Origin of the sequence: Paracoccus everestensis, assembly GCF_021491915.1 — a bacterium.
In the GTDB taxonomy this organism is placed as follows: domain Bacteria; phylum Pseudomonadota; class Alphaproteobacteria; order Rhodobacterales; family Rhodobacteraceae; genus Paracoccus; species Paracoccus everestensis.
On record NZ_CP090836.1, the window covers coordinates 2,093,069 to 2,204,310 of the forward strand.

At 65.9% G+C, this 111,242-nt stretch carries 107 protein-coding genes, 2 tRNA genes and 1 pseudogene (2 of these 110 running past the window's edge); 62 read left to right on the plus strand and 48 right to left on the minus strand.

Annotation, left to right across the window (positions count from 1 at the left end; genetic code table 11):
* The 4 genes and pseudogenes from selA to LZ585_RS10365 form a co-directional block, all read left to right on the plus strand.
* A protein-coding gene (selA, locus tag LZ585_RS10350) for an L-seryl-tRNA(Sec) selenium transferase (RefSeq protein ID WP_234853493.1) crosses the window boundary here: on the plus strand, nt 1-1,152 show its 3' portion. 216 nt of this gene lie to the left of the window's left edge; the window shows 1,152 of its 1,368 coding nt (coding positions 217-1,368); its start codon lies beyond the left edge, outside the window; its stop codon occupies nt 1,150-1,152.
* A pseudogene (gene selB / locus LZ585_RS10355) lies at nt 1,149-2,957 on the plus strand (selenocysteine-specific translation elongation factor); the annotation flags it as partial. The gene selA and the pseudogene selB, both read left to right, overlap by 4 nt.
* A 96-nt stretch (nt 2,958-3,053) precedes the next feature.
* Nucleotides 3,054-3,149, plus strand: a tRNA-Sec gene (locus LZ585_RS10360).
* A 17-nt stretch (nt 3,150-3,166) separates the two neighbouring features.
* Nucleotides 3,167-3,553, plus strand: a complete 387-nt coding sequence (locus LZ585_RS10365; protein ID WP_234853494.1) for a hypothetical protein — start codon at nt 3,167-3,169, stop codon at nt 3,551-3,553.
* On the opposite strand, the gene LZ585_RS10370 is transcribed toward LZ585_RS10365, so the two are convergent.
* Nucleotides 3,554-3,925 carry a hypothetical protein gene (locus tag LZ585_RS10370; RefSeq protein ID WP_234853495.1) on the minus strand — a complete coding sequence of 124 codons (372 nt, stop codon included), beginning with the start codon at nt 3,923-3,925 and terminating at the stop codon, nt 3,554-3,556.
* A 166-nt stretch (nt 3,926-4,091) separates the two neighbouring features.
* On the opposite strand from LZ585_RS10370, the gene tig reads away from it, so the two are divergent.
* The 3 genes from tig (at nt 4,092) to LZ585_RS10385 (ending at nt 6,065) form a co-directional block, all read left to right on the plus strand.
* A complete protein-coding gene (tig, locus tag LZ585_RS10375; protein ID WP_234855810.1) occupies nt 4,092-5,426 on the plus strand; it encodes a trigger factor in 1,335 nt (444 codons plus the stop codon).
* 103 nt (nt 5,427-5,529) lie between these two features.
* On the plus strand, nt 5,530-5,949 hold the full coding sequence (locus tag LZ585_RS10380) for a DUF1489 family protein (RefSeq protein ID WP_234853496.1): 420 nt from the start codon (nt 5,530-5,532) through the stop codon (nt 5,947-5,949).
* A gap of 42 nt (nt 5,950-5,991) precedes the next feature.
* Nucleotides 5,992-6,065 (plus strand) — tRNA-Gly (locus LZ585_RS10385).
* Nucleotides 6,066-6,183: 118 nt separating this feature from the next.
* Here the strand turns inward: LZ585_RS10385 and LZ585_RS10390 are convergent.
* The 8 genes from LZ585_RS10390 to LZ585_RS10425 form a co-directional block, all read right to left on the minus strand.
* Complete coding sequence (locus tag LZ585_RS10390; RefSeq protein ID WP_234853497.1) at nt 6,184-6,927, minus strand: MipA/OmpV family protein; 744 nt, start codon at nt 6,925-6,927, stop codon at nt 6,184-6,186.
* 125 nt (nt 6,928-7,052) lie between these two features.
* Nucleotides 7,053-8,897 (minus strand): ABC-F family ATP-binding cassette domain-containing protein, encoded by a 1,845-nt coding sequence (locus LZ585_RS10395; RefSeq protein ID WP_234853498.1) that lies wholly within the window; start codon nt 8,895-8,897, stop codon nt 7,053-7,055.
* A gap of 85 nt (nt 8,898-8,982) precedes the next feature.
* Nucleotides 8,983-9,198 (minus strand): hypothetical protein, encoded by a 216-nt coding sequence (locus tag LZ585_RS10400; RefSeq protein WP_234853499.1) that lies wholly within the window; start codon nt 9,196-9,198, stop codon nt 8,983-8,985.
* Nucleotides 9,199-9,477: 279 nt separating this feature from the next.
* Nucleotides 9,478-10,512 (minus strand): class II fructose-bisphosphate aldolase, encoded by a 1,035-nt coding sequence (gene fba / locus LZ585_RS10405; protein ID WP_234853500.1) that lies wholly within the window; start codon nt 10,510-10,512, stop codon nt 9,478-9,480.
* A 4-nt stretch (nt 10,513-10,516) separates the two neighbouring features.
* Nucleotides 10,517-11,497 (minus strand): class 1 fructose-bisphosphatase, encoded by a 981-nt coding sequence (locus LZ585_RS10410; protein ID WP_234853501.1) that lies wholly within the window; start codon nt 11,495-11,497, stop codon nt 10,517-10,519.
* Between the two features lie 3 nt (nt 11,498-11,500).
* Nucleotides 11,501-11,962, minus strand: coding sequence for a D-erythrulose-4-phosphate isomerase (gene derI, locus LZ585_RS10415; RefSeq protein WP_234853502.1), 462 nt, complete (start codon nt 11,960-11,962; stop codon nt 11,501-11,503).
* Nucleotides 11,959-12,732, minus strand: a complete 774-nt coding sequence (locus LZ585_RS10420) for a triose-phosphate isomerase (RefSeq protein WP_234853503.1) — start codon at nt 12,730-12,732, stop codon at nt 11,959-11,961. The genes derI and LZ585_RS10420 overlap by 4 nt, the downstream gene beginning before the upstream one ends.
* Before the next feature lie 4 nt (nt 12,733-12,736).
* Nucleotides 12,737-13,501 (minus strand): DeoR/GlpR family DNA-binding transcription regulator, encoded by a 765-nt coding sequence (locus tag LZ585_RS10425; protein ID WP_234853504.1) that lies wholly within the window; start codon nt 13,499-13,501, stop codon nt 12,737-12,739.
* A 143-nt stretch (nt 13,502-13,644) separates the two neighbouring features.
* Here LZ585_RS10425 and tkt point away from each other — a divergent pair, with 143 nt between their 5' ends.
* Nucleotides 13,645-15,675 carry a transketolase gene (tkt, locus tag LZ585_RS10430; RefSeq protein WP_234853505.1) on the plus strand — a complete coding sequence of 677 codons (2,031 nt, stop codon included), beginning with the start codon at nt 13,645-13,647 and terminating at the stop codon, nt 15,673-15,675.
* A 71-nt stretch (nt 15,676-15,746) separates the two neighbouring features.
* On the opposite strand, the gene LZ585_RS10435 is transcribed toward tkt, so the two are convergent.
* The 5 genes from LZ585_RS10435 to LZ585_RS10455 are packed head-to-tail and all read right to left on the minus strand — an operon-like array spanning nt 15,747 to nt 21,871.
* Nucleotides 15,747-16,700, minus strand: a complete 954-nt coding sequence (locus LZ585_RS10435; protein WP_234853506.1) for a sugar-binding transcriptional regulator — start codon at nt 16,698-16,700, stop codon at nt 15,747-15,749.
* On the minus strand, nt 16,700-17,848 hold the full coding sequence (locus LZ585_RS10440) for an iron-containing alcohol dehydrogenase (RefSeq protein WP_234853507.1): 1,149 nt from the start codon (nt 17,846-17,848) through the stop codon (nt 16,700-16,702). The genes LZ585_RS10435 and LZ585_RS10440 overlap by 1 nt, the downstream gene beginning before the upstream one ends.
* Nucleotides 17,848-18,780, minus strand: coding sequence for a sugar phosphate isomerase/epimerase family protein (locus tag LZ585_RS10445; RefSeq protein WP_234853508.1), 933 nt, complete (start codon nt 18,778-18,780; stop codon nt 17,848-17,850). Before LZ585_RS10445 ends, LZ585_RS10440 begins: the two co-directional genes overlap by 1 nt.
* Nucleotides 18,781-18,785: 5 nt before the next feature.
* Nucleotides 18,786-20,303, minus strand: a complete 1,518-nt coding sequence (locus LZ585_RS10450; RefSeq protein ID WP_234853509.1) for a glycerol-3-phosphate dehydrogenase — start codon at nt 20,301-20,303, stop codon at nt 18,786-18,788.
* Nucleotides 20,300-21,871 (minus strand): FGGY-family carbohydrate kinase, encoded by a 1,572-nt coding sequence (locus LZ585_RS10455; RefSeq protein WP_234853510.1) that lies wholly within the window; start codon nt 21,869-21,871, stop codon nt 20,300-20,302. The genes LZ585_RS10450 and LZ585_RS10455 overlap by 4 nt, the downstream gene beginning before the upstream one ends.
* A gap of 380 nt (nt 21,872-22,251) precedes the next feature.
* On the opposite strand from LZ585_RS10455, the gene LZ585_RS10460 reads away from it, so the two are divergent.
* The 4 genes from LZ585_RS10460 to LZ585_RS10475 all read left to right on the plus strand — a co-directional run bounded on the left by LZ585_RS10460 (nt 22,252) and on the right by LZ585_RS10475 (nt 26,545).
* Nucleotides 22,252-22,917: a DUF2291 family protein gene (locus LZ585_RS10460; RefSeq protein ID WP_234853511.1), complete on the plus strand. Its 666-nt coding sequence runs from the start codon at nt 22,252-22,254 to the stop codon at nt 22,915-22,917.
* Nucleotides 22,914-24,458, plus strand: coding sequence for a sugar ABC transporter ATP-binding protein (locus LZ585_RS10465; RefSeq protein WP_234853512.1), 1,545 nt, complete (start codon nt 22,914-22,916; stop codon nt 24,456-24,458). Before LZ585_RS10460 ends, LZ585_RS10465 begins: the two co-directional genes overlap by 4 nt.
* Nucleotides 24,459-24,482: 24 nt before the next feature.
* A complete protein-coding gene (locus LZ585_RS10470) occupies nt 24,483-25,514 on the plus strand; it encodes an ABC transporter permease (RefSeq protein WP_234853513.1) in 1,032 nt (343 codons plus the stop codon).
* A gap of 83 nt (nt 25,515-25,597) precedes the next feature.
* Nucleotides 25,598-26,545, plus strand: coding sequence for a D-ribose ABC transporter substrate-binding protein (locus LZ585_RS10475; protein ID WP_234853514.1), 948 nt, complete (start codon nt 25,598-25,600; stop codon nt 26,543-26,545).
* Nucleotides 26,546-26,596: 51 nt separating this feature from the next.
* Here the strand turns inward: LZ585_RS10475 and trxB are convergent, their stop codons facing one another.
* Nucleotides 26,597-27,619 carry a thioredoxin-disulfide reductase gene (gene trxB, locus LZ585_RS10480; protein WP_234853515.1) on the minus strand — a complete coding sequence of 341 codons (1,023 nt, stop codon included), beginning with the start codon at nt 27,617-27,619 and terminating at the stop codon, nt 26,597-26,599.
* A 118-nt stretch (nt 27,620-27,737) separates the two neighbouring features.
* Here trxB and LZ585_RS10485 point away from each other — a divergent pair, with 118 nt between their 5' ends.
* Nucleotides 27,738-28,238 (plus strand): Lrp/AsnC family transcriptional regulator, encoded by a 501-nt coding sequence (locus LZ585_RS10485; protein WP_234853516.1) that lies wholly within the window; start codon nt 27,738-27,740, stop codon nt 28,236-28,238.
* Nucleotides 28,239-28,292: 54 nt separating this feature from the next.
* Here the strand turns inward: LZ585_RS10485 and gshB are convergent, their stop codons facing one another.
* Nucleotides 28,293-29,240, minus strand: coding sequence for a glutathione synthase (gshB, locus tag LZ585_RS10490; protein WP_234855811.1), 948 nt, complete (start codon nt 29,238-29,240; stop codon nt 28,293-28,295).
* Nucleotides 29,241-29,408: 168 nt separating this feature from the next.
* Here gshB and fabA point away from each other — a divergent pair, with 168 nt between their 5' ends.
* The 4 genes from fabA to LZ585_RS10510 all read left to right on the plus strand — a co-directional run bounded on the left by fabA (nt 29,409) and on the right by LZ585_RS10510 (nt 32,907).
* Nucleotides 29,409-29,918: a bifunctional 3-hydroxydecanoyl-ACP dehydratase/trans-2-decenoyl-ACP isomerase gene (fabA, locus tag LZ585_RS10495; RefSeq protein WP_234853517.1), complete on the plus strand. Its 510-nt coding sequence runs from the start codon at nt 29,409-29,411 to the stop codon at nt 29,916-29,918.
* A gap of 35 nt (nt 29,919-29,953) precedes the next feature.
* A complete protein-coding gene (gene fabB, locus LZ585_RS10500; protein ID WP_234853518.1) occupies nt 29,954-31,183 on the plus strand; it encodes a beta-ketoacyl-ACP synthase I in 1,230 nt (409 codons plus the stop codon).
* 12 nt (nt 31,184-31,195) lie between these two features.
* Entirely contained in the window at nt 31,196-31,984 is a 789-nt protein-coding gene (locus LZ585_RS10505; RefSeq protein WP_234853519.1) for an enoyl-ACP reductase FabI, read from the plus strand.
* 101 nt (nt 31,985-32,085) lie between these two features.
* Nucleotides 32,086-32,907, plus strand: a complete 822-nt coding sequence (locus tag LZ585_RS10510) for an alpha/beta fold hydrolase (protein WP_234853520.1) — start codon at nt 32,086-32,088, stop codon at nt 32,905-32,907.
* Here LZ585_RS10510 and LZ585_RS10515 read toward each other — a convergent pair.
* From LZ585_RS10515 to LZ585_RS10530, 4 genes are read right to left on the minus strand one after another with little or no spacing between them, the layout of a single operon-like run.
* Nucleotides 32,904-33,404 carry a phosphatase PAP2 family protein gene (locus LZ585_RS10515; RefSeq protein ID WP_234853521.1) on the minus strand — a complete coding sequence of 167 codons (501 nt, stop codon included), beginning with the start codon at nt 33,402-33,404 and terminating at the stop codon, nt 32,904-32,906. The genes LZ585_RS10510 and LZ585_RS10515 overlap by 4 nt on opposite strands.
* 2 nt (nt 33,405-33,406) lie before the next feature.
* Nucleotides 33,407-33,817, minus strand: a complete 411-nt coding sequence (locus tag LZ585_RS10520) for a cytochrome C (protein ID WP_234853522.1) — start codon at nt 33,815-33,817, stop codon at nt 33,407-33,409.
* Nucleotides 33,818-33,868: 51 nt separating this feature from the next.
* On the minus strand, nt 33,869-34,540 hold the full coding sequence (locus tag LZ585_RS10525) for an ABC transporter ATP-binding protein (protein WP_234853523.1): 672 nt from the start codon (nt 34,538-34,540) through the stop codon (nt 33,869-33,871).
* Entirely contained in the window at nt 34,533-35,834 is a 1,302-nt protein-coding gene (locus LZ585_RS10530) for a lipoprotein-releasing ABC transporter permease subunit (protein WP_234853524.1), read from the minus strand. Before LZ585_RS10530 ends, LZ585_RS10525 begins: the two co-directional genes overlap by 8 nt.
* A gap of 115 nt (nt 35,835-35,949) precedes the next feature.
* On the opposite strand from LZ585_RS10530, the gene radA reads away from it, so the two are divergent.
* The 3 genes from radA (at nt 35,950) to purF (ending at nt 39,594) form a co-directional block, all read left to right on the plus strand.
* The gene (gene radA / locus LZ585_RS10535; RefSeq protein WP_234853525.1) at nt 35,950-37,314 is read left to right on the plus strand and encodes a DNA repair protein RadA; all 1,365 of its coding nucleotides are present in this window, start codon (nt 35,950-35,952) and stop codon (nt 37,312-37,314) included.
* A 42-nt stretch (nt 37,315-37,356) separates the two neighbouring features.
* Nucleotides 37,357-37,953 (plus strand): CvpA family protein, encoded by a 597-nt coding sequence (locus LZ585_RS10540; RefSeq protein WP_234853526.1) that lies wholly within the window; start codon nt 37,357-37,359, stop codon nt 37,951-37,953.
* 150 nt (nt 37,954-38,103) lie between these two features.
* Nucleotides 38,104-39,594, plus strand: a complete 1,491-nt coding sequence (gene purF / locus LZ585_RS10545; RefSeq protein WP_234853527.1) for an amidophosphoribosyltransferase — start codon at nt 38,104-38,106, stop codon at nt 39,592-39,594.
* A gap of 64 nt (nt 39,595-39,658) precedes the next feature.
* Here purF and LZ585_RS10550 read toward each other — a convergent pair whose 3' ends face one another.
* Genes LZ585_RS10550 through LZ585_RS10565 form a run of 4 tightly spaced genes read right to left on the minus strand, consistent with a single transcriptional unit; the run spans nt 39,659 to nt 41,887 of the window.
* Nucleotides 39,659-40,105, minus strand: coding sequence for an NUDIX domain-containing protein (locus LZ585_RS10550; RefSeq protein ID WP_234853528.1), 447 nt, complete (start codon nt 40,103-40,105; stop codon nt 39,659-39,661).
* Nucleotides 40,102-41,136, minus strand: a complete 1,035-nt coding sequence (locus LZ585_RS10555) for a 5-(carboxyamino)imidazole ribonucleotide synthase (RefSeq protein WP_234853529.1) — start codon at nt 41,134-41,136, stop codon at nt 40,102-40,104. The genes LZ585_RS10550 and LZ585_RS10555 overlap by 4 nt, the downstream gene beginning before the upstream one ends.
* Complete coding sequence (gene purE, locus LZ585_RS10560; protein ID WP_234853530.1) at nt 41,129-41,614, minus strand: 5-(carboxyamino)imidazole ribonucleotide mutase; 486 nt, start codon at nt 41,612-41,614, stop codon at nt 41,129-41,131. Before purE ends, LZ585_RS10555 begins: the two co-directional genes overlap by 8 nt.
* Nucleotides 41,615-41,668: 54 nt before the next feature.
* The gene (locus LZ585_RS10565; protein ID WP_234853531.1) at nt 41,669-41,887 is read right to left on the minus strand and encodes a YdcH family protein; all 219 of its coding nucleotides are present in this window, start codon (nt 41,885-41,887) and stop codon (nt 41,669-41,671) included.
* 221 nt (nt 41,888-42,108) lie between these two features.
* On the opposite strand from LZ585_RS10565, the gene LZ585_RS10570 reads away from it, so the two are divergent.
* Together LZ585_RS10570 and LZ585_RS10575 are read left to right on the plus strand one after the other, a co-directional pair.
* Nucleotides 42,109-42,519 carry an Hsp20 family protein gene (locus LZ585_RS10570; RefSeq protein WP_234853532.1) on the plus strand — a complete coding sequence of 137 codons (411 nt, stop codon included), beginning with the start codon at nt 42,109-42,111 and terminating at the stop codon, nt 42,517-42,519.
* An 11-nt stretch (nt 42,520-42,530) separates the two neighbouring features.
* On the plus strand, nt 42,531-42,758 hold the full coding sequence (locus LZ585_RS10575) for a DUF1150 family protein (RefSeq protein WP_234853533.1): 228 nt from the start codon (nt 42,531-42,533) through the stop codon (nt 42,756-42,758).
* Here the strand turns inward: LZ585_RS10575 and LZ585_RS10580 are convergent.
* Nucleotides 42,745-44,193, minus strand: coding sequence for an MFS transporter (locus LZ585_RS10580; protein ID WP_234853534.1), 1,449 nt, complete (start codon nt 44,191-44,193; stop codon nt 42,745-42,747). The two genes, LZ585_RS10575 and LZ585_RS10580, sit on opposite strands and share 14 nt — an antisense overlap.
* 45 nt (nt 44,194-44,238) lie before the next feature.
* A complete protein-coding gene (locus LZ585_RS10585) occupies nt 44,239-44,982 on the minus strand; it encodes a bifunctional sulfate adenylyltransferase/adenylylsulfate kinase (RefSeq protein ID WP_234853535.1) in 744 nt (247 codons plus the stop codon).
* Nucleotides 44,983-45,068: 86 nt separating this feature from the next.
* Here LZ585_RS10585 and LZ585_RS10590 point away from each other — a divergent pair, with 86 nt between their 5' ends.
* The 15 genes from LZ585_RS10590 (at nt 45,069) to LZ585_RS10660 (ending at nt 61,493) form a co-directional block, all read left to right on the plus strand.
* Complete coding sequence (locus LZ585_RS10590) at nt 45,069-45,764, plus strand: HAD family hydrolase (protein ID WP_234853536.1); 696 nt, start codon at nt 45,069-45,071, stop codon at nt 45,762-45,764.
* A 21-nt stretch (nt 45,765-45,785) separates the two neighbouring features.
* Nucleotides 45,786-47,237: a xylulokinase gene (gene xylB, locus LZ585_RS10595; RefSeq protein ID WP_234853537.1), complete on the plus strand. Its 1,452-nt coding sequence runs from the start codon at nt 45,786-45,788 to the stop codon at nt 47,235-47,237.
* A gap of 137 nt (nt 47,238-47,374) precedes the next feature.
* Nucleotides 47,375-48,574: an efflux RND transporter periplasmic adaptor subunit gene (locus tag LZ585_RS10600; protein ID WP_234853538.1), complete on the plus strand. Its 1,200-nt coding sequence runs from the start codon at nt 47,375-47,377 to the stop codon at nt 48,572-48,574.
* Nucleotides 48,575-48,578: 4 nt separating this feature from the next.
* A complete protein-coding gene (locus LZ585_RS10605) occupies nt 48,579-50,525 on the plus strand; it encodes a MacB family efflux pump subunit (RefSeq protein ID WP_234853539.1) in 1,947 nt (648 codons plus the stop codon).
* A gap of 149 nt (nt 50,526-50,674) precedes the next feature.
* Entirely contained in the window at nt 50,675-51,649 is a 975-nt protein-coding gene (locus LZ585_RS10610; protein WP_234853540.1) for a tripartite tricarboxylate transporter substrate-binding protein, read from the plus strand.
* Between the two features lie 54 nt (nt 51,650-51,703).
* Nucleotides 51,704-52,168, plus strand: coding sequence for a tripartite tricarboxylate transporter TctB family protein (locus LZ585_RS10615; protein WP_234853541.1), 465 nt, complete (start codon nt 51,704-51,706; stop codon nt 52,166-52,168).
* 9 nt (nt 52,169-52,177) lie between these two features.
* Nucleotides 52,178-53,686 carry a tripartite tricarboxylate transporter permease gene (locus LZ585_RS10620; protein WP_234853542.1) on the plus strand — a complete coding sequence of 503 codons (1,509 nt, stop codon included), beginning with the start codon at nt 52,178-52,180 and terminating at the stop codon, nt 53,684-53,686.
* 21 nt (nt 53,687-53,707) lie between these two features.
* Complete coding sequence (locus tag LZ585_RS10625; RefSeq protein ID WP_234853543.1) at nt 53,708-54,670, plus strand: Bug family tripartite tricarboxylate transporter substrate binding protein; 963 nt, start codon at nt 53,708-53,710, stop codon at nt 54,668-54,670.
* A gap of 77 nt (nt 54,671-54,747) precedes the next feature.
* Entirely contained in the window at nt 54,748-55,731 is a 984-nt protein-coding gene (locus LZ585_RS10630; protein WP_234853544.1) for a DUF808 domain-containing protein, read from the plus strand.
* A gap of 167 nt (nt 55,732-55,898) precedes the next feature.
* The gene (ugpB, locus tag LZ585_RS10635) at nt 55,899-57,212 is read left to right on the plus strand and encodes a sn-glycerol-3-phosphate ABC transporter substrate-binding protein UgpB (protein WP_234853545.1); all 1,314 of its coding nucleotides are present in this window, start codon (nt 55,899-55,901) and stop codon (nt 57,210-57,212) included.
* Nucleotides 57,213-57,272: 60 nt separating this feature from the next.
* Nucleotides 57,273-58,151, plus strand: a complete 879-nt coding sequence (gene ugpA / locus LZ585_RS10640; protein ID WP_234853546.1) for a sn-glycerol-3-phosphate ABC transporter permease UgpA — start codon at nt 57,273-57,275, stop codon at nt 58,149-58,151.
* Nucleotides 58,151-58,999, plus strand: coding sequence for a sn-glycerol-3-phosphate ABC transporter permease UgpE (ugpE, locus tag LZ585_RS10645; protein WP_234853547.1), 849 nt, complete (start codon nt 58,151-58,153; stop codon nt 58,997-58,999). Before ugpA ends, ugpE begins: the two co-directional genes overlap by 1 nt.
* A gap of 4 nt (nt 59,000-59,003) precedes the next feature.
* Nucleotides 59,004-60,008, plus strand: a complete 1,005-nt coding sequence (gene ugpC / locus LZ585_RS10650) for a sn-glycerol-3-phosphate ABC transporter ATP-binding protein UgpC (RefSeq protein ID WP_234853548.1) — start codon at nt 59,004-59,006, stop codon at nt 60,006-60,008.
* A gap of 67 nt (nt 60,009-60,075) precedes the next feature.
* Complete coding sequence (locus LZ585_RS10655) at nt 60,076-61,176, plus strand: M4 family metallopeptidase (protein WP_234853549.1); 1,101 nt, start codon at nt 60,076-60,078, stop codon at nt 61,174-61,176.
* A gap of 35 nt (nt 61,177-61,211) precedes the next feature.
* Complete coding sequence (locus LZ585_RS10660; RefSeq protein WP_234853550.1) at nt 61,212-61,493, plus strand: protealysin inhibitor emfourin; 282 nt, start codon at nt 61,212-61,214, stop codon at nt 61,491-61,493.
* An 80-nt stretch (nt 61,494-61,573) separates the two neighbouring features.
* Here LZ585_RS10660 and LZ585_RS10665 read toward each other — a convergent pair whose 3' ends face one another.
* From LZ585_RS10665 to LZ585_RS10695, 7 genes are all read right to left on the minus strand, one after another.
* Nucleotides 61,574-62,620 (minus strand): DUF475 domain-containing protein, encoded by a 1,047-nt coding sequence (locus tag LZ585_RS10665; RefSeq protein ID WP_234853551.1) that lies wholly within the window; start codon nt 62,618-62,620, stop codon nt 61,574-61,576.
* A 114-nt stretch (nt 62,621-62,734) separates the two neighbouring features.
* Nucleotides 62,735-63,697, minus strand: a complete 963-nt coding sequence (locus tag LZ585_RS10670; RefSeq protein WP_234853552.1) for a magnesium transporter CorA family protein — start codon at nt 63,695-63,697, stop codon at nt 62,735-62,737.
* 103 nt (nt 63,698-63,800) lie between these two features.
* A complete protein-coding gene (locus LZ585_RS10675) occupies nt 63,801-63,992 on the minus strand; it encodes a CsbD family protein (RefSeq protein ID WP_234855812.1) in 192 nt (63 codons plus the stop codon).
* A gap of 70 nt (nt 63,993-64,062) precedes the next feature.
* Nucleotides 64,063-65,010, minus strand: a complete 948-nt coding sequence (locus LZ585_RS10680; RefSeq protein ID WP_234853553.1) for a 2-hydroxyacid dehydrogenase — start codon at nt 65,008-65,010, stop codon at nt 64,063-64,065.
* Nucleotides 65,010-65,342, minus strand: a complete 333-nt coding sequence (locus LZ585_RS10685; protein ID WP_234853554.1) for a tRNA-binding protein — start codon at nt 65,340-65,342, stop codon at nt 65,010-65,012. Before LZ585_RS10685 ends, LZ585_RS10680 begins: the two co-directional genes overlap by 1 nt.
* Nucleotides 65,339-66,151: a pyrroline-5-carboxylate reductase gene (proC, locus tag LZ585_RS10690; protein ID WP_234853555.1), complete on the minus strand. Its 813-nt coding sequence runs from the start codon at nt 66,149-66,151 to the stop codon at nt 65,339-65,341. The genes LZ585_RS10685 and proC overlap by 4 nt, the downstream gene beginning before the upstream one ends.
* Nucleotides 66,152-66,187: 36 nt before the next feature.
* On the minus strand, nt 66,188-66,691 hold the full coding sequence (locus LZ585_RS10695) for a type III secretion system chaperone family protein (RefSeq protein ID WP_234853556.1): 504 nt from the start codon (nt 66,689-66,691) through the stop codon (nt 66,188-66,190).
* A gap of 205 nt (nt 66,692-66,896) precedes the next feature.
* On the opposite strand from LZ585_RS10695, the gene LZ585_RS10700 reads away from it, so the two are divergent.
* From LZ585_RS10700 to LZ585_RS10725, 6 genes are all read left to right on the plus strand, one after another.
* Nucleotides 66,897-67,820, plus strand: coding sequence for an aminotransferase class I/II-fold pyridoxal phosphate-dependent enzyme (locus LZ585_RS10700; RefSeq protein ID WP_234853557.1), 924 nt, complete (start codon nt 66,897-66,899; stop codon nt 67,818-67,820).
* A gap of 73 nt (nt 67,821-67,893) precedes the next feature.
* The gene (locus tag LZ585_RS10705; protein WP_234853558.1) at nt 67,894-71,226 is read left to right on the plus strand and encodes a transglutaminase family protein; all 3,333 of its coding nucleotides are present in this window, start codon (nt 67,894-67,896) and stop codon (nt 71,224-71,226) included.
* Nucleotides 71,227-71,232: 6 nt separating this feature from the next.
* Nucleotides 71,233-73,620: a circularly permuted type 2 ATP-grasp protein gene (locus tag LZ585_RS10710; protein WP_234853559.1), complete on the plus strand. Its 2,388-nt coding sequence runs from the start codon at nt 71,233-71,235 to the stop codon at nt 73,618-73,620.
* Nucleotides 73,620-74,498 carry a transglutaminase family protein gene (locus LZ585_RS10715; protein WP_234853560.1) on the plus strand — a complete coding sequence of 293 codons (879 nt, stop codon included), beginning with the start codon at nt 73,620-73,622 and terminating at the stop codon, nt 74,496-74,498. Before LZ585_RS10710 ends, LZ585_RS10715 begins: the two co-directional genes overlap by 1 nt.
* A 111-nt stretch (nt 74,499-74,609) precedes the next feature.
* Nucleotides 74,610-74,861: a hypothetical protein gene (locus tag LZ585_RS10720; RefSeq protein WP_234853561.1), complete on the plus strand. Its 252-nt coding sequence runs from the start codon at nt 74,610-74,612 to the stop codon at nt 74,859-74,861.
* A gap of 71 nt (nt 74,862-74,932) precedes the next feature.
* On the plus strand, nt 74,933-75,814 hold the full coding sequence (locus LZ585_RS10725) for a LysR family transcriptional regulator (RefSeq protein WP_234853562.1): 882 nt from the start codon (nt 74,933-74,935) through the stop codon (nt 75,812-75,814).
* A gap of 45 nt (nt 75,815-75,859) precedes the next feature.
* On the opposite strand, the gene glnA is transcribed toward LZ585_RS10725, so the two are convergent.
* Both glnA and LZ585_RS10735 read right to left on the minus strand, forming a co-directional pair.
* Nucleotides 75,860-77,266 carry a type I glutamate--ammonia ligase gene (gene glnA, locus LZ585_RS10730; protein WP_234853563.1) on the minus strand — a complete coding sequence of 469 codons (1,407 nt, stop codon included), beginning with the start codon at nt 77,264-77,266 and terminating at the stop codon, nt 75,860-75,862.
* Between the two features lie 79 nt (nt 77,267-77,345).
* Nucleotides 77,346-77,684, minus strand: coding sequence for a P-II family nitrogen regulator (locus LZ585_RS10735; RefSeq protein ID WP_126153840.1), 339 nt, complete (start codon nt 77,682-77,684; stop codon nt 77,346-77,348).
* A 154-nt stretch (nt 77,685-77,838) separates the two neighbouring features.
* Here LZ585_RS10735 and LZ585_RS10740 point away from each other — a divergent pair, with 154 nt between their 5' ends.
* The gene (locus tag LZ585_RS10740; protein ID WP_234853564.1) at nt 77,839-79,449 is read left to right on the plus strand and encodes an NAD(P)H-hydrate dehydratase; all 1,611 of its coding nucleotides are present in this window, start codon (nt 77,839-77,841) and stop codon (nt 79,447-79,449) included.
* Here LZ585_RS10740 and nrdF read toward each other — a convergent pair.
* From nrdF to nrdH, 4 genes are all read right to left on the minus strand, one after another.
* Nucleotides 79,446-80,402 (minus strand): class 1b ribonucleoside-diphosphate reductase subunit beta, encoded by a 957-nt coding sequence (gene nrdF, locus LZ585_RS10745; protein WP_390625064.1) that lies wholly within the window; start codon nt 80,400-80,402, stop codon nt 79,446-79,448. The two genes, LZ585_RS10740 and nrdF, sit on opposite strands and share 4 nt — an antisense overlap.
* 85 nt (nt 80,403-80,487) lie before the next feature.
* Nucleotides 80,488-82,611 (minus strand): class 1b ribonucleoside-diphosphate reductase subunit alpha, encoded by a 2,124-nt coding sequence (nrdE, locus tag LZ585_RS10750; RefSeq protein WP_234853566.1) that lies wholly within the window; start codon nt 82,609-82,611, stop codon nt 80,488-80,490.
* Complete coding sequence (gene nrdI, locus LZ585_RS10755; protein ID WP_234853567.1) at nt 82,596-83,009, minus strand: class Ib ribonucleoside-diphosphate reductase assembly flavoprotein NrdI; 414 nt, start codon at nt 83,007-83,009, stop codon at nt 82,596-82,598. Before nrdI ends, nrdE begins: the two co-directional genes overlap by 16 nt.
* A 7-nt stretch (nt 83,010-83,016) precedes the next feature.
* The gene (nrdH, locus tag LZ585_RS10760) at nt 83,017-83,238 is read right to left on the minus strand and encodes a glutaredoxin-like protein NrdH (RefSeq protein WP_234853568.1); all 222 of its coding nucleotides are present in this window, start codon (nt 83,236-83,238) and stop codon (nt 83,017-83,019) included.
* A 461-nt stretch (nt 83,239-83,699) separates the two neighbouring features.
* On the opposite strand from nrdH, the gene LZ585_RS10765 reads away from it, so the two are divergent.
* From LZ585_RS10765 to LZ585_RS10815, 11 genes are all read left to right on the plus strand, one after another.
* On the plus strand, nt 83,700-84,944 hold the full coding sequence (locus LZ585_RS10765; protein WP_390625065.1) for an aromatic ring-hydroxylating oxygenase subunit alpha: 1,245 nt from the start codon (nt 83,700-83,702) through the stop codon (nt 84,942-84,944).
* Nucleotides 84,945-84,951: 7 nt separating this feature from the next.
* Nucleotides 84,952-86,028, plus strand: coding sequence for a hybrid-cluster NAD(P)-dependent oxidoreductase (locus LZ585_RS10770; protein ID WP_234853569.1), 1,077 nt, complete (start codon nt 84,952-84,954; stop codon nt 86,026-86,028).
* A 229-nt stretch (nt 86,029-86,257) separates the two neighbouring features.
* Entirely contained in the window at nt 86,258-89,143 is a 2,886-nt protein-coding gene (locus LZ585_RS10775) for a monovalent cation/H+ antiporter subunit A (RefSeq protein ID WP_234853570.1), read from the plus strand.
* Nucleotides 89,143-89,487: a Na+/H+ antiporter subunit C gene (locus LZ585_RS10780; protein ID WP_234853571.1), complete on the plus strand. Its 345-nt coding sequence runs from the start codon at nt 89,143-89,145 to the stop codon at nt 89,485-89,487. Before LZ585_RS10775 ends, LZ585_RS10780 begins: the two co-directional genes overlap by 1 nt.
* On the plus strand, nt 89,484-91,136 hold the full coding sequence (locus LZ585_RS10785) for a monovalent cation/H+ antiporter subunit D (protein ID WP_234853572.1): 1,653 nt from the start codon (nt 89,484-89,486) through the stop codon (nt 91,134-91,136). Before LZ585_RS10780 ends, LZ585_RS10785 begins: the two co-directional genes overlap by 4 nt.
* On the plus strand, nt 91,133-91,618 hold the full coding sequence (locus LZ585_RS10790; RefSeq protein ID WP_234853573.1) for a Na+/H+ antiporter subunit E: 486 nt from the start codon (nt 91,133-91,135) through the stop codon (nt 91,616-91,618). Before LZ585_RS10785 ends, LZ585_RS10790 begins: the two co-directional genes overlap by 4 nt.
* Entirely contained in the window at nt 91,615-91,896 is a 282-nt protein-coding gene (locus LZ585_RS10795) for a K+/H+ antiporter subunit F (protein ID WP_234853574.1), read from the plus strand. Before LZ585_RS10790 ends, LZ585_RS10795 begins: the two co-directional genes overlap by 4 nt.
* Nucleotides 91,893-92,276 (plus strand): monovalent cation/H(+) antiporter subunit G, encoded by a 384-nt coding sequence (mnhG, locus tag LZ585_RS10800; protein ID WP_234853575.1) that lies wholly within the window; start codon nt 91,893-91,895, stop codon nt 92,274-92,276. The genes LZ585_RS10795 and mnhG overlap by 4 nt, the downstream gene beginning before the upstream one ends.
* A 1-nt stretch (nt 92,277) precedes the next feature.
* Nucleotides 92,278-92,742, plus strand: a complete 465-nt coding sequence (locus tag LZ585_RS10805; RefSeq protein WP_234853576.1) for a hypothetical protein — start codon at nt 92,278-92,280, stop codon at nt 92,740-92,742.
* Nucleotides 92,743-92,803: 61 nt separating this feature from the next.
* Complete coding sequence (ppk2, locus tag LZ585_RS10810; RefSeq protein WP_234853577.1) at nt 92,804-93,709, plus strand: polyphosphate kinase 2; 906 nt, start codon at nt 92,804-92,806, stop codon at nt 93,707-93,709.
* A 109-nt stretch (nt 93,710-93,818) separates the two neighbouring features.
* A complete protein-coding gene (locus LZ585_RS10815) occupies nt 93,819-94,265 on the plus strand; it encodes a tellurite resistance TerB family protein (RefSeq protein ID WP_234853578.1) in 447 nt (148 codons plus the stop codon).
* Here the strand turns inward: LZ585_RS10815 and LZ585_RS10820 are convergent.
* The 3 genes from LZ585_RS10820 to LZ585_RS10830 are packed head-to-tail and all read right to left on the minus strand — an operon-like array spanning nt 94,262 to nt 97,619.
* On the minus strand, nt 94,262-95,569 hold the full coding sequence (locus tag LZ585_RS10820; RefSeq protein WP_234853579.1) for an NAD(P)/FAD-dependent oxidoreductase: 1,308 nt from the start codon (nt 95,567-95,569) through the stop codon (nt 94,262-94,264). The two genes, LZ585_RS10815 and LZ585_RS10820, sit on opposite strands and share 4 nt — an antisense overlap.
* Nucleotides 95,566-96,924, minus strand: coding sequence for a glutamine synthetase family protein (locus LZ585_RS10825; RefSeq protein WP_234853580.1), 1,359 nt, complete (start codon nt 96,922-96,924; stop codon nt 95,566-95,568). Before LZ585_RS10825 ends, LZ585_RS10820 begins: the two co-directional genes overlap by 4 nt.
* A complete protein-coding gene (locus tag LZ585_RS10830; RefSeq protein WP_234853581.1) occupies nt 96,921-97,619 on the minus strand; it encodes a type 1 glutamine amidotransferase in 699 nt (232 codons plus the stop codon). The genes LZ585_RS10825 and LZ585_RS10830 overlap by 4 nt, the downstream gene beginning before the upstream one ends.
* Nucleotides 97,620-97,842: 223 nt before the next feature.
* On the opposite strand from LZ585_RS10830, the gene LZ585_RS10835 reads away from it, so the two are divergent.
* The 7 genes from LZ585_RS10835 to LZ585_RS10865 all read left to right on the plus strand — a co-directional run bounded on the left by LZ585_RS10835 (nt 97,843) and on the right by LZ585_RS10865 (nt 103,471).
* Nucleotides 97,843-98,385, plus strand: a complete 543-nt coding sequence (locus LZ585_RS10835; protein ID WP_234853582.1) for a LysE family translocator — start codon at nt 97,843-97,845, stop codon at nt 98,383-98,385.
* A gap of 77 nt (nt 98,386-98,462) precedes the next feature.
* Complete coding sequence (locus LZ585_RS10840) at nt 98,463-99,593, plus strand: aminotransferase class V-fold PLP-dependent enzyme (protein ID WP_234853583.1); 1,131 nt, start codon at nt 98,463-98,465, stop codon at nt 99,591-99,593.
* Between the two features lie 173 nt (nt 99,594-99,766).
* Nucleotides 99,767-99,985 carry a hypothetical protein gene (locus LZ585_RS10845; RefSeq protein WP_234853584.1) on the plus strand — a complete coding sequence of 73 codons (219 nt, stop codon included), beginning with the start codon at nt 99,767-99,769 and terminating at the stop codon, nt 99,983-99,985.
* 41 nt (nt 99,986-100,026) lie between these two features.
* Entirely contained in the window at nt 100,027-101,028 is a 1,002-nt protein-coding gene (locus LZ585_RS10850) for a sulfate ABC transporter substrate-binding protein (RefSeq protein WP_234853585.1), read from the plus strand.
* A 5-nt stretch (nt 101,029-101,033) separates the two neighbouring features.
* Nucleotides 101,034-101,873, plus strand: coding sequence for a sulfate ABC transporter permease subunit CysT (gene cysT / locus LZ585_RS10855; protein ID WP_234853586.1), 840 nt, complete (start codon nt 101,034-101,036; stop codon nt 101,871-101,873).
* The gene (gene cysW / locus LZ585_RS10860; RefSeq protein WP_234853587.1) at nt 101,866-102,738 is read left to right on the plus strand and encodes a sulfate ABC transporter permease subunit CysW; all 873 of its coding nucleotides are present in this window, start codon (nt 101,866-101,868) and stop codon (nt 102,736-102,738) included. Before cysT ends, cysW begins: the two co-directional genes overlap by 8 nt.
* A 13-nt stretch (nt 102,739-102,751) precedes the next feature.
* Nucleotides 102,752-103,471, plus strand: coding sequence for a sulfate/molybdate ABC transporter ATP-binding protein (locus LZ585_RS10865; protein WP_234853588.1), 720 nt, complete (start codon nt 102,752-102,754; stop codon nt 103,469-103,471).
* Between the two features lie 10 nt (nt 103,472-103,481).
* Here the strand turns inward: LZ585_RS10865 and recN are convergent, their stop codons facing one another.
* The 6 genes from recN to LZ585_RS10895 all read right to left on the minus strand — a co-directional run.
* The gene (gene recN, locus LZ585_RS10870; RefSeq protein WP_234853589.1) at nt 103,482-105,128 is read right to left on the minus strand and encodes a DNA repair protein RecN; all 1,647 of its coding nucleotides are present in this window, start codon (nt 105,126-105,128) and stop codon (nt 103,482-103,484) included.
* Nucleotides 105,129-105,158: 30 nt separating this feature from the next.
* Nucleotides 105,159-106,007: an outer membrane protein assembly factor BamD gene (locus LZ585_RS10875; protein ID WP_234853590.1), complete on the minus strand. Its 849-nt coding sequence runs from the start codon at nt 106,005-106,007 to the stop codon at nt 105,159-105,161.
* A gap of 156 nt (nt 106,008-106,163) precedes the next feature.
* Entirely contained in the window at nt 106,164-107,093 is a 930-nt protein-coding gene (gene lpxC / locus LZ585_RS10880; protein WP_234853591.1) for a UDP-3-O-acyl-N-acetylglucosamine deacetylase, read from the minus strand.
* Between the two features lie 183 nt (nt 107,094-107,276).
* The gene (ftsZ, locus tag LZ585_RS10885; protein ID WP_234853592.1) at nt 107,277-108,863 is read right to left on the minus strand and encodes a cell division protein FtsZ; all 1,587 of its coding nucleotides are present in this window, start codon (nt 108,861-108,863) and stop codon (nt 107,277-107,279) included.
* Between the two features lie 221 nt (nt 108,864-109,084).
* Nucleotides 109,085-110,419 (minus strand): cell division protein FtsA, encoded by a 1,335-nt coding sequence (ftsA, locus tag LZ585_RS10890; protein WP_234853593.1) that lies wholly within the window; start codon nt 110,417-110,419, stop codon nt 109,085-109,087.
* 3 nt (nt 110,420-110,422) lie between these two features.
* A protein-coding gene (locus LZ585_RS10895) for a cell division protein FtsQ/DivIB (protein WP_234853594.1) crosses the window boundary here: on the minus strand, nt 110,423-111,242 show its 3' portion. It continues 128 nt past the right edge of the window; only the last 820 of its 948 coding nucleotides appear in the window; its start codon lies beyond the right edge, outside the window; the stop codon is at nt 110,423-110,425.

The following is a 111,242-nucleotide window of genomic DNA, read 5'->3' on the forward strand; positions in this document are numbered from 1 at the left end:
TCCAAGCTGCGCCCGATGCTGAACCTGACGGGCACCGTCCTGCACACCAACCTGGGCCGCGCCATCCTGGCCGATGAAGCCATCGCCGCCGCATCCGCCGCCATGGCCGCCCCCTTGGCCCTGGAATTCGACCTGGACAGCGGCGGGCGGGGGCAGCGCGACGACCATCTGCGCGGGCTGTTGTGCGAATTGACGGGGGCCGAGGACGCGACGATCGTCAACAACAACGCCGCCGCCGTCCTGATCGCGCTGAACACATTCGGCCAGGGGCGGGGGGCCATCGTGTCGCGCGGCGAGTTGATCGAGATCGGCGGTGCCTTTCGAATGCCCGACATCATGGCCCGCGCCGGCGCCCGTCTGGTCGAGGTGGGCACCACCAACCGCACCCATCCCCCCGATTATGAGGACGCGATCACTGCGGATACGGGCCTGATCCTCAAGGTCCACACTTCGAACTACCGGATCGAGGGGTTTACCGCCGAAGTCCCGGCGCCCCGGCTGGCGCAGATTGCCAGGAAGGCGGGCGTTGTGCTGCTGAACGACCTGGGATCGGGGTCGCTGGTCGATCTGGGCACCTGGGGCCTGCGAAGCGAACCCACCGTGGCCCAGGCAGTGGCCGAGGGCGCGGACCTGATCACCTTTTCGGGTGACAAGCTCTTGGGCGGGCCGCAGGCGGGATTCATCGTCGGGCGCAAGGATCTGATCGCGCAGATCAACAAGAACCCGCTGAAACGCGCGGTGCGGCTGGACAAGATCCGCATCGCCGCGCTGGAGGCCACGCTGCGCCTTTACCGTGACCCGGACCGGCTGGCCGAACGCCTGCCCACGCTGCGATACCTGTCGCGCCCGCAAGCGGAGATCGCCGCCCGGGCCGCGCGCCTGGCCCCGCAGGTGGCCGCGCTGCTGCCGGGCTTCGCGGTGACCGCCACGGATTGCGCCAGCCAGATCGGGTCGGGGTCGCTGCCCACAGACACGATCCCTTCTGCCGGGCTGCGGATCACGGGACCGGGCGGCGATGCGCCCGACCGCCTGTCGGCCCGGCTGCGCGCCCTGCCCTGCCCGGTCGTCGGCCATATCCACGGCGGCGCGCTGATCCTGGATCTGCGCTGTCTGGATCGGGACGAGGATCTGCTGGGGGCCCTGTCGGCATGATCGTCGGCACGGCGGGGCATATCGACCACGGCAAGACGGCCCTGGTCAAGGCGCTGACCGGCACCGATGCCGACCGCCTGGCCGAGGAAAAGGCCCGCGGCATCACGATCGACCTGGGCTTTGCCTATGCCGACCTGGGGGCAGGGTCCGTCACAGGGTTTGTCGACGTGCCGGGCCATGAACGGCTGATCCACACCATGCTGGCGGGCGCGAGCGGCATCGACATGGCGCTGCTGGTGGTGGCCGCCGACGACGGCGTGATGCCGCAGACGCGGGAACATATCGCGATCCTGGACCTGCTGGGCATCGCGCGCGGCATTGTCGCGCTGACCAAGGCCGATCTGGCGGACCCGGCGCGGCGCGATGCAGTCGCCGCCGGAATCCGCGAGGCCCTGGCAGGCACCGCCCTGGCCGATGCGCCGGTCCTGCCGGTCTCTTCGCTGACCGGCGAAGGCATCGACGCCCTGCGCCAGGCGCTGATCGCCGCCGAAACGGACACCGCCGCCCGCCATGCCGACGGCCCGATGCGGCTGGCCGTGGACCGCAGCTTTACCCTGTCCGGCGCGGGCACGGTCGTCACCGGCACGGTGCTGACCGGGCGCGTGGCCGTGGGCGATCCCGTGGTGGTCAGCCCGCGCGGCCTGCCTGCCCGCGTGCGCGCCATCCACGCCCAGAACCGCCCCGCGACCGAGGGCATGGCAGGCCAGCGTTGCGCCCTGAACCTAGCGGGCGAGGCGATCAGCAAACAGGCCATCCATCGCGGCGACGTTGTTCTGTCGCCCCCGCTGCACGCACCGACCGACCGCATCGACGCCTGGCTGACCGTGCTGGCGGGGGAACCCAGGCCCATCGGAACATGGTTTCCCGCCCGCCTGCACAGCCACGCGGTTGAAACCGGCGCACGGATCGTCCCCCTGGGCGATCCCATCCAGCCGGGCAGCAGCGGCCCGGTCCAGATCGTTCTGGACCGGCCCATCGCGGCGGCGGTGCATGACCGCTTCATCCTGCGCGACGTGTCCGCCAGCCGGACCATTGGCGGCGGGCGCTTTCTGGACCTGCGCGCCCCGGCCCGCAAGCGCCGCACCCCGGACCGGCTGGCGCTGATCCATGCCGCGCGGGCCGTCGATCCCGGTGCGGCACTGTCCGCGATGCTGGCCGTGGCGCCGGTCGAACTGACCCCCTTCGCCCGCGACCGCAGCCTGACCCCGACGGCGCTGTCGAATGCCGTTCGCAGCGCGGCAGCCGTTCCCATCGGCGATCTGGCATTGGGCCGCGACAGCCTGGACAGCCTGCGACGGCAACTGACTGAAACCTTGTCCCTGTTCCATGACGACAACCCCGACCTGCCCGGCTTGGGCCGCGAACGCCTGCGCCTGGCGTTGCAGCCGCGCCTGCCCAAGGATGCCTTCCTGACCTTTCTGCGCACTGAAGCCGCGCAAGGCGGCGTCGTGCTGGACGGCGCCTTTGTCCGCCTGCCCGGCCACGAGGTCCGCCTTTCGCCCGAGGACGAGGCCCTGTGGGACCGCATCGCCCCTGCCCTGGGGGGCGAGGCCCGTTTCCGCCCGCCCCGCGTGCGTGATTTCGCGACCGACCTTGGCATCGACGAAAAGGACGTGCGCCGCGTGTTGCGCCTGACGCAAAAGCTGGGCCGCACCGACCAGATCGCGCATGACCATTTCTTCGCACGCGAGGTCACGGCGGAAATGGTCGCAATCATCGAGGATGTGGCGGCCAGCTCGGCGGACGGCTGGTTCACCGCCCCCGCATTCCGCGACCGGGTCCAGAACGGCCGCAAGGTCGCCATCGAGATCCTCGACTTTTTCGACCGCTACGGCCTGACCTTGCGCCGGGGCGATTTGCGTCGCATCAACCCTCATCGTGCCGACCTGTTCGGCACGGATGGAAGGGAATCGTCCCCGGTGGGGCGGCCGGACTTCAAATCCGGTTGGGGCAGCGAGACTGTCCCGGGTGGGTTCGACTCCCATTCCCTTCCGCCATCATCCGAAGGCCTGCCATGAGCGATACCGATTTTGACGACTGGCTGCGGGCGACATTCGCCGAAACGCAGGGTTTCACGCTGCTGATCGTCCTGGTGGGCATTGGCGGAGGACGGATCGATTTGCTGAAGTCCACGCATCTTCACGTGATCGGCGACGATATCGACTGGCCGCAGATGGCCGATCACCTGGACGGATCGGGCGTGCCCTGGAACGGGGTCGCCCTGTTCCGGGCGGGCCGGGAGGGGCTGGTGGCCGACAACATCGCCAGCGACCGGCTGGACCAGCTTGTGCGCGCGCTGAACGGCGACCGGACGCTGATCCGCGACGGCGAGTTCTTCAACCGCGACGGGCTGCGCCTGCGGCTGGACGACGCGGAACCGCAGGTGCCGATCCTGAACTGATCAGCAGCTTTGGGCGACCGGTTCCGCCCGCCCCGCCAGATCCAGCCCGCGCACGGTGGGTGGATGCCAGGTGGGCGAGGTTGCAAGCGCGCCTTGGGTATTGGTGCCCAGATGCGATCCGCCAAGGCCCCCGCTCCACCCGCTGCTGCCGGCATTGTTGGCATCGGTGGCATTGGCGCCGGGCTGCGGGGCGGTTGCGGGCTGGGCCACCGTGTCGCGGGCGGGACAGTCGCCTTCGCCCGACTGGCCCTGCACCTGGGTCTGTTCGGCCGGGGCTGCGGGCGCGGCTGCGGGCGCGGTCGGGGCGGTCTGCGCCCAGCCTGCGCTGACGGCCAGAAGGCTGGTGGCAAGAATGGCGCTGATGCGGGTCATGATGGACACCTGGGCGTTAGGGGATGCCTTGCAAACGCCGCGCCCGCCGCGCGGGTTCCGGGACAGGCGCCCGCAATCCGCTTGCAGCGGCGCGCCCCCGCGACTAGAAGGGCGGGAATTTTTCAGGCCGCCCCCGCGGTGGCGGCCCTATGCCATGAGGACGATGATGCAGGTCAAGGAAACCCAGAACGAAGGTCTCAAGCGGGGCTACCAGTTCACCCTGCCGGCTGCGGATCTGGCCGCCACGGTCGATGCCAAGCTGAAGGAAGCCCAGCCCGAAGTCGAGATGAAGGGCTTTCGCAAGGGCAAGGTTCCGATGGCCATGCTGAAGAAGCAGTTCGGCCCCCGCATCCTGGGCGACGCCATGCAGGACGCCATCGACGGCGCGCTCAAGTCGCACCTGGACACCTCGGGCGACCGTCCCGCGACCCAGCCCAAGGTCGAGATGCAGAACGGCGAAGGCTGGAAGGAAGGCGACGATGTTGTCGTCAACGTGTCCTACGAGGCCCTTCCCCCAATCCCCGAGGTGGACCTGTCCGGCCTGACGCTAGAAAAGCTGTCCGTCCCGGCCGAGGACGCGGCCATCACCGAGGCGCTTGAGAACCTGGCGAAATCCGCGCAGTCGTTCGATGACCGCACGGCGGGCAGCCCGGCCGAGAATGGCGACCAGGTCGTGATCGACTTCAAGGGCTTCGTCGATGGCGAGGCTTTCGAGGGCGGCACGGGCGAGGATTATCCGCTGGTGCTGGGTTCGAACAGCTTCATCCCCGGCTTCGAGGATCAGCTGGTCGGCGCCAAGGAAGGTGACGACGTGACCGTCACCGTGACCTTCCCCCAGGAATACGGCGCCCCGCATCTGGCGGGCAAGGAAGCCACCTTCGAATGCAAGGTCAAGGCCGTGAAAGCCCCCCAGGCCGCCGAGATCGACGACGAACTGGCCAAGAAGTTCGGCGCCGAGGATCTGGACGGTCTGAAAAAGCAGATCGCCGGTCGTCTGGAACAGGAATATGCCGGTGCAGCCCGCGCGATCCTGAAACGCTCGCTTCTGGACCAGCTGGACGAGAAGGTGAAGTTCGACCTGCCCGAATCGCTGGTCGAGGCCGAGGCCCAGCAGATCGCCCACCAGCTGTGGCACGAGGAAAACCCGGAGGTCCACGACCACAACCACGGCAGCATCGAGCCGACCGAGGAACACAAGAAGCTGGCCGAGCGCCGCGTGCGCCTTGGCCTGCTGCTGGCCGAGATCGGCCAGAAGGCCGAAGTGACCGTCACCGACCAGGAAATGACCCAGGCCGTGCTGCGCGCCGCCCGTCAGTATCCGGGCCAGGAACGCGCCTTCTTCGAATTCGTCCAGCAGAACCAGGCCGTGCAACAGCAGTTGCGCGCGCCGATCTTCGAGGACAAGGTCGTCGATCACATCACCGAACAAGCGCAGGTCACCGAAAAATCCGTGACCAAGGAAGAACTGGAAAAGGCTGTCGAGGCCCTGGACGAACTCTGATCGTCCACTGACTAACATTCGACAGAAAGGCCGCGCCATCCTGCGCGGCCTTTTCGTTGGCGGCGATCTTGTGACGCCCGCCCCTGCCCCCTATCTTGCGGCCATGTCAGCACAACTCCACCTTATGAAGCTTTGCGTCGGGGCCGAAAGGCCGGACGATCTGGTCCATTGGCAGCGTCGTTTCGGCGATGGCCATGCCGTTCATGTGACGCGGATGTGGCCCAAGCGCGAAGGCGAATTGCTGGCCGGGGGGTCTATCTTCTGGGTGTTCAAGGGCGTCATGCTGGCCCGCCAGCGCATCGTGCGACTGGACGAACACCGCCACGACGATGGCATCCGCCGCTGCGCCCTGATCCTGGACCGGGAACTGGTGCCTGTCACCGCCGTGCCCCGCCGCCCCTTCCAGGGCTGGCGCTATCTGCACGCCCAGGACGCCCCCGCCGACATGGTCCGGGGCCGCGAAGGGGACGTGGCATTGCCCCCGCAGATGGCGGCGGCGCTTGCGGAAATGGGGCTTGTCTGACGGCTTGACGCGGCCTTTTCCATCGTTTAGCCAAGGCGCCATGCGGGTGTAGCTCAATGGTAGAGCAGCAGCTTCCCAAGCTGAATACGAGGGTTCGATTCCCTTCACCCGCTCCAATCCCCTTGCAAGATCAGGCGGTCCCTTCAGGGCATCTCGACCGGCCGGACGCATGAAAAAGCCGCGGGTAATGCCGCGGCTTGTCGCATTTCCGATCCCGGCCCGATCCTGTCCCGATCAGAACCCGAACGAGAATTTCCGAACGATGCCCAGCCGCAGCGCGGGCTGGTATTCGTCCTGCACGACCGGCGAGTCCCCGGCATCGCCGATCAGCTTGCCATATTCGACCTCGCCAAGGACCGCGACATTCTCGGTCAGGGCATAGCGCGCCTCGAAGGTGATCGCGGCCTTGTTGAAGCCGCCGCCGATGTCATAGGCGGGACGGCCTGCAGCCGCTTCCTCGGGGGTGACGCCGAAATAGGTTTCGTTGTAGTCGCCGTCGCCATAGCCCAGCGACAGGCCCGACCACAGCGTCATGCGGTCAGACAGGTCGGTGCGGTATTTCGCGCCCACTTCGCCGGTCAGCCCCTCATGGCCGTCGAAACCCTTGCGCACCGAACCAAAGGCCGTCAGCGGCCCGGCGCCATAGCTGACCTTGAGGCCCAACTCATAGGCGCGGTCGATGTCCTTCATGCCCGCCAGATCGTCATTGTCGTCGGCCTCGCGTTCACCCACCGTGCCGAAGGACGGCGAGATGGCAAAGCCTTCGCGCAGGTCGCTGCCCGGCTGGTTGAACCCGGCATTGTCCCAGATCAGCCACGGCCCGGCCTCGGCATCGTCGGAACCGGGATAATCGGGTCCGACATTCACACCGACCCCCAGATCGACCGAGAACTCGCGGCCGGCAAAGCCGAAATCCTGCGCGAATGCACCCGTGGCAGCGGATACGGCAAGAACGGCCAGGGCCAGCGTGTTTTTCATGGTCGGATCCTTCAGGGGGTCGGTGGAATGTAGAGATTACATGAGGCGAATCGTGGCCCTGCACAAGGTGGGGCGCGCCATTCGTTAACCAACGTCCGGCGGGCGGCGCATTTGGGCAACAGCCCCTAGGGGCGTTCCACCCCTTCCAGGTTTTCCAGCACGCTCATCCAGATTTCCTCGGCGCGCGCCATGGCTTGCACGGCTTCGGCACGCTTGGCGGACCAGCGTTTCGCCTCGTAAGGATCGTTGTACAGCGCGGGATCCGCCAGCTTTACATCCAGCTTTGCCAGCATATCGGCCAGCTTTTGCACGCGCTCCTCGGCGCGGCGCGCTTCGGACCGCAGGGCCAGCACCGCGTCGCGCGGCGGGCGTTTCGAGGCGGGTTTGGGCGCCTCGACCACTTTCGGCTCGTCCCCGCTCAGCAGGAACCGGCGATAATCGTCCAGGTCGCCCTCATAGGGGGCCACGGCGCCGTCCTTGACCAGCCACAATCGGTCCGCCACCAGTCCCAACAGGTGCATATCGTGGCTGACCAGCACCACCGCGCCGGTATAGTCGTTCAGGGCCTCGGTCAGCGCCTCGCGCGATTCGATGTCCAGGTGGTTGGTCGGCTCGTCCAGGATCAGCAGATGCGGCGCGTCGATGGTGGCGATCAGCAGCGACAGCCGGGCCTTTTGCCCGCCCGACAACTGGCCCACCTTGGTTTCGGCCTGCGCCTCCATCAGCCCGAAGCCTGCCAGCCGGGCCCGCTGCTTGGCCTGGCCTTCGTGCGGGCGCAGGCTGCGGATGTGATCCAGCGGCGTTTCGTCCAGATGCAGTTCGTCCACCTGGTGCTGCGCGAAATAGCCGATGCGCAGCTTGCCGGATCGGGTCAGCTTGCCCTCCATCGCGGGCAGGCGTTCGGCCAGCAGCTTGGACAGCGTGGACTTGCCCTGCCCGTTGCGGCCCAGCAGCGCGATCCGGTCGTCCTGGTCGATGCGCAGGGTCAGCTTGCGCAAGACCGCGCGCCCGTCATAGCCAACACTAGTGCCCTCCATCGCCACGATCGGGGGCGACAGTTCCTCGGGCTGGGGAAAGCCGAACCGGAACAGCTTGGCTTCCTCGGGCGCGGTGATCGGCTCCATCTTGGCCAGCATCTTGACGCGGGCCTGGGCCTGGCGGGCCTTGCTGGCCTTGGCGCCGAAGCGGTCCACGAAGCCTTGCAGATGGTCGCGCCGGGCCTGTTGCTTCTTTGCCTCGGCGGCCTGCAGGGCGCGGCGTTCCGCGCGCATCCGGGCGAAATCGTCATAGCCGCCGGTATACAGCGTCAGCTTGCGCGCTTCCAGGTGCAGGATATGGCCCACGGCGCGGTTCAGCAGGTCGCGGTCGTGACTGATGATGATGACCGTGTGCGGGTAGCGCGCCAGATAGGTTTCCAGCCACAGCGCGCCTTCCAGGTCCAGATAGTTGGTCGGTTCGTCCAGCAACAGCAGGTCCGGCTGCGCGAACAGCACGCCCGCCAAGGCGACACGCATCCGCCAGCCGCCGGAAAAGTCGCTGGTGGGCCGCGCCTGGTCGGCGGTGGAAAAGCCCAGGCCGTCCAGGATGGAGGCCGCCCGCGCCTCGGCCGACCAGGCGTCGATGTCGGCCAGCCGGGTCTGGATGTCGGCGATCCGGTGCGCGTCCGTGGCGGTGTGGCTTTCGGCCAGAAGCGATGCACGTTCCTTGTCCTCGGCCAGAACGGTTTCCAGGACCGAGGCGGCGGTTCCCGCCGCCTCTTGGGCGACGCCGCCGATGCGCGCGCGGCTGGGCAGGCTGATGTCGCCGCCATCAAGGCCCAGTTCACCCCGGATCAGCCGGAACAGCGTGGTCTTGCCCGCGCCATTGGGGCCGACAAGGCCGACTTTGTGGCCTTCGGGAATGGTGGCCGAGGCGCCCTCGAACAAGGGGCGCCCCTGGATGGAATAAGAGATATCGTCGATGCGTAACATGGGCGCGGCATGGCCGATGCGGGGGGCGGCGTCAAGCTGGCATGGCCGCGCCTCTCCGGGTCTTATCCCGCACAGGGCCGAAGCGTCAGTTCGCCGGTTCCGCCGGGGCTGCCGTGCCGGGCGCCGCTTCGACAGGCTGCGGAACGGTATCCGTGGCTTCGACGGCCGCCTCGGCCGCCGTCTCGGACGTGTCGCGCCCGGACAGCACCATGAAGGCAACCATGATCAGAAATCCGGCGGGGATCAGCGCGTAGAGGAGCGAGCGGGGCATACCGCGACTGGGCTTGGGTTCGGTGGCCATGAGAAGGTTCCTTTCGGGTGTTGGGGGGATAACAGCGGAAAGGACCAAGAAGTTTCAGAACGCCTGGGGATGTCCCGAGGCGGTTGAAGAAGCCTGGCCGGTCGGCCCGATCGGACATTTGCCGCACCGACCTTCGATTGATCAGTTCGCCGCAGCTTCCTGCTTAAACTGTTTCAGCGGCGATGCGTCACAAAGGTAATCCCGCGCAGATGATCCTTCGAAAAGGCAACAAAAAAGCCCCGCCACTCGGCGAGGCCCCTTCTTCATTCCAACCGCAGATCAATACCGCGAAGCCATTGCCGACAGCGGCAGCGGCACGATCTTGTCGGCGTTGCCGGCCGTGCCGAAAGCCTCGAAGCGGTCCTTGCAGACCTGCGACATCATCTGCATCGCGGGCTTGAGGTATTTGCGCGGATCGAACTCGGACGGTTCCTCGGAAAACACCTTGCGGATCGCGGCGGTCATGGCCAGGCGGTTGTCGGTGTCGATGTTGACCTTGCGCACGCCGTGCTTGATGCCGCGCTGGATTTCCTCGACCGGGACGCCCCAGGTCGGCTTGATGTCGCCGCCATAGCTGTTGATGATCTGCTGCAGATCCTCGGGGACCGAGGACGAGCCATGCATCACCAGATGGGTGTTGGGCAGGCGGGTGTGGATTTCCTCGATCACGTGCATCGCCAGGATGTCGCCATCGGGCTTGCGCGAGAACTTGTAGGCGCCGTGCGAGGTGCCCATGGCGATGGCCAGCGCATCCACCTTGGTGTCGTTGACAAAGCGCACGGCCTCGTCCGGGTCGGTCAGAAGCTGGTCGTGGCCCAGTTGTTCCGTCGCGCCGTGGCCGTCCTCCTGGTCGCCCATGCCGGTTTCCAGGCTGCCCAACACGCCCAGCTCGCCTTCCACGGATACGCCGCAGGCGTGCGCCATCTGCACCACCTGGGCGGTCACGTCGCGGTTATAGTCGTAATCGGCGGGCGTCTTGCCGTCGGCTTTCAGCGATCCGTCCATCATCACGCTGGTAAAGCCGTTCTGGATCGCGGTGGCGCAGGTCGCCAGACCGTTGCCGTGGTCCAGATGCATGCACAGCGGGATGTCCGGGAAGGCGCGGGCAAAGCCCTGGATCAGCCCCGCCAGCACCAGGTCGTTGGCATAGGCGCGCGCGCCCCGGCTGGCCTGCAGGATCACCGGCGATTTCGTCGCCTGCGCTGCGGTCATGATCGCCAGACCCTGCTCCATGTTGTTGATGTTGAAGGCGGGGACCGCGTAGCCATTCTCGGCCGCGTGGTCGAGAAGCTGGCGCAGGGTAATCATAGCCATGTCGTTATCCTTCGGTGGGTTCGGCCAGATAGCCGAGGATCGTCTCGACCTCGTCCTTAGCGCCGAATATCAGGGGCGTCATGTCGTGTACCGCTAACGGTTTGCGATAACGGATGGGCTGCGTGCCGTCGGATGCAAGGCCGCCCGCCTCTTCGACCAGAAAGGCGATGGGCATCGCCTCATAGACCAGCCGCAGCTTGCCGTTTCCGTATCCGGGGCGCCGGTCGGCGGGATAAAGGAACGCGCCCCCGTTCAGCAGGATGCGGTGCAATTCGCCCACGGCGGCGGCCAGCCAGCGCATGTTGTAGTTCTTGCCCAGCGGCCCGTCCCGGCCCGCGCGCAGATCGGCGACCCAGGCTTGCAGCCCCGACGTCCAGTGGCGTTCGTTCGACGCGTTATAGGCGATGGTGGATGCCTTGGCCTTCAGCACGACGTTCTCGCGCACCATGCGGAACTCGCCCGCCTCGTCGTCCCAGCCGGCGATATGGGTGCCGTCGCCCAGGGACCAGCCGAAATCCATCGAATGGCCGAAGCTGGCATAGCCCGCAGCCACCACCGATTCACCCGTCCGCAGAAAGCCTTCGGGCGCGGCGGGCAGGATGGAAAACAGCATCCCCAAGGGCGCGCCGATGCCGATGCTGCCCGATCCGTCGATGGGGTCCATCGCCACGTCCCAGGCGCCGTCGGGGTTGAGGGGAATGACCGCCTCGGCTTCCTCGGACAGGACCTGGCGGACACCGGCGCGGCGCAGCACCTCGATCATGTGGTGATGGGCGCCCACGTCCAGCGCCTTCTGCTTGTCGCCGGTGTCGTTGACGCCCACGATCTCGGTCGGGTCGCCGTGCAGGCGTCCCGCGGCCAGACGCTGCATCAGCGGGGGCTGCGCCTCGGCAATGGCGCGGACAATGGCGGCGGGGCCACCCCCTGTCAGCACCTGCGACAGCAGGCGGCCCGTGGCCGGGCCGTCGTTCGGCAGTTTCAGCATCCCTCAGGCCTTGTTGTATTTCGAATCGACCGCGTCGATTGCGTTCACGTTGCCTGCGGACTTGCCGGCCTTGTCGAAGTTCTGGGTCTCGGCCAGCCAGGCATCAGCGATGGCCTTGGCCAGTTCCGGGCCGATCACGCGCGCGCCCATGGTGATGACCTGCGCGTCGTTCGACAGCGCGGCGCGGGTGGCGGAATAGGTGTCATGGGTCAGCGCGGCGCGGATGCCCGGCACCTTGTTGGCCGCGATGCAGACGCCAATGCCCGTGCCGCAGACCAGGATGGCGCGGTCAAAGGTGCCGTCCTTGACCTGGGACGCCACGCGGTCGGACAGGTTGGCATAGAAGGCGTCCGGGCCTTCGTCGGTGCGGCTGATTTCCGACACCTGATGTTTGTCTTTCAGATGGTCGGCCAGAACCTTGGCCAGACCCTCGCCCGCGCTGTCGCCTGCAATTGCCAGTTTCATTGCTTTTCTCCGATGGTTGCGGCGCAGCGCGCCAGGATGTCGAGATAGCCGTCCACGTTCCAGGCGGACCGGCCGATGAACAGCCCGTCGATATGCGGGCAGGAAATCAGTTCCTCGCAATTGCCCGGATTGACCGAGCCGCCGTAAAGACAGGGCACGCGGCGCCCCAGCACGTTCTGCGCGACCGCGACGATCTCGGCCTGGCGGGCATCGGCATAGTCGGACGTGGCGGGGATCCCGTTAACGCCGATGGCCCAGACAGGTTCATAGGCCAGCAGGATCGTGGCGTTCTTCTGATCGCCTGTCAGCTTGCCAAGCGCGCCGCGCACCTGCGTTTCCAGCACGTCCTGGGCACGGCCGGATTCGCGTTCGGCCAGCGTCTCGCCGATGCAGATCAGGGGGATCAGCCCGTGACGGACCGCGGCCTCGGTCTTTAGGCCCACGGTGTCGTCCGTCTCGCCGAAATGCTCGCGCCGTTCGCTGTGGCCCAGTTCCACGATGTCGAGGTTGCAGTCGCGCAGCATCACGGGGCTAATCTCGCCCGTCCAGGCGCCCTCGTCGGCCCAGTGCATGTTCTGCGCGCCGACCTTCACGGATGTGCCTGACAGCCATTCCTTGACCTGCCGCACGGCGGTGAAGGGCGGGATCACGAAACGCTGGATGCGCGGGTCGCGGCCCGCATCGGCGGCGGCCAGGCCTTCGGCAAAGACGCGTGCCTGATCCAGCGTCTTGTTCATCTTCCAGCTTGTGCCGATCCAGAAATCCGTCATGCGCTCAATCCCTTGCAATGGTCAGCCGCAGCCCGGCCCGCTCGATCGCGGCGCGATCATGGGGCGCGGGGGCGGCGTCGGTGATGATGGCGTCGAAGTCGGTCAGGTCCGCCAGCGCGTGCAGCGCGGACCGGCCGAAGCGAGTGTGGTTGACCAGCAGCACCGCCCGGTCGGCGGCAGAGATCATCGCGCGCTTGGCGCGCACCGCCGCGTCGTCCATGTGGAAAGCCCGCAGCCCGGCCACGGCAGGCGTGGAAATAAAGGCCAAATCCGCGCGCAGCCGCGACAGCGCATCCTCGGTCACGACGCCGAAGAAGCCGTTGAACTTGGCGCTGTAGGTGCCGCCAAGGGCGATCAGCGTCACGCGCGGCGCGTCCTTCAGTCGGTCGATCACGGCGGCGTTGTTGGTGATGACGGTCAGGGGGGCCTTGTCGACCAAGTTGGCGCCCAACAGCGCCGCCATGGACCCGTCGTTGACCATCACGGTCATGCCGGGTTCCACCAGATCCAGCGCCGCGCGGGCCATGCGGGCCTTGGCATCAGAGTCCTGCAACGCACGGATGCGAAAGTCGCTCTCGAACTGGGTGCCCGCCTCGATGGTGGCGCCGCCGCGCACCTTGCGCAGCAGACCCGCCTGTTCCAAGTCGTCCAAGTCGCGGTGGATGGTCATGCGCGACACGGCGAAACGGTCGGCCAGATCGTCCAGATCCACGGCGCGGGCGCCGACCAAAAGGTCCATGATCGCCTGCCTGCGTTCGTCGCGCTTCAACCATGCCTCCTGCGTTGGGGCGGTTGTAACACCGCCCATCGAAATCGCAACATGATTTTTGTGACATTGTGATGGGCTTTTGTGATTATCGTTGTGATCCGTGCCGGTCCGCGTTATTCACCCTCAAACCGTCGGAGGACCATATGCCCCTAGATTCGCCCAAAGACCCCAAGATCGCGGCCAAGGCCGACTTGGATCCGCAGAACTTCGCGCTGGCCAACTGCATTCGCGCGCTGTCCATCGACGCGGTGAACGCGGCGAATTCGGGCCATCCGGGCGCCCCCATGGGCATGGCCGACGCGGCCACGGTGCTGTTCCGCAACCACCTGAAGTTCGACGCCAAGAACCCCGACTGGCCGGATCGCGACCGCTTCGTGCTGTCGAACGGCCACGCGTCCATGCTGCTCTATTCCCTGCTGCACCTGACGGGCTATGAGGACATGACGCTGGAGCAGGTCAGGAACTTCCGCCAGTGGGGATCCATCACGGCGGGCCACCCGGAATACGGCCATGCCAAGGGGATCGAGACGACGACCGGCCCGCTGGGCCAGGGTCTCGCCACGGCGGTGGGCATGGCATTGGCGGAACGGCGGCTGGCGGCAGAGTTCGGTGACGATCTGGTCGATCATCACACCTATGTCTTCACTGGCGACGGCTGCTTGCAGGAAGGCATCGGGCAGGAAGCCATCAGCCTTGCGGGCCATCTGGGCCTGAGCAAGCTGATCGTGCTGTATGACGACAACGACATCACCATCGACGGCCCGACCTCGATCAGCTTCTCGGAAGATGTGCCCGCGCGCTTCCAAGCCTGCGGCTGGCACGTCGAGAGGTGCGACGGCCACGACGGCAAGGCGCTTGACGCGGCCATCGCGGCGGCCAAGGCGGAAACCGGCAAGCCCTCGCTGATCGCGATGAAGACGGTGATCGGCTTCGGCTCGCCCAACAAGGCGGGCAGCTATTCGGTCCATGGATCGCCCCTGGGCAAGGACGAGGCCGCGCTGACCCGCGAGGCGATCGGCTGGCCGCACGAGGCCTTTGTGATCCCCGAGGACCTGCTGTCGGAATGGCGCAAGATCGGCACCCGCGGCGCCACCGACCGCGAGGCTTGGGAAGCGCGTCTGGCGGGCAAGTCCGCCGAGGTCCGCGATGAATTCAACCGCCGCCAGTCGGGCATCCTTCCCGAAGGGTATGACGCCGCCGTCAAGGCCGCCCGCGACGCGCTGTTCGCGGACCCCAAGAAGGCCGCGACCCGCAAGGCCAGCCAGATGGCGCTGGAGCCGCTGACCGCCGCCCTGCCGGAAATGATCGGCGGGTCCGCCGACCTGACCGGGTCGAACCTGACCCGCGTCAAGGCCGTGGACAGCCAGTACACGCGCGAGGCGCCGGGCCGCTATATCGGCTATGGCGTGCGCGAATTCGGCATGGCCGCCGCGATGAACGGGATCAACCTGCATGGCGGCTTCATCGCCTATGGCGGGACGTTCCTGGTCTTTTCGGACTATGCCCGCAACGCGATCCGCCTGTCGGCGCTGATGGGGGTCGGCACGATCTTCGTGATGACCCATGACAGCATCGGCCTGGGCGAGGATGGCCCGACCCACCAGCCGATCGAGCATCTGGCCAGCTTGCGTGCCATCCCGAACCTGACGGTCCTGCGCCCCGCCGACACGGTGGAAACGCTGGAAGCCTGGGACATCGCGATCCGCAACCGCAATGTCCCGTCCTTGCTGGCCCTGTCGCGCCAGGACGTGCCGCAACTGCGGCTAGAGGCCGGGGACGAGAACCTGACCGCCAAGGGCGCCTATGTGATCCGCCAGTTCGGCGAGGGCCGCGACGTGACGCTGATCGCCACGGGGACCGAGGTGCAGCTTGCCGTCCAGGCCGCCGAAACGCTGCATGGCCAGGGCCTGGCCGTCGCCGTCGTGTCGATGCCGTCGTGGGAACTGTTCGACGCGCAGCCCGAGGATTACCGCAACGCGACCCTAGGCGACGCGCCGCGCATCGCCGTGGAAGCGGCAGGCAAGTTCGGCTGGACGCGCTATGTCGCGTCCGAGGACGACGTGATCGGCATGACCGGCTTTGGCGCATCCGCGCCCATCGACCGGCTGTACCAGGAGTTCGGGATCACGGCGGATGCCATCGTCGCCCGCGCGAAGGCATTGACCGGCAAGTAACCGGCCAGGTGCGTGGGAAACCACGCACCCTACACCCGAACCGTAGGGTGCGTGCTTCGCACGCACCTTTCCTATGGGTGGGCCAAGGCCACCGCCGTCGCCTCATCCGTGATCAACCCGCGCAACCGGCCGCTTTTCAGGGCGGCGCGGATCGCCTGCACCTTGTCGGCCCCGCCCGCGATCACCACCACGCGGCTGTCGCCCGGATCGTCCAGCGATGCCGACAGCGTGCGCGCCGACAGCGTGGTATCCAGCACATGGCCTTGGGCATCGAGGAAATGGCCCATCATCTCGCCTACCCCCCCTGCCGCGCGGATCTCGTCGATCTCTCGCGGCTCTATCATGCCGGATGCGACCAGTTGCGCGCCGGGATCGACCGTGCCCATGCCCACGAACTTCAGCCCCGCGCCATTGGCCAGGTCGAAAATCTCGCGCACGCCCGGTTGCGCCAGCAGCACCGCGCGGTCGGTTTCCGAATTGGCAAAGAACGGCACCGGCAGGACATAGGCCTGCGCGCCGGTCTTTTCGGCCAGCCGGTGCATCACGTCATGGCGGTTGGCCGAGTAGTTCCGCGTCAGCCCGCCCAGCAGCGACACGAAATGCGTGCCGTTCGCATCGAAGCGCGGCAGTTCCCCGACCGCGGCGGCCAGCGTGCGGCCATGGCCCAGGCCGATGACGCGGTGTTCCCCCCGTTCGATTTCCCGGCGCAGAAAGCCGGCCCCCGCCAGGCCCAGGGCGCGCAAGGGGATCCCATCCTCGCCCAGATCGGGGGCAACCTCGCAGAAGGCCAGGCCGTAGCGCTTGCACAACCGATCCTCCAGCGCCGCGCATTCGACAATGGCGCCGTCGATGGAAACCTTGACCGCGCCGTCGGCCACGGCGCGGGCGATCAGCCGATGCGCCTTGACGCCGGTGACGCCCAGCCGCTTGGCGACCGCCGCCTGGGTCAACCCGCCCGCGTAATGCAGCCATGCCGCGCGGGTGGCGAGGCTTTTTTCAGGGTCGATCCCGCCATGCCGCGCCATCAGCCCGCCTCCTCCATGATGCGGCGCAACTCGTTTTCGGTCAGCGCCACAGGGTTGGCCTTCATCGAGGACGAGGTTGCCGCCGCCTCAGCTGCGGCGGTCTGCGCTTCGGGGCCGATGCCAAGCGCGGTCAGCGCCGGAAGGCCCGCGCGATGGGACCAGTCGGCAAGCGCCCGCGTGGCCTCGGGCATCGAGGCGAAGGGCGTGTCGAAACCCGCACCGATCCAGCGGGCCACCTGATCCAGACGCTCGATGGCACCCGGATCGGTCGCGGCGCGGCGGTTTGCCATCAACACATGGGGCAGCAACGCACCGCAGATTGCGCCATGGGGGGCGCCGGTCAGCCCGCCCAGCGGCCCGGCAAGGCCATGGACCGCGCCCAACCCGGCATTGGCAAGCGCCAGCCCGCCGCAAAGGCTGACCCAGGCCATCTCGTCCCGGGCTGCTGGATCTTCATCCTCCATCAACCGCCGGATCGCGGCCAGCCCGCGTGGGATCGCGTCGCGGCACAGCGCATCGGTCAGCGGATTGGCGCGGGTGCAGACGAAAGGCTCGATCACCTGGGTGATGGCATCGAGGCCCGAGGCCAGCGTCACCGCGCGCGGGCACCCGTCGGTTAGCGCCGGATCGACGATCGCAAGGCGCGGCAGCATCCGCGCATCGCGGAGGCTGACCTTGCGGCGCTGTTCCGGCACGCCGATCACGGCGTTGCGCGTGACCTCGGCCCCCGTGCCGGCTATGGTGGGAATGGCGACAAAGGGCAAGGGCGGGTTGTCCAGCGGCAGGCCGTGGCCCACGACCTCAAGGTGATCCAGCATCGGGCGCGTGGCGGGAACAAGGGCGGCAATGGCCTTGCCCGCGTCGATCACCGCCCCCCCGCCCAGGGCCACGACAACATCAGCCCCCTGCGCCGCGCGGATGCCTTCCTGGATCAAGGGAACATCCGGTTCGCGCGGGACGGCAAAGCCCGTGATTTTGCAGCCCTGCGCGGTCAGCGCATCGGCCAACCATCCCGCGCGGCCCGCGTCGCGGCCATGGACCAGCAGCACCCGTTGGCCCATCCCCTTGATCCGCGCCGCCGCGACAGCCGCCTGGCCCCTGGCGAACAGGATCTCGGTCGCGGTGGCAAAGGCGAAGGGCGCGACCATCAGACCCTCAGATCCCCGGCGCCGCTGTCGATATGCGGCGCCCAGAAGGCCACGCTCTCGGCGATTTGGGCGATCACCTGCCGGTCGTTCGGTTCGCGTTCCTTGAAGGACAGTTCGAGGCAGATTTCGTTGTCCACGGCCCCGCCCTGGGCCAATGCCGCCAGAAGGGGTTCCGGCTGGATCGCACCCTTGGCATTGTATTCGGCGGTAAACGGGCGATGGCCCGACTTGTCCATCATCGATTGCTTGATGTGGATGATCGGGCTGACCTTGGGCACCGTGCGCGCCCAGGCATAGGGGTCGGTGTCGTCCGGGTTGGGGCTGGTCACGTCGCCATGGTCGATATCGGCCATCATCCACATCGGCACGGCCATGTTTGCCGCCGTCAACCGATCCTGCAATTCCATGCAGGCGGCGATGGTTTCGCCGAATTCGCGCCCCACGCTCATCGGTTCCCAGAAGACATAGGACAGACCGGCGGCCTTGGCGTGGTCCGCGACCTCGGCCCAGCAGTCGATGGCGGTCTGGATCAGCGCCTCTCGCCGTTGCGGGTCGTCGTAATCTTGATAGGTAAAGATCGCGAACTGCGTGCCGACCGATGTGCCGCCAAGGTCGCCGATGATGTCGGCGAAGGTCTTGAACCAGTCCACATAGTATCGCCGCACGTCGCGGTCGGGGTGGCCGAAGTGGTTGAGCCGCCCGTAAGGTCCGGTCATGCCGCTGGTCACGCGCACGCCGGTGCGGTCCAGCGCGGCAGCCATCTGGCGGGTCAGGCGCCGGATCACCGGGGCGGGCCAGCCTGGGTTGATGAATTCATGGGTCAACTGCAGATCGCGGATGCGCAGGTCACGCGCCACCGTGTCGATCAGGTCGTCGGGGTCGGCAAAGCGGTTGACCAGCGGGTTGGTGTTCAGCGAAAGCGTCAGGGTCATGGCGGTCACGCAGCCTTTGCCAGATCGGACCCGTCGAACCAGTCCGCGAAGGCCTGCTGTTCGGCGGGCGTCAGGTGCAGGTAATGCTTGGTGCGGCGCATCAGGATGTCCTCGGGCGTTTGCGCCCATTCGCGGGCGACCAGATAGCGGACCTCGGCTTCATAGAGCGTGCCGCCGAAATGGCGGCCAAGGTCCGCCATGTTCATCGCGCCCGCGACGACATCCCTGATCCGCGCGCCGTAAAGGCGGGCGTAATGAACGATCAGCGGGCGCGGCATCCAGGGATGCAGGTCGCGCTGCAGGTTCAGGAAAGATTCGAAATCGGCGTTGGCGATCTCTCCGCCCGGCAGGGGGGCGGCTTCGGTCCAGTCCGGTCCCATCTTGGGAAAGATGCCCTTCAGCCTGTGCATCCCGCGTTCGGCCAGTTCGCGGAAGGTGGTGATCTTGCCGCCGAATACGTTCAGCAGCGGCGCACCGCCGGTGGCGTCCAGGTCGAAGACGTAATCGCGCGTCACGGCGGACGGGTTGCCCGCACCGTCGTCAAACAGCGGGCGCACTCCGGAAAAGGCGTGCAGCACGTCCGAAGGGCGCAGCTTTTCCTTGAAATAGCGGTTCACGGCGGCCAGCAGGTAATCGATCTCGTCCTGGCCCACGGCCACGTCCTCGGCCCGGCCCTCATAGGCCACGTCGGTGGTGCCGATCAGCGCCTTGTCGCCTTCATAGGGGTTGATGAAGATGACCCGCTTGTCGTGGTTCTGGACCAGATAGGCCTGCTGGCCCGACCACCATTTCGGCACGATGATGTGGCTGCCCTTGACCAGCCGGACCTTGCGGCCGGAATTGGACCCGGCGACATTGTTGATGACATCGCTGACCCAAGGCCCCGCGCAGTTGACGATGCAGCGCGCACGGAAGCTGCGGATCTCTCCCGTGACCTCGTTGCGGGTCTGCACGGTCCAGGCGCCGTTCTCGCGCCGGGCGGAAATGCAGGGGCTGCGGGTCAGGACGGTGGCGCCCTTTTCCGCCGCGCCGACCGCGTTCAGGATCACAAGGCGGGCGTCGTCCACCCAGCAGTCGCTGTATTCGAACCCCCTGTGATACTGGTTCAGCAACGGCGCGCCCTCGGGGTCGCGGCGCAGGTCCAGCGTGCGGGTGCCGGGCAGCTTCTTGCGCCCGCCCAGGTTGTCGTAAAGGAACAGGCCCAGCCGGACCAGCCAGGCCGGGCGATCCTGCGGCGAATGGGGCAGCACGAAGCGCATCGGCCAGATGATGTGCGGGGCGGCGTTCAGCAGCACCTCGCGCTCGATCAGGGCTTCGCGGACCAGGCGGAATTCGTAATATTCCAGATAGCGCAGGCCCCCGTGGACCAGCTTGCCCGACCGGGAGGACGTGCCCTGCGCCAGGTCGTCCTTTTCGCACAACACGACCTTCAGACCCCGGCCCGCCGCGTCGCGCGCCACGCCCGCGCCGTTGATGCCGCCGCCGATGACGAAAAGGTCGATCATGTCGGTGTCAGAGGTCATTCTTCATGTCCTTTCAGGGATCGGGCTGCGGCAAGGGCGTCCCATGCGGGCGGCAAGGCCCGGCGCGAGGCGGCGAAGGCCGGAAACAGCGCGTCATAGGCCGCGACAAGCGCGGGATCGGGTTGTTCTGCCTGTCCCAGCAGGGGCGTGACCCACTCGGCGATGCAGCTTTCCATGTCGGGATAGGCGCCGATGGCGACGGCGGCCATCATCGCCGCGCCCGCCGCGCCCGCCTCGTCGCGGTCGGATACGCGGACGGGGGCGTTCAGGCTGGCCGACAGGATCCCGCGCAGGCCCCGCGACCGGGCGGCCCCGCCGGTCAGGCGCAGTTCGCCGGGCAGCGGACCCATCGCGGCATAACAATCGCGCATGGCCATGCCCAGCCCCTCGGCCACGGCGCGGACCAGATCGGGGTATCGGTGGCCCGCCGACAGGCCGACAAAGCCTGCCCGCGCGTCGGCATTGACAAAAGGCCCTCGTTCCCCGGCGTCCGAGATATAGGGGTGATAGACGATCTGGCCGGGTTTCGCCTGCGCCAGCCAGCCCTCGATATGCGCGACCAGATCGCGATGGGTCACGACCTGGCCCATGTCGGACATGATGCCCGCCGCGATCCCCAGAACCCAGTCCAGGTTAAGGGTCGCCGCCATGTTGGTCTGGACCTGGGTGACGATGCCGGGAATGGGCAGGCAGATGACATAGCCGGTGCCCTCGGCGTTCAGATGCACGTCGCCCGCAGGGACCGCGCGCAGGTGGACGCCGGTGGACCCCACCGTGGAACAGGCCACGTCGCCTGCCGCGCCGCCATAAACGCCCGCGCCAAGCGCCGTCATCACCATGTCCACATAGCCCAAGGCGACCGGTGTGCCCGCCAGAAGCCCGGTCTGCCGCGCGGCATCCGCCGTCAGCGGATGCGTGACCTGGGTTCCGTCAATGATCGGCGGCAGCAGACCGCGGCGATGGGTCAGGCCAAGCGCGTCGATTACCGCGTCGTCGTATTCGCGGGTGCGGAAGTTGCCGAAGGTGAAGCCGGCTTCCGACGGATCGGTCGCCCGCACGCCCGTCAGGTTCAGGTAAAGCCAGTCCTTGCAATGCAGCGCGACCTCGGCCCTGTCCAGCAGGTCGGGCGCGTGGGCGTCCATATGCGCCATCTGGCTGCCCTGCTGGCAGGTGTTCAGGCCGGTGCCCGTCGCCTCGAACCGGGCGCGGTTGGCGGGGCCGTCCGCCAGCCGCGCCACGGTGGGCGCGGCGCGGGCGTCCAGCCACAGCCAGGCATCGTCTACCGGCCCGTCGCGGCCGACCAGCCATGTCCCGTCGCCCTGCGCCGTCACCGACAGCGCCGCCGTGCGCGAGGCCAGGCCGTCCACCTTCGCCCCCAGCCCGCGCAACGCCGCCGCGCAATCGTCCCAGGTCTGGCCCAGCGATTGCGTGGCCGATCCGTCGACGCCCGAATGATAGCGGTTGGGCACAGATGCCGCAGCGATCTGCCCGCCCGACAGGTCAAAGGCCACCGCCTTGATGACCGAGGTGCCTGCGTCGATGCCGATCAGGATGTCACGGCCAAGCATGGACTAATTCCTTGCGCGGCAGGCCGGGTTTCGCGGCAATCATTCCAAATCCTCCTGCGCGGGTCCGTTGCAGGACCGCGCCCATTCCCAAATCCATACACGAAAGGACAAGCACCGTGAATGCATTTTTTTGCAGACAGCGTAATTAATTTCAGTTAAGGTCAGGTTCAAGGGCAGGATCCGTCAGAGGAGGCGACTTGCCTGCCGGGCCGTGCAATCAGTCAACGCAGGCCAGGCCAAAAAGGTTACGAGGGGGGATCCGATATGCCCAGACCACAGGCATTGACGCCGCGCCGCCGGTGGGGGATTTCGCCTTGCGGCGCTTGCCCCGCATCCGCTGCCACCCGCCGACCCCCGGAAGACATTCAGGGCTTTTACCCATGACGCACAGCACCGCCCCGAACCCTTCCGCCCCCAAGGCACCTGCCCCGTCGCGGCGCGGAATGCTGCTGGGCGTGGCGGCCATCGTCGTCTTGGCAGGCGCGATCGCGCTGGACACCACCGTCGTCCCCATCGGGTCCGAGGCCGATGTCCGCGTCCAGACCTTTTCGCCCGACAGCTATGGGCAGGAACAGTTCCCGCGCGTCCAGGCCTTCGTCAAGGAAAAGGCGGTGGATGCCGCCACCCTTGCGCCCGAGGTGCTGGCCGACAAGGACGCGGCGGCGCAGAAATACGGCACGGCGTCGTCCACCGGCGCGATCATGTTCGTGACCTTGACCGGCATCGCGGGCGAGGCACGGTCGGGCGTCTATCCGCTGACGGTGGAAGGCGTGCCGGAAGACATCACCGTCCGCGTCCAGACCGGCCCCGCGATCAACGGTACCGACCTGCGCGACGCGCCGGGCGACATCGCATTCGGCGATTTCAAGAACCAGATCGAATACCAGGACGCCGGATCGGGCATCAACCGCGCCATGAAGGCCGCCGTTCTGGACGGCATCGACACCGCCAGCCTGACCGGCAGGTCCGTCACCGTCACCGGCGCCTTCCGCCTGATCAACCCCAAGAACTGGATGATCACCCCGGTCGAGGTTGCGGTCCAATGAGCGGGCCAGTGAGCGGGCAGACCGAAGGCAATCCCGATGCCCGCGACGTGGTCCTGGCCGCGCGCAACGTCGCCAAGTCATACGGCAATGTCCACGCGCTGAAGGGCGTGAACTTCGACATCCATCGCGGCCAGGTCACGACCCTGTTCGGCGAGAACGGCGCGGGCAAATCGACGCTGATGAAGATCCTGTCGGGCGTGATCCAGCCCACCACCGGGCAGATCATCCTGGACGGCCAGCCGGTCAGCTTTGCCAACGCGAACGAGGCCCGCGACCGGGGCATTTCCATCATCCACCAGGAACTGTCGCTGGCCCCCAACCTGTCGGTCCGCGACAACATCTTCATGGGGCGCGAATTGCGCGGCCCCATGGGCGTCGATTTCGCCGAGGAGGAACGCCAGGTCCGCATCCTGATGGAGGAGCTGGAGGAGGATATCGACCCCCTTACCCCGGTCGAGGAACTGCGCCTGGGCCAGCAGCAGATCGTGGAAATCGCCCGCGCCCTGTCCGTGGACAGCCGCATCCTGATCATGGACGAACCCACCAGCGCCCTGTCGGCCAGCGAGGTCGAGGTGCTGTTCAAGGTCATCCGCGACCTGACCGCCAAGGGCGTCAGCATCGTCTATATCTCTCACCACCTCGAGGAGGCGCTGACGATCACCGATCATGCGGTGGTGCTGCGCGACGGCACGATGACGGCCTATGCGCCGCGCGCCGACATCGACCTCGACTGGATCGTGCGCAACATGGTGGGCGAGAATTACGACCTGGGCAGCCCGCCCGACAGCGCCAAGGGGCAGGTCGCCCTGTCGATCCGCAATCTGTCGGTGCCGGACGCGACCGGCAAGGATCTGGTGCGCGATCTGTCGCTGGACCTGCGCGCCGGGGAAATCCTGTGCATCTATGGCCTGATGGGCGCGGGGCGCACGGAACTGCTGGAAACCTGCGCGGGACGGTTGCAGGCCACCGGCGGAGAGATCGTGCTGGAAGGGCAGGAAATATCCCACCTTTCCATCGGCGAACGCATCGCCCGCGGCCTGGCCCTGGTGCCCGAGGATCGCCAGCGCGACGGCCTGGTCCAGACCATGAGCGTGGGCCAGAACCTGTCGCTGGCATCCATCCGCACCTTCACGCGCGGGCTGTTCACCAGCAGCCGCGCGGAACGCAAGCTGGTCGAGGACAGCATCCGCAGCGTCACCGTCAAGACTTCGGGCGGGTCGGCCCCCATCGGCTCGCTGTCGGGGGGCAACCAGCAGAAGGTCGTGATCGGCAAGATGCTGGCCACCAACCCCCGCGTCATCATGCTGGACGAACCGTCGCGCGGCATCGACATCGGCGCCAAGGCCGAGGTCTTTCGCCTGCTGGCCGAAGGCGCCCGCCGGGGCCTTGCCGTCATCTATTCCACATCCGAGGTCAGCGAATGCCTGTCCATCGCGCATCGGATCATCGTCATGCACAAGGGCCGGATCTCGGCCGAATTCGATTCCACCGTTTCCAAGGAAAAGATCATGGCCGCCTCGGGCGAGTCCGTGACTGCCTGATGGGCCGTTGAGCGAGGAAAACCTATGTCTGCCACCACCACCGCGCCCAAGCAGGACGGCTTTAGCATCGGACGGCTGCTGCTGGAAGGCCGCGCCTTCTTTGCCCTGATCGCGATCATCGCGGTCTTTTCCTTCCTGTCGCCGAACTATTTCACACTGTCGAACTTTCTGATCATGTCGTCGCAGGTGGCGATCTATGGCATTTTGTCCGTGGGGATGCTGCTGGTGATCCTGAACGGCGGGATCGACCTGTCGGTGGGATCCATCCTGGCGCTTTGCGGGGTCTGCGCGGGCGCGATGATGCAGGGCGTCACGCTGGAATGGGCGGGTGTGATCCTGTATCCGCCGGTCTGGGCCGTGGTGGTGCTGACCATCGCCGTGGGTGCCCTGGTGGGCGCGCTGAACGGCGTGCTGGTCGCCTTCTTCAAGGTGCCGCCCTTCGTGGCGACCCTTGGCGTGATGTATGTGGCGCGGGGCGTCGCACTGCTGATGACGAACGGGCTGACCTATAACAACCTGCGCGGCACCGAGGCCTTGGGGAATACCGGCTTCAACTGGCTGGGCTTCAACCGCCTGTGGGGGATCCCGATCAGCGTGATCGTGCTGGCCGTGGTGGCAATCCTGGCCGGGCTGATGCTGTCGCGCTCGGCCTTTGGGCGCTGGCTTTATGCATCCGGCGGGAACGAACGCGCGGCGGAACTGTCGGGCGTGCCGGTGCGGCTGGTCAAGATCACCGTCTATACCATCTCGGGCGCACTGTCGGCGGTGGCGGGGCTGGTGCTGGCCTCGCAACTGACATCGGCGGGGCCGACGGCGGGCACGACCTATGAGCTGACGGCCATCGCGGCGGTGGTGATCGGGGGCGCGGCGCTGACCGGCGGGCGCGGCGGGGTGCGCGGCACGATGCTGGGGGCCTTTGTCATCGGCTTCCTGTCAGCGGGCCTGGTGATCATCGGGGTGTCGTCATACTGGCAGACGGTGTTCACGGGCGCGGTGATCGTGCTGGCGGTGCTGATGAATTCCATCCAATACGGGCGCGGCGGGCGCAAGTCCTGACGGGCCGATCCATACCGCCGGGGCCACGGGGTCCGGGCGGATCGTCCTGCCACCAAAGGCAGTTTTTTCAAGGGAGAGAGAGTATGTTCACCATGACCCGCCGCGCGCTGCTTGCCGCCGCCGTCGCCATGCCTATGATGGCCGGTGCCGCCTCGGCCGAGGGGCTGATCACCATCATCGTCAACGACCCCGCGAACCCCTATTGGTTCACGGAAGGCGAGGTCGCCAAGGCCACCGCCGAGGAACTGGGATATACCGCCAACGTGGCCGCGCACCGGGGCGACACCAATACCGAAAGCACGCTGGTCGATACCGCCATCACCAACAAGTCGGTGGCGCTGATCCTGGACCCGGCGAACGCCGACGGTTCCGTGGGCGCGGTGCAGAAGGCCGTCGATGCGGGCATCCCCGTCTTCCTGGTCAATGCCGAGATCAACCAGGAGGGCCTGGCCAAGGCGCAACTGGTGTCGAACAACGCCCAAGGCGCGGCCCTGGGCGCGCAGGCCTGGGTCGAGGCCGTGGGCGATGCGGGCAACTATGTCGAACTGTTCGGCGCGCCGTCCGACAACAACGCCCAGACCCGGTCGAACGGGTTCGAGACCGTGCTGACGCAGTATCCCGACCTGGTGAAGGCCGGCCAGGAAGTCGCCAACTGGGACCGCACCCAAGGTTACCAGAAGATGCAGTCGCTGCTGCAGGCGAACCCCGACATCATCGGCGTGATTTCCGGCAACGATGAAATGGCCCTTGGCGCGATTGCCGCGCTGAAAGAGGCCGGCAAGCTGGAACAGGTCAAGGTCGGAGGCTTTGACGGATCCCCCGACGCGGTCGAGGCCGTGAAGGCCGGCGAATTGCAATACACCGTCCTGCAGCCCGTCGCCGTCTTTGCCGAGGAAGCGGTGCGCCAGGCCGACAACTTCATCAAGAACGGCACGACCGGCGTGGACACCGAAAAGCAGCTGTTCGACTGCCTGCTGATCACGGCGGACAACGTGGACAACTATACCGGCCCCTTCGTCCTGGAACAGTAAGAGCAGCCTGGAAAAGCGAAAGGGGCGCGGACCACCGCGCCCCTTTTTCGTTCAGCCCGCCATCTCGTCTTCCCGCCAGGCATGGTCGGGATCGGGCTGGCCCGCATCGTCATGCTCGGCCAGCCAGTTTTCCGCATCCAGCGCCGCCATGCAGCCCATGCCCGCGCTTGTCACCGCCTGGCGATAGACGTGGTCGGTCAAATCGCCCGCAGCAAAAACGCCGGGGATCGAGGTGCGGGTGCTGCCCGGTTCGACCTTCACATAGCCGCCGTTGTGCAGTTCAAGCTGGTCCTTGACCAGCTCGCTGGCGGGGGCGTGGCCGATCGCCACGAAGACGCCGTCGGCCGGAACCGTGCGCGTGCTGCCGTCCACGGTCGAGGTCAGGACCGCGCCGGTCACGCCCGCCGGGCTGTCGGTTCCCTGAACCTCGGTCAGGGCGTGGTTCCAGATCACCTCGACCTTGGGGTTCTTGAACAGGCGTTGTTGAAGGATCTTTTCGGCCCGCAGGCTGTCGCGGCGGTGGACCAGCGTCACCTTGCTGGCGAACTTGGTCAGGAACAGCGCCTCCTCGACCGCGGTGTTGCCGCCGCCGATCACCAGAACCTCGCGGTTGCGATAGAAGAAACCGTCGCAGGTCGCGCAGGCGCTGACGCCGAAGCCCTTGAACTTCTCCTCGGACGGAAGGCCCAGCCAGCGGGCCTGCGCGCCGGTCGCCAGGATCACCGCATCCGCCGTCACCACGCGCCCGCTGTCGCAGGTCGCCGTGAAGGGGCGGCGCTGAAGGTCAAGCGAGGTCACCATGTCGATCACGATGTCGGTCCCCATGGCGCGGGCGTGTTCCTCCATCTTGACCATCAGCTCGGGGCCCTGGATCTCGGTCTCGCCCGGCCAGTTCTCGACCTCGGTGGTGATGGTCAGCTGCCCGCCGGGCTGCATCCCCTGGATGAGCATCGGATTCAGCATGGCACGGGCGGCATAGACGGCGGCGGTATAGCCAGCGGGGCCGGACCCTATGATCAGAAGTTTGACATGCGTGCTTTCGGTCATCTTGCGTCCCATCCGGTGTTTGTGCATGAGGTAGTCCTTCCCACCGGAAATCGCAACGCGGGACGCGCCCAGAAAGAATGTTGCGCGCAATGTGCCCCCATTGTAGTTTCCGGCAACGCCAAAGACCCGATCAAGAAAGAGCAGCATGGCCGGCGCGAAACTGGACGACATCGACCGCAAGATCCTGGCCGAATTGCAGGCCGACGGCCGGATGACCAATGTCGAACTGGCCCGCCGCGTGGGCATATCCGCGCCCCCCTGCCTGCGCCGGGTTCGCGCGTTGGAGGAAACCGGCTTCATCCGCGGCTACCACGCCGATATCGACGCACGGGAACTGGGCTTCGAGGTCAAGGTCTTTGCCATGGTCCGCCTGGCCAGCCAGTCCGAACGCGATCTCTCGGCCTTCGAGGCGCTTGTCCAGGGCTGGCCGCTGGTCCGCGAATGCCATATGCTGAACGGCGAGATCGACTTTATCCTGAAATGCGTCTCTCCCGACCTGTCCAGCTTCCAGCGCTTCCTGACGCAATCGCTGACGGCGGCGCCGAATGTCGCCAGCGTGAAAACGTCGCTGGTGATCCGCGCGGCGAAGGATCAGCCGGGGGTGCCGTTCGAGGTGGTCGAGGAGCGGGTGCGCGAGGCGGGGTAGAAGCCGGGGACGCTTCGCCCCCCGGACCCCCCGAGGATATTTGAGTGAAGAAGATCAGGCGGCGGCCACCCTTTTCTCGATCGCCTCCCAGATCTTCTCGGCCGCGTTGATTCCGTCGAACCGTTCCAGTTCCTGGATCCCCGTGGGCGAGGTCACGTTGATCTCGGTCAGCCAGCCGTCGATCACGTCGATGCCGGTGAAGATCAGGCCCTTTTCGCGCAAGACCGGGCCGATCCGCTTGCAGATCTCGTATTCGCGATCGGTCAGGCCGATCTTTTCGGCACGGCCGCCGACATGCATGTTGGACCGGGCCTCGCCCACCTGCGGGACGCGGTTGATCGCGCCGACGGGTTCGCCATCGACCAGGATGATGCGCTTGTCGCCCTGGCTTACGGCGTGGATGTATTTTTGCGCGATCATCGGTTCGCGGTTGATGCCTGCGAACAGTTCCAGCAGCGCGGACAGGTTGCGGTCGTCGGGATCCAAATGGAACACCCCTGCCCCGCCGTTGCCGTAAAGGGGCTTGACGATGATGTCGCCGTGCCGGTCGCGGAAGGCCCGGATCGCGGCGGGGTCGCGGGCGATCATGGTGGGCGGCGTCAGGTCGGGAAAATCCAGCACCATCAGCTTTTCCGGGCAGTTCCTGACCCAGAACGGATCGTTCACGACCAGCGTTCCCGGATGCACCCGGTCCAACAGATGCGTGGAGGTGACATAGCCCATGTCGAAGGGCGGATCCTGGCGCAGCCAGACCACGTCGAAGTCCGACAGGTCCACCTCGGCCCAGTCGCCGAAGGTGACGTGGCTGCCTTCCTCGCGGCGCAGGGTGACGGGGCGGCCGCGCGCGATCACCCGGCCTTCGTCATAGCGCAGCTGATCGACCGTGTACTGGAACAGGCGATGGCCCCGCGCCTGGGCCTCCAGCCCGATGCGGAACGTGCTGTCGGCGTGGATCGAGACATCCTCGATCGGGTCCATCTGCAGGGCGACATACAGGCTCATCCTGTCCTCCTTGGGCGGCTCGGGCCGCTTGTCGCCCGGCCCCCCGCCGGATGCAAGGCCGCCGATCGCCTTGGCGGTCGCATTGACTTGCACGCGCTTTGCCCCAAGTGATAGACGAAGCGTCAACTTGGACAAGCCCGGCCGGGGCGACAAAAAAGGCAAGACCGCATGGCGATGGACAAAACCAGCTTCGACCGCGACGACCTTCTGGCCTGCGCGCGGGGAGAGTTGTTCGGCCCCGGCAATGCGCAACTGCCCGAACCCCCGATGCTGATGATGGACCGCATCACCGACATTTCCGAGGACGGCGGCAGCCATGGCAAGGGCCATGTGACGGCCGAGTTCGACATCACCCCAGGCCTGTGGTTCTTCGCCTGCCATTTCCCCGGCAATCCGATCATGCCGGGCTGCCTGGGCCTGGACGGCTTGTGGCAGCTGACGGGCTTCAACCTGGGCTGGCGCGGCTGGCAGGGCCGCGGCTATGCCCTGGGCGTGGGCGAGGTCAAGCTGACCGGCATGGTCCGCCCCGACCGCAAGCTGTTGCGCTATCACGTCGATTTCACGAAGGCCGTGCAGACGCGGCGCCTGACCATGGGCGTGGCCGACGGCCGTGTCGAGGCGGATGGAGAGACCATCTATCAGGTCAAGGACATGAAAGTCGCGCTGTCGTCCAATTGATGGCGGCCAACTGAACAAGATTAAGGAGGAGGCCCATGCGGCGCGTCGTCATCACAGGCCTTGGCATCGTATCCCCCATCGGCAACAACGCCGATGAGGTCACGGAAAGCCTGAAGGCAGGCCGTTCGGGCATCGTATTCGCGCCCGAATACGCCGAACACGGATTCCGCAGCCAGATCCACGGAATGCCCCGGATCGTGCTGGAAGATCACATCGACAAGCGCAACCTGCGCTTCATGGGTCCAGGCGCAGCCTATAACTTCATCGCCATGGAACAGGCGATCAAGGATTCGGGGCTTGAGGAAGGCGACGTGTCCAATCCGCGCACCGGCCTGATCATGGGATCGGGCGGGCCTTCGACCAGCAACTTCTTCGAGGCGCACCAGACCGTCATCCAGAAAGGCGCGCCCAAGCGCATGGGTCCGTTCATGGTGACGCGCTGCATGTCGTCCACCAACTCGGCCTGCCTGGCGACGCCCTTCAAGATCAAGGGCGTGAACTATTCCATCACCTCGGCCTGCTCCACATCGGCCCATTGCATCGGCAACGGGGTCGAGCAGATCCAGTTGAACAAGCAGGACATCGTGTTCGCCGGCGGGGGCGAGGAACTGGACTGGACCCTGTCCTGCCTGTTCGATGCGATGGGCGCGATGTCGTCCAAGTACAACGACACGCCCGAAGCCGCGTCCCGCCCCTATGACGCGACGCGCGACGGGTTCGTCATCGCGGGCGGCGGCGGCGTTGTCGTGCTGGAGGAACTGGAACACGCCCTGGCGCGGGGGGCAAAGATTTATGCCGAAGTGACCGGCTATGGCGCGACCAGCGACGGATACGACATGGTGGCCCCCTCTGGCGAGGGCGGCGAACGGTCGATGCGGCTGGCCCTCGGCACCCTGCCCGAGGGGCGGAGCGTCAGCTATATCAACGCGCACGGCACCTCGACCCCTGTGGGGGACGTGGGCGAGGTCAAGGCCATTCGCCGCATCTGGGGCGAGGGGAACACCCCGCCCATCAGTTCCACCAAGTCGCTGACCGGACACAGCCTTGGCGCAACGGGCGTGCACGAGGCGATCTATAGCCTGCTGATGTTGCAAAATGACTTCATTGCAGCATCTGCAAACGTGACGGCGCTGGACCCCGAGATCGCGCCAAGCGAGATTGCCACCAGCCGGGTGGACAATGCCGGCCTTGATTCGGTTCTGTCCAACAGCTTCGGCTTTGGGGGAACGAACGCCACCCTGCTGATGTCGAAGTACCAGGATTAAGCGGGGTCATTGATGGGCGATCTTCTGAAGGGCAAGCGCGGGCTTGTGATGGGGGTCGCCAACGACCGTTCCATCGCCTGGGGCATCGCCAGGGCGGCGGCCGACCAGGGGGCCGAACTGGCGTTTTCCTTTCAGGGAGAGGCGTTCGGCAAGCGGGTGCAGCCGCTTGCGGCCACGGTCGGATCGGATTTCCTGCTGGACGTGGACGTAACCGACGACGCGTCGCTGGATGCGGCTTTCGGGACGATTGGCGAACGCTGGGGGCGGCTGGATTTCATCATCCACGCCATTGCCTTTTCCAACAAGGACGAACTGACCGGAAGGTTCGTCAACACCAGCCGCGCGAACTTCAAGCACAGTCTGGAGATTTCCTGCTATTCCCTGATCGAGGTGGCGCGCCGCGCGCATCCGCTGATGGCGGATGGCGGGTCCATCGTCACGCTGACCTATGGCGGATCGAACCGGGTGACGCCGTTCTATAATGTCATGGGTGTCGCCAAGGCGGCGTTGGAATCGACCGTGCGCTATCTGGCAAACGACCTTGGTCCCGACGGAATCCGCGTGAACGCCATCAGCCCCGGCCCGATGAAGACGCTGGCGGGCGCGGCCATCGGCGGGGCGCGCAAGACCTTCCGCCATACCGAGGCGAATGCGCCGCTGCGCAAGAACGCCACGCTGGAGGCGATCGGCGGCACCGCCGTCTGGATGCTGTCGGACTGGGGCGCCTGCACCACGGGCGAGATCGTTCTGGTCGATGGCGGCTATCACGTCCTGGGAATGCCGCAGAGCGAGAATTTGTAAGGCCAGGCCGGGGGCCAGCCCGTCGCCGACCGGTTCTCGAACCGATGGCGCACCGACCGGCGTCCCCCCGGGATATTTCAGCCAAGGCAAAGGGGCGGGCGATGTTCTTCATGGCGGATGACGGGGCGCGGCTGGCCTATTCCGACGAGGGTCAGGGGCTGCCGGTCCTGTGCCTGGCCGGGCTGACGCGGAACATGGGCGATTTCGATTATGTCGTGCCGCATCTGGCGGATGTGCGGCTGATCCGCATGGATTATCGCGGGCGCGGGCAGTCGGATCGGACCGGGGCCGAGACCTATACCGTGCCGCAGGAAGGCAAGGATGCCCTGGCGCTGCTGGATCATCTGGGGATCGAGCGTGCGGCGATCCTGGGCACGTCTCGCGGTGGGTTGATCGGGATGCTGCTGGCGACGGTCGCCCGTGACCGGCTGCTGGGACTGTGCCTGAACGATGTCGGGCCGGTGATCGAGCGCGGGGGGCTCGATCGGATCTTCGACTATGTCGGGCGCAATCCGGCGGCGCGGACGCACGAGGCCCTGGCCGAGCGGCTGGCCGGGGCAATACCGGGCTTTGCCGATGTGCCGGAAGGCCGGTGGCTGGCTGATGCGCAAAAGCATTACGAGGAAACGCCGGACGGGTTGCGGATCAAGTATGACCCTGCCCTGCGCGAGGCTTTCCTGGCAGCGTTCCAGGGCAAGACCCCTGACCTGTGGCCGTTGTGGGATGCGACCGCCGGACTGCCTGTGGCGCTGATCCGGGGGGCAAATTCCGACCTGCTGTCGGCGGATGTTGCGGCGGAAATGGCAAGGCGCCGTCCCGACACGATCTTTGCCACCGTCCCGGGCCGGGCCCATGTTCCCTGGCTGGACGAACCGGAATCGCTGGCCGCGATCAACATCTGGCTGGACCGCTGCGGACGTTAGAAGCGCATCCCGACGCTGAAGCTTGCGCCCTCGGTCCCGATGCCGAAATCGGCGGCGCCGAAGCTGAGTCCGATCAGCGCACCGGCCATTGCCTGCTGCGCGGTGTGTTCGCCCGCATGGACGCGGCTGGCTGCCGCCAGACCGGCCGCGCCGTAAAGGCCGATCCCCGCTGCGCGGTCGTCGGGAAAGCACTTTCCCGCCAGATCAGCCGCACCGAAGGCTGCGGCGGCAGAGTGGCCCGACGGGAAACCCTTCCCCTCGCCCGAAGGTCGCACCGATATGGGCGAGCCGTCCAGCCAGGACTTCAATCCCAGCACGACAGCCGCCTGCAAGGCGCCGCGGATTGCGAAATCCTCCAGCCGGTCGTCGCGGGCGGCGCAAACGGCGGCGGCCAGCGGCAGGCCATATTTCACCGCCGTTCCAAAATCCTCGAACGGATCGGCGGCAGCGGGATGGGACAGGGTCGCTGCGAGGGCTGCGGCAGCCAGAATCTTCATGATTACCGCTGCATTGCCTCGACATATTCCATCAGCGCCACAAGGCGCGCGGGTGTGGGTGTCGGGTTGCCGTCGCCTGCATCATAGGGAACGGTCGGGCCGTCCAGCAGATCTCCGAACTCTGGCATGGGCGATTCGCTGCGGCCCGGCGTAAAGCCATAGATGTGGCCCATGACCTGCAAGCGCGGGAAGACGCCGCCGTTGCTGGCGGCCACGCGGGTCAGATCGACCGGCGCGGGCTGCATCCCCGCTGCGGCTGGCCCACCGCCCCGCCCGTCGGCGCCGTGGCAATCGACGCACAGGGCGGCGAAATCGTTGCGCGCCTGCACCTGGTCCGACATCTGCGGAGCGCAGGCTGCAATCATGCCCGCCATTGCCAGCCCGGACAGGGCCGCCCCATATGTTGCCTTCATCGCTGCTGTCCCTTTTGGTTCTTTTGCCAGACTTTGCCCCGGCGGGATGCGTCAGGCAACCGCGCTGTTCAGACGGATCACCCGGTCCATGCGCCCGGCCAGATCGTGGTTGTGCGTGGCGATCAGCGCCGACAGGCCGGTGTCCCGGACAAGGCCCATCAGCATATCGAAGACCCGGTCGGATGTCTCGGGGTCGAGGTTGCCGGTGGGCTCGTCCGCCAGCAGCAGCGCGGGGCGGTTGGCAAGGGCACGGCAGAATGCCACCCGCTGCTGTTCGCCCCCCGACAGCGCCGCCGGGCGGTGATGCGCCCGTTCCGACAGGCCGACGCGCGACAGAAGGTCGGCGGCGCGGGTGGCGGCATTGCGTTGGGGAACGCCGTTGGCAAGCTGCGGCAGGACGATGTTTTCCGCCGCGCTGAATTCGGGCAGCAGGTGGTGGAACTGATAGACGAAGCCCAGTTCGGCCCGCCGCGCCTCGGTCCGGGGCTTGTCGGGCAGGCCGGTCATGTCGCGCCCGTTCAGGATCACGCGGCCCGCATCGGGCGTGTCCAAGAGGCCCGCGATATGCAGCAGCGTGGATTTGCCCGCACCGGAGGGGGCGACCAGGGCTACAACCTCTCCCCTCGCCACCGACAGATCCAGCCCGCGCAGGACCGGCACCGGGGCGGGACCGTCCTTGCCATAGGTCTTGCCGACCCCTTCCAGGCGCAACACGTCATTCATAGCGCAGGGCCTCGACCGGGTTCATGCGCGCGGCGCGGCGCGCGGGGAAGATGGTGACGACAAAGGACAGCGCCAGCGACAGCGCGACGGCGCGGAAGATGTCCCAGGCCCGCAGCTCGGCCGGCAGGCGATAGATGCCGCGCACCTCGGGCTGCCATGCGCCGCCGCCGGTAAGGGCGTTCAGCGCGGCCATGATGTTATCCACGTTCAAGGCCAGCAGCACCCCCAGGACCACCCCCGCGATGGTGCCGATCACCCCCGTGAAGGCCCCGCACAGGAAGAATACCCGCAGCACCGCGCCTTCGGTCAGGCCCATGGTGCGCAGGATGCCGATGTCGCGGCCCTTGTTCTTGACCAGCATGATCAGCCCGCTGGTGATGTTCATGGACGCGATCAGGACCAGCACCGACAGGATCACGAACATCACGTCATCCTCCATGTCCAGAGCCGCGAGGAAACTGCCGGAACTGTCGCGCCAGTTCCAGGCCTGCGCCCCCTCGCCCGCCGCCTGCAGCAGGGGCAGGGTCCAGTCGTCCACCTGTTCGGGATCGGTCACGAAGACCTCGATCTCGTCCGCCACGCCTTCGCGGTTGAAGTATGACTGCGCCTCGGCCATGGGCATATAGATGCGGGTGCGGTCGATGTCATAGCGCCCGGCGCTGAAGATATAGGTGACCTCGTATGCCTTGACGCGGGGCGTGGTGCCGATGGCGGTCCGCGCGCCTTCGGGGGCGATCAGGCGGATCCGGTCGCCCAGGCCGACCGCCATTTCGCGGGCGATGCCGGATCCGATGGCAATGCCACGGTCGAAATCCGCCAGGCTGCCGACCGACGTCGCGGGATCGACGATCCGGGGCATTGCCCTGAGATTTTCAAGGCTTATGCCGAAAACCTCGGCCACGTTCGAGCTGTCATTGGCCGAGGCCATGACCTGCCCGCGAATGACGGGCGCCGTGCGGGTGACACCCGGAACCTGCGCCAGCTTGGCGGCCACCGCGTCGTAATCGGCGATCCTGCCGGGAACGACATAAACATCCTCGGTGTACTCGTTGGTGGTGCGTTGCGGGGCCATGTAGACGGTCGTATGGGCATTCGCGCCCAGGATCGTGTCCACGAATTCCGCGCGAAAGCCTGCGCGCACGGCCAGCGTCGCAATCAGCGCCATCACGCCCAGGGCGATGCCGATCAGGCTTATCCAGGTCATCACGCTGACCCCGCCCTCGGCCCGGCGGGCGCGCAGGTATCGCCAGGCGATGGTGAATTCATAGCGGGAGAACGGTCGCGGACTGGCCATCGGGACGCCTTGATTTTACGCGGGGAACCTGACCGGGACGCCCCCAAAGATCAAGCCGACAATGGCGTGAGTTTGCCAACTTGCGGCGGCTGCCCCCAGATGCCACATGAAGGGCATGGCAAAATCCACCAACGCTTTCACCTGCACCGCCTGCGGTGCGTCCCACAAGAAATGGGCCGGGCGCTGCGACGCCTGCGGCGCCTGGAACACCATTGTCGAGGAAGCACCGCTGTCCCAGGGTCCGGGCCGGGGCCTCGGCGCCCACAAGGGCCGCGCTGTGCCCTTGTCCAGCCTGATGACGACCGAGGCCCCGCCCCCCCGCCACTTGGCGGGGATGGACGAACTGGACCGTGTGCTGGGCGGCGGCTTGGTGCCGGGCAGCGCCGTCCTGGTGGGCGGCGATCCCGGCATCGGCAAATCGACGCTGCTGTTGCAGGGTGCCGCGGCCTTTGCCCGGCGCGGGATGAACGCCGTCTATATCAGCGGCGAGGAGGCAAGCGCCCAGATCAGGATGCGCGCGCAGCGGCTGGGCCTGGGTGACGCGCCGGTGCGGCTGGGGGCCGAAACCAACCTGCGCGACATCCTGACCACGCTGGACAACGAACGCCCCGACCTTGCCATCATTGATTCCATCCAGACGCTGTGGTCCGACCAGGTCGAGGCCGCGCCCGGCAGCGTGGCCCAGGTCCGCGCCGCAGCCCATGAACTGGTGACATTTGCCAAGCGCAAGGGCGTGGCGATCTTTCTGGTGGGCCATGTCACGAAGGACGGCCAGATCGCAGGCCCGCGCGTTGTCGAACATATGGTCGATACCGTGTTGTATTTCGAAGGCGAACGCGGCCACCAGTTCCGCATCCTGCGGTCGGTCAAGAACCGCTTTGGCCCCGCTGACGAGATCGGCGTATTCGAGATGACAGGCAGCGGCCTGGCCGAGGTCGCCAACCCCTCGGCCCTGTTTTTGTCCGAACGCGGACAGCCGGTGCCGGGCAGCGCGGTCTTTGCCGGGATCGAGGGCACCCGGCCCGTGTTGACCGAGGTTCAGGCGCTTGTCGCGCCCTCGACCCTCGCATCCCCGCGCCGCACGGTGGTGGGGCTGGACAGCGGGCGCGTCAGCACGATCCTGGCGGTGCTGGAGGCACGCTGCGGGATCCCCTTCGCGGGTCTGGACGTGTTCCTGAACGTCGCGGGCGGAATGCGGGTCAGCGAACCCGCCGCGGACCTGGCCATTGCCGGGGCGCTTTTGTCGGCCCGAGAGGACAATGCCCTGCCCCCCGAGGCGGTGCTGTTTGGCGAAATCAGCCTGTCGGGCGCCCTGCGTCCCGTGGCCCAGGCGGAAAACAGGTTGAAAGAAGCGCAGAAACTTGGTTTTTCACAGGCGATTTTGCCCGACAGCCAAAAGGTCGAGGGCGCGGGCGGCATGGGCGTAAGCCGCATCGCCGACCTGACGGGATTTGTGGGCGAGGTCTTCGGCGCCGGCTGAAGTGCTTGATTTGATAACATAACCGGCGCAGGGGCAGGTACCATGGACGGATTCACGATCATCGACGCGGTGGTAGCTGCGGTCATCATCCTTTCGGCCATCCTGGCCTGGTCGCGCGGTTTCGTGCGCGAATCGCTGGCCATCCTGGGATGGATCGGCGCGGCCATCCTGGCCTTCATCTTCGCCGCCGCCATGCGACCCTTGATCGCACAACTGCCAGTCCTGGACCGTTTCCTGGGCGACAGTTGCGAACTGGCCACCATTGCGGGATTTGCGGTCGTCTTTGCCCTGGCGCTTGTGGTCTTTTCCATCATCACGCCGCTGTTTTCGTCGGTCGTGCAGCGGTCCGCGCTTGGCGGGGTCGATCAGGGCATGGGATTTCTGTTCGGGGTGGCGCGCGGCATCCTGTTGGTCGCGATCGCCTTTATTGTCTATGACCGCGTGATGACCAGCCAGCAGGTCGCGGTTGTGGAAAACAGCCGGTCCGCGCAGGTGTTCGAACGGATGCGCGGGCAGTTGGACAGCCAGGTTCCCGATGACGCGCCGGGCTGGATCGTCAGCCGGTACGAGCAGATGGTGGCCGGCTGCACGGCCACGGCCACGCCTTCGGCCCAGGAAACGCCTCCTGCAGCGAACTGAGGACCGCGAACCGATGCACAGGCTGCATGGCTGACCTGCCATGACGCTTTGGTGACGAAAAACCGCCCTTGCTGCCTTGCGAGGGCGTGACTTTGGGTCGCACCCACCTTACATAGCGCGGGACAGCCCAAAGCCATTCAGGACGCCGCGATGAAACCCTTCTTGGCCCATCCGTTCGATTCGGACCGCCTGCACGAGGAATGCGGCATCTTCGGGGCCATCGGCGTGGTCGATGCGTCGAACTTCGTGGCCTTGGGATTGCACGCGCTTCAGCATCGCGGGCAGGAAGCGGGCGGCATCGTCGCCCATGACCCCGAAAGCGGCTTCAACAGCGCGCACCGCTTTGGCTATGTGCGCGACAACTTCACCAAGCCCGATGTGATGGGCACCCTGCCCGGCCCCCTGGCCATCGGCCATGTCCGCTATTCGACCGCCGGGACCAAGGCCGCGACCGCCATCCGCGACGTGCAGCCGTTCTTTGGCGAATTCCACATGGGCGGCTGCGCCATCGCCCATAACGGCAACATCACCAACGCCGCCGCGCTGCGACGCGAACTGATCGAGCGCGGGTCGATCTTCCAGTCGTCGTCGGACAGCGAATGCATCATCCACCTGATGGCCCGGTCGATCCAGCGCAACATTCCAGAACGGATGAAGGACGCGCTGCGCCGGATCGAGGGGGCGTTTTCCGTCATCGCCATGACGCGGACCAAGCTGATCGGTGTGCGCGACCCCCTGGGCGTGCGCCCGCTGGTGCTGGGCAAGGTCGGCGACGACGGTTTCGTGCTGGCGTCGGAAACCTGTGCGCTGGACATCATCGGCGCCGATTTCCTGCGCGAGATCGAACCGGGCGAGATGGTGGTGATTTCGCGCGGCGAGGTCGAATCCTCGCGTCCCTTCGGGCCGTCCAAGGGTCGGTTCTGCATCTTTGAACACGTCTATTTCTCGCGTCCCGATTCGATCATCGGCGGGCGCTCGGTTTATGAAACCCGCCGCCAGATCGGGGTGGAACTGGCCCGCGAGGCGCCCATCGAGGCCGACCTGGTCTGCCCCGTGCCCGACAGCGGCACGCCCGCAGCCATCGGATTTGCCCAGGAATCGGGCATCCCCTATGGCATGGGGATCATCCGCAACCAGTACATGGGCCGGACCTTCATCGAGCCGACCGAGCAGATCCGCAACATGGGCGTGCGGTTGAAGCTGAACGTGAACCGGTCCCTGATCGCGGGCAAGCGCGTGGTCCTGGTCGACGACAGCGTGGTGCGCGGCACCACGTCGCGCAAGATCAAGGACATGATCCTGGACGCGGGCGCAGCCGAGGTGCATTTCCGCATCGCCTCCCCTCCGACCGCCTGGCCCTGCTTTTATGGCGTGGACACGCCCGACCGCGACAAGCTGCTGGCCGCGAACATGACGCCCGAGGAGATGCGCAACTGGATCGGCGTCGATTCACTGGCCTTCGTGTCGCTGGACGGCCTGTATCGCGCCGTGGGCGAGGCCGAGGGGCGCAACAAGGCCAGCCCGCAATATTGCGACGCCTGCTTTTCCGGCGATTACCCGGTGGCGCCGTTCGACCAGTTGGAGCGCGGCTTTCGCATGAAGGCCGGGTCCGAAACGGCAATGAACGAGGCGGCCGAGTAGGCCTGCGTGCCGCAATGGCCGGGGGCCAGCCCCCGGACCCTCGGGATATTTGAGTGAAGAAGAATTACCGGACGATCCGTTCCAGCGGGTCGTACCAGGCGGCGTGCTGGCCCCAGACGGCGCGGGCCAGGGTGTCGGGCTTGTGGCGCAAGCCGCGAAGATCGGCACGCGTGGCCCATGTGAAGCGGTTCACCACCTTTTCCGGGTCTTCGAGAATGATCCCGGCCTTGCTGACGAGCGAGGCGCGGAAGATGATTTCGACCTGATGGAAGCCGCGTCCGGGATCGTGGAATTCATTTACCAGGATCGGGGCGCTGACGGTGATCCTCAGGCCGGTTTCCTCGGACACCTCGCGGATCAGGTTTTCGGGCAAGGACTGGCCCGGTTCGACTCCGCCGCCCGGCAGGCACCACAGGTCGGATCCATGGCCCGGATAGGCGTTGACCAGCAGCAGCCGGTCGTCATGCAGGATCGCCGCGCGGACCGCAAGCCGGGGCCGCGCCAGGCTCATCCGGTGATCCGGTTCACATGGCCCATCTTGCGCCCCGGTCGCGGCGCGCCCTTGCCGTAAAGATGGACCTGGGTGTTCGGCGCCCCCAGCAGGTCAGGCACCCGGTCCAGGTCGTCGCCGATCAGGTTTTCCATTCTGACATCGGCATACCGCCTGCCATCGCCCAAGGGCAGGCCCGCCACGGCGCGGATATGCTGTTCGAACTGGTCAACCGCGCAGCCAGCCTGGGTCCAGTGACCCGAATTGTGGACGCGGGGCGCGATCTCGTTCACGATCAGCCTTTGGGCGGTCACGAACAGTTCGACGCCCATGACGCCGACATAATCAAGCGCATTGGCGATGCGGGCGGCGATCAGCACGGCGTCGGTCGTGACGGCGCCGGCCAGGCCGCAGGGCACGGTCGTGGTGCGCAGGATGCCCCCTTCGTGGACGTTCAGGCCGGGATCGAAGGCCGCGACCTGCCCATCGGCGCCGCGGGCGATGATGACGCTGATCTCGGCGCTGAAATCGACAAAGCCTTCCAGCACGGACGGCGCGCCGGTCCATTCGGCGGGGCCATCACCGATGCGGACCTGTCCCTTGCCGTCATAGCCCATGCGCCGGGTCTTGAGGATCGATGGGCGGCCAATGGCCTGGACGGCGGCATCCAGGTCAGCCGGACCGGGAACATCGGCAAAGGGGGCGGTTGCCAGGCCGATGTCGTTCAGGAAGGTCTTTTCGGTCAGCCGATCCTGAGAGACTGCAAGCGCGCGGCGGTTCGGGCGGATCGGTCGGATGCTTTCCAGCAGGTCGAGCGCCGAGGTCGGCACGTTCTCGAATTCATAGGTGATGACATCCACGCTGTCGGCAAAGGCACGCAGCGCGGCCTCGTCCTCGTAAGGCGCGGTGGTCACCCGCCAGGCCACGTCGCCCGCCGGTGCGGCACCGGGTTCATAGACATGGCAGCGCAGGCCCAGGCGGCTGGCCGCGACGGACAGCATCCGGCCCAGTTGCCCGCCGCCCAGAATGCCGATGGTCTGGATGTCACTCATCTTGCGGAGCCTCGGGGATGGAATCGGACAGGGCCTGGCGCCAGGCGTCCAGACGCTGGGCAAGGGCGGGGTCGCTGATGGCCAGGATGCCCGCCGCCATCAGCCCGGCATTGGCAGCCCCCGCCGACCCGATGGCCATGGTCGCCACTGGATAGCCCTTGGGCATCTGCAGGATGGAATAGAGCGAATCGACGCCCGACAGGGCCTTGGTCTGGACCGGCACGCCGATCACCGGCAGCCGGGTCTTGGATGCCATCATGCCCGGCAGATGGGCCGCGCCTCCGGCGCCCGCGATGATGACCCGCAGCCCGCGCGACACGGCGGTCTTGCCATAATCCCACAACCGGTCGGGGGTGCGGTGCGCGCTGACGATGCGAGCGTCATAGCCCACGCCCAGTTCGTCCAGAACCGCCGCAGCCTCGCGCATCGTGGGCCAGTCGGACTGGCTGCCCATGATGATGCCCACCGGTTTGTCCATCCTTGTCCCCCGCATTTGCCCGCCTGCCATAACGCGGGGGGCGCAGCGCCGCAATCAGGCGATGATGTCGGGGGTGATCTCATCCTCCAGCCGGGCGATCTGGTCCTTCAGGGCCAGCTTCTGCTTTTTCAGCCGTTGCAGGGCCAGCGATGAGGTCAGTTGCTGCGCCGACAGGGCCGCGATCGCCTCGTCCAGGTCGCGGTGTTCGCAGCGCAGCGCCACCAGCTTGGCACGGGCGATTTCGTCATGGGACATCTCGTGGTGCATGTTCATCTGGCTCGGCCCGGCTGGAGGCGATTGGTCTTGGCATCGACTATAACCATTAGCAGCGCCCATGTTAACAAGATGCTGCACGGCACACAGATTCTTCCCCCGAATTTACGCCCCGGATCCGGGGGCCTTGCACCTGTTGGCTTGCGTTCACATATTGAACCCAAGGCGGATTGCCGCAAACGGGGTCCGCGCCACAGTCGCTTGATGGGCAGAGGGCTGACATGACAAAGATTTCACTGGGGGCGCATCCCTATCTTCTGGGCTTCGACCAGATCGAGCGCCTGGCCGAACGGGCCGCCAAGGGCGCCGAGGGCTATCCCCCCTATAACATCGAACATATCGCGCCCGACGGGTTCCGAATCACGCTGGCCGTGGCGGGCTTTGGCGAAGACGACCTGGCCGTCACGACCGAGGATCGGCAGCTTGTCATCCGGGGCCGGATGGCGGAACCGGAAGGGGACCGCGTGTTCCTGCACCGGGGCATCGCCGCACGGGCATTCCAACGCAGCTTCGTTCTGGCCGACGGGGTCGAGGTCGAGGGTGCAGCCATCGAAAACGGCCTGTTGCACGTGGATCTGAAGCGCATCCATCCGCAGCAGGTCGTCCAGACCATTCCGATCAGCCGCAAGTAAAGGGGATCATCATGGATACCAAATTCGATTTCGGCGGCATCGACGCCGAGAAAACCGTTTACATCCGGCAGGTCGAGACCAGCACCCTGCCCCAGGAAATCCGCCAGCAACTGGGCGGCATCGACAGCATGTATGCGGTCCATGACGTTGACGGGGAACGCCTGGCCCTGGTCAAGGACCGCCATCTGGCCTTTGTCCTGGCCCGGCAGAACGAGCTGACCCCAGTCAGCGTCCACTGACCTCCTCGCGGCGGGGCGGATCGACCGCCTTGCCTCGCAGGCTTGTCCGCAGGGCCAGCACCACCAGGATCGCGCTGAAGGCGCAAAGCTGATAGGTCAGCGCGTGCGCCATCGCCCCCGCATAGTCGTCGCCGCCCTGCCCGTGCAGCCGGACGAAGAACAGGCTGGACACGATGGCGATCCCGATGGCCGCGCCGACCTGCTGGAAAGCCTGCATCGCCCCCGATCCCGCGCCCGCGTCCTTGCCCGGCACCGATTGCAGCACCGACTGGAACAGCGGAGAGATCGTCAGCCCCATTCCGAACCCGCAGATGGCAAGCGGCGCGATCAGCGTGGCCGGGGTAAAGGTCTGCGGCGGGTGGCCCGTGACATGGCGCAGCAGGATCATTCCCGCCAGCATGACCGTCACGCCCGCCGCCATGCGGCCCGACAGCCACTTCGTGCCGAAACGCCCGGTGACATAGCTGCCCAACATGATGCCCAGCGGAAAGGGCGCGGTCGCAATGCCCGATTGCATCGGGTCCAGGCCAAAGCCCGTCTGCAGATAGATCGCCAGCACCAAAAACATTCCCGGTATGGCCGAGAAATGCAGCATCACCATCGCCACGCCCGACAGGAACCCGCCATTGCGCATCAGCGTCACCGGCAGCAGTTGCGCGCGTTCCTGCCGCGACAGCCTCACCTGCCGCCATATGAACAGCGCGCCCAGCGGCAGGGACGCTAGGATCATGGCGATGCACCACCAGGGCCAGCCCAGCAGCGCGCCTTCGATCACCGGCAGGACCACCAGCACCACCGCCACCGAGAACAGCCCGATGCCGATCCAGTCGATCCGCATCCGCCGGTCCGAGGACAGCGCCGGGATCCAGCGAAGCCCTGCCCTGATCACGAACAGCCCGACCGGCAGGTTGACAAGGAAGATCGGGCGCCAGCCCATCCCCGAAATGTTGCCGGTGATCAGCGCCCCGCCCAGCAGCGGGCCGCTTACCGCGCCCAGGCTGGCGACCACCCCCGCCAAGGCAAAGGCCCGGGCCTTCTGTTCGGGCGGAAACATGACGTGCATGATCGCCATGACCTGCGGCACCATCATCGCCCCGCCGATGCCTTGCAGCGCGCGCGACCAGATCAGCATCGGCATGGTCTGCGCGAACCCGCACAGCGCCGATGCCAGCGTGAACAGCCCCACGCCCCACAGGAACAGCCGCTTGCGCCCGAACTTGTCGCCGAACCGCCCAAAGGGCAGCAGCCCCGCCGCGAAGGCCAGCACATAGGCCGCCGACACCCATTCGATCTGCGCCGCCGTCGCGTCCAGATTTTCCTGGATCGAGGGCAGCGCCACGTTGACGATGCTCACGTCGATCAGGTTCATGAAGTTGCCCAGCAGCAACAGGACCGTCGCCAGCCAGGGATTGTAACCGGAATCGCCTGTGCGCATCGGGGGATGGTCCTGTCTGTTTGCAGACCGTGAAGCCCCGCCGGTCTAAAAGGTTCCGCCGGGAACCACCATCCGCACCCCGATCCGGTCCTGATGCGGACGATAGATGTCCTGTGCGGCGGCATCGGACAGCATCAAATGCGTGGCCCCGAAATTGCGCGCCACCATCCCTTGCCACAGCGCCGCCTGGGGACCGGGGGGCGGGGCCACCGGCAGGGACGCCAGGATCGCGCCGGCAGGCGTATCGACCGCAAAGCCTGCCATGGGCTGGACCAGCAAGGCGGCGTCCAGGTCTTGGGCCAGACGCGCAGCCGCCCTGACCTGATCGGCATGATCGGGCTGGACGGCCAGCACGCGGTCGATGCGGCCATCCCGCCACAGCGCTCGCACATTGTTCGGCGCGGTGCTGTCCGGGCGGCGCAGGCCCTTGACCTTGCCGCCCAGCAGGACCGGATCGCCCCAGGCATCGGTCACGGACATGACCGCCACCACGCCGCCCTCATCGCGAAGGGCGATATCGTCGCCGGGCTGCACCCGTCCTGAAAAATCCGCGCTTACCTGCAACACCAGCGGCACCGGCCAGGCCCCGTCCGGTACGGCGCTGTACTCTGCCTGGCTCATGTAGCCGCGCAGGGGGGCAAGGGCACCGTTCATCAGCAAGGCCAGTTCACCTTTCTGCCGCGCGTCCAGCATCCAGGCTGGCAGCTTTTCCGCCTCGGCCTGCAAGGCGGTGGCGGCATCGGGGGAAACATAAAGCTCTCGGACGGGGGTCTGGTGCGGATGGGTCATGCCCCCGACTAGCGCAGGCGGTGCCGTTTGTCATCCGCGCGCGATGGGTGTAGGGATCGGGCCGTTAACGCCAACAGGGGGTCCGCATGACCGATATCCGCGCCGTGATCTTCGACATGGACGGCTGCCTGGTGGACAGCGAACCGATGTCGCTGGCAACCCTTGCCGAACTGATGGCGGCCGAGGGTCTGGAAACCACCATGGACGAGCTGCGGCGGAAATTCCTGGGCGTGTCGATCCAGTCCATCGTCAGCCATATCGCCAAGGCGCTGGACCGTGACGACCTGCCCGATTTCGCCCGCGATTTCCAAGACCGGCTGCTGGCGCGCTATCCCACGGAACTGCGCGTGATCCCCGGCATTCCCGCCCTGCTGGACGACCTGGCGGCGCGCGGCATCGCGGTGGCGATTGCCACGGGCAGTTCGGTCCACCGGCTTGGCATGACCTTGCAGGTGGCGGGGCTGGCGGATCGGTTCGGCGCCAACACGTTCAGCGCCGATCAGGTCGCGCGGGGCAAGCCCGCCCCCGACCTGTTCCTGCTGGCCGCAGAACGGCTGGGCATCCCTGCCGATGCCTGCGCGGTGATGGAGGATTCGCCCCATGGAATCGTCGGCGCGCGCGCCGCGGGGATGCGGGCGGTGGGATTCACCGGGGGCAGCCATCTGTCCGGGATCCAGGCCGACCATGCGCGCCGCCTGTCCGAGGCCGGCGCCGTCGCGGTGCTGCCGGGTCTTGACGGATTGCTGGACGCGCTTCTGGATCATCAGCCGACGGGCGTTTGAACAACGACATCAGGGGGACACATGAGTTTTCTGGGAATCGACCTTGGCACCTCGGGCCTGCGGGCGCTTCTGGTGGACGGCGGCGGCAGGCCGATCGGTTCGACCGAACGGCATTATCCGGTCAGCCATCCCCATTCCGGCTGGTCCGAACAGGATCCCGACGACTGGATCGCCGCGCTTGAGGGCGCCGTAGCCGAGTTGCGCGACCGCCATCCCGAATTTTCGGCCCTGCGCGGCATCGGCGTGGCGGGCCATATGCACGGCGCGACGCTGCTCGACGCCGAGGACCGGGTGATCCGTCCCTGCATCCTGTGGAACGACACCCGCAGCCACGCGCAGGCCGCCCGGCTGGACGCCACCCCCGGTATGCGCGATCTGTCGGGCAACATCGTCTTTCCCGGTTTCACCGCGCCCAAGCTGGAATGGGTGCGCGACAATGAACCCGAAAACCACGCCCGCGTCGCCCGCGTGCTGCTGCCTGCGGCCTTCCTGAACCTGTATCTGACGGGCGAGGCCGTATCGGATATGTCGGACGCGGCGGGCACGTCCTGGCTGGATACCGGCGCGCGAGACTGGTCGGACGCGCTGCTGGCGGCGGGCCATATGCGGCGCGACCAGATGCCCCGGCTGGTCGAGGGGTCGGCCCCCGCAGGCCAGTTGCGCGGGGATCTGGCGCGGGCCTGGGGGCTGTCGCATCCGGTCGTGGTGGCGGGGGGCGCGGGCGACAATGCCGCCGCCGCCTGCGGCATCGGCGCGATGCGCGACGGCCAGGGCTTCGTGTCGCTGGGAACCTCGGGCGTGCTGCTGGCGGCGCGGGACGGCTATCACCCGGCACCTGAAACGGCGCTGCACACCTTTTGCCACGCGGTGCCAGGCACCTGGTATCAGATGGGGGTGATGCTGTCGGCGACGGACAGCCTCAACTGGCTGTCCCAGATCACCGGCGCGCGCCCGGCGGAACTGACGGCGGGCCTGGGCGACACATTGCAGGCACCCGGAGCCGTGCGCTTCCTGCCCTATCTGTCGGGCGAAAGGACGCCCCATAACGACGCCGTCATTCGCGGCGCCTTCACCGGGCTGGGATCCGGCACCACGCGCGACGACCTGACCCGCGCGGTCCTGGAAGGGGTGGCCTTTGGCCTGCGCGACAGCCACCAGGCGCTGAAGGAAACCGGGGCACGGCTGGACCGGATGATGGCCATCGGCGGCGGCGCGCGGTCGCGGTACTGGCTGCGGGTGATCGCGACGTCGCTGGACGTGACCCTGACCCTGCCCGCCGACGGAGAGTTCGGCGCGGCCCTGGGTGCTGCGCGGCTGGGCATAGCGGCGGCCGGTGCGGGCCGCGTGAACGACATCATGACCGCGCCGGATGTGGTCGAGGAGATCGCGCCCGATGCCGCGCTGCGGGACCGTTTCGATGCGGGGTATCAGGCGTTCCGCGCCGCCTATCCCGCGATCCGTGAGGCGCAGTAGAAGCCGAACGATAGGCCGGCCAGAAATCCGCAACGGCACGTTCCCCGCAATCTCGTGACGGGCCGTCGCATTGGATTCGGCGGTCCCGGCGCTATCTAGGGATCAGGGAACGGCTGCAGGAAAGCGGAGACAGGCAGATGCGATTTCGCCACGGGGTATTGGCATTGGCGATCTGCGCCGCACTTGCCGCAGGCGCGGCGGCGGTGGGCATCGGCCAATCCGGGGACAGCACCGGCGCAAGCGTGCTGACCACCCCCGTCGCGCGCGGCGATATCGAGGTGACTGTCCTGGCCCAGGGCACCATCAAGCCGCGCAACCTGGTGGCGGTCGGGGCGCAGGCATCCGGGCGGATCACCAGCATTGCCGTGGAACTGGGCCAGACGGTTCGAACGGGCGACCTGATCGCGGAAATTGATTCGGTCAACCAGCGAAATGCCTTGCGCACCGCGCAATCCGACCTGGCCGTGGCCCGCGCCCAGCGGCTGGAACGCGAATCGACGCTGGATCTGGCCGAACGAACCCTGGAGCGGCTGGAAAAATTGCAGCGCAGCAACCTGTCCCTGCAGGCCGAATACGACGGGGCGGTGTCCGACGTGGCCGTGTCCAAGGCCCAGATCCAGGCACTCGACGCCCAGATCGCCCAAGCCCAGGTTGCCATCGAAACCGCGCAGGCGAACCTGGACTACACCCGCATCACCGCGCCCAGCGACGGCACCGTCCTGGCGATCACCGCCCAGCAGGGACAGACGGTCAACGCCGCGCAATCCGCGCCCACCATCGTCGTGCTGGGCGACCTGACCCGGATGGAGGTGTTTGCCGAAATCTCGGAAGCCGATATCGGCCAGGTCGAACCCGGCCAGCAGGTCTGGTTCACCACCTTGGGGGCGCCCGGCCGCCGGTACGAGGCTGTGCTGGAGGCCGTGGCCCCAGCCCCCGAATCCATCGTGAACGACCCCAGCATCGGCGGCACGGCAGCCAGCAGCGCCGCGGCCGAGGCGATCTATTACAACGGCCGCTTCACCGTCCCGAACCCGGACGGCACCTTGCGCACCTACATGACGGCCGAGGTGCATATCGTCATGGGCACGGCGCGGGACGTGCTGACGGTTCCGTCCATGGCGCTTGGATCGCCCGATGGGGACGGGCGCTATCGCCTGCAGGTCCAGGGCAGCGACGGCACCTTGTCGGACCGCGTGGTCAGCGTCGGCCTGAACGACAAGGTCATGGCCGAGATCACCGATGGCCTGGCCGAGGGCGAGAAGATCGTGACCGGCACCGGCGGCGACAGCCCCTCGCGCGGCCCGCTTGCCGGGATGCCGCGCGGGATGCGAGGCTGATCGCGTGGATCAGCCGATCATCCAGTTGTCCGGCATCGGGCGCAGCTATCCCCAGGGCGAGGGCGCGCTGACCGTTCTGCGCGACGTGGACCTGACCATCGCGCCCGGCGAATTCGTGGCGATCATGGGGGCGTCCGGGTCGGGCAAGACCACGCTGATGAATATCCTGGGCTGCCTGGACCGGCCCAGCACCGGCACCTACCGTTTCGCGGGCCAGGACATCGGCACGCTGGACAATGCCCAATTGGCGGCGCTGCGGCGCGAACGCTTTGGCTTCATCTTCCAGCGGTATCACCTGCTGCCGGAACTGACCGCGCTTGGCAACGTCGAAATCCCCGCCGTCTACCGGGGCGAGGCCGCATCTGCCCGCCGCGCGCGGGCAGCATCGCTTCTGGACAGGCTGGGCATGGGCGCGCGGCTAGACCATCGCCCGGCGGCCCTGTCGGGCGGCCAGCAGCAGCGCGTGTCCATCGCCCGCGCGCTGATGAACGACGCCAGCGTCATCCTGGCGGACGAGCCGACCGGCGCCCTGGACAGCCGCAGCGGCGAGGAAGTGCTGTCCATCCTGTCGGAACTGAACGCGGACGGGCGCACGATCATCATCGTCACCCACGACCCCAAGGTCGCCGCCCGCGCCCGCCGCGTCATCGAGATCAGCGACGGCCGCATCATCGCCGACCGCCGCAACCAGCCCGACACCGCCGCCGCCGTCCGCCGCCAAGCGGCGGCCAGAGGTGCATCCGCCCTGCCCGGCTCGGCCTTTTTCGAGGCCTTGCGCATGGCGGTCGTATCCATGCGCGCGCACAAGCTGCGCAGTTTCCTGACCATGCTGGGCATCATCATCGGCATCGCATCCGTAGTGTCGGTGGTGGCCCTGGGCGAGGGATCGCGCCAGCGGGTGCTGGCCAACATCTCCTCTCTGGGGACCAATACGCTGGAAGTGTTTCCGGGCCGGGACTTTGGCGACATGAGGTCGGGGCGGATCCAGACGCTTGTGGCATCCGATGCCGAGGCGCTGGCCCGCCTGCCCTTTGTCGCGGCAGCCACACCCGGCACCGCGGCCACGGCCACCATCCGCTTTGGCGGAACGCAGGCCAATGCCCAGATCAGCGGCGTGGGGGCGGATTACTTCACCGTCACAGGATCGGCGATCATCGCGGGCCGCGGCTTCGACACGACCGCCATCGCCCGCATGGCGCAGGAGGTCGTGATCGACACCAACACCCGCGACAGCCTGTTCGCGGACCGCATGGACGATGGCGTGGGCCAGGTGATCTATGCGGGCAACGCCATGCTGCGGGTGGTCGGCGTGGCCGAGATCGCGTCGCGCGGTCCGGGGGGCAGCCAGACCCTGCGGCTCTATGCGCCCTATACCACCGTCCAGGCGCGCTATCTGGGAACCAGCACCCTGTCCAGCCTGACCCTGCGCATTGCCGACGAAGCCGACATGGCGGCGGCGCAGGCGGCCGTGACCGACTTCCTGACCCAGCGGCACGGGACGCAGGATTTCTTCATCGTCAACACCGACCAGATCCGGGAAACCATCACCAGCACCACCGGCGCGCTGACCTTGCTGATTTCGGCCATTGCCGTGATCTCGCTTGTGGTGGGGGGCATCGGTGTGATGAACATCATGCTGGTCTCGGTCACCGAACGCGTGTCCGAAATCGGGCTGCGCATGGCGGTGGGGGCGCGGCGCAGCGACATCCTGCAACAGTTCCTGATCGAGGCCGTGCTGGTCTGCATGATCGGCGGCGTGCTGGGGATCGCGGCGGCGCTTGGCTTTGGCGTCGTCTTTGACCGCTTCAGCACCAGCTTTACCATGATCCAGTCCCCCAACGCGATGATCGCGGCCCTGGTCAGTTCGACCCTGATCGGCATCACCTTCGGTTTCCTGCCCGCCCGCAGCGCCGCGCGCATGGACCCCGTCGCCGCCTTGTCAAAGGGTTAGGTCCTGCAATTTGCCTCACTCGGGCGGAAATTAGTCTGGCTGGATAAGACCTTCCGAAAAAACCATTTGTGTCGGGCCGGAATGCTGACGCAATCTGATCCCAGGATGACGGCGGCGCGCAATGCCGCATAACCGGTCTGGGAGGACTTATGACTGCTTCTAAACTGATCGGCGCCTTGTTCGCCGCAACGATCCTGAGTGCGCCGGCATGGGCACAAACCTATCCCGAACGCCAGATCACCATGGTCGTGCCGTTTTCGGCCGGGGGGCCGACCGACACCGTGGCGCGTCTTGTGGCCGAGCGGATGTCGGCCGACCTGGGCCAGCAGATCGTTGTGCAGAACGTGGGCGGCGCCGGGGGCACGCTGGGCGCGGGCCAGGTCGCCAATGCCGAGGCCGACGGATACACCGTGCTGCTGCATCATATCGGCATGGCGACATCCGATACGCTGTATCGCAATCTGGCCTATGAAACGCTGGACGCGTTCGAATATGTGGGCCTTGTGACCGAGGTGCCGATGGTCGTCACCGCACGCCAGGATTTCGAACCCGCCGATTTCCCGGCTTTCATCGAATACGTCAAGGCCAACGGCGATTCGCTGACGCTGGCCAATGCGGGCATCGGCGCCGCCAGTCACCTGTGCGGGATGCTGCTGATGCAGGCGCTTGAAGTGCCGCTGGTCACGGTGCCGTACAAGGGCACCGGCCCGGCCATGACTGACCTTCTGGGCGGCCAGGTGGACATCATGTGCGACCAGACCACCAACACCACCCAGCAGATCAAGGGCGGCACGATCAAGGCCTATGCCGTGACCACGCCAGAACGGCTTGACCTGTTCCCCGACCTGCCCACCGCCGCCGAATCCGGGTTGGAGGCGATGCAGTTCGGCATCTGGCACGGCATCTATACCCCCAAGGGCACCGCGCCCGAAATCAATGCGCGCCTGTCGGAATCGCTGCAAAAGGCGCTTGCCGACGAAGGCGTGGCCAAGGCCATGGCCGACCTGGGCACCGCGCCCTCGTCCGCCGAGGAGGCCACACCCGAGGCGCTGAAGGCCAAGCTTGAATCCGAAATCGCCCGCTGGAAGCCGGTGATCGAGGCTGCGGGCGTTTACGCCGACTGATCCACGCGCCCGCCGCCATCCCGGCGGCGGGTTCCATTGCGGCATGGGGGGATCATGTCCACGAAACCGAAAGACGGCACCGATATCGCGGCGGGCCTGCTGTTCATGGCAATCGCGGGCTTTTTTGGCTGGCAGGGGCTGGGGCTTGACCTGGGAACCTCGACCCGCATGGGGCCGGGGTATTTCCCGATGGTCCTGTCGGGGCTGCTGTTCATCCTGGGGGCGGTGATCCTGTTCAAGGCCTTCGGGCGGCCCGATGACGAACCCATGGGCCGCATCGCCTGGCGGGGCATCCTGTTCATCCTGCCCGCGCCGATCTTCTTTGGCCTGACGGTGCGCGGTCTGGGCTTTGTGCCGGCGTTGTTCATCACCACGCTGATCGCCAGCCAGGCATCGGTGCGGATGCGCCCGCTGCCCGCGCTGATCCTGGCAGTGGCCGTCACGATCATGTCCACGCTGATCTTCAGCTATGGCCTGGGGCTGCCGTTCCGGCGCTTCGGTCCCTGGCTGCCGCTGTAAGGGGCGCCCATGGACCTGCTATCGAACCTCGCTCTGGGCTTCAGCGTCGCATCCTCGCTGGAAAACCTGGCCTTCTGCCTGATCGGGGTGCTGCTGGGCACGCTGATCGGGGTGCTGCCCGGCATCGGCGCCACGGCCACCATCGCCATGCTGCTGCCGATCACGTTCCAGTTGGAACCCGTGTCCTCGCTGATCATGCTGGCGGGCATCTATTATGGCGCGCAATACGGCGGATCGACCACGGCGATCCTGATCAACATGCCGGGCGAAAGTTCGTCCGCCGTGACCGCCATTGACGGATACCAGATGGCCCGCCAGGGCCGCGCGGGAACGGCGCTTGCCACGGCGGCCCTGGGATCGTTCTTCGCGGGCAGCGTGGCGACGTTCCTGGTGGCGATCTTTGCGCCCCCCTTGACCACCATCGCCCTGAAATTCGGCGCGGCCGAATATTTCAGCCTGATGGTGATGGGCCTGGTCATGTCGGTGGCCCTGGCCCATGGGTCGGTCCTGAAGGCCTTGGCCATGGTGGTGCTGGGCCTGCTGCTGGGCATGGTCGGCACCGATGTCTATACCGGCGCGCCGCGCTTCACGATGGGCATCACCCAGTTCGCGGACGGCCTGAATTTCGTGGCGGTGGCCGTGGGCGTCTTCGGCATCGCGGAAATCCTGCGCAACCTGGAAGACGAACACGACCGGCAGGTGATGACCAAGAACATCAACCGCCTGTTCCCCACCCGCGACGAGTTCCGCCAGATGGTCGGTCCGGTTCTGCGCGGCACGGCGGTGGGGTCCGTCCTGGGCATCCTGCCGGGCGGCGGCGCGATCCTGGCGGCATTCGCCAGCTATACGGTCGAAAAGAAGCTGTCCAAGCACCCCGAGGAATTCGGCAAGGGCGCCCTGGCCGGCGTCGCCGGTCCCGAATCCGCCAACAACGCGGGCGCGCAGACCAGCTTCATTCCGCTGCTGACGCTGGGGATCCCGGCGAACCCGGTCATGGCGCTGATGATCGGGGCGATGATCATCCAGGGCATCGTGCCGGGGCCGAACGTGGTCTCGGAACAGCCCGCGCTGTTCTGGGGCATCATCGCGTCGATGTGGATCGGCAACCTGATGCTGGTGGTTCTGAACCTGCCCCTGATCGGGCTGTGGGTGAAGCTGCTGACCGTGCCCTATTACGTGCTGTTCCCGATCATCATGGCGATGTGTTCGATCGGGGTCTATTCCGTCAACTCGAACCCCTATGACCTGTTCGCCGTCGCCGGCTTCGGCCTGCTGGGATACATCATGTCCAAGCTGCGCTGCGAACCCGCGCCGCTGCTGCTGGGCTTCGTCCTGGGTCCGCTGCTGGAGGAGAACCTGCGCCGGGCGATGATCCTGTCGCGCGGCGATCCCACCACCTTTGTCACAAGGCCCATCAGCGCCGCCCTGCTGATCCTGTCGCTGGCGATCCTGGTGCTGGTGTTCCTGCCCCAGATCCGCAAGCGCCGCGACGAGGTCTTCACCGAAACCGACGCCTGACCACAACCAAGGAAGATTACCATGCCATCCATCACCCGCCGCGTCCTGCTGGCATCGACCCTTGCTCTGGGCCTTGCCGGAACGGCAGCCGCCGAATTTCCCGAACGCCAGGTCACCCTGGTCATCCCCTTTGCCGCAGGCGGTTCCACCGACGTGGTGGGCCGCATCGTCGCCGAACGGATGAGCGCGGAACTGGGCCAGCAGATCGTCGTCCAGAACGTCGGCGGCGCGGGCGGCAGCCTGGGCGCGCAGCAGGTCGCCCAGGCTGAGCCTGACGGCTATACGATCCTGATGGGCACCGTCGCCACGCACGCCCTGAACCCGTTGATCCTGAAGCAGAAGCCCTATGACCCGGTGGCGGATTTCGCGCCCGTGTCGCTGCTGGTGCTGGTGCCGAACGTGCTGGCCGTCCATCCCGACGTGCCCGCCCAGACCGTGCAGGAACTGATAGACCTGGCCAAGGCCGAACCGCTGGCCTATGCATCCTCGGGCAACGGCACGCCGCTGCACCTGTCGGGCGAGTTGTTCAAGGCCATGGCAGGGGTCGAGATCGACCACATCCCCTACAAGGGATCCGGCCCGGCGCTGACGGATGTGCTGGGCAACCAGGTGCCGATCATCTTCGACAACCTGCCCTCGGCTTCCGGTCATATCAGCAGCGGCAAGCTGCGCGCCCTGGGCGTGACCACGGCGGAACGCGCGCCCAGCTTCCCCGACGTGCCCGCCATCGCCGAAACCCTTCCGGGTTATGAAACCTACAGCTGGAACGCCCTGTTCGCCCCCGCAGGCACCCCGCCCGAGGCTGTCGAGGCGCTTGCCGCCGCCGCCCAGGCCGCCATGGCCGACCCGGCGGTCGTCGAACGCATGGGCGAGTTTTCCGCGACCATTGTCGCCTCGACCCCTGCGGAACTGGCGGACCATGTCGGGGCCGAGATGGCGAAATGGGAACCCGTGGTCCGCGACGCCAACGTCAGCATGGATTGAACCAACCGGCCCTGCGGGGGTTGCATTCGGTGCGTTCCACGCCAAGGATCGCGCCGGATGCAGCGGATGAGGGATGGATGAGCGGACTTCTGGCACTTCTGGACGATGTGGCGGCCATTTCAAAGGTCGCGGCGGCATCCATCGACGACGTGGCGGGCCAGGCGGTCAAGGCTGGCGCCAAGGCTGCGGGCGCGGTCATCGACGATGCGGCGGTGACGCCGAAATACGTCCACGGCTTCGACGCCAGCCGAGAGCTTCCCATCGTCTGGAAGATCGCGCGCGGGTCGCTGTTCAACAAGCTGGTGATCCTGCTGCCCGTCGCGCTGCTGTTGTCGGCCTTTGCGCCCTGGGCGATATCGCCCCTGCTGATGCTGGGCGGGGCTTACCTGTGCTATGAAGGCGCCGAAAAGGTTGCCCATGCGCTTGGCTATGGCAACACCCATGAAAGTGCGGAACACACCCATCCCAAGACCGAGGGCGCCGCGCTGGAAGAACAGCGCGTGGCGGGCGCGATCAAGACCGACTTCATCCTGTCGGCCGAGATCATGGTCTTGGCCCTGTCCACCATTCCGGGCGACGACACGCTGTGGATGAAGGCACTGATCCTGGTTGTGGTCGCCGTGGGCATCACCGCCGCGGTTTACGGCTTTGTCGCGCTGATCGTGAAGGCCGACGATGTGGGGGTGCATATGGCGACGCGTCGCAACGGCCTGTCCTCGGCCATCGGGCGCGGCATCGTCAAGGTGATGCCCGGCTTCATGAAGGTGCTGACGGTCGTGGGCACCGCCGCGATGATCTGGGTGGGCGGCCAGATCGTGCTGCACGGTTTCGCCGAACTGGGCTGGGCCGGTCCCTATGACTGGATCCACCACCAGGCCGAGGCGGCGTCCCATGCCGTTCCCCAGGCGCCCGGCGTTGTCGCCTGGGCTGTCACGGCATTCTTTGACGGCATCTTCGGGTTGATCCTGGGCCTGATCCTGATCCCCATCGCCCACCACGTCATCAATCCGCTGTTGCAGGCAACGGTCGCGCCGCTGATGGCGCGGCTGCGCGGGGCGTGACCGCAACCGACGCAACGGCATGAATTATGGGGCCGCGGGTGGCGGTTTCGCGTTGTTGACCGGATGGTCAAAGGATGTCACCCTTCCGTCATACGGCTGTTGCGTTCGCGTCACCATGGCCCGTTAGGCTCGGTCCGCGAACCGCAACTCCATAAAGGGAGGAAATCATGAGCAGAATTTTCACAGCGTCCACCGTGGCGCTGATCGCGTCGCTGTCGGCGGCAAACGCGCAGACCGAAATTCAGTGGTGGCACGCCATGGGCGGCGAACTGGGCGCCAAGCTGGAAGAAATCACCAAGGGCTTCAACGACGCCCAGGACGAATACACGGTCGTGCCGTCCTATAAGGGCACCTATCCCGAAACGATGACGGCCGCGATTGCCGCGTTCCGTGCGCAGCAGCAACCCGCCATCGTCCAGGTGTTCGAGGTCGGCACCGGCACGATGATGGCCGCCGAGGGCGCCATTGTCCCGGTCCACCAGTTGATGGCGGATAATGAGGTGGCCTTCGATCCCGCGGCCTATCTGCCTTCCGTGGTCGGCTATTACACCGACACCAACGGCAATATGCTGTCGCTGCCCTTCAACAGCTCGACCCCGATCGTCTATTACAACAAGACCGTGTTTGAAAAAGCGGGCCTTGATCCCGACACGCCGCCGAAAACCTGGGCCGAGCTGGAGGATTTCAGCAAGAAGATCATGGAATCGGACGCGGCCACCTGCGGCTTCACGACCCAGTGGATCAGCTGGATCCAGACCGAAAACCTGTCGGCCTGGCACAACCAGCCGATCGGAACCGAAGGGAACGGCTTTGGCGGCACGGCCGCACGCCTGACGCTGAACGGGCCGGTCCAGGTCAAGCATTGGGAAAACCTCAAGCGCCTGTCCAATGAAGGGATCTTCAAATACGGCGGCCCGGTGGGCGGCGACAATGCGGCGCCGATGTTCTATTCCCAGGACTGCGCGATGTACATGGCAAGCTCGGCCAGCCGGGCGGGCGTGATCGCCAATGCCAAGGACTTCGAGGTCGGCTATGGGATGCTGCCCTATTACGACGATGTCGAGGGCGCGCCGCAGAACTCCATCATCGGGGGCGCGTCCCTGTGGGTGCTGTCAGGCCGCCCGGATGCGGAATATGCCGGCGTGGCAAAGTTCTTCGAATACCTCTCCACCCCTGAGGTCCAGGCGGACTGGGCGTCCTTCTCGGGCTATCTGCCGATCACGCAGGCTGCGATGGACCAGATGGCCAGCTTCTATTCGGACAACCCCGGCGCGGACACCGGCATCAAGCAGATCACGCTGAACGAGCCGACCGAGAATTCCAAAGGGCTGCGGTTCGGCAACTATGTCCAGATCCGCGGCATCATCGACGAGGAGTTCGAACAGCTTCTGTCCGGGTCCAAGGACGCCCAGGGCGCGCTTGACGCCGTGGTCGAACGCGGCAATGCGCTGATCACGGAATTCGAAGCCCAGAACCAGTAACCATGGCCTTGGGGCCGCGCCACCCGCGCGGCCCCATTCCCATTCCACAAGGCAGGCTGGATGAAGCGCACCTTATTTCGAAACCAGTTGCTGCCCTGGCTGCTGCTGGCCCCGCAACTGGCGATCACCTTTGTGTTCTTCCTGTGGCCCGCAGCCCAAGCCGTCCGGCAAAGCTTTCTGCGCCAGGACGCATTCGGCATCAACACCACCTTCGTGGGCCTGACGAATTTCAAGGCGCTGTGGAACAGCCCGGAATACCTCAACTCGTTGCAGGTGACGGCGGTCTTTGCCGTCCTGGTCACGGTCCTGTCGATGGGTTTCGCGCTGCTGCTGGCAGTGGCCGTGGACCGGATGATCCGGTCGACCAGCATTTATACCACGCTGCTGGTCTGGCCCTATGCAGTGGCCCCGGCGGTGGCGGGCATCCTGTGGTGGTTCATCTTCAACCCGACCATCGGCGTCATGCCCTATGTGCTGGAGGTCGTGGGTTACGACTGGAACCACATCAGTTCGAAAACCGACGCCATGACCCTGGTGGTGATCGCAAGCGCCTGGAAGCAGATCAGCTATAACTTCCTGTTCTTCGTGGCGGGCCTGCAATCCATTCCGGCCAGCCTGCGCGAGGCCGCCGCCATCGACGGCGCGGGGCCGGTGCGGCGGTTCTTCGACATCACGGTCCCGCTGCTGTCGCCCACCACCTTCTTCCTGCTGGTCGTCAACATCGTCTATGCCATGTTCGACACCTTTGGCGTGATCGACGCCACGACCGAGGGCGGGCCTGCGCAGGCCACCAATATCCTGGTCTACAAGGTCTATTTCGACGGCTTCGTGGGACAGAACATGGGGTCGTCCGCCGCGCAATCGGTAATCCTGATGCTGATCGTGATCGCGCTGACGGTGGTCCAGTTCCGCTATGTCGAAAAGAAGGTGGCCTATTGATGATCGAGAACCGCCCTGGCCTGAACCTTCTGGCGCACCTTACCCTGATGGCGGGCGTGGCGATCGTCGCCCTGCCCGTCTGGGTGGCCTTTGTCGCATCCACCCATACCGCGACCGACTTCATGTCGGGCACGATCCCCGTCTGGCCCGGCCCCCATCTGATCGAGAACTACAGCCAGATGCTGGGCGCGGGCGTATCCACCAGCGGCACGCCCCCGGTGGGCACGATGATGTTCAACAGCCTGGTCATGGCACTGATGATCGCCTGCGGCAAGATCGCAATTTCCATCACCTCGGCCTTTGCCATCGTGTATTTCCGCTTTCCCTTCCGAAACCTGGCCTTCTGGTGCATCTTCATCACCCTGATGCTGCCGGTCGAGGTTCGGATCGTGCCCACCTTCCAGGTTGTGGCCGATCTGGGAATGCTGAACAGCTATGCGGGCCTGTCGATCCCGCTGATCGCATCGGCCACCGCGACCTTTCTGTTCCGGCAGGTGTTCCTGACCATCCCCGACGAACTGACCGAGGCCGCGCGCATCGACGGCGCAGGCCCGATGAAATTCTTCCGCGACATCCTTTTGCCCTTGTCGCGGACCAACATCGCGGCGCTGTTCGTGATCCTGTTCATCTATGGCTGGAACCAGTATCTGTGGCCGCTGCTGATCACCACCAGCAGCGATTATTACACCATCGTCGCGGGCATCAAGCGCATGGCCGACGCGGTGGACGGGCTGCCGCAATGGCATCTGGTGATGGCGACCGCCATGCTGGCGATGTTGCCCCCGGTCGCCGTGGTGATCGGGATGCAGCGCCTGTTCGTCAAAGGTCTTGTCGAGACGGAGAAATAAGACAATGGCATCCATAATCCTCGACACCGTCGGCAAGATCTATGCCGGCGGCACCCGCGCCGTGGGCGATGTCAGCATCGACATCGCGGATGGCGAATTCATCGTGCTGGTCGGCCCGTCCGGCTGCGGCAAATCCACGCTGCTGCGGATGGTGGCGGGGCTGGAAAGCATCAGCGAAGGCACGGTCCGCATCGGCGACCGGGTGGTCAACGACATCGAGCCTGCCGACCGCGACATCGCCATGGTGTTCCAGAACTATGCGCTTTACCCGCATATGTCGGTGCGCCAGAACCTGGCCTATGGGTTGAAGAACCGCCGCACCCCCAGGGCGGAAATCGAACGCCGCGTGGCCCAGGCGGCCGAAATCCTGCAGATCGGTCCCTTCCTGGACCGCAAGCCCCGCGCCCTGTCGGGCGGCCAGCGTCAGCGCGTCGCCATGGGCCGCGCCATCGTGCGCGAACCGGCGGCGTTCCTGTTCGACGAACCGCTGTCGAACCTGGACGCCAAGCTGCGCGTGACCATGCGGCTGGAGATCAAGGAGTTGCAGCGCCGTCTGCGCACGACCTCGATCTATGTCACCCATGACCAGCTGGAAGCGATGACGCTGGCCGACCGCCTTGTGGTGCTTAACGCGGGCCGGATCGAACAGATCGGCACCCCGCTCGAGGTTTACCGCAAGCCCGCATCCACCTTTGTCGCGGGCTTCATCGGCAGTCCCGCGATGAACCTGATCAGCAGCCGCGCCGTGCCCCATCTGCCCGGCATCGCCCATGCCGGAACCATCGGCATCCGCCCCGAGGATCTGGTTGTTTCCCCCGACGGTCCCATCGACATGGAGGTTCTGGCGGTCGAGGAACTGGGCGCGCAGCGCCTGGTCCACGGCCAGACCGGGGGCGAACGGCTGACCGTGACGATGCCGTCCAACGCGGAACTGTCCGACAGCCTGCGATTGGCCTATCGCCCCGGATCGCTGCATTTGTTCCAAACCGACGGGCGACGCATAGATTGATGTTCTTGTTTTGTTCCTAATGTTCCCGTGCTAGTATAAGATGAGTTTCCAGAACGGGATTCGCCTCATGTGCTTTTCGCTGAACGGTTTGCATCATCCTTCGATCCCCTGCATCGTGCCGCCCTATATGCTGCGGGTGCTGGCGCTGCGCGGTGATGCCAAGACGGCTGAAATGGCGCGGACGCTGTTGAAGCAGACTGAAAAACTGCGCGACGAACGTGCCGAACTGACCCGCGCGGGCCTGCCGCAAGCCCAGCCGGTCAGCGGCGCTTTCGCCACCACGGCGGTCAGCCCGGCCGGGGGGCTGTGCTGCCCCGACCGGCGCATCCATGACGGGCAGTTCCGCGCCGCCCTGCCGGGCCCCCTGGTCCGGTCCGAAGGCGACGACCCCACCGGCATCCCCGATGCCGACACTGCCTATGACGCCGCGGGCCAGGTCTTTTCCCTGTTCGCCGAGGAATACGGCCGCAACTCTCTGGATGGGCAGGGAATGCCCCTAATCGCCACGGTCCATCACCGCCGCGATTACAACAACGCCTTCTGGAGCGGAGAGCAGATGGCCTATGGCACCGGCGACGGCAAGGTGTTCCGCACCTTTCTGGAACTGTCGGTGATAGGCCATGAAATGGCGCATGGCGTGATCCAGCATTCGGGCGGGCTGATCTATGAAAACCAGTCGGGCGCGCTGAACGAAAGCATCGCGGACGTGTTCGGCTCTCTCGCGCTGCAGCGAGCGCTCGGACAAGAGGTGCATCAGGCCGACTGGCTGCTGGGGCGCGGCATCCTTGGCCCCGGCATCAACGGCACCGCGCTGCGCAGCATGAAGGCACCGGGAACGGCCTATTCCGACGATCTCTTGGGGCAGGATCCCCAGCCCTGGCACATGGATCATTTCGTCACGACCACTGACGACAATGGCGGGGTGCATATCAATTCAGGGATCCCCAACCACGCCTTCTACCTGTTCTGCGCCTATCTGGGCGGACGGGCATGGGAGCTGCCGGGCCAGGTCTGGTATCGCGCGCTGCAGGCATTGAACAACCCCATGGCCAGCTTTTCGGACTGGGCAGACCAAACGATGGACGCGGCCATCGAACTGGCCGGGCGCGGCAGCATCGAGACGGTGATGCTGCGCCGTGCGTGGAAACTTGTCGGAATCGCAATCTAGGCTTAGATTCCCCCCATCAGCGGGGGATCCTTGCCATGATCATCGAAATTGCGGCGCAGGGCGGCTTTGGCGGCATCACCGCCGCGCAGTTGCGCAAGACCATCGACGTGGAAAACCAGTCCGAACAGATGCGCCAGGATCTGTGCGACGCGTTCGAGCCTGACGAACTGGCCCGCCTGGCCCGCCAGCCCTGCGGCGACGGGGCTGACCGGATGACCTATCGCATCACGGTGACCGAGGATCGCCAGACCCGCAGCTTCACCCTGCAAGAACAGCAGATCCCCCCGGATATGCTGGATTTGATCGACCAGATGTAAAAAACGCGGACGGAACCGCGGCTTTCTTCTTCACTCAAATATCCCGCGGGGGTCCGGGGGCGCGAAGCCCCCGGCTTCACCTAATGATGCGCCTCGCCCTTGTGGCGACGGTTCCACATGATCGAGTTCACAAAGGCCGCGCCGATGAAGATCGCGCCCAGAAGGCCGGTCACGACCTCGGGCAGGTGCCACATGGTCTGGCCGAACATGATGATCGACAGGATCAGGATCGACCAGAAGGCGCCGTGTTCCAGATACCGGAATTCCGCCAGCGTGCCCTTTTCGACCAGCATCACGGTCATGGACCGGACATACATGGCGCCGATGCCCAGGCCGATGGCGATCAGGAACAGGTTCTGGGTCAGGGCGAAGGCCCCGATCACGCCATCAAAGCTGAAGGACGCGTCCAGCACTTCCAGATACAGGAACCCGCCCAGGCCCACTTGCGCCGCACCCTTCGCGGCGTCCTGCGCCTTGCCCCAGCGGTCCAGCACATGGCCAAGCGCATCCACCGCCAGAAAGGTGACGATGCCCCACATGGCGCTGAACATGAAGACCTGTTCGTCCCGTACCGGCAGCAGCCAGACGAACAGCAGGATGATCACCAGGACAAAGCCCACCTCCATCCCGCGCACCGATCCGCAACGCCGCAAGGCGCGCTCGACCTTGCCGATCCAGTCCACTTCCTTGGACTGGTCGAAGAAGAAGGTCAGTGCCACCAGCATCAGGAAGGAACCGCCAAAGGCCGCGATGGGCAGATGCGCCTCGCCGATCAGGCGGGAATATTCCTCGGGATCGGTGGCGGCCAGTTGCAGCGCGGCCCAGGGTCCGATCTGTGCGGCGATCACCACGATCAGCAACGGGAACACGATCCGCATCCCGAAGACGGCGATCAGAATCCCCCAGGTCAGGAAACGGCGCTGCCATTGCGGCGTCATTTCCTTCAGCTTGTTGGCATTGACGATGGCATTGTCGAAGGACAGCGAGATTTCCAGGATCGCCAGCACGACCGCGATCATGAAAAAGGACACGGCGCCAGTCATGCTGCCGGTAAATCGATAGCCAAGCCATGCCGCCAGGGCGATGCCCACAACGGTGACGATCAGCGGCCAGCGCAAATAGGACATGGATGAGCGCATGGAGTCTTCTCCCTATGTGAACGGTCCGAGCATTAGGCGGCTGGCACCAACCCGGCAAGGGTGTTTGCGTGGTCCCGCCTTGCCCTGCGCGTCACCTGGACCCTATAGCCAGCGTTTCCACCGCAGCACCAGCCAGGTGGCTGCCGCCGTCCCGGCCATCAGCGCCAGCGCCATGGGATAGCCCCAAGGCTTGTGCAATTCGGGCATCACGTCGAAGTTCATGCCATAGATGCTGGCGATCAGCGTGGGGGGCAGGAACAGGGCCGCCACCACCGACAGGATGCGCACGGTGTTGTTCTGTTCCAGGTTGATCATGCCCAGCGTGGTGTCCACCGCCAGGCTGACGCGCGATCCCAGGAAATCCGCATGAACCTCCAAGGCCTGGACATCGCGCAACTGACCCTTGACCACCGGGCGCAGACGGCCGGATTCAGGCTGTTCACCGACCGTGGCGATATAGAATGCCAGCATCCGTTCGATGGTCAGCAGCGACAGGCGGACACGGGCCATGGCCTCGGCCTCGCGGCCCACCTGGCGCAGCGCGGCTTGCAGCCGGTCGCCCTGTCCGCGCACGGTCCGGGTTTCAAAGATGGAGATCGTGGTGTCGTCCAGCAATCGGCCAGAGCCTTCCAGAATATCGGCCAGCCGGGCGACGATCTCCTCGATCAAGCCGATGAACAGGCGGTGCGCGGTGCCGCAGCCCAGGGTGGATCGTTCGCCGCGTTCGGGAAAGGTCAGGAAGGGCCGGGGCGAATGGTGCCGCACCGTCACCAGCCGCCCGGGCGACAGGATAAAGCTGACGGGCATCGTCACGCGGTTGCCGTCGCCCCGTTCGCCCGGCAGCACGGCGGTCATATAGTCCATCCCCGCTTCCCGATACAGCCGGTTCGAGATCTCGATTTCCTCCATGTCGGCCAGGGTCGGGACATCCACGCCCAACTCGCGCAGCAGGGCCATTTCATCCTTTCCCGGGGCGATCAGGTCGATCCAGATGGCGTCGGACAGCGCGGCGCCCTTGTCCTGCCGCAGGATGCGCCCCTGGCAGATGACATAGGAATACATCATGGCGGCGTCCCCGGTTCTGGAAAACAGGGCCTTGGTAGCCTGCCTGCCGGCAAAGAAAAAGGGTGCCGGCAAGGCACCCTTTCCCGTCCGGCGCGCGGTCGCGTCAGATCGTGCGGTCGCGGAAATGATCGTCGATGTTTCGTTCGGCCTCGTCCTTGGTCCAGCCGTATTTTTCCTGCAACTTGCCGGTCAGCTGATCCTTGCTGCCGTCGATCCGGTCCAGATCGTCATCGGTCAGGTCGCCCCATTTTTCCTTGACCGAGCCTTTGACCTGTTTCCATTTCCCCTGGATGATGTCCCAGCCTCCTTGAAGCTGCTACCGGTCAATGAACATTTGGCAGCCGCAGGGGTTCCTGTCGGCCCGTTCAGTTCACCCGGTCGCGAGGCACGGCCCCTTCGGAAAAGGCGATCAGATTGTCCAACGCGCGCAAGGCCATGGCAGTGCGGGTGTCGTCCGTGGCCGTGCCCAGATGCGGCAGCAGCGTGGCGTTCGGGGCGTCCAGCAGCGCCTGGGGCACCAGCGGCTCGCGTTCGTAAACGTCCAGGCCTGCGCCTGCGATGATGGCGCCATTCAGCGCCTCGATCAGGGCGGCCTCGTCCACCACATCCCCGCGCGCGATGTTGACCAGATAGCCTTGCGGGCCAAGCGCCGCCAGCTGGCGCGCGCCGATCAGGTGGCGTGTCCCCGCCCCGCCCGGCACGGCCAGGACGGCGACATCGGCCTGTTCCAGCATCGCGTCCAGGTCCGGGATTTGCCGCGCGGGAACGTCCAGGCCGGTCAGGGGGGATCTGTTGAAGAACACCACCTGCATCCCGAACCCGTGGTGGCAACGCCGCGCAATGGCCTGGCCGATCCGCCCCATGCCGACGATGCCCACCGTCCGCCCGCTCAGATGCCCGCCCAGCAGTTGCGTGGGGTTCCAGCCGGTCCACTGGCCCGCACGCAGGATCCGCTCTCCCTCGGTCGCGCGGCGCAGGGTCATCAGCATCAGCATCACCGCGATGTCGGCTGTGGCGTCCGTCACCACGTCGGGGGTGTTCGTCACGACGATCCCGGCATCCGTCGCGGCCTTCACGTCGATATGGTTGAAGCCCGCCCCGAAATTCGCAAGAATCCGGCAACGCGGCTGACCAGCAAAGGCGGCGGCCGTGAAGGCATCCCCCAGCGTCGGGATGATCGCGTCATAGTCGCGCAACGCCTGCGCGGCCTCGGGTTCTGACAAGGGCGTGTTGTCGCGGAAGGTCGCGTCGAAGCGATTGCGGATTGCCTGGGTGGCACGGTCGGTCATGGGTCTTGTGACAAGCAAACGCATCAGTAAAGCCTTCCTCCATTCGGGACATCCAGGTCGGGACGGATCAGAACGACCTCTCCGTCCGGGTCAGGAACGCCCAGGACAAGAACCTCGGACCGGACGGGGCCAATCTGGCGGGGCGGAAAGTTCACCACGCACAAGACCTGCTTGCCGACCAGCCGGTCCGGTTCGTAATGCCGCGTGATCTGGGCCGAGGATTTGCGTTCCCCCAGTTCCCCCAGATCCAGCCACAGCTTGATCGCGGGCTTTCGCGCCTCGGGGAAGGGTTCGGCGCGGGTGATGGTCGCCACGCGGATATCGACCTTGAGGAAATCGTCGAAGCCGATGGTCATTGCGCCCGCCCCAGTTCACGCCCGCGTTCAGTGGCGGCGGCAATGGTCCGCGCCATCAGCGGCGGCAGGCCGGTTTCGGGATCCATCAGGATCTTCAGCCCTGCGGCCGTGGTCCCGGCCGGAGAGGTGACGTTTTCGCGCAAGGTCGCCGGATCCTCATCGGCGTCGATCGCCAGGGCGCCGGCCCCCGCAACGGTCATGCGGGCCAGTTCCAGCGACAAGGCGGGGGGCAGGCCCTGCGCCTCGCCCGCCTTGGCCATCGCCTCGATCAGGTGAAAGACATAGGCCGGGCCGCTGCCCGACAACCCGGTCACGGCGTCCATCTGATCTTCGCGGTCCAGCCGCACGACGCGCCCCACCGCGGCCATCAGGGTCTGCGTCAGATCCAGATCGCGGTACGTTGCCCGGGCATTGCCGATCATGGCGGATATGCCCTGCCCGATGGCTGCGGGGGTGTTCGGCATGACGCGGACGATGGGCGCGCCGGGAAAGGCCGCTTCGAAGGTGGCGATGGTGGTGCCTGCCGCGACGGACAGCACCAGCGTATCGGACAGCACGGGCACGCGGCCCAACGCATCCGCCATCATCTGCGGCTTGACGGCCAGAACCAGCACGGCGGGGTCAGCGGGCAGCGCGGCGTTCACGCGCAATCCCCTGTCCCGCCATTCGGGCGCCAGGCGCGGGTCGATCACCGTCACGGCACCGGGTTGCAGCCCCCGCGCCAGCCAGCCGCGCAGCATCGCGCCGCCCATCCGGCCGCAGCCGACCAGAACCAGCCCGCGCTTGTTGATGTCGTCGAAATCGCCCATCCGGCCCCCATCCGAACAAAGGGGCCATGCGCCCCGTCAGGCCCGTCCGTAGGCCTCGCCCAAGGCGATGTCCAGTGCGGCGGCGGGGGTGCTGTTGCCCCAGGCAACCAGTTGGAAGGATGGATAGAACCGTTCGCAGCCCATCAGCGCATTGCCGATCATCTGGTCCACCTGTTCGGCGGATGCGACGGCATCGCCGCCCAGCACCAGGCCATAACGCCAGACCATCAGCCGCTGCTTGGACCAGAAGGTAAAGCCCCCGTCCCAAACCTGGTCATTGGCCAGGTTCAGCGTTTCATAGATCAACGGCAGCTTGTCCGCCGGCGGATCCAGGTCAAAGGTGCAGATCAACCGCAACACTTCCTCGCGCGCCGACCATGCAAGGGTCAGGGAATAGCTGCGCCACTGGCCATCCACCGCCATGACGATCTGGTCGTCGGCCAGACGGTCGAAATCCCAGTGATGGTGGGCTGCGACCACCTCGACGATGTCGATCGGGTGAATCTCATCCGTCGGGATCATCGGATCCGTTTGTGCCATTCCTGCATCCTCAGTCGGGAAGCGATTCTGCCGTCGCTTAGCCCTTGGTCGCGCAACAACAAGCGGGATGGTGGCCCGAATGTCCTGCAAGATATCGTGGTCGCGATTTTGTCCGCTGTAAAGCGAAATATGCCGTAACGGTTGCGGCGGCACGGCGGTTCCGTTAGCCGTTAAGCCTTGTTTTTCCAGATGATACGGTCGGACCATGCGCGGGGATCCTTCAGAGGACATTGACAGAGCGGCGGGATCCGGCCCAGGGGATTGGATCGACCTGTCCGCCACGATCAACCGCCGTCCATGGGGCGCGGACAATCCTGCGCAGCGGACATCCGCAACAGATGCGGCGGAACGGCTGACCTTGGTCGCGGCGGACTGGTTCGGATGCGATCCCGCGCAGGTTCTGCCGGTCGAGGATGCATTGGCCGCGATCCTGCGCCTGCCACCCGGGCGGGCGGCGGTTCTTGCGCCCGGCGATCCCGGCCCTGCAGCCTGCCTGCGGGCGGCGGGCTGGCAGGTCACACAGGCCGATGCGCTTGGCGACATGGCGGGCGCCGCCCTGGCCCTGGCGGTCAATCCGAACAACCCCGATGGCCGGGAATCCCCTCCTGACGCGCTGAGGCGGCTGGCCCGGCAAGTGGGCCATCTGGTCGTGGACGAGCGTCTTGCCGATCCGCGCCCGGACCTGTCCCTGGCGCCCGACCTGCCCGCGAATGTCGTCCTGCTGCGCAGCCTTCACCCGTTCTGGGGTCTTGCGGGGCTTGGCTTCGTGCTGGCGGACCCAGCCCTGCTGGGTCGGCTGTCGGGTGCCCCCAGGGCCAACCCCCAGGCCATGGCGCTTGGCGCACAGGCCATGGCCGACCGGGCCTGGGCCGATGCCCAAATGGTTTACCTGTCCGAGGCCGTCTTGCGCCTGGATCGCATCGCCGTTCGGGCGGGCTGGCGGATGGCCGGGGGCACGCATCTGTTCCGGCTGTATGACACGGGCGATGCGGCGGCCGCGCAGGACCGCCTGGCCCGCGCCCATATCCGGGCGCGCCGGTTCCCTTGGTCGGACCGCCTGCTGCGGCTGGCCATTCCGGTCCGGCACGCGGAATGGGATCGCCTGTCGGAAGCCTTGCGCGAAATTTAGGCACAAGCCCCAGGATCCCTCGCGCCGCCATTCACATTGTGTAATCTGGGCGCCAGCAGCGGGAACAGCCATCATGTCGATCAAGGCCAGCATCTATCACCTGACGCATTACAAGTACGACCGCCCGGTCGTCCTTGGCCCCCAGGTGATCCGCCTGCGCCCCGCGCCCCATTCGCGCACCCGGGTGATCTCTCATTCGCTGAAGGTGACGCCCGAAGGGCATTTCGTGAACCACCAGCAGGATCCCTTTGGCAACTGGCTGGCCCGCTTTGTCTTTCCCGAACCCGTAAGCGAACTGAAGATCGAGGTCGATCTTGTCGCCGACATGACCGTCTATAACCCCTTCGACTTCTTCGTCGAGGACAGCGCCGAAACCTGGCCCTTCGCCTATGCCCCCGACCTGGCCGAGGAGCTGATCCCCTATCGGCAGGTCGAACCTGCCGGGCCGATGATGCAAGCCCTGCTGGACGCCATCCCGCGCGACAAGACCCGCACCGTCGATTTCGTGGTGAACCTGAACGCGCGCATCGCGGCCGATACGGCCTATACGATCCGCATGGAACCCGGCGTGCAGACGCCCGAGGAAACGCTGACCCTGCGCAGCGCATCCTGCCGCGATTCCACCTGGCTGCTGGTCAATGCGCTGCGGCACCTGGGCTTTGCGGCGCGCTTCGTGTCGGGTTATCTGATCCAGTTGAAGCCGGATCTGAAGGCCTTGGACGGTCCTTCGGGGACCGAGGTCGATTTCACCGACCTGCACGCCTGGGCCGAGGTCTACCTGCCCGGCGCGGGCTGGATCGGGCTTGACCCGACATCGGGCCTGCTGGCGGGCGAAAGCCATATCCCGCTGGCGGCGGCGCCGCATTACCGGTCCTGCGCACCGATTTCAGGCGCCGCCAGCTTTGCCGAGGTCGATTTCAACTTCGATATGCAGATCCGCCGCGTGGCCGAACATCCGCGCATCACCAAGCCCTTCAGCGACGATGCCTGGACGGATCTCAACCGCCTGGGCCATCAGGTCGATGCCGCGCTGCGCGACGGCGACGTGCGCCTGACCATGGGGGGCGAGCCGACCTTTGTGTCCATCGACGACTTCGAGGCGTCCGAATGGAACACCGACGCGGTCGGACCGACCAAGCGTCACCGTGCCGACGTGCTGATCCGCAAGCTGCGCGATCGCTTTGCGCCCAACGGATTCCTGCATTACGGCCAGGGCAAGTGGTATCCCGGCGAAACGCTGCCCCGCTGGACCTTTTCACTGTACTGGCGGCGCGACGGGCAGCCGGTCTGGCAGCACCCCGACGTGATTGCGCAGGAAACCGACAACAGCGCGGTGACGCCCTTGCAGGCCCAGGAACTGCTGCGGGAAATGGCCGCCGAACTGGGCGTCGGCGACGACACCATCCTGCCCGCCTTCGAGGATCCGGCGGAATGGCTGGTCAAGGAAGCCAACCTGCCCGCCAATGTCACCCCCGAGAACAGCGAACTAGCCGACCCCGAGGCGCGCCATCGCCTGGCCGCCGTCTTTGACCGCGGCCTGACCACGCCCACGGGTTTCGTGCTGCCCATCCAGGCCTGGCAGGGCAAGGCCGGGCTGCGGTGGTATTCGGAACGCTGGCATCTGCGCCGGGGCCATGTCTTTCTTGTGCCCGGCGATAGCCCGGTCGGATACCGCCTGCCGCTGGCCTCGCTGCCGCATCTGTCGGAATCGGATTATCCCTATATCAACCCGACCGACCCCACGATGGACCGCGCGCCCCTGCCCCGGCCGGGCGAGATCGCGCCCGACCGCAGGACTCAGCCGAGGGCGAGCTTCGTGGCCGGCACGCCGGGCCAGGATATCGTCCCCCAGGTGCCCGGCACCGGGGACGGGGAACTGCAGGGATCCGTGCGCACCGCGCTCTCCGTGGAACCCAAGAACGGGCGGCTGTGCGTGTTCATGCCGCCGGTCGCCACGCTGGAGGAATACCTGGACCTGCTGCACGCGGTCGAGGCCGCGGCCCTGCGCCTGAACCTGAAGGTCCATGTCGAGGGCTATGCGCCCCCGCACGACCCGCGCCTGAACGTGATCCGCGTGGCCCCCGATCCCGGCGTGATCGAGGTGAACATCCATCCCGCCGCGACCTGGGACGATTGCGTGTCGATCACCCAGGGCGTTTACGAGGACGCGCGCCAGTCCCGCCTGGGCGCGGAAAAGTTCATGATCGACGGCAAGCATACCGGCACTGGCGGGGGCAACCATGTCGTCGTGGGCGGGGCCACCACCAACGACAGCCCCTTCCTGCGCCGGCCGGATCTGCTGGCCAGCCTGATCCTGCAATGGAACCGGCACCCGTCGCTGTCCTATCTGTTTTCGGGCCTGTTCATCGGCCCGACCAGCCAGGCCCCCCGCATCGACGAGGCGCGCCACGATGCGCTCTACGAACTGGAAATCGCGCTGGCCCAGATCCCCGCGCCGGACCGGGGCACCCCGCCCCTGCCCTGGCTGACCGACCGGCTGCTGCGCAACATCCTGACCGATGTCACCGGCAACACCCACCGGGCGGAAATCTGCATCGACAAGCTGTATTCCCCCGACGGTCCCACGGGCCGCCTGGGCCTGGTCGAATTCCGGGGCTTCGAGATGCCGCCCGACCCGCGCATGAGCCTGGCCCAGCAACTGCTGCTGCGGGCGCTGATCGCGCGGTTCTGGCGGGAACCGGCAACGGGCGACCTGACCCGCTGGGGCACGGCGCTGCACGACCGCTTCATGCTGCCGCATTTCGTCTGGGCCGATTTCCGCGACGTGCTGCGCGACCTGACGGACCACGGCTTTCCCATGCAGGAGGAGTGGTTCAAGGCCCAGGCCGAGTTCCGCTTTCCCTTCTGCGGCGAGGTCGAGGTCGAGGGCGTCCATCTGGAACTGCGCCAGGCCCTGGAACCCTGGCACGTCCTGGGCGAGACGGGGGCCATCGGCGGGACCGTGCGCTATACCGACAGTTCCACCGAACGCCTGCAGGTCAAGCTGGGCTCGGCCGAACCCAGCCGCTATCAGGTGCTGTGCAACGCCCGCGTGGTGCCCTTGACCGGCATCGGTGCGGGTGAAGCCGTGGCGGGCGTGCGTTTCAAGGCGTGGCAGCCCGCATCCGCGATGCACCCGGTGGTGCCGGTCGATGCGCCGCTGACCTTTGACATCTTCGACACCTGGTCGAACCGCGCGATCGGCGGCTGCGTCTATCACGTGGCCCATCCGGGCGGGCGCAACTATGACACCTTCCCCGTCAACGGCAACGAGGCCGAGGCGCGCAGGCTGGCCCGCTTCAGCCCCAGGGGCCATACGCCCGGTCATGGCCTGTCCCCGCGTCCCGAACGCATCCACCGCGAATTTCCGCTGACGCTGGATCTGCGCCGTGCCCTGGGGGTGTGACGCGCCATGAGCGGCGGGGGTGCCGTCGCCGTGGGACAGCCGCGCAGCGCGTCCTATCGCCCGCTGCCCGGCGTTCCCGACGAGATGGTCGGGCCTGACGGCACCGTCCGTCCCCTGTGGCGCAAGTTGGCGGCCCATCTGGACGCCTTGTCCGACGAGGATCTGACGCGCGACCTGTCCCGCGCGGACCGTTACCTGCTGGATAGCGGCGTCTTTTACCGGCAATACGGTGCAGGCGAATCGACCGAGCGGCCCTGGCCGCTGAGCCATATCCCCGTGGTGCTGGCCGAGGATGACTGGACCCGCATCGGCCAAGCCCTGAAGCAGCGTGCCGACCTTCTGGAAATGGTGATGGCCGATCTTTACGGCCCCAACGCCCTGGTTGCCTCGGGGCAGTTGCCCGCCGCCCTTGTCGCGGGCAACCCGGAATGGCTGCGCCCGATGGTGGGCGTCAAGCCGCGCGGCGGGCATTTCCTGCATTTCCTGGCGTTCGAGCTGGGGCGTGGACCGGACGGGCAATGGTGGGTGCTGGCCGACCGGACGCAGGCGCCGTCGGGTGCGGGCTATGCCCTGGAAAACCGCGTGGCCATCGCCCGCGCCTATTCCGAGCATTATCCCGACGGCAACGTGCATCGCCTGGCCGGGTTCTTTCGCGATTTCCGCGACGCCTTGCAACAACAGGCCCGCGACCACGATGGCCGCGTCGCGATCCTGACCCCCGGCCCCATGAACGAGACCTATTTCGAACACGCCTATATCGCCCGCTATCTGGGGTTCACGTTGCTGGAAGGGGACGACCTCTGCGTGGCGGATGACCGGCTGATGGTGCGCACCGTTCAGGGGATGCGCCAGGTCGATGTGCTGTGGCGCCGGCTGGACGGGCAATATGCCGATCCGCTGGAACTGGACGCGGCGTCCAGGATCGGCACCCCCGGCATGGCCGCCGCGCTGCGGGCGGGCACGGTGACGATGGTCAATGCGCTGGGATCCGGCATTCTGGAAACTCGCGCCTTGATGGCATTCCTGCCGCAGCTTGCGCCCGAACTGGTCCGCGCGCCACTGGCCATGCCCAATATCGCGACCTGGTGGTGCGGCACCCCGTCGGCGCGGGCGGCGGTGCGGGCCAGCCCCCGCCGGATGGTGCTGGCCGATGCCCTGACCACGCGTCCGCCCTTTGACCCGGCGGATGACCTGATCCGCGCCATCACCCTGTCGCCCCAGGCCCTTGACCGCCGATTGTCGCAACAGGGCGCCGACCTGGTCGCGCAAGAGGCCGTGACCCTGTCCACCACCCCTGCCCTTGTGGCTGGCCGGCTGGTGCCGCGCCCGATGACGCTGCGCGTCTATCTGGCCCGGACCGCCGATGGCTGGGCGGTGATGCCGGGCGGATTTGCGCGGATCGGGGCGGGACCGGACGCATCGGCCATCGCCATGCAGGAAGGCGGGGCCGCGGCGGATGTCTGGGTCGTGGGCCGCGACCCGGTGCCCGTGATCACCCTGGCCCGCCATGCCAGTTCCGCAGACAAGCGCATGATCCCCGGCGGCCTGCCTGCGCGGGCGGCCGACAACCTGTTCTGGCTGGGCCGCTATGCCGAACGGGCCGAAGGCATCGTGCGCCTGATGCGGGCCTATCATATGCGTTTGGCGGAATCGGGCACGGCGGGCGCGCAACTGCTGGAGGGCTTCGATCCGTTGTTCCGGCAGATGGGCATCGACGCCAAGGCCCCGATCCCGCAACGGCTGCTGGACAGCCTGGCCGCTGCCATCGGCAGCGCCAGCAGCGTGCGCGACCGCTTTTCCCCCGATGCCTGGTCGGCGCTGCACGACATCGACCGCAGCGCCCGGCGGATGGCCCCCCGGGTCGCGCCCGGCGACGACGCGGCCCGCGCGCTGTCCGCGCTGCTGCGCAAGCTGGCTGGGATTTCCGGCCTGGTGCATGAGAATATGTACCGCTTCGTCGGCTGGCGGTTCCTGACCATCGGGCGGCTGCACGAACGCGCCATGGGCACGGCGGCGGCCCTGGCGGTGTTGTGCGATCCCGATGCCCCCGAAGGCGCCCTGGATCTGGCGATCGAGATCGGCGACAGCGTGCTGACTCATCGGCGGCGCTTTGCCCTGGACGCGTCCCGCACAACGGTCATCGACCTTCTGGCGCTGGATCCGCTGAACCCGCGCGCGCTGCGCCACCAGATCGACGGGCTGCGCGAACAGGTGGACACGCTGCCCGCCGCCAATGACCACGGTGCGCTGTCCCCGCTGGCCCGCGAAGTGCTGCGCCTGCACGCCGACCTGGCAACCGCCGATCCCGACAGCCTGACGACCCCTGCGCTGTGGTCCTTGCGCGGCCGCATCGCGGGGCTGTCGGACCTGCTGACCAAGGCCTATTTCCCCTGATGCTGTATCGCCTGCGCCTGTCCATCCGTTACGACTTTGCCCGGCCGACGGGGGCGGGGCGGCAGCTTTTGCGCATCACCCCCGCCGACCTGCCGGGCTGGCAAGAGGTGCAGCAGACCGCCATCACCATTACCCCGCAGCCCACCGAACGCAGCAGCTTTGTCGATTTCTTCGGGAACGAGGTGACCGAACTGGTCCTGCCCGCCGGCCTGACGCAGTTGAGGTTCGACATGACGGGCCGCGTGCTGCGCCACCGGGACGAGACGGAACTGGACCTGTCGGCCACGCCCGCGAACCTTTCTCTGGACTTGGACGAGATCACCGATCTTGGCCCCCATTCGCCCCACCACTTCCTGCGCCCCTCGCCCCGCATTCCGCAGGTGGCGTCCATCACCGATTTCGCCCGCGCCGCCTGCGCCGATGCCGCCACCGTGCGCGAGGCGGTCGAGGCCCTGGGCCGCGCCATCCACGCCCATATGCGCTTTGACGCCGATGCCACCGAGGTGGATACCCCCATCGCCCAGGCCTTTGCCGGACAGAAGGGGGTTTGCCAGGATTTCTCGCAGATCATGATATCGGGGCTGCGCGGCCTGGGGATCCCCGGGGCCTATGTTTCGGGCTTCCTGCGCACGATCCCGCCGCCGGGCAAGCCCCGGCTGGAGGGGGCGGATGCCATGCACGCCTGGGTCCGCGCTTGGACCGGGGCCGAGGCGGGATGGTGCGAATACGATCCCACCAATGCCTGCTTCGTGGACGCCGATCATGTGACCATCGGCTATGGCCGCGATTATGGCGACGTGGCGCCGGTCACGGGGTCGATGCGTCTGGCTGGATCGCAGTCGGGCAGCCACAGCGTCGACATCCTGGCCGAGGATTAGGGCCGATTGTGCAGCATCGTCGAACACTGAAGCCAGCAATGCTGGTCTAATTCCTGTTAATTCATCGACTTATATCCATGTCATAGAAACGACAAACGAATGAGAGAACCGATGAAAACCCTTGCAACCGTTTTTGGCGCCCTGATCCTGGCAACCGGCACCGCACAAGCGGCCAGCTACAACTCGGGCAATTCCGATTCCGATATGCCGACCGCCCCCGTCGTCGCGACCAGTGCCGTGCAGGTCAAGGCCGCGGATGTCCTGTCCTCGAAGGAACTGGAACGGGCCGGGCTTGATGCCGATGCCGAACTGACCGTCAGCGACTTTACCGCCCCCGGCGAACGGTCCACCTATATCCGCTGACCGCGCCACGATGTCGAAAGCCGCCCCCTTGGGGCGGTTTTCCTTTTCCGCGGCACGGTGCATGGTGACGCATGGACATCAGCGTGTTTCGCACCTTTGTCAGCGTCGTTGACGAAGGCAGCTTTTCGACCGCCGCATTGCGGATGGGCATTTCCCGCAGCCTGTGCAGCAAGCACGTCGCGGATCTGGAGACGCATCTGGGCGTCCGCCTGTTGACGCGCACCACCCGCAAGGTGACGCCGACCCCCATGGGCCTGTCCTATAGCCGCGACCTGCGCGAGGTTCTGGCCCGGCTGGATGCCGCGACCGAATCGGTCAAGGACGCCTCGGGCAACCTGTCAGGCACGCTCAAGATCGGCAGCCCGATCTTTTATACGCTGAAGGTGCTGCAACCGCATCTGCTGGACTTCATGGAGCGCCATCGCGACGTCCAGTTGCAGATCGTGCTGGACGACGGCGCCAGCGACATCATCGGCGACGGCTTCGATGCCGTGATCCGCATCGGCAACCTCAAGGATTCGACCCTGTATGCGCGCAAGCTGCACACGGTCCGCATCATGCTTGTGGCGGCACCCGATTACCTTGACCGGAACGGCCGCCCGGAACGACCCGCCGACCTGCTGCGCCATCATTGCCTGCATTACACGAACCTGCCTGGCAACCTGACCTGGCCCCTGCGCCGGGGCAGCCGCACGATCCGCCAGCCGGTGCGGCCTAGCTTTTTCAGCAACAACACCGAATTGCTGCATTCCATGGCTGTGAATGGCAGGGGACTGGCGCTCTTGCCGGAATTCATCATCCGCGACGATGTCGAGGCAGGCAGGCTGGTGATCCTGATGCCCGAATACGCCCTGCCCGATCTGCCGGTAAGCCTGGTCTATCCCTCGGGCAAGCTGCTGACAGGGGCCATGCGCAGCTTCCTGGATTTCGCATCCAAGCTGCAACTCTCATGAAAAAGGCGCCCCGAAGGGCGCCTTTCCGGTCACTGTCCCATGCGGTCAGCAGCTGTAATACATCGCGTATTCGATCGGGTGGGGCGTATGCTCATAGGCATAAACCTCCTCCCATTTCAGCTTAATATAGGATTCCAACTGGTCGCGGGTGAAGACATCGCCCTGCAGCAGGAAGTCCATGTCCTTCTCCAGCTCCTCCAGCGCCTCGCGCAGGCTGCCGCAGACGGTCGGGATTTCGGCCAGTTCCTCGGGGGGCAGGTCGTACAGGTCCTTGTCCGACGCGGGGCCGGGGTCGATCCGGTTCTTGATCCCGTCCAGGCCCGCCATCAGCAGGGCCGCAAAGGCCAGATAGGGGTTGGCCGCCGGGTCGGGGAAACGGGCCTCGACGCGCTTGGCTTTCGGCGATTCCGTCCACGGAATACGGACGCAGCCCGACCGGTTGCGCGCGGAATAGGCCCGCAGCACCGGCGCCTCGAACCCCGGGATCAGCCGCTTGTAGCTGTTGGTGGCCGGGTTGGTCAGCGCGTTCAGCGCCTTGGCGTGCTTGAGGATGCCGCCGATGAAATACAGCGCGTCCTGGCTCAGATCGGCATATTTGTCGCCGGAAAACAACGGCTTGCCGTCCTTCCAGATCGACATATTGACGTGCATCCCCGACCCGTTGTCGCCCTTCATGGGCTTGGGCATGAACGTCACCGACTTGCCATAGGCATGGGCCACGTTGTGGATGACGTATTTGTATTTCTGGATGTTGTCGGCCTGTTCGACCAGACCGCCGAAGATCAGGCCCAGTTCGTGCTGCGCTGAGGCGACCTCGTGGTGGTGCTTGTCCACCTTCATGCCCATGCGCTTCATGGTGGACAGCATCTCGCCCCGGATGTCTTGGGCGGCATCGATGGGGTTGACCGGGAAATAGCCGCCCTTGTGGGCCGCGCGATGGCCGGTATTGCCCATCTCGTATTCGGTATCGGTGTTCCAGGCCGCATCGACAGAATCGATCTGGTAGGACACCTTTTGCGGCGAAACCTGGTAACGCACGTCGTCAAAGATGAAGAACTCGGCCTCGGGACCGAAATAGGCCGTGTCGCCGATGCCGGTCGATTTCAGATAGGCTTCGGCCTTGACGGCGGTTCCACGCGGATCGCGGCTGTAAGCCTCGCCCGTGTCGGGTTCTGCGACGTTGCAATGCACGCACAGCGTCTTTTCGGCATAGAACGGATCCAGATAAACCGAAGCCGGATCGGGGATCAGCTTCATGTCGGATTGGTCGATGGACTTCCAGCCGGCGATGGATGACCCGTCGAACATGAAGCCTTCCTCGAAGAAGTCTTCGTCGATAAGATCGACATCCAGCGTCACATGCTGAAGCTTGCCCTTGGGATCGGTGAAGCGGACGTCTACATAGGCGACCTCCTCGTCCTTCAGAAGCTTCAAAACGTCTTTGACCGTCATCTCTTCCCTTTCTGCGTAGGTGCGGCCCGGCCGTCCTGCCGGGCGCGATAATCCTGTTGGGATATTGTTCTTCTTGTGTTCAGACAGCGTCGTCGCCGGTTTCACCCGTGCGAATGCGGATTGCCTGCTCGACAGGCGATACGAAAATCTTGCCGTCGCCGATCTTTTCGGTGCGTGCCGCGCCGACGATGGCGTCAATGGCGGCATCGACCTGGTCGTCGGGCAGCACCATCTCGATCTTCACCTTGGGCAGGAAATCGACCACATATTCGGCGCCGCGATAAAGCTCGGTATGGCCCTTCTGGCGGCCAAAGCCCTTGACCTCGGTTACGGAAAGACCCTGCACGCCCACTTCCTGAAGCGCTTCCTTTACATCATCCAGCTTGAACGGCTTGATGATCGCCTCGATCTTCTTCATCGCAATGATCCTTCCTCGCGGCTTGTCTGACGCCTGATTGGCGGGTTTCATGGCGTGGGTAAACGGGATGCGGCACGGATTGCCCGCGCAAACGATCAGACCAAGGGTTTGTGCCTTTTTTTTGTGCGTTCCGATTAATAAAAGGGCAAATGTCATGCTGACAGGCACCGAAGTCCTGACCACCGCCCAAATGCGCGCCATCGAGTTTGCGGCAATGTCCAGTGGACAGGTGACGGGGCTGGAGTTGATGGAGCGGGCAGGACGTGCCGTCGCGGGCCAGATTCGGCTCCGCTGGTCCAAGGCGGGACGCGCGACGGTGCTGTGCGGTCCGGGCAACAACGGCGGCGATGGCTATGTCGTGGCGCGGCTGCTGCACCGGGCAGGCTGGCGGGTGCGGGTGCTGGGGATGGAGAACACGCCGGGACCGGATGCGGCCGAGATGAAGCGGCAGTGGCTTGAGATTGGTGGGGTCGCGCCGCTGACCGAGCAGGAGTTGCGGAGCGGGGCGGAAAGCGATGTCTATGTCGATGCGATCTTCGGGACCGGCCTGACTCGCGCCCCTGAGGGAGAGGTCTCCCAGGTTCTTGGGCATCTTGGCGGATCGGGCGGCGATACAGGCTATTATCGGCCCCGCCTGATGGCGGTCGATTGTCCCAGCGGGATGTGCATGGACGCCGGCGTTCCCTTGGGCAATTCCGGTAACGGCGGCGCGTTTGCTCCCCGTGTCCGGCTGACGGTGGCCTTCGACAGCCCGAAACCCGGCCATCTGATCGGCCTTGGTCCTGCTCTGTGCGGCGAGCTGGTTGTCGCCGATATAGGCTTGACCGGCTGGAGAGCACGCCATTTCGACAGCGAATGCCAGCCACCCGCCCGCCTGGAGGCGATCTGGCCAAGGTTCGGCATTCCACACACAAGGCGGACCGGATCTTTGCCAGGGGGGCAACTGCCGAAACACTCCGCTGCAAGCCCGCACAAATACAGCCACGGCCATGCCCTGATCCTTGCCGGAGGCCCGGCCCAGGGCGGTGCCGCCCGCCTGTCGGCCCGGGCCGCCCTGCGCATCGGCGCGGGCCTTGTCACCATTGCCCCGCCGCAAGACGCGCTGCCGGATCATGCAGGCCAGCCGGATGCCCTGATGCGGCGCGGCATTGACGGCTCCGATGCCCTGCGCGACCTGCTGGCCGACAAGCGCATCAACGCACTTTGCCTCGGGCCAGGCTGCGGCATCGACCGCGCGGCTGCCCTGCTGGCCGAGGTCTTACTGGCCCGCCGCCCTGTCGTCCTGGATGCCGATGCACTGACTGCCGTGTCGCGCGAACCAGGTCTTGTCGCTGCGCTTCACGGGAACTGCGTCCTGACCCCTCACATGGGCGAATTCGCGCGGCTGTTTCCCGACCTCGCACAACGGCTGTCGGAAACCCCGGCCTGCGGCCCCGCCTATTCCAAAATCGATGCTGCCCGCGATGCCGCCGCCCATTGCGGCGCCGTGATCCTGCTGAAAGGCCCGGACACGGTGATCGCCGCCCCTGATGGCAGCGCCCGCATTCATTCCGCCTTCGACATCCCCTGGCTTGCCACCGCAGGAGCGGGTGACGTGCTGGCCGGGATCATCACCGGCCTGCTGTCGCGCGGGTTTCAGCCGCTGGACGCCGCCAGCACTGCCACGCTGATTCACGCCAAGGCCGCGCGCCTGTTCGGCCCCGGCCTGATCGCCGACGACCTGCCCGAGATGATCCCGCAGGTCCTGCGCGACATGGACGTCTAGAAATCCCAGTCCTCGTCCTCGGTCGCGACCGCCTTGCCGATCACATAGGACGACCCGGAGCCGCTGAAGAAATCGTGGTTCTCGCTGTCAGGCGACAAGGCGGCCAAAATTGCCGGGTTCACCTCGCAGACCGATGGCGGGAACAGCGCCTCAAAGCCCAGGTTCTGCAAGGCCTTGTTGGCGTTGTAATGCAGGAAGGCCTTCACATCCTCGGTCAGACCGATCCCGTCATAGAGTTCCGCCGTATAGCGCTGCTCGATGTCGTAAAGCTCGAACATCAGCGAAAAGGCGAAGTCCTTCAACTCGGCCCGACGCGCCTCGGTCTCGCGCTCAAGCGCCCGCTGGAACTTGTAGCCGATGTAATAACCATGCACCGCCTCGTCGCGGATGATCAGGCGGATCAGGTCGGCGGTGTTGGTCAGCTTGGCGCGCGAGGACCAGTACATCGGCAGATAGAAGCCCGAATAGAACAGGAAGCTTTCCAGGAAGACCGATGCGATCTTGCGCTTCAGCGGGTCGCTGCCTGCCTTGTATTCTTCCAGGATCAGCCGCGCCTTCGCTTGCAGATGCGGGTTTTCCTCGGCCCAGCGGAAGGCCTCGTCCACTTCCTTGGTCAGGCACAGGGTCGAGAAGATCGAGGAATAGGACCGCGCATGGACCGCCTCCATGAAGGCGATGTTCGACAGCACCGCTTCTTCATGCGGGGTGATCGCGTCGGGCATCATGGACGGCGCGCCGATGGTGTTCTGCACCGTGTCCAGCAGCGTCAGCCCGGTAAAGACGCGGATCGTCAACTCGCGCTCGGCCGGGCGCAAGGTGGCCCAGCTTTGCACATCGTTGGACAGCGGCACCTTTTCCGGCAGCCAGAAGTTCACCGTAAGGCGGTTCCAGACCTCCAGATCCTTCTCATCGTCCAACCGGTTCCAGTTGATCGCGCGCGCGACCGTCTGCATCACTTGATCCTTCATCGCGAAGAACCCCTCTCTTTGCTTTGGCTTAAATATCCCGGGGGTCCGGGGGCTGGCCCCCGGCCTTGGCTCAAAGAGTGCAGGACACACAGCCCTGGACCTCGGTCCCCTCCAGCGCGGTCTGGCGCAGGCGGATGTAGTAGATGGTCTTGATGCCCTTCTTCCAGGCATGGATCTGGGCGCGGTTGATGTCCCGCGTCGTCGCCTCGGCCGGGAAGAACAGCGTGAGGCTCAGGCCCTGGTCCACGTGCTCGGTCGCGGCGGCATAGGTGTCGATGATCGCGCCCGGGCCGATCTCGTAAGCGTCGCGGTAATATTCCAGGTTGTCGTTCGACATGAAGGCGGCGGGGTAATAGACGCGGCCAATCTTGCCTTCCTTGCGGATCTCGATCTTGGACACGATCGGGTGGATCGAACTGGTCGAGTTGTTGATATAGCTGATCGACCCGGTCGGCGGCACCGCCTGAAGGTTGCGGTTATACAGCCCGTGCTGCATCACATCGGCCTTCAGCGCGGCCCAGTCGTCGCGCGCGGGCAGGGTCATGCCTTCGAACACGCGCGCGACATCGGGCAGCGTGGGCAGCCAGTCGCGGTCGGTGTATTTGTCGAAGAACGTCCCGTCGGCATATTTCGACTTGTCGAAATCTTTGAAGGTCCGGCCATGTTCCTGCGCCAGCAGGTTCGATGCGCGGATGGCGTGAAAGGCCACGGCCGCGAAATAGACCGACGTGAACTCCACCCCCTCGGGCGACCCGTAATGGATCCGCTCGCGCGCCAAAAAGCCGTGCAGGTTCATCTGCCCCAGGCCCACGGCATGGGCCTCGTCATTGCCGCGCCGGATCGAGGGCACCGCCTCGATCGCCGACATTTCCGAAACGGCGGTCAGGGCGCGGATCGCAGCCTCGATGGTGGCGCCGAAATCGGGGCCGTCCATGGTCGCCGCGATGTTCAGCGATCCCAGGTTGCAGGAAATATCGGTGCCCAGGTGCGAATAGGACAGATCCTCGTTGAACTCGGAGGCCTCGTTCACCTGCAGGATCTCGCTGCACAGGTTCGACATGGTGATGCGGCCATGCACGGGATTGGCGCGGTTCACCGTGTCCTCGAACATGATATAGGGATAGCCGCTTTCGAACTGGATCTCGGCGATGGTCTGGAAGAACTCGCGCGCGTTGATCTTGCGCTTCTTGATGCGCTTGTCGTCCACCATCTCGGCATATTTTTCCGTGACCGAAATTTCGGAAAATGGCACCCCATAGACCTTCTGCACATCGTGGGGCGAGAACAGGTACATATCCGCGTTCTTCTTGGCCAATTCGAAGGTGATGTCGGGGATCACCACGCCCAGCGACAGCGTCTTGATGCGGATCTTCTCGTCCGCGTTTTCCCGCTTGGTGTCCAGGAAGCGCATGATGTCGGGGTGATGGGCGTTGAGGTACACCGCCCCCGCCCCCTGCCGCGCGCCAAGCTGGTTGGCATAGCTGAACGAATCCTCCAGCAGCTTCATCACGGGGATGACGCCCGACGACTGGTTCTCGATCCCCTTGATCGGCGCCCCGGCTTCCCGCAGGTTGGTCAGCATCAATGCCACGCCGCCGCCGCGCTTGGACAGTTGCAGCGCCGAGTTGATGGACCGGCCGATGGACTCCATGTTGTCCTCGATCCGCAAAAGGAAGCACGAAATCAGCTCGCCCCGCGACTTCTTGCCGGCGTTGAGGAAGGTGGGCGTGGCCGGCTGGAAGCGGCCCGACAGCATTTCTTCCATGAAGCTCATCGCCAGCGCCTCGTCCCCGCGCGCCAGGGCCAGGGCGACCATGACCACGCGGTCCTCGTAGCGTTCCAGGTAACGCTGGCCGTCCCGGGTCTTCAGGGTATAGCTGGTGTAATACTTGAACGCGCCCAGGAAGGTCGGAAAGCGGAACTTGCGCTTGAAGGCGGCGTCCCAGATCGTGCGCTGGAAGTTCTTGGAATACTGGTCCAGAACTTCGGGCTCGTAATAGCCTTCCTCGACCAGGTAATCCAGTTTCTCGTCCAGCGAATGGAAGAAGACGGTGTTCTGGTTCACGTGCTGCAGAAAATACTGCCGCGCGGCCATGCGGTCGGCGTCGAACCGGATGCGCCCGTCCGCGTCATACAGGTTCAGCATCGCGTTCAGCGCGTGGTAATCGAGTTCAGGCTTCAGGCCGTCAAGCATTCCAACCCCCGGAATTGATGAAGGCCCGCGCGGACCTTTTGAATGTCGGTATCCGTCCCCGCCAGCTCGAATCGCCACAACACGGGAACAGTGCATTTGTCGGCAATCACGCGCGCGGCCAGGGCATAGGTCGCGCCGAAGTTGCGGTTGCCCCCGCCGATCACGCCGCGCAACAGCGCCCGGCGGCGGGGGTCGTTCAGGAAGTGGATCACCTGCTTTGGTACCGCGCCCCGCCCCTGCCCATCGGCATAGGTCGGGCAGATCAGCACAAAGGGCGCATCCACGACCGGCATCGGATCGGCGGGCCGGATCGGGATCCGCAGCGCGGGCAGGTCCAGTCGCGCCACAAACCGCGCCGTGTTGCCCGATGCCGAGGAATAAAAGACCAGCCCCGCCATGACCGGCTTAGGCCAGGCGGCCGATCATGTCGGGCCGGAACCCCGCCCAGTGCGCATCGCCCGCGATCACCACAGGGGCCTGGCGATAGCCAAGCGCGGTCACACGCTCCATCGCTGCCGCGTCCTCGGTCAGGTCGATCACGTCATAGGACAGGCCGCGTGCATCCAGGGCACGGGTCGTCGCGGTGCACTGCACGCAGGCGGGTTTGGAATAAACGGTGATGGTCATGCCCACTGCTCCTTCGTTCTGGACAAAAGAAGGCGTCATGGCCGCAGGGGGCACCCCGCAGGCCACAGCGCCGGACCCTTGCCCGGTGTCATTTCTGTCTTGGCCTGCTCTGGCCCCTTGCCGATAGCTTGCCGGGCCCGCCAGTCGGTCGCAATCAGGGACTTTCCAGACCAGAAAAGCGGTAACCCGCCCTGCCGCAATGAAAATCGCAAAACCGCGTCTCGACCACAGGATATAGACACGAACATCCTCAAATCGTCAACATGTGGTTATCGCTTGACACGCGATTCGGTTCCGCCTTTTCGCCCTATGTCGCTAAATTGCCGCACCGGATTTTTCTGGAAGCCAGGATTGCCGCAGGACTGCCCGGCGATGTCTCAATCACGCGACACAAGGTCGCAATCCGGCCACGGCCAAGTCGCAATTGCGCTAATTTGCACCCCATAACAGCCAGCACCTCCATGGGTCCAGACATGAATACGACCTCGACCGCCAGCCTGATCGCAGAACGCATCCCTGGCTTTTCCCTGCCGCGCGAGTTGTATTGCGGCCAGCAGGCCTTCCAGGACGACCTGGAACAGATCTGGTATCGCGAATGGCTTTTCGCGGGGCCGTCCTGCGAGATTCCCAAGACCGGCAATTACGTCACCATGAACGTGGGCGCCTATCCGGTGGTTGTGATCCGCGGCGCCGATGGGCGTGTGCGCGCCTTTCACAACGTCTGCCGCCATCGCGGCCAGCGGCTGTGCGCCAAGACCAGCGGGTCCAACCCAAAACTGGTCTGCCCTTATCACCAGTGGACCTATGACCTGGACGGCAAGCTTCTGTACGCCCGCGACATGGGCGAGGATTTCGACGCCAGCAAATACGGGCTGAAGCCGGTCCATTGCGTCGATCTGGGCGGCATGATCTTCATCTGCCTGGCCCAGATCCCGCCCGCGATCAACGACCTGGCCGCGAACCTGACGCGCTATGTCGCGCCGTCTGCCATCGCCGACAGCAAGGTCGCCTTCTCCTCGACCATCGTGGAAAAGGGCAACTGGAAGCTGGTGATGGAAAACAACCGCGAATGCTATCACTGCGGCGGCTCGCACCCCTCGCTGTGCCGGACCTATTCCGACGATCCGCTGATGACGGTGATGGAAGGCCCGAATTCCGCCAGCCCCGAGATCCTGGACCATTGGGCGCGCTGCGACGCGGCCAACCTGCCGTCGCGGTTCACCAATGCGCCCGATATGCAATGGCGCATGGCGCGCGTGCCGCTGATGGACAACCAGGAAAGCTTTACCATGTCGGGCAAGGCGGCGGTCACGCAGCGGATGGGGTCGATCCCCTGGAACGACGCGGGCAGCCTGATGTTCTATCACTTCCCGTCAAGCTGGAACCACTTCCTGCCCGACCACGCCATCGTCTTCTGCATCCTGCCCCTCAGCCCCACGGAAACTGAGGTGACGTCCAAATGGCTGGTCCACAAGGACGCGGTGGAAGGCAAGGACTATGACCTCAAGGCCCTGACCGAGGTCTGGTTGAACACCAATGACGAGGATCGCCAGGTGGTCGAGGAAAACCAGCGCGGCATCCTGTCCCCCGCCTATCAGCCCGGACCCTATTCGCCGACGCAGGAAGCGGGCGTCATCCACCTGATCGACTGGTATTGCGGGCTGATGGCGCGCAGGCTGACCCCCACAAGCGTCGCGGCGGAGTAAGACAGGCATGAAGAAGCCACGCCTGAACTGGGCCGCCGAGCCGTGGTCCGAAGACGAAATGCTGGAATGCGCGATGGTGGTCCCGGAAACCGCGGACGCCGCCACCTTCACGTTCCGAGCGCCGTCGGGGGCGTGGTTCGATTACCAGCCGGGGCAATTCATCACGCTGGACCTGCCCCTGCCGTCCGGCAACATACAGCGGACCTATACGATCAGTTCCAGCCCATCGCGGCCGCTGTCGATTTCGGTCACGGTCAAGGCGCAGCGCACGTCGCTGGCGACTCGCTGGATGCTGGATCATCTGCGGCCGGGAATGCGGATCAAGGCCTATGGCCCGTCGGGAATTTTCACCAGCCACCGCCACCCGGCGAAAAAGCACCTGTTCATCTCGGCCGGGTCGGGCGTCACGCCGATGATGTCGATGACGACCTGGGCCTGGGATTCGGGCGAGATGCCGGACATCGTCTTCGTTCATGCCGCCCGCGCGCCGTCCGACATCATCTTTCGCCGCAGGCTGGAACAATTCGCCGACCGCGTGCCCGGCCTGCAACTGCGCTTCACGGTCGAGGAGAATGACCCCTTCACCGCCTGGACCGGCTATCTGGGCCGCCTGAACCAGATCATGCTGGGCCTGATGGCCCCCGATTACCTGGAACGCGAAGTGTTCTGCTGCGGCCCGGAACCCTTCATGCTCGCGGTGCGCGAGATGCTGGTCTCGCTGGGCTTCGACATGGACCATTACCACCAGGAAAGCTTCGGCGCCCCCATCAGGACCGAAGCCGATGCCCCGGTCATCGACGACATCGCCCCCGAGGAAGGGGCAAAGGCCCAGATCACCTTTGTCAGCAGCGGCGTCACCGCCCCTTGCGCGGAAACCGACACGGTTCTGGCCGTGGCCAAGCGGTCGGGGCTGAACATTCCGTCAGGCTGCACCTTCGGGCTGTGCGGCACCTGCAAGATCAGGAAACTGTCGGGCGAGGTTCACATGGTCCACAACGGGGGCATCAGCGACGACGATATCAACGAGGGTTACATCCTGGCCTGCTGTTCCCACCCCATGGGCAGGATCGAGGTCGAGGTCTGAGCGCAGCCGCGTCGCGGCCCGCGCCCGCCTTCCGGTTCCGATAACGGAAAAGTTGGATAAATCCCCCCGCTGCGGGCAATCTGGTCTTGATCTTGCCCGGGGCGAAAGGCATTCGGGTTCTTGTTCCCGAATGCCTCGTGCAGCTTGTCCTCCGTGCCTGGAAGGTCAGGGCTACGCGGCCATGTGCCGGGAAAGGCGTCATATTTACTGAGGTGAGGGCAAGGCGACAATGGCCGAACACAATCTGTTCCTGTTGCTGGCTTGCCTTCCCTTCGCGACCTCGTTGATCCTTTGGACCCTTCCGCAATCCGCGCGCGGCGCATCGACCTGGCTGTCGGGCCTGTCGCTGGCGGCGGGGCTGGCGATCCTGGCGGGGTTCCTGCCGGGCATCCGCGGGGGCGGCGTCCTGCGCGCCAGCATGGAATGGGTGCCCTCGCTGGGGATGAACCTGGCCCTGCGCATGGACGGCTTTGCCTGGCTGTTCACCACGCTGGTGCTGTCCATCGGCATCCTGGTGGTGATCTATGCGCGCTATTACATGGGGCCGGGCGATGCCCTGCCGCGCTTCTTCGCGCTGCTGATGGCCTTTACCGGGGCAATGCAGGGGATCCTGATTTCCGGCAACGTGCTGGGGATGGTGGTCTTCTGGGAACTGACATCCTTCATGTCCTTCCTGCTGATCGGCTTCTGGCACCAGGGGGCGGCGGCGCGGGACGGGGCACGCACGGCGCTGATCATCACCGCCCTTGGCGGGCTATGCCTGCTGATAGCCATGCTGATGCTGGGCCAGGTCGCCGGCAGCTATGACCTGGGGATCATCCTGCGGTCGGGCGACGCCATCCGGGCGCATCCCTGGTATGGTGCGATCCTGGGCCTGTTCCTGCTGGGCGCGTTCACGAAATCGGCGCAGTTCCCGTTCCATTTCTGGCTGCCCGGCGCCATGGCGGCGCCGACGCCGGTATCGGCCTTTCTGCATTCCGCGACGATGGTGAAGGCGGGCGTGTTCCTGCTGGTGCGGTTTTCCCCCGTCCTGGGCGGGACCGAGGCCTGGTTCTATATCGTCACCAGCATCGGCATGGCCACGCTGATCCTGGGGGCGGCGGTGGCGCTGTATCGCCACGACCTGAAGGGGCTGCTGGCCTATTCCACGATCAGCCACCTGGGCCTGATCACCGCGCTTGCCGGGATCGGCGGGCCGGTGGCGATCCTGGCCGCGATATTCCACATCTGCAACCATGCGGTCTTCAAGGCATCCCTGTTCATGGCGGCGGGCATCATCGACCACGAAACCGGCACGCGCGACATGCGCCGCCTGTCCGGGTTGTTGCGGCCCATGCCGATTACCGCGACGCTGGCCATCGTCGCCGCCGCGGCAATGGCCGGGGTGCCGCTGCTCAATGGCTTCCTGTCCAAGGAAATGTTCCTGGCCGAGGCGGTGGACTGGCACAACGGCACCTGGCTGGACAACGCCCTGCCCTATTTCGCCGTTGTCGGCAGTTGCCTATCGGTGGCCTATTCGCTGCGCTTCATTGCGACCGTGTTCTTTGGCCCGCAAGCAACCAACCTGCCGAAAACCCCGCACGAGCCGCCCGCCTGGATGCGCCGCCCGGTGGAGCTGCTAGTGCTGATCTGCCTGCTGGTGGGCATCGTCCCGGCGCTGACGCTGGGGCCAGCCGTCAATGCGGCGGCGCGGTCGGTGGCGGGCATGGATATGCCTTACTACAAGATCGCCGTCTGGCACGGGGTGAACGCACCCTTGATGCTCAGCCTGGTGGCCCTGGGGGTTGGGGCGCTGATCTATGCGCTCAGCTCGAAGTCCATCGCCGCCGGTCCCGAAGGCCCGTTCCTTCTGCACCGGCTGCGCGGGCAGCGGGTTTACGACTGGCTGCTGTTCCGCCTGACCTGGCGGCTGCCGCGCCTGGCCCATGGCCTGCTTTCGACCGAGGCGTTGCAGCCGCAACTGCGCCTGCTGGTGCTGGCCGCCATCGCGGTTGCGGTGGCATCGCTGTGGGCGGGCCTGACCTGGGCGCCCGAGCTGCGGCTGCTTGCCCCGAACCCGGCCTTTGCGATGCTGTGGACCGTTGGCGCCGCCTGCGCCATCGGCGCCGCCTGGCAGGCCAAGTATCACCGCTTTGCCGCCCTGGTCTTGGTGGGCGGCGCGGGGGTCGTGACCTGCCTGACATTCGCCTGGTTCTCGTCGCCCGACCTGGCCCTGACGCAGTTGCTGGTCGAGGTGGTGACGACGGTCCTGCTGCTTCTGGGCCTTCGCTGGCTGCCCAAGCGCCGGTCCGAGATCGCCGAGGACAAGCTGCTGCCCGCCAAGATCCGCCGCAGCCGCGACCTGGTGATCGCCGTCGTGGGCGGCTTGGGCATGGCCTCCATCGCCTTCGCCGTGATGACGCGCCCGGTGGTCAGCAATGTGGGCGACTGGTTCCTGGGCAACGCCTATTACGAGGGCGGCGGCACCAATGTCGTGAACGTGATCCTTGTCGATTTCCGGGCCTTTGACACCTTTGGCGAAATCGCCGTGCTGGCGATCGTGGGGCTGACCGTCTACGGCCTGCTGCGCCGGTTCCGCCCCGCCCCCGAAAGCGTGGAGGCCCCCTATCAGCAGACCGTGGACGACAGCCCGTCGCTGGACGATTACCTGTTCGTGCCCTCGACCGTGATGATCTGGATGTTCCCGATCCTTATCATGGTGGCCGGATATTTCTTTTTCCGGGGCCATGACCTGCCGGGCGGGGGCTTTGCCGCAGGTGTGACATTGGCCATCGCCTTCCTGATCCAGTACATCGCCACGAACGTCCGCTGGGTCGAGGCGCGCATCACCGTTCTGCCGATCCGCTGGATGGGCTTTGGCCTGCTGGGGGCGGTGTCCACCGGCATGGGCGCCTGGTTGTTCGGCTATCCCTTCCTGACGGCCTATGCTCGCTATGTCCATGTGCCGCTGGTGGGCGACGTCCCGGCGGCGACCGCGCTGCTGTTCGACATCGGGGTCTTTTCCACCGTGGTCGGCGCGGTCGTGCTGATGCTGATCGCCATTGCCCACCAGTCGCTGCGTGCCAGCCGCAGGCGCGAAGCGGACGAGATCGCCGCCAGGAAGGAAGCCGCCTGATGGAGATCATCCTGTCCACGGCCATCGGCATCCTGTCGGCATCCGGCATCTGGCTGCTGCTGCGGCCGCGCAGTTTCCAGGTGGTCATCGGGCTGTGCCTGCTGTCCTATGCGGTCAACCTGTTCATCTTTTCCATGGGCCGCCTGACGCCGGGCGCGCCGCCCATCATGCCCAAGGGGGGCTTCGTCGATCCCACCCTGTATGCCGACCCCCTGCCACAGGCCCTGGTGCTGACGGCCATCGTCATCAGCTTTGCCACCACGGCGCTGTTCCTGGTGGTGATGATCGTGTCGCGCGGGCTGACCGGCACCGACCATGTCGACGGGAAGGAGCGAAGCCAGTGATCGGCGAACATCTTATCATCGCGCCCATCCTGATCCCCTTCGTCGCGGGCGCGCTGATGCTGCTTTACGACGACCGGCAGCGGCAGGCGAAATTCTGGCTGAGCCTGATCTCGGTCGCGGCGCAACTGCTGATTGCCGTCGAGCTGGTGGTGCGCGCCAAGACCGGCGGCGATATCAGCGATGCCGAAGGGATCAGCTTCTATCTGCTGGGCGACTGGTCGGCGCCCTATGGCATCGTCTTGGTGCTGGACCGGCTGGCGGCGATGATGCTGGTCCTGACCGCGCTGCTGGCGATTCCGTCGCTGGTCTATTCCGGCGCGGGGTGGGCCAGGCAGGGTCCGCATTACTATTCCCTGTTCCAGTTCCTGCTGGTCGGCCTGAACGGCGCCTTTCTGACCGGCGACATCTTCAACCTGTTCGTGTTCTTCGAAATCCTGCTGGCCGCGTCCTATGGCCTGCTGCTGCACGGATCGGGGCAGTTGCGGGTTCGGGCGGGGCTGCATTACATTGCGATCAACCTGGCCGCATCGCTGCTGTTCCTGATCGGGGTCAGCCTGATCTATGGCGTCACCGGCACGCTGAACATGGCCCATCTGGCGAACCTGGTGTCGTCGATGCCGGGCGAGGATCGGCCCCTGCTGCACGCGGGCGTGGCGATCCTGGCCGTGGCCTTTCTGGTCAAGGCGGGCATCTGGCCGCTGAACTTCTGGCTGCCTACCGCCTATATGGCCGCCGCTGCCCCGGTCGGCGCGATGTTCGCGATCATGACCAAGGTGGGCGTTTACGCGATCCTGCGGCTGGCGATGCTGCTGTTTGGGGAAACCGGCGGCGCATCGGCCGGTTTCGGGGCAAGCATCCTGATCGTCCTGGGGATGATCACGGTGCTGTTCGGGCTGCTGGGCATCCTCGCCTCGCAGGGCCTGGGGCGGATGGCCGCGCATTCGGTGCTGATCTCGTCGGGGACGGTGCTGGGGATCACCGGATTTGCGCTTGCGGGCGGCGGACAGGCGATGCTGGCGGGCACGCTGTATTACATGGTCGGGTCGGTGCTGGCGACCGGCGCGCTGTTCTTGCTGATCGAGCCGATGAACCGCGAGGATGGCGGCATCGCCGCCATGCTGGCCTTGACCGCCGACGCATACGGCGTCGACGACAGCGACCTGGACGAGGTGCCGGACGTGGGCCTGGCGATCCCGGCGACGATGACCGTTCTCAGCATCTGCTTTGCGCTGTGCGTGCTGATGCTGGCGGGCTTGCCGCCGCTGCCGGGCTTCATCGGCAAGATCGCGATGATCCAGCCGCTGATCACGCAGTCCGCATTGCCGGCGGGCCTGGCTTGGGCCTTTGTCGCGCTTCTGATCCTGTCGGGTTTCGCCACGCTGATCGGCATGGCGCGGATCGGCATCCAGACCTTTTGGGCCAATGACATCCCGCTGCCGCGCGTCCTTGCCCTGGAGATCGCCCCGGTGATCGCGCTTTTGGTGATCCTGTCCCTGATCAGCTTCCGGGCCGAGGCGATGCTGCGCTATACCACCGGCACCGCCCATGCGCTGCACGATACGGCGGCCTATGCCTATGGCGTCTTTGCCACGCCCCGCGCCGCCGACCGGCCCGAGGACGAAACGGATGCCGGGGAGGACCAGCCATGAAACGGCTGTTCCCCCATCCGGTCCTGTCGCTCTGCATGATCGGCCTGTGGCTGATGCTGACACGCTTTTCGCTGGGCTATCTGATCCTGGGAACGGGTTTGGCTCTGATTGCGGGCTGGGCCTATACCGCGCTGCATCCCGCCACGCCCCGGATCCGGCGCTGGCGGACGATTCCCCGGCTGTTCGTGACCCTGATCGTGGACGTGATCCGGTCGAATATCCAGGTCACCCGGCTGCTGCTGACCGAAGGACGCGGCACGCGCAAATCGGCCTTTATCCAAATCCCCCTGACGGTCAGGGACGAAAACGCCCTGGCGCTGCTGGCGATCATCCTGACGGCGACGCCCGGCACGGCCTGGCTGGAATACGGATCGGACACCGGCATCCTGACCCTGCATATCTTCGATGGCAACCAGGCCGATCATTACCACCAGATGGTCGGCCAGACCTATGAACCCATGCTGATGGAGATCTTCGAATGAGCGAGATTATCCTGTCCCTCGCCCTGGCTTACGCCCAGATCGCCCTGGCGCTTGCGGGCTGTCTTGTCGGCACGCGGCTGTTGCGCGGCCCGCGTGCGCAGGACCGGGTTCTGGCGCTTGATGCGCTGTATGTCTCCATCATGCTGCTGTTCCTGGTGACCGGCATGCAGCTTGGCACCGCCTTTTTCTTCGAGGCGGCCATGGTCATTTCCATCATGGGTTTCGTGTCCTCGGTCGCGCTTGCCAAGTTCCTGTTCCGCGGCGAGGTGATCGAATGAGCCCGCTGCAAGCCGTCCCCCTTGTCGTGGCGATCCCGGTCGCCTTTTTCGTCGTGCTTGGCGCGACCTTGACCCTGATCGGCGCGCTTGGCTTTGCGCGGCTGCATTCGTTCTATGACCGGCTCCACGCTCCTACGCTGGCGACCAGTTGGGGAACGGGCAGCCTGATCATCGCATCCGCGCTGATGTTCAGTTTCATCGACGGGCGGGCGATCGTGCATGAATTCGTGATCGGCTTCTGCATCGTCGTGACAGCGCCGATCACGCTGATGATGCTGGGCCGGGCGTCCCTGGAACGCGACCGGGCCGAGGGGTCCGACATCCTGCCCCCTGAAATGCGGACCCGCCCCGAGCCGGGCGACAAGACGACCCAGGGCTGACATGCGCGCCCTGTTTGCAGCCGTCGCCTTGTCCCTGGCCGCCGCCATGGCCCAGGCGGACGCGCCGCTGATCGTGCTGGACCAGACCCGCTTGCCCTTTGACCTGGGTCCGGGCCATCCGGCCAACAACCCGGCAAGCCCCGCCAATTCCCCCAATGCCGCCTGGAATTCGTCGGGCAATACCGCCAATGCCGGCACCACCTGGCAGAACCGGCCCGGCAATCCCGATAATGAACGGCGCCTGATCATCACCGCCGACGGCAATGTCCTGGGATATTACGCGGCCAATCCCGGCGGCGTCCTGAACCTGTTCGACGTGAACGGCCGGCGCATCGCCTATCGCCCCGCCACCGGCACGCGCAGCCTGTTCACCGTGACAGGCCAGTGGTGCGGCACGGTCGATGGCGGGCGCGCCGATTTCGTGCTGGCCGTCACGCCCGCCTGCGCCGCGCGGTTTTCGCGCTGACCGACGCAAATCCGACACGTTCCTGCCCTAGACGAACCCTGTATTGCCCGGAGTTGAGACCATGACCGACGCACCAAAGGACTGGCTGGAAGCCGAGCTTATGGAAACCCTCGACGAGGATTACGAGATTGAGCTGGAAGACGCCGTCCTGTCCGAGGAAATCCGCCGCATCTATCGCGACAAGCGGCCCGAACAGATGGACCGGAAACTGTATTTCCGCGAATTGCTGCGCCTGCAGACCGAGCTGATCAAGCTGCAGGACTGGGTGTCCCATCACAAGGAAAAGGTCGTCGTCATCTTCGAAGGCCGCGACAGCGCGGGCAAGGGCGGCGCGATCAAGCGCATCACCCAGCGGTTGAACCCCCGCGTGGTGCGCACCGTGGCCCTGCCCGCCCCGTCCGACCGTGAAAAGACCCAGTGGTATTTCCAGCGTTATGTCCCCCATCTGCCCGCAGGCGGCGAAATCGTGCTGTTCGACCGCAGCTGGTACAACCGCGCGGGCGTCGAGCGCGTGATGGGCTTCGCATCCGAGGACGAGGTGGACCAGTTCTTCCAGGACGTTCCCGAATTCGAACGGATGCTGGTCCGGTCGGGGATCCGGCTGGTGAAATACTGGTTTTCCATTACCGACGAGGAACAGCAGATGCGCTTTCTGATGCGCATCCACGACCCGCTGAAGCAATGGAAGCTGTCGCCCATGGATCTGGAATCACGCGTCCGCTGGGAAGCCTATACCAAGGCCAAGGAGGATATGCTGGAACACACCAACATCCCCGAGGCACCCTGGTATATCGTCCCCGCCAACGACAAGAAGCGCGCCCGCCTGAACTGCATGAGCCACCTACTGGATCTGGTCCCCTATATCGATGTCCCGTCGGAAGAGGTGACCTTGCCCGACCGAGTGTTCAACCCGGACTATGAACGCGACGTGCTGTCGCGCGAACTATATGTGCCGCAACGATATTGACGCGCCGGGGGCGGCCGATCCTCTTGCCCTTTGGTCAACGTGCGGTATAACAAAAGAATAGTTGCGTCCTTAATCCTTGAATGTTGTCCATGGCATCGTAAGGTGGGGAATGTTTCGCAATCTGTTGAACCGCCTGTTCACGGAAGATCCCGATCCGCGACCCCTGGTTGCGGAAGACGCCGAGGTTGCAGTGGCCGCCCTGCTGGTGCGCGTGGCGCGTTCGGACGATCATTACAACACGGCCGAAAAGCGGCGCATCGACGAAGTCCTGGCCCGGATCCATGGCCTTGGTCCGGTGGATGCCGCCGAACGCCGGGCCGTGGCCGAGATGATCGAGGCCGAAGCCCCCGACACCGTGCGCTTCACGCGCCTGATCAAGGAGCGCGTTTCGATCGAGGATCGGGCCGCCATCATCGGCGCCCTGTGGGAAGTCTCGCTTGCCGACAATCACCGCTCGGCCAATGAGGAAACGGCGATACGCCTGGTTGCCAGCCTTTTGGGCGTGACAGACCGCGATTCCGCCGTCCAGCGCCAGCGGGTCGCGGGCAGGCGCTAGAACCCCAGCCTGTCGCGCAGCCCGTACCAGGCCATGCCGGCCACCAGCAGGGGGCTGCGCAGCATGGAGCCGCCCGGAAAGGGCCGGGTCGGGATCGCCGCCATTGCGTCGAAACCGTCGCCCTGCCCCGCCACTGCATCGGCCATCAGCTTGCCCGCCAAGGTTGCAAGCGCCACCCCATGCCCGGAATAGCCGCCCGCCGACAGGCAGTTCGCAGCGGGCCGGGCGAAATGCGGCATCCGGTTCATGGTGATCGCCAAGGTGCCGCCCCAGGCATGGGTGATGCGAAGATGGGCCAGTTGCGGATAGACCGACAGCAGATGCGGGCGCACCAGGGCGGCAATGTCGCTGGGAAAGCGATAGCGAACAGTCTCGCTCCCGCCGAAGATCAGGCGGCGGTCGTCGTCCAGCCGCCAGTAATTGACCACGAACTTGGTATCGGCGGCGGCCGTGCGCCGGGGCAGGATCTCGGGGAAATCCGGTCCCAGGGGTTCGGTCGCGACGACATAATTGTTGATCGGCATGACCCGCGCCGCGATCCGCGCATCCAGGCGGCCCTGATAGCCGTTCCCGGCCAGGATGACGTGATCGCAGACGATCCTGCCCGTGTCGCATAGCACGCGGCTTTTTGTCGTTGCCGTCCCGTGTTCAATCCGATGGACATGGCTGCCCTCGTGGATGCGCACGCCCGCCGCCGCGGCCTGACCGGCCATGCCCAGTGCCAGGTTCAGCGGATGCACGTGTCCCGCGCCCCAATCCACGTCGCCACCGGCATAGGCCGTGCTGCCCAGATGCGCGGCTATGCCTTCGCGGTCCAGGGGCTGCACGCGGTCGTAATCGTAATGCGCCGCAAGATGCGCGGCCATTTGGGCGCTGTGGTCCACCTCGGGCAGGCTGCGGCAGGCATGGGCCACGCCGTCGCGAATCGGCACATTGGCTTCCGCTGCCATGGACCGGACAAGCGTCTTGGCATCCTCGGCCAAGGCCCACAGCCGCCGGGCGGTGTCTCGGCCAAAGCGGCTTTCCAGCCAATCGACTTCTTGCCGCTGGCCCGATCCGATCTGCCCGCCATTGCGCCCGGATGCCCCAAATCCGACGCGATGCGCATCGACCAGCACCACGTCCCGACCCGCCCGCGCCAGATGCAGGGCGGCGGACAAGCCGGTATAGCCCCCGCCGACCACCGCAACGTCCGCCCGCGTTTCCCCCTTCAACGGCGGGAAACGGTCCAAGGCCGTGCAGGTTTCGGCATAAAGGCTGGGCGGATATTCCCCGCGCCGGTCGTTGGCGTAAAGCAGCTTCATACGTTCAGCAAAAGGTGTTCGCGTTCCCAGGGGCTGATGACCTGCAGGAATTCCTTGTATTCGTTGCGCTTGACGGATTCGTAAACTGCCGTGAAATCCTCGCCCAGCACGCCGCGCATGGGCGCGCTGTCGGACATGATGTCCAGCGCATCGCCCAGGTTATAGGGCAGTTCGTCCTGCGACGACATATAGGCGTCGCCCAGGCATTCCCCGCGGGGGTTTTCCCCTTCCACCAGGCCCAGGTAACCGCAGGCCAGGCTGGCGGCGATGCCCAGGTACGGGTTGCAATCCATCCCCGCCAGCCGGTTTTCGACGCGCCGCGCCTCGGGCGATGAAATCGGCACGCGCAGGCCGGTGGTGCGGTTGTCGCGGCCCCATTCCAGGTTAATAGGCGCGGCAAAGTCCGGGACATAGCGGCGATAGCTGTTCACATAAGGTGCCAGCAGCGCCACGGCGGCAGGCAGGTGTTTCTGCATCCCGGCGATGAAATGCAGGAACTGCGGGGTTTCTGCCCCCCTTTCATCCGAAAAGATGTTCCGGCCCGTCGCCACGTCGATGATCGAATGATGCAGGTGCATGGCGCTGCCCGGCTCGCCCTCGATGGGCTTGGCCATGAAGGTGGCAAAGCAATCATGGCGCAGCGCGGCCTCGCGGATCAGGCGCTTGAAATAGAAGATCTCGTCCGCCAGGGCGACGGGATCGCCGTGGTTCAGGTTGATTTCCACCTGGCCCGCGCCGCCTTCCTGAAGGATGCCGTCGATCTCGAAGCCCTGGGCCTCGGCGAAATCATAGATGTCGTCGATGACCTTGCCGTATTCATCGACCGCAGACATGGAATAGGCCTGCTTGGCCGCCGCCCGCCTGCCGGTGCGGCCCATGGGCGGGATGATCGGCTGGTTGGGGTCGATGTTGCGGGCGACCAGGAAGAATTCCATCTCGGGCGCGACGACAGGCTTCCAGCCCCGTTCGGCGTAAAGACCGACGATCCGCTTCAGCACATTGCGCGGCGCGATCGGCACGGGGTTGCCTTGCTGGTCATAAGCGTCGTGGATGACCTGCAGCGTCCAGTCGGCCGTCCAGGGGGCGGCGGTCGCGGTGCTGAAATCCGGGGTCAGGATCATGTCGGGTTCGGTGAACGCGCCCGCCGGGTTGTCGGCCCATTCCCCCGTGATCGTCTGCAGGAAGATCGAGTTCGGCAGATAGAACTTGTCCTGGCGCGCGAATTTCGACGCGGGCATGGCCTTGCCGCGCGCCACGCCCGCGATGTCGGCCAGGATGCATTCAACCTCGTCCAGGCGGCGGCCGGCCACGAAATCGCGGGCGGCCTGGGGCAAGCCATCGATCCAATCGCTCATGCGGCACCTTTGGCGATGGGGCGGGGTTGCTTGAAGAACGCCTCGATCCGGTCGGCCACCGCGCTTGATCCCTCGGCCTCTCCCATGCGGTCGATCGCACGGTCCATCAGTTCCTGCGGAACCCGGCCCTTGCCGCGCTTCTCCATCAGCCCGCGAATGAAGTCGTCGGTAAATTCCGGGTGGGCCTGCACGGTATAGGCCCGGTCGCCATAGATCAGGGCCGCGTTCTCGCAAAACTCGTTGCGGCCCGCCACCTGTGCGTCCTCGGGCAGCACCACCACCTGATCCTGGTGCCAGGCATTCAGCCGCACGGTTTCCCCGCCCAGATCGTAATCATGCGTGCCAACGGCCCAGCCGCCCGGATGCTTGACCACCGTGCCGCCCAGAGCCTGGGCGATGATCTGGTGGCCAAAGCAGATGCCGACCAGCGGGACGGCCGCGTCATAGGCGTCGCGGATAAAGCGTTCAAGCGGGCGGATGAAGGGGTGATCCTCGTATGCGCCATGGCGCGATCCGGTCAGCAGCCAGCCGTCGGCGTCGTGGACGGATGCGGGGAACTCCATCGCCTCGACGTGAAAAGTGCGGAAATCAAAGCCGCGCCCGTCCAGAAGCCGGACGAACATATCGGGATAGTCGCCCATGTCCTGCTTCAATTCGGCGGGCGCCTGGCCGCATTGAAGAATGCCGATACGCATGAAGAACCTGCGGTGTTGCTGTCGGCCATGAAGGTAGTCGCCCGGACGGGGGGGCCGCAAGGGGGCGTTTTTCGCGGTTTCCCGGCAAGCCCTGAATAAGGATCAATAAATAATAATATTAATTTTCCATGTTTGATTTAATATATCAGGGTCCGACAGGATTTTTAAAATGGACTTTTTATCGAGTATATTTGTGGTTTCGGGATTGCATCTTGCCGTGGCAATGACGCCCGGTCCCAGCACCTTTGCAATATGCTGCGCGGCCAGCACCGGATCGCGGCGGGACGGGTTGTCCGCGGCTGCGGGCGTCGTGACGGCAACAGGCCTGTGGTTCGGCATCGCGCTGTTCGGGGCGGGCACGGTGATTGCGTGGAACAACCAGCTTTTCCTGGGACTTCGGGTGGTTGCCGCGTTGTATCTGATCTGGATCGGCCTGCGGATGCTGCTTGTGCCTGCGGTTCCGGGCAAGGCCAAGGGCGGGGAACGGCCGTTCCTTGTCGGGCTTGTGACGGCGCTTGCCAATCCCTTCGCCATCGCCTTCTGGCTTGGCACGTTTCTGACCGCATTGCCCGCGACGGCGCCCGATTATCTTTATGCGCGGATATTCGGGCTGATAATCTTGCAAAGCCTGATCTGGTATTCATCCCTGGCAATCCTTTTTTCAACTGCCATGCGCGGCAGGACATTCGGGACGACGCGCCTTTTGCGGGGCATCACGGCGGGGGCGATGATCGCGGCAGGGCTGAACGCGCTGATCCCCGGCTGATCCGTCTGCGGCCTTTGGCTGTCTGGCGCGGGCCGCCGCAGGGCGCTAGGCTGGTTCCGGTTTGACAGGAGGACGCGATGCCCCATCTTCACCCCGACATCGACCCCGAGGGCTTGGACGAATTCTCGGTCGTGTTCACCGACCGGTCGCTGAACCATATGTCCCAGCGGTTCCAGGGGGTGATGCGCGACCTGTCGGCGACCCTGCGCCAGGTTTACGGCGCCCATCAGGTTGCCATCGTGCCGGGCGGCGGCACCTTTGCGATGGAATCGGTGGCCCGCCAGTTCGGCACGGGCCATGCGCTGATTGTCCGCAACGGCTGGTTCAGCTATCGGTGGACCCAGATCTTCGACATGGGCGGCTTTGCGCGCGACACCACCGTGGCAATGGCCCGGCCCGTCGGGAATGAACCCCAGCCCGCCTATGCGCCCCCGCCGATCGAGGAAGTGGTGGCGAAAATCCATGAAGCACGGCCCGATGTGGTCTTTGCGCCCCATGTGGAAACATCGGCCGGACTGATCCTGCCCGACGATTACATCCGTGCCCTGTCAGAGGCCGCGCATGACGTGGGCGCGCTGATGGTGCTGGACTGCATCGCCTCGGGCGCGGTCTGGGTGGACATGGGGGCGACGGGCGTCGATGTGCTGGTCTCGGCCCCCCAGAAGGGCTGGTCGGCATCCCCTGCCGCAGGTCTGGTGATGCTGTCGGAACGGGCGGCCCAACGGCTGGCACAGACCGACAGCAACAGCTTTGCCCTGGACCTGAAGAAATGGCGCGCGATCATGGCGGCGTACGAGGACGGCGGCCACGCCTATCACGCGACCATGCCGACCGACGCGCTGCTGGGTCTGCGCGACGCAATGGAGGAAACGCGCGCGATGGGATTCGATGCCGCCCGCGATGCGCAATGGCGGCTGGGTAATGCGGTGCGGGCGATGCTGGCCGAACGCGGGGTCCGGTCGGTCGCGGCACAAGGATTCGCCGCACCGGGGGTGGTGGTCAGCTATACCGACGATCCCGATATCAAGAACGGCCGGAAATTCGCCGCCGAGGGGATGCAGATCGCGGCAGGGGTTCCCCTGGCCGTGAACGAGGGCGACAGCTTCTCGACCTTCCGTCTCGGCCTGTTCGGGCTGGACAAGTTGAAGGACGTGGACGGCACCCTGGCCCGGCTGCGGGCGGCAATGGACAAGGTGATCCCCGCCTGAACATTCCCTGGTTTCTGGCAAAGGCCCGCCCTGGTGGCGGGCCTTTTGGTTTGCCCGGGGAATGATCTTCTCCTCTGCCCCCTCATTTCAGCAAATATATGCTCTTGCTAAACACGACTTTCCCTGTCGTTATTTGTGAAATAAGCGACCGACGAGTCAAAGGAGCGATCGAGATGACGATCCAGGGCCAGAACATCGATGCCAAGGCGCGCCCGCTTTATTCCGTCCGGCTGATCGACCGCCGCACGGGCCAGGTCCATCGCGTGAACGGGGCGCCCCTTCTGGCGCTGAGCCGGGAACCCCAGGCGGCAGCCGCATCGCTGCTGGAAGGCCGCGATCCTGCCTTGTGGGAAGCCCGGATCGAATCGCTTTCCACGCATACCACCCGGTAACCATCGGCCCCGCCGACGCAGTTCTTTTCAGGAGACGGTCCATGTCGAAATCCAACACCAGCCGCATCGGCGCAACGCTGCCCGCCATCCTGCTGGCCCTGGCGATCGCAGCCCCGGCCCAGGCCGAGACGCTGCTGAACGTCAGCTATGATCCCACCCGCGAGTTGTATCGCGACGTGAACGCGGCATTTGCCGAAAAATGGGCCGCCGACGGCCACGAGGCGCCCACAATTGAAACAAGCCATGGCGGGTCGGGCGCGCAGGCCCGTTCGGTCATCGACGGGCTGAACGCCCAGGTGGTGACGCTGGCCCTGGCATCCGACATCGACAAGATCGCCGAGGCAGGCAGGCTGCCCGCCGACTGGCAGTCGAAGCTGCCCCACAATTCCAGCCCCTATACCTCGACCATCGTGTTCCTGGTCCGCGAAGGGAACCCCAAGGGAATCGCCGACTGGGGGGACTTGGTCAAGGACGGGGTCGAGGTGATCACGCCCAACCCCAAGACCTCGGGCGGGGCGCGGTGGAATTACCTGGCGGCCTGGGCCTGGGCGGAAAAGAACGGCCAGAACCCGCAGGACTTTGTGGGCCAGTTGTTCACCCATGTCCCGGTGCTGGATACCGGCGCGCGCGGATCGACCACGACCTTCGCCCAACGCGGCATCGGCGACGTGCTGCTGGCCTGGGAAAACGAGGCCTATCTGGCGCTTGAGGAAATCGGCGAGGATCAGTTCGACATCGTCGTGCCCTCGGTGTCCGTGCTGGCCGAACCTCCGGTCGCCATTGTCGAAGGCAACATCGCCAACGATGCGCAGCGGGAACTGGCGGCCGCCTATCTGGACTTCCTGTATTCGCCCCAGGGTCAGGCGCTGGCCTTCAAGCATTTCTACCGCGCCTGGGACGACAGCGCCGCCGCCCCCGAGGACGTGGCCCGCTTTCCCAAGCTGGATCTGGTCAGCATCGAGGATTTCGGCGGCTGGAAGAAGGTTCAGCCCGAACATTTCGGTGACGGCGGCATCTTCGACCAGATTTATACGACGAAGTGACGGCCATGACTGCGCGCCCCCTGGTCCACCGAACTGCGATGCCCGGCCTTGGCCTGTCGGCCGGCGTCACCCTGACGATGCTGTCCATCGTCGTCCTGCTGCCCATCGGCGCCCTTCTGTTGAAGGGCGCCAGTTTCGGCTTTTCCAACGTGCTGGAGGTCGTGGCCCGCGAACGCGTCCAGGCGGCGCTGTTCCTGTCGTTCAAGCTGTCGCTGCTGGCGGCGGCGTTCAACCTGATCTTCGGCGTGCTTCTGGCATGGGTTCTGGTCCGCTACAGCTTTCCCGGCAAGCGCATCCTGGACGCCGCCGTTGACCTGCCCTTTGCCCTGCCCACCGCCGTGGCAGGCATCGCGCTGACCGCGCTTTATGCGCCCAATGGCCCCTTTGGCGAACTGTTCCAGCAAATGGGGCTGAAGATCGCCTATACCCAGGCGGGCATCTTCATCGCGCTGGTCTTCGTGGGCCTGCCCTTCGTCACCCGCACTGTCCAGCCGGTGATCGAGGAAATCGACCGAGAGGTCGAGGAAGCCTCGGCCACCCTTGGCGCCACGCGCCTTTACACGCTGCGCCATGTGATCCTGCCCATGCTGACGCCCGCCGCGCTGACCGGCTTTGCCTTGTCGCTGGCCCGCGCGGTGGGCGAGTACGGGTCGGTGATCTTCATCGCGGGCAACATTCCCCTGCGCACGGAAATCGCGCCCCTGCTGATCGTGATCCAGTTGGAGGAATTCAACTATGACGCCGCAGCCGCCATTGGCATCGCCATGCTGGTGATTTCCTTCGCCATGCTTCTGGCGATCAACCTGATCCAGATCATCAGCCGAAGGAAAATGGGCCATGTCTGACGCCACCCTTCACCCCGCGCGCGCCTTTCGCGCAGCCACCCAGGAAGCGCCCCTTATGCGCGCAGCCCTGATCGGGATCGCGGTCGCGGGCCTGGCCGTTCTGGTGTTCGCCCCCCTGGCCGTCGTCTTTGCCGAGGCCCTGAAGGACGGCTGGCTGGCGCCCATGGAATCGCTGGGCAACCGGGATGCCCGGTCGGCGATCCAGTTGACGCTGCTGATCACCGCCATCGCCGTGCCGCTGAACGCCGCCTTTGGCGTCGCGGCGGCCTGGCTGATCACCAAGTTCGACTTTCGTGGCAAGGCCTTCCTGATCACGCTGATCGACCTGCCCTTCTCGGTCAGCCCGGTCGTCGCGGGCTTGTGCATCGTGCTGCTGTTCGGCGCCAATTCGGTCGTCGGCGGCTGGCTGATCGCCCATGGCTGGCCCATCGTCTTTGCCATTCCCGGGATCGTCCTGGCGACCGTCTTCGTGACCTTTCCCTTTGTCGCGCGCGAACTGATCCCGGTGATGATCGAGCAAGGCCGGGCCGAGGAGGAAGCCGCCCTGACGCTTGGCGCGTCCGGCTGGCGGACCTTCCGCACGGTGACCCTACCCAACATCCGTTGGGCACTGCTGTATGGCACGCTGCTGTGCACGGCCCGCGCCATGGGCGAATTCGGCGCGGTCGCGGTGGTGTCGGGCAAGATCCGCGGCCAGACCGCGACCATGCCGATCACCATCGAGATGCTGTACAACGAATACCTGTCCGTCGCGGCGTTCAGCATGGCCGCGCTGCTGACCGCGCTTGCCCTTGTCACCCTGCTTCTGAAAACCCTGCTGGAACTGCGTCACGCCGACCAGCTTGCCGCCATTCGTCGCCATTGAAGGGAAACCGATCATGCATATCGACATCGACGAAATCGCCAAGACCTTCGGCGCCACGACCGCGCTGCGTCCCGTGTCCCTGAACATCCCATCGGGCGCCCTTGTCGCGCTTCTAGGTCCGTCGGGGTCGGGCAAGACCACGCTGCTGCGGATCCTGGGGGGCCTGGAATTTCCGACCTCGGGACGGGTGCTGTTCAACGGCCAGGACGCGACCGGCATGACGGTCCAGGACCGCCGCGCGGGCTTCGTGTTCCAAAGCTATGCGCTGTTCCGGCACATGACCGTGTTCGACAACATCGCCTATGGCCTTCGCGCCCGCCCCCGCAGCCAGCGTCCCCCCAAGGCGGAAATCACCCGCCGCGTGACCAAGCTGCTGGACCTGATCCAGTTGCCCGACATCGCCACCCGCTATCCCACGCAACTGTCGGGCGGCCAGCGCCAGCGCGTGGCCCTGGCCCGCGCCCTTGCGATCGAGCCGCGGATGCTGCTGCTGGACGAACCGTTCGGCGCGCTTGACGCCAAGGTGCGGCGCGAATTGCGCCAGGGCCTGCGCGACATCCATGACGAAACAGGCCTGACCACGGTCTTCGTGACCCATGACCAGGACGAGGCGATGGAGCTGGCCGACCTGGTGGTGGTGATGTCGATGGGCCGGATCGAACAGATCGGCAAGCCGCAGGACATCCGTGCCAAGCCCGCGACCGAATTCGTGCGCGACTTCATCACGGCGTGACCGGCAGGCGTCAGCCTTGCAACAGCGCCTTCGCGGCCTGCGTCGCCGCGTCGGTGATGCGGTCGCCCGACAGCATCCGCGCGATCTCCGCCACGCGGTCGTCAGGACCAAGGGCCGTGACGGTGGACGTGGTCATGTCGTCCTGGACCGATTTCGACACCTGGAAATGGGTGGCGCCCAAGGCCGCGACCTGCGGCGAATGCGTCACCACCAGAACCTGCGCGTCGTCGGCCAGGCGTTTCAGCCGCCGCCCCACGGCATCCGCCGTGGCCCCACCCACGCCCCGGTCGATCTCGTCGAAGATCAGCACAAGCGCATCGTTGCCGCGCGCCAGGCACACCTTCAGCGCCAACAGGAACCGCGACAGTTCCCCGCCCGACGCGATCTTGTCCAGGGCGCCCGCAGGCGCGCCGGGGTTGGTGGCCACCGTGAAGGCCACGTCGTCGCGCCCATCGGGTCCGGGCTCGCCCCGCGTGACAAGCGTCTGGAAGACCGCGCGTTCCATCTTCAACGGCACCAGTTCGGCCGTCACGGCGCGGTCCAGGGCAACGGCCATGTCCGTGCGCGTGCGCGTCACGGCATCGGCTGCGGCGTCATAGGCGGCGTCGGCATCGGCCACCTGCCGTTGCAGCGCGGCAATCTGCGCCTCGCCCGCGTCGATCTGGCCCAGGCGGTCGCGCAATTCATCCGCCAGTCCGGCCAGGTCATCGGCCAGGACATTGTGCTTGCGGGCAAGCGCGCGCAGGGCGAATAGACGTTCTTCGGCCGCCTCAAGCTGGCCGGGATCCACGTCCAGGGCTGACAGCGCATCCTCGACCCCGCGATGCGCCTCGCCCAGTTCGACAAGGGCGCGGGACAGCGCGGCCAGCGGTTCGTCCAACCGCCCTTCGGCCCGGTCGGCGGCCCCCTCCAACCAGCGGGCGGCATCGACCATCGCGCCTTCGGCCCCGTCGCCGCCCAGCATCTTCAAGGCGCGGGCCACATCCTCCCGGATGCGGATGGCGCCCTGCATGGCGCGGCGGCGGGTGTCCAGCGTCGCTTCCTCGCCCGCCTGGGGGGACAGGTCGTCCAGCTCGGCGACCGCATGGCGCAGGAAATCCTCCTCGGCCCGCGCGGCGGTCAGCCGGGCCTCGGCTTCGTCCAGGGCGCGGCGGGCGGTGCGGCGGGCCGCCCAGGCATCGCGCACCGGACCAAGCGGGACAGCGCCGAACGCATCCAGCAGCGCGCGATGGCCGCGCGGGTTCAGCAGCCCACGGTCGTCATGCTGGCCGTGGCGTTCGACCAGCACGTCGGACAGTTGCCGCAACACCTCGCCTGAAACGCGGCGGTCGTTCACAAATCCGGTCTTGCGCCCGTCCGCGCCGTTCACGCGGCGCAGGATCAGATCGTCGTCTTCCAATTCGATCCCGGCATCGGCAAGGATATCGCGGGCAGGATGGTTGACGGGCAGGTCGAACACCGCCGTCACCTCGCCCTGGGCGGCACCCTGGCGGACCAGATCGGCGCGGCCGCGCCAGCCCAGCACGAAGCCCATGCAATCCAGCAGGATCGACTTGCCCGCCCCGGTTTCCCCGGTCAGCACGTTCAGGCCGGGACCAAAGCCAAGCTCCAGCCGGTCGATCAGCAGCATATTGCGGATGTCCAGCGAACGCAGCATCGGCCGGTCCCTATCCCACGCGGGTGGGGGTCACAGCCACCGTCCCTGAATCATCTGGCGATACACATTCGTCAGCCAGTTGTCGCCCCGAACCTCGGGCGCCAATCCGCGCCCGCGCAACTGGCCGTAGGCATCCCCATAGAAGGGCGACGACTGGAAGTTATAGCCCAGGATCGCACCCGCCGTCTGCGCCTCGTCCGTCAGGCCCAGGGCCAGATAAGCCTCGACCAGGCGCAGCAGCGCCTCGGGTGTCTGGGTGGTGGTCTGGAATTCCTCGACCACGACGCGGAAACGGTTGATGGCGGCGGCATAATGCCCGCGCTTGAGGTAATAGCGCCCGATCTCCATTTCCTTGCCGGCCAGGTGATCAAAGGCGAGGTCGAACTTCAGGATCGCACTGCGGGCATATTCGCTGTTGGGATACTGTTCGATCACGCTGCGCAGCGATTGCAGCGCCTGGAAGGTCAAGCCCTGGTCGCGCCCGACCTCGTCGATCTGGTCGTAATAGGACAAGGCCAGCAGGTATTGCGCATAGGCCGCATCCTCGTCGCCCGGATAGGTGTCGATGAAGCGTTGGGCAGCGCCGCGCGCTTCTTCGTAATTCTGGGCGCGGTGATTGGAATAGGCTTGCATGATCAGCGCGCGCTTGGCCCATTCGGAATAGGGATACAGCCGCTCGACCTCGGCGAAATAGAACACCGCGTCTTCGGGCTTGCGGCTGTTTTCCAGCTCGAACTCGCCGCGCTTGTAGATTTCCTCGGCGGTGAAGCGGTCCAGGTTCCGCTTGTCGGAATCGGTTCCGGTGCGCCCGCAGCCCGTCAGAACCAGACCCGCCAGAACCGCCGCCATCACGGAAGCCGAGAATTTCGAGCGCGCCATCTTCACCCTGCCTGTGACTTCTTCCTTGCAGCCGTCCCATGCCGGACCGCGCTGCCCGGACCCTCTAGCACAGAACATCAGGGGGCGCAAAATGGCAATCCGTTGAATTTCACGCGCGTTTTCCACCACCACTTGACGTGGCGGAAGGCCGCGCGGTCACGCAGCGGCCCAAGCCGTTGGGGCAAGGTCGTATGCCGCCACGCCCGCGCCCGGCAGGCGGTCCTCCAACGCAGGCGAACAGGTTTCCCACTGCCATGCCGTCGGATCGGCGAACAACGCACGCAGCAGACGGTTGGTCATGGCATGGCCCGCGCGGTGCCCGGTGTAACGCGCCAGCAGCGGCGCACCCGCCAGGGCCAGGTCGCCCATCGCGTCCAGCATCTTGTGACGCACGGCCTCGTCCCGGTGGCGCAGACCGCCGGGTGACAGCACGCGGGCGCCGTCCACGACAACCGCGTTCAGATAGGTGCCGCCCAGGGCCAGCCCGTTCTTGCGCATCGCGTCCACGTCGGCCTGGCGGCAGAAGGTGCGGCTGTCGGCCAGTTCGCGCAGGAATGCGCCATTGGCCATGTCCAGGCGCTTTTCCTGATGGCCAATGGCCGCATCGGCAAAGTCGATCTCAAAGTCGATTTCCAGGTGATCGGCGGGGGTCAGGCGGGCGAAAGCCTCTCCCTCGCGCACCTCGACCGGGCGCAGCACGCGGATGGCGCGCAGGTCGGCCTGCTGCAACGCGATTCCGGCGCGCAGGATGGCGCGCACAAAGGGGGCGGCGGATCCGTCCAGGATCGGAACCTCGGGGCCATCGGCCAGGATGCGGGCGTTGTGGATTCCCGTCCCGGCAAGAGCGGCCATCACGTGTTCGACGGTGGACAGGGTCGTGCCCTTGCCATCATCCAGCAGCGTGCAAAGCTTGGACGGCGTGACGCGATCCCACCGGGCGGGGATATCCACGGCAGGCGACAGGTCGGTGCGACGGAAGACGATGCCGTGGCCGGCAGGAGCGGGATGGATCTCCAACCGGGCGGGGGCGCCGGAATGCAGCCCGACCCCCTGGAACATCACCGCTGTTTTCAACGTCGCCTGCATGACAACCTGCCTTCATCTGTATCGCAACGGGATTTCCCCTTGCTGTAACGGATGACCTAGGCCCAAGGGGGCAAGCGTTCAATTAACGAATTGTGACGGGGTGAAACATTCGCCGTGGGACTTTGCCGCGGCAAAAGAAAAAGGCCGCGTGACGCGGCCCTTTCCTGTCAGATGGTGACCGGTTCAGTTGGCCTGGCGGCGCAGGAAAGCCGGAATTTCAACATTGTCCCCGGATGCATCCGGGCTGGCCAGATCGTCGAAATCGGCGTCCTGCTGGCGGGCGCGCACGGCCACGCGTTCATTGACGCGTTCTGAAATCGAACCGGCGGCAGGTTTCGGCGCGGCCTGGTCGGAATGGCCCGCCATCCGTTCCAGCATCCGGCCCAGACCCGCCATGCGGCTTTGCGCACGCACGGGTTCCTGGGGCGCGGGCTGCGGCTGCTGGCGTTCGCCCTTGTTCTCGACCGCGCGGCGCAAACGCTCCAGCGTCTCGGGCGAGGCTTGGCCACGGGATGCCCCCTGCGGGGCACGCGGGGCGATAAAGCCTGCGTCCTCCTTGACGTTCAGAGCCATCGGCTGCGCGGCTTCCTTGCGCTGATAGGCCGGGGCCGGCATCTCGTCCTCGATCCGGGGGGCCGGCGCGGCGGGCCGGGATTCGGCCAGCGGCGCGCCAACGCGGCGCGGCGGCAGGTCGTCACCCTGAGGCCCCTGGGGCGCGATCTCGACCCTTTGCGAAACCTGCGGGTTCTGCGTCAGGGGTTCGGCCATGGTGCGGCGGGGGGCCGGAACCTCGGCCATGGCGGCGGCGGCGTCGATCCCGGTCGCGACGACCGACACGCGGATGGAACCGTCCATGTCGGGGTCGAGCGTTGAGCCGACGATGATGTTGGCGTCGCTGTCCACCTTGTCGCGGATGACGTTCGCGGCCTCGTCCAGTTCGAACAGGGTCATGTCATAGCCGCCGGTGATGTTGATCAGCACGCCCTTGGCGCCGTTCAGGCTGACCTCGTCCAGGAGCGGGTTGGCGATGGCGCGTTCGGCGGCTTCCTGGGCGCGGTTCTCGCCCGATGCTTCGCCGGTGCCCATCATCGCCTTGCCCATCTCGTCCATGACCGAACGCACGTCGGCGAAGTCGAGGTTGATAAGGCCCGGCTTGACCATCAGGTCGGTCACGCCCTTGACGCCCTGGTACAGAACGTCGTCGGCCAGGGCGAAGGCTTCGGTAAAGGTGGTCTTTTCGTTGGCGATGCGGAACAGGTTCTGGTTGGGGATGATCAGCAGCGTGTCGACGACCTTGTGCAGCGCCTCGATCCCCTCGTCGGCCTGGCGCATCCGCTTGGTGCCTTCGAACTGGAAGGGCTTGGTCACGACGCCGACGGTCAGGATGCCCATTTCACGCGCGGCCTGCGCGATGATCGGGGCCGCGCCGGTGCCGGTGCCGCCGCCCATGCCGGCGGTGATGAAGCACATATGGGCGCCCATCAGGTGATCGACGATATCCTCGATCGTTTCCTCGGCGGCCTTGGCGCCGATGGCGGGCTTGGCGCCGGCGCCCAGACCCTCGGTCACCTTCGGACCCATCTGGATGCGGTTGGCCGCGCGCGAAGCCGACAGCGCCTGCGCGTCGGTATTGGCAACCACGAACTCGACCCCGTCGAGGTTCTTCTCGATCATGTTGTTGACCGCGTTGCCGCCCGCGCCGCCCACACCGAAGACAGTGATACGGGGCTTGAGTTCGTCTTCGTCGTTCATCATCAGATTGAGGTTCATGGTTCCGCCTGTTTTTTTGCTATGTCGATCGGGTCATGACCTGCCGCCCGTCGAATCCCTCGTAATCAGTCTTCAATCCTAGCGGCGGACCGCCGCTGCGTCACTGTAAAAACGCGGGCAAACCCCAAAATCTGGTGGTGTTTGCAGGCCGTTTCGGCGGTATCTTGCCAATGCGGTTGAACGCGGTGCCGCGCCCGCGCCACCCCAAATTCCACCCCAAATCACCAGTTGTTCCTGAACCAGCGATACGCGCGGCGCAGGCTTCGGGTCGGGTAACTGTTGGCAGGCATTTCGAAATCCCACCATTCGTCCTGGGGATGGGCGGCGAACAGCGCCAGCCCCACGGCACTGGCAAAACCGGGATCGGTGAACTGGTGGGCCAGCCCGTCGATGCGCAGGGGACGGCCGCAACGGATGTTCGGACCCAGGATGCGCGCGGCCAATCCGTCCAGGCCGGGGATCTGGCTGCCCCCGCCGGTCAGGACGATCTGCTGGCTGGGCATCGAGTCGAACCCGGCCGCGTCCAGAACTTCTCGCACGCCCTCCAGGATTTCCTCGACCCGGGGGCGCATGATGCCGATCAGGTCGGCGCGGCTGACAGACCGGCGATCCGCGTCCCATTCGCCCGTCCCCGTGCCGATTTCCAGCATGTCGCGGTCGTCGCGGCCCGTCGCCTCGACCCCGCCGTTGAGGGTCTTCAGCCGTTCCGCAACAGGCAGCGGGATCCGCAGACCCTGGGCGATATCCTGTGTGACCAGATGGCCACCCATTTTAACATTGTCTGCGAAGATCATGTGTTTTTTAACGAAAATCGACACACCCGTGCCGCCGCCGCCAAAATCGATGCAGGCCGCGCCCAGTTCCTGTTCGTCTTCCACCAACGATGCCCTGGCCGAGGCATAGGAGGCCGAGGCCACCCCCGCCAATTCCAGGTCGCAGCGGCGGATGCACTGGACCAGGTTGCCGATCACGTCGCCATCCACGGTCAGCACGTGCATGTCGCAGGCCAGGCGGTTGCCGACGTGATCGCGCGGATCGCCAAGCCCGCTGCGGTTATCCACGGCGAAATTGACCGGCTGGGCGTGCAGCACCTCTCGCCCCCGGCCGAAATCGGGCGCATCGCAGGCGGCCAGGACCGATGCCACGTCGTGATCATGGACCCGGCCCGCATCCAGAGAGATTTCCCCGGCCAGGCCATAGGATGCGGGGCGGCCGCCCGACAGGCACGCGATGACGTGATCGACGCGCACGCCCGCGACCTTTTGCGCGGCGGCGACCACGGTGCGGATCGCGCGTTCGGTTTCGGCCATCACGTCGATCTCGCCCCGGCGCATCCCGCGCGACCGGGTCGAGGCGGCACCGATCACCTTGAAGTTGACCTGCCCCGCCATCGGTCCCACGCCGTCGGTTTCCCGGAACGTGCCCGTGCCGTCGAAACGCAGCACCAGGCAGGCGATCTTGGACGTGCCGATGTCCAGGATGCCGATCACGCCGCGTTGCAGGGCCGCCCGGCGGATGTTCCGCATTGCCCGTTGCGTTTGGTACAGTTCCGCCATCGCCTAGCCCCCCTTCTTTTCGTCTTCCTGAACGACCTTGCCGTCCGGTCCCAGGACCGGCTGGCCGCGTGCCGCGCGAATCGTGTTGCGCGCGTCGATCCCCAACCGCATCACCGGGCGCGACGGATTGCGCAGATCCACGGCGGCAATGTCGCGGCCCAGCATATCCTGGGCGCGGTCCAGGGCAATCACGGCCTCCATCGCGATCACCGCGCCTTTCGCGGGCAGCATGATCCGCTGCCCGTGATCCAGCACCAGATCCCAGCGGCGCTCGCCCCGGCGGACCAGCCCGCGCACGCGGGGAAGGATCGGACCGGCCGCGTCGATCAGGGCCAGAGCCTCGGGCACGGCCAGATCGGCGCCATCGCCCGCGATCAAGGGCAGTTCGGGCCGCACATCGCGCGAGGTGACCGATGCGACGCGGTGGCCGGTCTTGTCCAGGATCTCGATCCCGCGGGCATGGCGCCACAGGATCGCGGGTTCGCGTTCCTTGACCACGGCGGACAGGATCCCGCCCGGCTTGATGCGCAGGTCGATGGATTCGATCACGTCCAGCTGCATCACCTGCAACCGCAGGGCCGTCAGGTCGATGTCAAAGCTTGAGGCGGGCAGATCGACCGGCAGCATCGCCCGCAGCGCCGTGTCCACCACGGGGGATGCACCCTCGACCGTCATGGTGCGGACCTGGAATTCCTCGCGGCTTTGCACCTTGGTCATGACCTGCTGGACGCCATCGGACAACAGCGCCCGACGGTCCTCGTCGGACAGCCAGATGCCTGCGGTCATGGCGACCAGAAAGGCCGGAACGCCGATCCGGACAGCA

What these genes read in the sequence shown, in the direction of transcription:
- derI (WP_234853502.1), bottom strand. Translation starts at nt 11,962, where the DNA reads ATGAAACTGGCAATTGCAGGCGACAGCGCGGGCGAGGGTCTGGCCAAG.
- nrdI (WP_234853567.1), bottom strand. Translation starts at nt 83,009, where the DNA reads ATGGCGGGGCTGGTCTTTTATTCCTCGGCATCGGGCAACACGGCGCGG.
- LZ585_RS10725 (WP_234853562.1), top strand. Translation starts at nt 74,933, where the DNA reads ATGGACATCAGCGTGTTTCGCACCTTTGTCAGCGTCGTTGACGAAGGC.
- lpxC (WP_234853591.1), bottom strand. Translation starts at nt 107,093, where the DNA reads ATGCAGGCGACGTTGAAAACAGCGGTGATGTTCCAGGGGGTCGGGCTG.
- LZ585_RS10470 (WP_234853513.1), top strand. Translation starts at nt 24,483, where the DNA reads ATGTCTGCCACCACCACCGCGCCCAAGCAGGACGGCTTTAGCATCGGA.
- LZ585_RS10765 (WP_390625065.1), top strand. Translation starts at nt 83,700, where the DNA reads ATGGGTCCAGACATGAATACGACCTCGACCGCCAGCCTGATCGCAGAA.
- fabB (WP_234853518.1), top strand. Translation starts at nt 29,954, where the DNA reads ATGCGGCGCGTCGTCATCACAGGCCTTGGCATCGTATCCCCCATCGGC.
- radA (WP_234853525.1), top strand. Translation starts at nt 35,950, where the DNA reads ATGGCAAAATCCACCAACGCTTTCACCTGCACCGCCTGCGGTGCGTCC.
- proC (WP_234853555.1), bottom strand. Translation starts at nt 66,151, where the DNA reads ATGGGCGATTTCGACGACATCAACAAGCGCGGGCTGGTTCTGGTCGGC.
- LZ585_RS10590 (WP_234853536.1), top strand. Translation starts at nt 45,069, where the DNA reads ATGACCGATATCCGCGCCGTGATCTTCGACATGGACGGCTGCCTGGTG.
- LZ585_RS10840 (WP_234853583.1), top strand. Translation starts at nt 98,463, where the DNA reads ATGCCCCATCTTCACCCCGACATCGACCCCGAGGGCTTGGACGAATTC.
- LZ585_RS10630 (WP_234853544.1), top strand. Translation starts at nt 54,748, where the DNA reads ATGAGCGGACTTCTGGCACTTCTGGACGATGTGGCGGCCATTTCAAAG.
- LZ585_RS10600 (WP_234853538.1), top strand. Translation starts at nt 47,375, where the DNA reads ATGCGATTTCGCCACGGGGTATTGGCATTGGCGATCTGCGCCGCACTT.
- LZ585_RS10575 (WP_234853533.1), top strand. Translation starts at nt 42,531, where the DNA reads ATGGATACCAAATTCGATTTCGGCGGCATCGACGCCGAGAAAACCGTT.
- LZ585_RS10435 (WP_234853506.1), bottom strand. Translation starts at nt 16,700, where the DNA reads ATGGCGCGGCATGGCGGGATCGACCCTGAAAAAAGCCTCGCCACCCGC.
- LZ585_RS10735 (WP_126153840.1), bottom strand. Translation starts at nt 77,684, where the DNA reads ATGAAGAAGATCGAGGCGATCATCAAGCCGTTCAAGCTGGATGATGTA.
- LZ585_RS10440 (WP_234853507.1), bottom strand. Translation starts at nt 17,848, where the DNA reads ATGGTCGCGCCCTTCGCCTTTGCCACCGCGACCGAGATCCTGTTCGCC.
- LZ585_RS10665 (WP_234853551.1), bottom strand. Translation starts at nt 62,620, where the DNA reads ATGTCCTATTTGCGCTGGCCGCTGATCGTCACCGTTGTGGGCATCGCC.
- purF (WP_234853527.1), top strand. Translation starts at nt 38,104, where the DNA reads ATGAAACCCTTCTTGGCCCATCCGTTCGATTCGGACCGCCTGCACGAG.
- LZ585_RS10790 (WP_234853573.1), top strand. Translation starts at nt 91,133, where the DNA reads ATGAAACGGCTGTTCCCCCATCCGGTCCTGTCGCTCTGCATGATCGGC.
- LZ585_RS10780 (WP_234853571.1), top strand. Translation starts at nt 89,143, where the DNA reads ATGGAGATCATCCTGTCCACGGCCATCGGCATCCTGTCGGCATCCGGC.
- LZ585_RS10395 (WP_234853498.1), bottom strand. Translation starts at nt 8,897, where the DNA reads ATGTTACGCATCGACGATATCTCTTATTCCATCCAGGGGCGCCCCTTG.
- LZ585_RS10550 (WP_234853528.1), bottom strand. Translation starts at nt 40,105, where the DNA reads ATGAGCCTGGCGCGGCCCCGGCTTGCGGTCCGCGCGGCGATCCTGCAT.
- LZ585_RS10525 (WP_234853523.1), bottom strand. Translation starts at nt 34,540, where the DNA reads ATGAATGACGTGTTGCGCCTGGAAGGGGTCGGCAAGACCTATGGCAAG.
- mnhG (WP_234853575.1), top strand. Translation starts at nt 91,893, where the DNA reads ATGAGCCCGCTGCAAGCCGTCCCCCTTGTCGTGGCGATCCCGGTCGCC.
- LZ585_RS10585 (WP_234853535.1), bottom strand. Translation starts at nt 44,982, where the DNA reads ATGACCCATCCGCACCAGACCCCCGTCCGAGAGCTTTATGTTTCCCCC.
- LZ585_RS10610 (WP_234853540.1), top strand. Translation starts at nt 50,675, where the DNA reads ATGACTGCTTCTAAACTGATCGGCGCCTTGTTCGCCGCAACGATCCTG.
- LZ585_RS10620 (WP_234853542.1), top strand. Translation starts at nt 52,178, where the DNA reads ATGGACCTGCTATCGAACCTCGCTCTGGGCTTCAGCGTCGCATCCTCG.
- LZ585_RS10710 (WP_234853559.1), top strand. Translation starts at nt 71,233, where the DNA reads ATGAGCGGCGGGGGTGCCGTCGCCGTGGGACAGCCGCGCAGCGCGTCC.
- LZ585_RS10830 (WP_234853581.1), bottom strand. Translation starts at nt 97,619, where the DNA reads ATGCGTATCGGCATTCTTCAATGCGGCCAGGCGCCCGCCGAATTGAAG.
- LZ585_RS10450 (WP_234853509.1), bottom strand. Translation starts at nt 20,303, where the DNA reads ATGACCTCTGACACCGACATGATCGACCTTTTCGTCATCGGCGGCGGC.
- ppk2 (WP_234853577.1), top strand. Translation starts at nt 92,804, where the DNA reads ATGACCGACGCACCAAAGGACTGGCTGGAAGCCGAGCTTATGGAAACC.
- LZ585_RS10825 (WP_234853580.1), bottom strand. Translation starts at nt 96,924, where the DNA reads ATGAGCGATTGGATCGATGGCTTGCCCCAGGCCGCCCGCGATTTCGTG.
- LZ585_RS10505 (WP_234853519.1), top strand. Translation starts at nt 31,196, where the DNA reads ATGGGCGATCTTCTGAAGGGCAAGCGCGGGCTTGTGATGGGGGTCGCC.
- ftsA (WP_234853593.1), bottom strand. Translation starts at nt 110,419, where the DNA reads ATGGCGGAACTGTACCAAACGCAACGGGCAATGCGGAACATCCGCCGG.
- LZ585_RS10625 (WP_234853543.1), top strand. Translation starts at nt 53,708, where the DNA reads ATGCCATCCATCACCCGCCGCGTCCTGCTGGCATCGACCCTTGCTCTG.
- xylB (WP_234853537.1), top strand. Translation starts at nt 45,786, where the DNA reads ATGAGTTTTCTGGGAATCGACCTTGGCACCTCGGGCCTGCGGGCGCTT.
- ugpC (WP_234853548.1), top strand. Translation starts at nt 59,004, where the DNA reads ATGGCATCCATAATCCTCGACACCGTCGGCAAGATCTATGCCGGCGGC.
- LZ585_RS10410 (WP_234853501.1), bottom strand. Translation starts at nt 11,497, where the DNA reads ATGCTGAAACTGCCGAACGACGGCCCGGCCACGGGCCGCCTGCTGTCG.
- LZ585_RS10380 (WP_234853496.1), top strand. Translation starts at nt 5,530, where the DNA reads ATGTCAGCACAACTCCACCTTATGAAGCTTTGCGTCGGGGCCGAAAGG.
- LZ585_RS10820 (WP_234853579.1), bottom strand. Translation starts at nt 95,569, where the DNA reads ATGAAGCTGCTTTACGCCAACGACCGGCGCGGGGAATATCCGCCCAGC.
- LZ585_RS10370 (WP_234853495.1), bottom strand. Translation starts at nt 3,925, where the DNA reads ATGACCCGCATCAGCGCCATTCTTGCCACCAGCCTTCTGGCCGTCAGC.
- ugpE (WP_234853547.1), top strand. Translation starts at nt 58,151, where the DNA reads ATGATCGAGAACCGCCCTGGCCTGAACCTTCTGGCGCACCTTACCCTG.
- LZ585_RS10400 (WP_234853499.1), bottom strand. Translation starts at nt 9,198, where the DNA reads ATGGCCACCGAACCCAAGCCCAGTCGCGGTATGCCCCGCTCGCTCCTC.
- fba (WP_234853500.1), bottom strand. Translation starts at nt 10,512, where the DNA reads ATGGCTATGATTACCCTGCGCCAGCTTCTCGACCACGCGGCCGAGAAT.
- LZ585_RS10715 (WP_234853560.1), top strand. Translation starts at nt 73,620, where the DNA reads ATGCTGTATCGCCTGCGCCTGTCCATCCGTTACGACTTTGCCCGGCCG.
- LZ585_RS10700 (WP_234853557.1), top strand. Translation starts at nt 66,897, where the DNA reads ATGCGCGGGGATCCTTCAGAGGACATTGACAGAGCGGCGGGATCCGGC.
- LZ585_RS10805 (WP_234853576.1), top strand. Translation starts at nt 92,278, where the DNA reads ATGCGCGCCCTGTTTGCAGCCGTCGCCTTGTCCCTGGCCGCCGCCATG.
- LZ585_RS10445 (WP_234853508.1), bottom strand. Translation starts at nt 18,780, where the DNA reads ATGACCCTGACGCTTTCGCTGAACACCAACCCGCTGGTCAACCGCTTT.
- LZ585_RS10390 (WP_234853497.1), bottom strand. Translation starts at nt 6,927, where the DNA reads ATGAAAAACACGCTGGCCCTGGCCGTTCTTGCCGTATCCGCTGCCACG.
- LZ585_RS10695 (WP_234853556.1), bottom strand. Translation starts at nt 66,691, where the DNA reads ATGGCACAAACGGATCCGATGATCCCGACGGATGAGATTCACCCGATC.
- cysW (WP_234853587.1), top strand. Translation starts at nt 101,866, where the DNA reads ATGTCTGACGCCACCCTTCACCCCGCGCGCGCCTTTCGCGCAGCCACC.
- LZ585_RS10875 (WP_234853590.1), bottom strand. Translation starts at nt 106,007, where the DNA reads ATGGCGCGCTCGAAATTCTCGGCTTCCGTGATGGCGGCGGTTCTGGCG.
- LZ585_RS10475 (WP_234853514.1), top strand. Translation starts at nt 25,598, where the DNA reads ATGTTCACCATGACCCGCCGCGCGCTGCTTGCCGCCGCCGTCGCCATG.
- LZ585_RS10835 (WP_234853582.1), top strand. Translation starts at nt 97,843, where the DNA reads ATGACGCCCGGTCCCAGCACCTTTGCAATATGCTGCGCGGCCAGCACC.
- cysT (WP_234853586.1), top strand. Translation starts at nt 101,034, where the DNA reads ATGACTGCGCGCCCCCTGGTCCACCGAACTGCGATGCCCGGCCTTGGC.
- LZ585_RS10795 (WP_234853574.1), top strand. Translation starts at nt 91,615, where the DNA reads ATGAGCGAGATTATCCTGTCCCTCGCCCTGGCTTACGCCCAGATCGCC.
- LZ585_RS10720 (WP_234853561.1), top strand. Translation starts at nt 74,610, where the DNA reads ATGAAAACCCTTGCAACCGTTTTTGGCGCCCTGATCCTGGCAACCGGC.
- LZ585_RS10530 (WP_234853524.1), bottom strand. Translation starts at nt 35,834, where the DNA reads ATGGCCAGTCCGCGACCGTTCTCCCGCTATGAATTCACCATCGCCTGG.
- ugpB (WP_234853545.1), top strand. Translation starts at nt 55,899, where the DNA reads ATGAGCAGAATTTTCACAGCGTCCACCGTGGCGCTGATCGCGTCGCTG.
- trxB (WP_234853515.1), bottom strand. Translation starts at nt 27,619, where the DNA reads ATGCACAAACACCGGATGGGACGCAAGATGACCGAAAGCACGCATGTC.
- LZ585_RS10565 (WP_234853531.1), bottom strand. Translation starts at nt 41,887, where the DNA reads ATGAACATGCACCACGAGATGTCCCATGACGAAATCGCCCGTGCCAAG.
- LZ585_RS10365 (WP_234853494.1), top strand. Translation starts at nt 3,167, where the DNA reads ATGAGCGATACCGATTTTGACGACTGGCTGCGGGCGACATTCGCCGAA.
- LZ585_RS10845 (WP_234853584.1), top strand. Translation starts at nt 99,767, where the DNA reads ATGACGATCCAGGGCCAGAACATCGATGCCAAGGCGCGCCCGCTTTAT.
- LZ585_RS10580 (WP_234853534.1), bottom strand. Translation starts at nt 44,193, where the DNA reads ATGCGCACAGGCGATTCCGGTTACAATCCCTGGCTGGCGACGGTCCTG.
- recN (WP_234853589.1), bottom strand. Translation starts at nt 105,128, where the DNA reads ATGCTGCGTTCGCTGGACATCCGCAATATGCTGCTGATCGACCGGCTG.
- LZ585_RS10510 (WP_234853520.1), top strand. Translation starts at nt 32,086, where the DNA reads ATGTTCTTCATGGCGGATGACGGGGCGCGGCTGGCCTATTCCGACGAG.
- LZ585_RS10460 (WP_234853511.1), top strand. Translation starts at nt 22,252, where the DNA reads ATGACGCACAGCACCGCCCCGAACCCTTCCGCCCCCAAGGCACCTGCC.
- glnA (WP_234853563.1), bottom strand. Translation starts at nt 77,266, where the DNA reads ATGACGGTCAAAGACGTTTTGAAGCTTCTGAAGGACGAGGAGGTCGCC.
- LZ585_RS10655 (WP_234853549.1), top strand. Translation starts at nt 60,076, where the DNA reads ATGTGCTTTTCGCTGAACGGTTTGCATCATCCTTCGATCCCCTGCATC.
- tig (WP_234855810.1), top strand. Translation starts at nt 4,092, where the DNA reads ATGCAGGTCAAGGAAACCCAGAACGAAGGTCTCAAGCGGGGCTACCAG.
- LZ585_RS10570 (WP_234853532.1), top strand. Translation starts at nt 42,109, where the DNA reads ATGACAAAGATTTCACTGGGGGCGCATCCCTATCTTCTGGGCTTCGAC.
- LZ585_RS10660 (WP_234853550.1), top strand. Translation starts at nt 61,212, where the DNA reads ATGATCATCGAAATTGCGGCGCAGGGCGGCTTTGGCGGCATCACCGCC.
- LZ585_RS10515 (WP_234853521.1), bottom strand. Translation starts at nt 33,404, where the DNA reads ATGAAGATTCTGGCTGCCGCAGCCCTCGCAGCGACCCTGTCCCATCCC.
- LZ585_RS10485 (WP_234853516.1), top strand. Translation starts at nt 27,738, where the DNA reads ATGGCCGGCGCGAAACTGGACGACATCGACCGCAAGATCCTGGCCGAA.
- LZ585_RS10615 (WP_234853541.1), top strand. Translation starts at nt 51,704, where the DNA reads ATGTCCACGAAACCGAAAGACGGCACCGATATCGCGGCGGGCCTGCTG.
- fabA (WP_234853517.1), top strand. Translation starts at nt 29,409, where the DNA reads ATGGCGATGGACAAAACCAGCTTCGACCGCGACGACCTTCTGGCCTGC.
- nrdH (WP_234853568.1), bottom strand. Translation starts at nt 83,238, where the DNA reads ATGACCATCACCGTTTATTCCAAACCCGCCTGCGTGCAGTGCACCGCG.
- LZ585_RS10555 (WP_234853529.1), bottom strand. Translation starts at nt 41,136, where the DNA reads ATGAGTGACATCCAGACCATCGGCATTCTGGGCGGCGGGCAACTGGGC.
- LZ585_RS10865 (WP_234853588.1), top strand. Translation starts at nt 102,752, where the DNA reads ATGCATATCGACATCGACGAAATCGCCAAGACCTTCGGCGCCACGACC.
- LZ585_RS10465 (WP_234853512.1), top strand. Translation starts at nt 22,914, where the DNA reads ATGAGCGGGCCAGTGAGCGGGCAGACCGAAGGCAATCCCGATGCCCGC.
- LZ585_RS10775 (WP_234853570.1), top strand. Translation starts at nt 86,258, where the DNA reads ATGGCCGAACACAATCTGTTCCTGTTGCTGGCTTGCCTTCCCTTCGCG.
- LZ585_RS10740 (WP_234853564.1), top strand. Translation starts at nt 77,839, where the DNA reads ATGCTGACAGGCACCGAAGTCCTGACCACCGCCCAAATGCGCGCCATC.
- ugpA (WP_234853546.1), top strand. Translation starts at nt 57,273, where the DNA reads ATGAAGCGCACCTTATTTCGAAACCAGTTGCTGCCCTGGCTGCTGCTG.
- nrdE (WP_234853566.1), bottom strand. Translation starts at nt 82,611, where the DNA reads ATGCTTGACGGCCTGAAGCCTGAACTCGATTACCACGCGCTGAACGCG.
- LZ585_RS10455 (WP_234853510.1), bottom strand. Translation starts at nt 21,871, where the DNA reads ATGCTTGGCCGTGACATCCTGATCGGCATCGACGCAGGCACCTCGGTC.
- tkt (WP_234853505.1), top strand. Translation starts at nt 13,645, where the DNA reads ATGCCCCTAGATTCGCCCAAAGACCCCAAGATCGCGGCCAAGGCCGAC.
- LZ585_RS10770 (WP_234853569.1), top strand. Translation starts at nt 84,952, where the DNA reads ATGAAGAAGCCACGCCTGAACTGGGCCGCCGAGCCGTGGTCCGAAGAC.
- LZ585_RS10685 (WP_234853554.1), bottom strand. Translation starts at nt 65,342, where the DNA reads ATGACCATCGGCTTCGACGATTTCCTCAAGGTCGATATCCGCGTGGCG.
- LZ585_RS10705 (WP_234853558.1), top strand. Translation starts at nt 67,894, where the DNA reads ATGTCGATCAAGGCCAGCATCTATCACCTGACGCATTACAAGTACGAC.
- LZ585_RS10850 (WP_234853585.1), top strand. Translation starts at nt 100,027, where the DNA reads ATGTCGAAATCCAACACCAGCCGCATCGGCGCAACGCTGCCCGCCATC.
- LZ585_RS10520 (WP_234853522.1), bottom strand. Translation starts at nt 33,817, where the DNA reads ATGAAGGCAACATATGGGGCGGCCCTGTCCGGGCTGGCAATGGCGGGC.
- LZ585_RS10420 (WP_234853503.1), bottom strand. Translation starts at nt 12,732, where the DNA reads ATGACGGATTTCTGGATCGGCACAAGCTGGAAGATGAACAAGACGCTG.
- LZ585_RS10815 (WP_234853578.1), top strand. Translation starts at nt 93,819, where the DNA reads ATGTTTCGCAATCTGTTGAACCGCCTGTTCACGGAAGATCCCGATCCG.
- LZ585_RS10680 (WP_234853553.1), bottom strand. Translation starts at nt 65,010, where the DNA reads ATGCGTTTGCTTGTCACAAGACCCATGACCGACCGTGCCACCCAGGCA.
- LZ585_RS10670 (WP_234853552.1), bottom strand. Translation starts at nt 63,697, where the DNA reads ATGATGTATTCCTATGTCATCTGCCAGGGGCGCATCCTGCGGCAGGAC.
- ftsZ (WP_234853592.1), bottom strand. Translation starts at nt 108,863, where the DNA reads ATGAACCTCAATCTGATGATGAACGACGAAGACGAACTCAAGCCCCGT.
- nrdF (WP_390625064.1), bottom strand. Translation starts at nt 80,402, where the DNA reads ATGCAGACGGTCGCGCGCGCGATCAACTGGAACCGGTTGGACGATGAG.
- gshB (WP_234855811.1), bottom strand. Translation starts at nt 29,240, where the DNA reads ATGAGCCTGTATGTCGCCCTGCAGATGGACCCGATCGAGGATGTCTCG.
- purE (WP_234853530.1), bottom strand. Translation starts at nt 41,614, where the DNA reads ATGGACAAACCGGTGGGCATCATCATGGGCAGCCAGTCCGACTGGCCC.
- LZ585_RS10540 (WP_234853526.1), top strand. Translation starts at nt 37,357, where the DNA reads ATGGACGGATTCACGATCATCGACGCGGTGGTAGCTGCGGTCATCATC.